The sequence below is a fragment of the Nocardia sp. NPDC004123 genome (assembly GCF_053603795.1).
This window is the reverse complement of the sequence record NZ_JBSGGG010000026.1, coordinates 1-110,401: the sequence shown is the minus strand read 5'-3', so window position 1 is coordinate 110,401 and position 110,401 is coordinate 1. Positions and strand designations below refer to the sequence as shown.

At 68.7% G+C, this 110,401-nt stretch carries 114 protein-coding genes, 1 pseudogene and 1 riboswitch (1 of these 116 cut by a window edge); of the genes and pseudogenes, 55 read left to right on the top strand and 60 right to left on the bottom strand.

Annotation, left to right across the window (positions count from 1 at the left end; translation table 11 throughout):
- The 6 genes from ACWEQQ_RS33305 to ACWEQQ_RS33280 all read left to right on the top strand — a co-directional run.
- Window positions 1–689, top strand: the 3' portion of a protein-coding gene (locus tag ACWEQQ_RS33305; RefSeq protein WP_452351020.1) for a hypothetical protein. 133 nt of this gene lie to the left of the window's left edge; the window shows 689 of its 822 coding nt (coding positions 134–822); the start codon falls outside the window, past its left edge; the stop codon is at window positions 687–689.
- A gap of 34 nt (window positions 690–723) precedes the next feature.
- Window positions 724–1,341, top strand: a complete 618-nt coding sequence (locus tag ACWEQQ_RS33300; RefSeq protein ID WP_452351019.1) for a hypothetical protein — start codon at window positions 724–726, stop codon at window positions 1,339–1,341.
- A 55-nt stretch (window positions 1,342–1,396) separates the two neighbouring features.
- Complete coding sequence (locus tag ACWEQQ_RS33295) at window positions 1,397–1,942, top strand: hypothetical protein (RefSeq protein WP_452341981.1); 546 nt, start codon at window positions 1,397–1,399, stop codon at window positions 1,940–1,942.
- Window positions 1,943–2,119: 177 nt separating this feature from the next.
- On the top strand, window positions 2,120–2,575 hold the full coding sequence (locus ACWEQQ_RS33290; RefSeq protein WP_452341982.1) for an Ig-like domain-containing protein: 456 nt from the start codon (window positions 2,120–2,122) through the stop codon (window positions 2,573–2,575).
- A 22-nt stretch (window positions 2,576–2,597) separates the two neighbouring features.
- Window positions 2,598–3,086 carry a hypothetical protein gene (locus ACWEQQ_RS33285; RefSeq protein WP_452341983.1) on the top strand — a complete coding sequence of 163 codons (489 nt, stop codon included), beginning with the start codon at window positions 2,598–2,600 and terminating at the stop codon, window positions 3,084–3,086.
- Window positions 3,087–3,342: 256 nt separating this feature from the next.
- Window positions 3,343–3,699, top strand: a complete 357-nt coding sequence (locus ACWEQQ_RS33280; protein ID WP_452351018.1) for a hypothetical protein — start codon at window positions 3,343–3,345, stop codon at window positions 3,697–3,699.
- Window positions 3,700–3,804: 105 nt separating this feature from the next.
- Here ACWEQQ_RS33280 and ACWEQQ_RS33275 read toward each other — a convergent pair whose 3' ends face one another.
- The 3 genes from ACWEQQ_RS33275 to ACWEQQ_RS33265 all read right to left on the bottom strand — a co-directional run bounded on the left by ACWEQQ_RS33275 (window position 3,805) and on the right by ACWEQQ_RS33265 (window position 6,293).
- Window positions 3,805–4,494, bottom strand: a complete 690-nt coding sequence (locus ACWEQQ_RS33275) for a response regulator transcription factor (RefSeq protein ID WP_154790977.1) — start codon at window positions 4,492–4,494, stop codon at window positions 3,805–3,807.
- On the bottom strand, window positions 4,491–5,741 hold the full coding sequence (locus ACWEQQ_RS33270) for a sensor histidine kinase (protein ID WP_379389222.1): 1,251 nt from the start codon (window positions 5,739–5,741) through the stop codon (window positions 4,491–4,493). The genes ACWEQQ_RS33275 and ACWEQQ_RS33270 overlap by 4 nt, the downstream gene beginning before the upstream one ends.
- Before the next feature lie 165 nt (window positions 5,742–5,906).
- Window positions 5,907–6,293 (bottom strand): winged helix-turn-helix transcriptional regulator, encoded by a 387-nt coding sequence (locus ACWEQQ_RS33265; RefSeq protein WP_452351017.1) that lies wholly within the window; start codon window positions 6,291–6,293, stop codon window positions 5,907–5,909.
- A gap of 88 nt (window positions 6,294–6,381) precedes the next feature.
- Between ACWEQQ_RS33265 and ACWEQQ_RS33260 the strand changes: the two genes are divergently transcribed.
- From ACWEQQ_RS33260 to ACWEQQ_RS33250, 3 genes are all read left to right on the top strand, one after another.
- Complete coding sequence (locus ACWEQQ_RS33260; RefSeq protein WP_452351016.1) at window positions 6,382–7,077, top strand: NADPH-dependent F420 reductase; 696 nt, start codon at window positions 6,382–6,384, stop codon at window positions 7,075–7,077.
- A gap of 47 nt (window positions 7,078–7,124) precedes the next feature.
- Window positions 7,125–7,688 carry a TetR/AcrR family transcriptional regulator gene (locus ACWEQQ_RS33255; RefSeq protein WP_452351015.1) on the top strand — a complete coding sequence of 188 codons (564 nt, stop codon included), beginning with the start codon at window positions 7,125–7,127 and terminating at the stop codon, window positions 7,686–7,688.
- An 81-nt stretch (window positions 7,689–7,769) separates the two neighbouring features.
- Window positions 7,770–8,801 carry a medium chain dehydrogenase/reductase family protein gene (locus ACWEQQ_RS33250; protein ID WP_452351014.1) on the top strand — a complete coding sequence of 344 codons (1,032 nt, stop codon included), beginning with the start codon at window positions 7,770–7,772 and terminating at the stop codon, window positions 8,799–8,801.
- Window positions 8,802–8,888: 87 nt separating this feature from the next.
- Here the strand turns inward: ACWEQQ_RS33250 and ACWEQQ_RS33245 are convergent, their stop codons facing one another.
- The 6 genes from ACWEQQ_RS33245 to ACWEQQ_RS33220 form a co-directional block, all read right to left on the bottom strand.
- A complete protein-coding gene (locus tag ACWEQQ_RS33245; RefSeq protein WP_452351013.1) occupies window positions 8,889–10,937 on the bottom strand; it encodes a CocE/NonD family hydrolase in 2,049 nt (682 codons plus the stop codon).
- 274 nt (window positions 10,938–11,211) lie between these two features.
- On the bottom strand, window positions 11,212–11,949 hold the full coding sequence (locus ACWEQQ_RS33240) for a phosphoglyceromutase (protein ID WP_354846955.1): 738 nt from the start codon (window positions 11,947–11,949) through the stop codon (window positions 11,212–11,214).
- Complete coding sequence (locus ACWEQQ_RS33235) at window positions 11,946–12,869, bottom strand: ROK family protein (protein WP_452351012.1); 924 nt, start codon at window positions 12,867–12,869, stop codon at window positions 11,946–11,948. The genes ACWEQQ_RS33240 and ACWEQQ_RS33235 overlap by 4 nt, the downstream gene beginning before the upstream one ends.
- Window positions 12,870–13,081: 212 nt before the next feature.
- Entirely contained in the window at window positions 13,082–13,636 is a 555-nt protein-coding gene (locus tag ACWEQQ_RS33230; RefSeq protein WP_452351011.1) for a YbjN domain-containing protein, read from the bottom strand.
- The gene (gene mshA / locus ACWEQQ_RS33225; RefSeq protein WP_452351010.1) at window positions 13,633–15,000 is read right to left on the bottom strand and encodes a D-inositol-3-phosphate glycosyltransferase; all 1,368 of its coding nucleotides are present in this window, start codon (window positions 14,998–15,000) and stop codon (window positions 13,633–13,635) included. Before mshA ends, ACWEQQ_RS33230 begins: the two co-directional genes overlap by 4 nt.
- A gap of 119 nt (window positions 15,001–15,119) precedes the next feature.
- The gene (locus tag ACWEQQ_RS33220; protein WP_452351009.1) at window positions 15,120–15,944 is read right to left on the bottom strand and encodes an alpha/beta fold hydrolase; all 825 of its coding nucleotides are present in this window, start codon (window positions 15,942–15,944) and stop codon (window positions 15,120–15,122) included.
- A 59-nt stretch (window positions 15,945–16,003) separates the two neighbouring features.
- Between ACWEQQ_RS33220 and ACWEQQ_RS33215 the strand changes: the two genes are divergently transcribed.
- The 5 genes from ACWEQQ_RS33215 (at window position 16,004) to ACWEQQ_RS33195 (ending at window position 21,169) form a co-directional block, all read left to right on the top strand.
- Window positions 16,004–16,738, top strand: coding sequence for an SDR family NAD(P)-dependent oxidoreductase (locus tag ACWEQQ_RS33215; protein WP_354846970.1), 735 nt, complete (start codon window positions 16,004–16,006; stop codon window positions 16,736–16,738).
- Between the two features lie 139 nt (window positions 16,739–16,877).
- Complete coding sequence (locus ACWEQQ_RS33210) at window positions 16,878–17,912, top strand: 3-oxoacyl-ACP synthase III family protein (protein WP_452351008.1); 1,035 nt, start codon at window positions 16,878–16,880, stop codon at window positions 17,910–17,912.
- Window positions 17,913–17,918: 6 nt separating this feature from the next.
- On the top strand, window positions 17,919–18,818 hold the full coding sequence (locus ACWEQQ_RS33205) for a hypothetical protein (protein ID WP_452351007.1): 900 nt from the start codon (window positions 17,919–17,921) through the stop codon (window positions 18,816–18,818).
- Window positions 18,819–18,848: 30 nt separating this feature from the next.
- On the top strand, window positions 18,849–19,601 hold the full coding sequence (locus ACWEQQ_RS33200; protein WP_452351006.1) for a glycosyltransferase: 753 nt from the start codon (window positions 18,849–18,851) through the stop codon (window positions 19,599–19,601).
- Window positions 19,598–21,169 carry an AMP-binding protein gene (locus ACWEQQ_RS33195; protein ID WP_452351005.1) on the top strand — a complete coding sequence of 524 codons (1,572 nt, stop codon included), beginning with the start codon at window positions 19,598–19,600 and terminating at the stop codon, window positions 21,167–21,169. The genes ACWEQQ_RS33200 and ACWEQQ_RS33195 overlap by 4 nt, the downstream gene beginning before the upstream one ends.
- Here the strand turns inward: ACWEQQ_RS33195 and ACWEQQ_RS33190 are convergent.
- The 3 genes from ACWEQQ_RS33190 to ACWEQQ_RS33180 form a co-directional block, all read right to left on the bottom strand.
- Window positions 21,137–22,450 (bottom strand): phthiocerol/phthiodiolone dimycocerosyl transferase family protein, encoded by a 1,314-nt coding sequence (locus tag ACWEQQ_RS33190; RefSeq protein WP_452351004.1) that lies wholly within the window; start codon window positions 22,448–22,450, stop codon window positions 21,137–21,139. The two genes, ACWEQQ_RS33195 and ACWEQQ_RS33190, sit on opposite strands and share 33 nt — an antisense overlap.
- Before the next feature lie 15 nt (window positions 22,451–22,465).
- Complete coding sequence (locus ACWEQQ_RS33185) at window positions 22,466–23,671, bottom strand: L,D-transpeptidase (RefSeq protein ID WP_452351043.1); 1,206 nt, start codon at window positions 23,669–23,671, stop codon at window positions 22,466–22,468.
- A gap of 97 nt (window positions 23,672–23,768) precedes the next feature.
- Entirely contained in the window at window positions 23,769–24,860 is a 1,092-nt protein-coding gene (locus ACWEQQ_RS33180; protein ID WP_452342077.1) for a UDP-N-acetylmuramate dehydrogenase, read from the bottom strand.
- A gap of 44 nt (window positions 24,861–24,904) precedes the next feature.
- On the opposite strand from ACWEQQ_RS33180, the gene ACWEQQ_RS33175 reads away from it, so the two are divergent.
- The 3 genes from ACWEQQ_RS33175 to ACWEQQ_RS33165 all read left to right on the top strand — a co-directional run bounded on the left by ACWEQQ_RS33175 (window position 24,905) and on the right by ACWEQQ_RS33165 (window position 26,751).
- Window positions 24,905–25,390 carry a DUF2505 domain-containing protein gene (locus ACWEQQ_RS33175; RefSeq protein ID WP_379399578.1) on the top strand — a complete coding sequence of 162 codons (486 nt, stop codon included), beginning with the start codon at window positions 24,905–24,907 and terminating at the stop codon, window positions 25,388–25,390.
- Window positions 25,391–25,465: 75 nt separating this feature from the next.
- Complete coding sequence (locus tag ACWEQQ_RS33170; protein WP_452341998.1) at window positions 25,466–25,981, top strand: DUF2505 domain-containing protein; 516 nt, start codon at window positions 25,466–25,468, stop codon at window positions 25,979–25,981.
- Window positions 25,951–26,751: a class I SAM-dependent methyltransferase gene (locus tag ACWEQQ_RS33165; RefSeq protein ID WP_452351003.1), complete on the top strand. Its 801-nt coding sequence runs from the start codon at window positions 25,951–25,953 to the stop codon at window positions 26,749–26,751. The genes ACWEQQ_RS33170 and ACWEQQ_RS33165 overlap by 31 nt, the downstream gene beginning before the upstream one ends.
- A gap of 24 nt (window positions 26,752–26,775) precedes the next feature.
- On the opposite strand, the gene ACWEQQ_RS33160 is transcribed toward ACWEQQ_RS33165, so the two are convergent.
- Window positions 26,776–28,266: a hypothetical protein gene (locus ACWEQQ_RS33160; protein ID WP_452351002.1), complete on the bottom strand. Its 1,491-nt coding sequence runs from the start codon at window positions 28,264–28,266 to the stop codon at window positions 26,776–26,778.
- 72 nt (window positions 28,267–28,338) lie between these two features.
- The gene (locus ACWEQQ_RS33155; protein ID WP_452342001.1) at window positions 28,339–28,956 is read right to left on the bottom strand and encodes a hypothetical protein; all 618 of its coding nucleotides are present in this window, start codon (window positions 28,954–28,956) and stop codon (window positions 28,339–28,341) included.
- Window positions 28,957–29,068: 112 nt separating this feature from the next.
- Here ACWEQQ_RS33155 and ACWEQQ_RS33150 point away from each other — a divergent pair, with 112 nt between their 5' ends.
- Window positions 29,069–30,229 carry an LmeA family phospholipid-binding protein gene (locus ACWEQQ_RS33150; RefSeq protein WP_452351001.1) on the top strand — a complete coding sequence of 387 codons (1,161 nt, stop codon included), beginning with the start codon at window positions 29,069–29,071 and terminating at the stop codon, window positions 30,227–30,229.
- Here the strand turns inward: ACWEQQ_RS33150 and deoC are convergent.
- Window positions 30,226–30,885, bottom strand: a complete 660-nt coding sequence (gene deoC, locus ACWEQQ_RS33145; RefSeq protein ID WP_452351000.1) for a deoxyribose-phosphate aldolase — start codon at window positions 30,883–30,885, stop codon at window positions 30,226–30,228. The two genes, ACWEQQ_RS33150 and deoC, sit on opposite strands and share 4 nt — an antisense overlap.
- 72 nt (window positions 30,886–30,957) lie before the next feature.
- Here deoC and ACWEQQ_RS33140 point away from each other — a divergent pair, with 72 nt between their 5' ends.
- Together ACWEQQ_RS33140 and purU are read left to right on the top strand one after the other, a co-directional pair.
- On the top strand, window positions 30,958–31,506 hold the full coding sequence (locus tag ACWEQQ_RS33140; protein ID WP_452342004.1) for a GNAT family N-acetyltransferase: 549 nt from the start codon (window positions 30,958–30,960) through the stop codon (window positions 31,504–31,506).
- An 82-nt stretch (window positions 31,507–31,588) separates the two neighbouring features.
- On the top strand, window positions 31,589–32,470 hold the full coding sequence (gene purU, locus ACWEQQ_RS33135; RefSeq protein WP_452342005.1) for a formyltetrahydrofolate deformylase: 882 nt from the start codon (window positions 31,589–31,591) through the stop codon (window positions 32,468–32,470).
- Window positions 32,471–32,529: 59 nt separating this feature from the next.
- Here the strand turns inward: purU and ACWEQQ_RS33130 are convergent, their stop codons facing one another.
- The 6 genes from ACWEQQ_RS33130 to ACWEQQ_RS33105 all read right to left on the bottom strand — a co-directional run bounded on the left by ACWEQQ_RS33130 (window position 32,530) and on the right by ACWEQQ_RS33105 (window position 37,997).
- Complete coding sequence (locus tag ACWEQQ_RS33130; protein ID WP_452342006.1) at window positions 32,530–33,534, bottom strand: alpha/beta fold hydrolase; 1,005 nt, start codon at window positions 33,532–33,534, stop codon at window positions 32,530–32,532.
- A gap of 148 nt (window positions 33,535–33,682) precedes the next feature.
- Entirely contained in the window at window positions 33,683–34,705 is a 1,023-nt protein-coding gene (locus tag ACWEQQ_RS33125) for an alpha/beta fold hydrolase (RefSeq protein WP_452350999.1), read from the bottom strand.
- Window positions 34,706–34,887: 182 nt separating this feature from the next.
- On the bottom strand, window positions 34,888–35,172 hold the full coding sequence (locus ACWEQQ_RS33120; RefSeq protein ID WP_379399588.1) for a DUF2516 family protein: 285 nt from the start codon (window positions 35,170–35,172) through the stop codon (window positions 34,888–34,890).
- A 192-nt stretch (window positions 35,173–35,364) separates the two neighbouring features.
- The gene (locus ACWEQQ_RS33115; protein ID WP_452342008.1) at window positions 35,365–36,033 is read right to left on the bottom strand and encodes a heparin-binding hemagglutinin; all 669 of its coding nucleotides are present in this window, start codon (window positions 36,031–36,033) and stop codon (window positions 35,365–35,367) included.
- Window positions 36,030–36,566 carry a helix-turn-helix domain-containing protein gene (locus tag ACWEQQ_RS33110; RefSeq protein WP_452342009.1) on the bottom strand — a complete coding sequence of 179 codons (537 nt, stop codon included), beginning with the start codon at window positions 36,564–36,566 and terminating at the stop codon, window positions 36,030–36,032. The genes ACWEQQ_RS33115 and ACWEQQ_RS33110 overlap by 4 nt, the downstream gene beginning before the upstream one ends.
- A 135-nt stretch (window positions 36,567–36,701) precedes the next feature.
- A complete protein-coding gene (locus tag ACWEQQ_RS33105) occupies window positions 36,702–37,997 on the bottom strand; it encodes a DUF445 domain-containing protein (protein WP_452342078.1) in 1,296 nt (431 codons plus the stop codon).
- A 186-nt stretch (window positions 37,998–38,183) separates the two neighbouring features.
- Here ACWEQQ_RS33105 and ACWEQQ_RS33100 point away from each other — a divergent pair, with 186 nt between their 5' ends.
- From ACWEQQ_RS33100 to ACWEQQ_RS33090, 3 genes are all read left to right on the top strand, one after another.
- Window positions 38,184–38,924: a TetR/AcrR family transcriptional regulator gene (locus ACWEQQ_RS33100; protein WP_379389195.1), complete on the top strand. Its 741-nt coding sequence runs from the start codon at window positions 38,184–38,186 to the stop codon at window positions 38,922–38,924.
- 111 nt (window positions 38,925–39,035) lie between these two features.
- On the top strand, window positions 39,036–40,469 hold the full coding sequence (locus ACWEQQ_RS33095; RefSeq protein WP_452350998.1) for an ABC1 kinase family protein: 1,434 nt from the start codon (window positions 39,036–39,038) through the stop codon (window positions 40,467–40,469).
- A 25-nt stretch (window positions 40,470–40,494) separates the two neighbouring features.
- The gene (locus ACWEQQ_RS33090) at window positions 40,495–41,736 is read left to right on the top strand and encodes a saccharopine dehydrogenase family protein (protein ID WP_364620297.1); all 1,242 of its coding nucleotides are present in this window, start codon (window positions 40,495–40,497) and stop codon (window positions 41,734–41,736) included.
- Between the two features lie 59 nt (window positions 41,737–41,795).
- On the opposite strand, the gene ACWEQQ_RS33085 is transcribed toward ACWEQQ_RS33090, so the two are convergent.
- Window positions 41,796–42,752 (bottom strand): hypothetical protein, encoded by a 957-nt coding sequence (locus ACWEQQ_RS33085; protein ID WP_452350997.1) that lies wholly within the window; start codon window positions 42,750–42,752, stop codon window positions 41,796–41,798.
- Between the two features lie 83 nt (window positions 42,753–42,835).
- Between ACWEQQ_RS33085 and ACWEQQ_RS33080 the strand changes: the two genes are divergently transcribed.
- The 5 genes from ACWEQQ_RS33080 (at window position 42,836) to ACWEQQ_RS33060 (ending at window position 46,741) form a co-directional block, all read left to right on the top strand.
- Entirely contained in the window at window positions 42,836–43,594 is a 759-nt protein-coding gene (locus tag ACWEQQ_RS33080) for a TetR/AcrR family transcriptional regulator (protein WP_452350996.1), read from the top strand.
- Window positions 43,591–44,298, top strand: coding sequence for an ESX secretion-associated protein EspG (locus tag ACWEQQ_RS33075; RefSeq protein WP_452342015.1), 708 nt, complete (start codon window positions 43,591–43,593; stop codon window positions 44,296–44,298). Before ACWEQQ_RS33080 ends, ACWEQQ_RS33075 begins: the two co-directional genes overlap by 4 nt.
- 68 nt (window positions 44,299–44,366) lie before the next feature.
- Entirely contained in the window at window positions 44,367–45,218 is an 852-nt protein-coding gene (locus tag ACWEQQ_RS33070) for a polyphosphate kinase 2 family protein (protein WP_452350995.1), read from the top strand.
- 162 nt (window positions 45,219–45,380) lie between these two features.
- The gene (locus ACWEQQ_RS33065) at window positions 45,381–46,175 is read left to right on the top strand and encodes a DsbA family protein (protein WP_452342017.1); all 795 of its coding nucleotides are present in this window, start codon (window positions 45,381–45,383) and stop codon (window positions 46,173–46,175) included.
- The gene (locus ACWEQQ_RS33060; RefSeq protein ID WP_452350994.1) at window positions 46,175–46,741 is read left to right on the top strand and encodes a vitamin K epoxide reductase family protein; all 567 of its coding nucleotides are present in this window, start codon (window positions 46,175–46,177) and stop codon (window positions 46,739–46,741) included. The genes ACWEQQ_RS33065 and ACWEQQ_RS33060 overlap by 1 nt, the downstream gene beginning before the upstream one ends.
- On the opposite strand, the gene ACWEQQ_RS33055 is transcribed toward ACWEQQ_RS33060, so the two are convergent.
- On the bottom strand, window positions 46,738–47,886 hold the full coding sequence (locus tag ACWEQQ_RS33055) for a S1C family serine protease (protein WP_452350993.1): 1,149 nt from the start codon (window positions 47,884–47,886) through the stop codon (window positions 46,738–46,740). The genes ACWEQQ_RS33060 and ACWEQQ_RS33055 overlap by 4 nt on opposite strands.
- A 64-nt stretch (window positions 47,887–47,950) precedes the next feature.
- On the bottom strand, window positions 47,951–48,688 hold the full coding sequence (locus ACWEQQ_RS33050; RefSeq protein ID WP_452342020.1) for a ZIP family metal transporter: 738 nt from the start codon (window positions 48,686–48,688) through the stop codon (window positions 47,951–47,953).
- A gap of 106 nt (window positions 48,689–48,794) precedes the next feature.
- Between ACWEQQ_RS33050 and ACWEQQ_RS33045 the strand changes: the two genes are divergently transcribed.
- Window positions 48,795–49,847, top strand: coding sequence for an NAD(P)-dependent alcohol dehydrogenase (locus ACWEQQ_RS33045; RefSeq protein ID WP_452342021.1), 1,053 nt, complete (start codon window positions 48,795–48,797; stop codon window positions 49,845–49,847).
- Between the two features lie 56 nt (window positions 49,848–49,903).
- Here ACWEQQ_RS33045 and ACWEQQ_RS33040 read toward each other — a convergent pair whose 3' ends face one another.
- The 7 genes from ACWEQQ_RS33040 to aceA form a co-directional block, all read right to left on the bottom strand.
- Window positions 49,904–50,095 (bottom strand): antitoxin, encoded by a 192-nt coding sequence (locus tag ACWEQQ_RS33040; protein ID WP_364620324.1) that lies wholly within the window; start codon window positions 50,093–50,095, stop codon window positions 49,904–49,906.
- A gap of 76 nt (window positions 50,096–50,171) precedes the next feature.
- Window positions 50,172–50,552: a VOC family protein gene (locus ACWEQQ_RS33035; RefSeq protein ID WP_354847054.1), complete on the bottom strand. Its 381-nt coding sequence runs from the start codon at window positions 50,550–50,552 to the stop codon at window positions 50,172–50,174.
- Window positions 50,553–50,660: 108 nt separating this feature from the next.
- Complete coding sequence (locus tag ACWEQQ_RS33030) at window positions 50,661–51,365, bottom strand: helix-turn-helix transcriptional regulator (RefSeq protein ID WP_452350992.1); 705 nt, start codon at window positions 51,363–51,365, stop codon at window positions 50,661–50,663.
- Window positions 51,366–51,408: 43 nt separating this feature from the next.
- Window positions 51,409–51,534 (bottom strand): hypothetical protein, encoded by a 126-nt coding sequence (locus ACWEQQ_RS33025; RefSeq protein ID WP_364620331.1) that lies wholly within the window; start codon window positions 51,532–51,534, stop codon window positions 51,409–51,411.
- A gap of 174 nt (window positions 51,535–51,708) precedes the next feature.
- Window positions 51,709–54,024, bottom strand: coding sequence for a 5-methyltetrahydropteroyltriglutamate--homocysteine S-methyltransferase (gene metE, locus ACWEQQ_RS33020; RefSeq protein ID WP_452350991.1), 2,316 nt, complete (start codon window positions 54,022–54,024; stop codon window positions 51,709–51,711).
- 304 nt (window positions 54,025–54,328) lie between these two features.
- On the bottom strand, window positions 54,329–55,216 hold the full coding sequence (locus ACWEQQ_RS33015) for a 3-hydroxybutyryl-CoA dehydrogenase (RefSeq protein WP_379404185.1): 888 nt from the start codon (window positions 55,214–55,216) through the stop codon (window positions 54,329–54,331).
- Window positions 55,217–55,750: 534 nt separating this feature from the next.
- Window positions 55,751–57,040, bottom strand: a complete 1,290-nt coding sequence (aceA, locus tag ACWEQQ_RS33010; RefSeq protein WP_379389181.1) for an isocitrate lyase — start codon at window positions 57,038–57,040, stop codon at window positions 55,751–55,753.
- 529 nt (window positions 57,041–57,569) lie between these two features.
- On the opposite strand from aceA, the gene ACWEQQ_RS33005 reads away from it, so the two are divergent.
- The gene (locus ACWEQQ_RS33005) at window positions 57,570–58,046 is read left to right on the top strand and encodes a DUF1772 domain-containing protein (protein WP_452350990.1); all 477 of its coding nucleotides are present in this window, start codon (window positions 57,570–57,572) and stop codon (window positions 58,044–58,046) included.
- Window positions 58,047–58,188: 142 nt separating this feature from the next.
- Here ACWEQQ_RS33005 and ACWEQQ_RS33000 read toward each other — a convergent pair whose 3' ends face one another.
- Entirely contained in the window at window positions 58,189–58,590 is a 402-nt protein-coding gene (locus tag ACWEQQ_RS33000) for a hypothetical protein (protein WP_452350989.1), read from the bottom strand.
- Between the two features lie 282 nt (window positions 58,591–58,872).
- Between ACWEQQ_RS33000 and ACWEQQ_RS32995 the strand changes: the two genes are divergently transcribed.
- From ACWEQQ_RS32995 to ACWEQQ_RS32985, 3 genes are all read left to right on the top strand, one after another.
- Window positions 58,873–61,485, top strand: coding sequence for a tetratricopeptide repeat protein (locus ACWEQQ_RS32995; RefSeq protein ID WP_452350988.1), 2,613 nt, complete (start codon window positions 58,873–58,875; stop codon window positions 61,483–61,485).
- Window positions 61,486–61,581: 96 nt separating this feature from the next.
- Complete coding sequence (locus tag ACWEQQ_RS32990) at window positions 61,582–62,247, top strand: nucleotidyltransferase family protein (RefSeq protein WP_452350987.1); 666 nt, start codon at window positions 61,582–61,584, stop codon at window positions 62,245–62,247.
- 13 nt (window positions 62,248–62,260) lie between these two features.
- Window positions 62,261–63,286 carry an XdhC family protein gene (locus ACWEQQ_RS32985; RefSeq protein ID WP_452342029.1) on the top strand — a complete coding sequence of 342 codons (1,026 nt, stop codon included), beginning with the start codon at window positions 62,261–62,263 and terminating at the stop codon, window positions 63,284–63,286.
- 20 nt (window positions 63,287–63,306) lie between these two features.
- Here ACWEQQ_RS32985 and ACWEQQ_RS32980 read toward each other — a convergent pair whose 3' ends face one another.
- The 6 genes from ACWEQQ_RS32980 to ACWEQQ_RS32955 form a co-directional block, all read right to left on the bottom strand.
- Complete coding sequence (locus ACWEQQ_RS32980; protein WP_452342030.1) at window positions 63,307–64,404, bottom strand: ABC transporter substrate-binding protein; 1,098 nt, start codon at window positions 64,402–64,404, stop codon at window positions 63,307–63,309.
- Between the two features lie 79 nt (window positions 64,405–64,483).
- On the bottom strand, window positions 64,484–65,278 hold the full coding sequence (locus ACWEQQ_RS32975) for an ABC transporter permease (RefSeq protein WP_452342079.1): 795 nt from the start codon (window positions 65,276–65,278) through the stop codon (window positions 64,484–64,486).
- A 47-nt stretch (window positions 65,279–65,325) separates the two neighbouring features.
- Window positions 65,326–66,087, bottom strand: a complete 762-nt coding sequence (locus tag ACWEQQ_RS32970) for an ABC transporter permease (protein WP_452342031.1) — start codon at window positions 66,085–66,087, stop codon at window positions 65,326–65,328.
- An 11-nt stretch (window positions 66,088–66,098) separates the two neighbouring features.
- Window positions 66,099–66,902 carry an ABC transporter ATP-binding protein gene (locus tag ACWEQQ_RS32965; protein ID WP_364620358.1) on the bottom strand — a complete coding sequence of 268 codons (804 nt, stop codon included), beginning with the start codon at window positions 66,900–66,902 and terminating at the stop codon, window positions 66,099–66,101.
- 101 nt (window positions 66,903–67,003) lie between these two features.
- Complete coding sequence (locus tag ACWEQQ_RS32960; protein ID WP_452342032.1) at window positions 67,004–67,357, bottom strand: hypothetical protein; 354 nt, start codon at window positions 67,355–67,357, stop codon at window positions 67,004–67,006.
- Window positions 67,358–67,511: 154 nt separating this feature from the next.
- Complete coding sequence (locus ACWEQQ_RS32955) at window positions 67,512–68,456, bottom strand: hexose kinase (protein WP_452350986.1); 945 nt, start codon at window positions 68,454–68,456, stop codon at window positions 67,512–67,514.
- Between the two features lie 104 nt (window positions 68,457–68,560).
- On the opposite strand from ACWEQQ_RS32955, the gene ACWEQQ_RS32950 reads away from it, so the two are divergent.
- Window positions 68,561–69,001 (top strand): DUF4254 domain-containing protein, encoded by a 441-nt coding sequence (locus ACWEQQ_RS32950; protein WP_354847094.1) that lies wholly within the window; start codon window positions 68,561–68,563, stop codon window positions 68,999–69,001.
- Window positions 69,002–69,418: 417 nt separating this feature from the next.
- On the opposite strand, the gene ACWEQQ_RS32945 is transcribed toward ACWEQQ_RS32950, so the two are convergent.
- Window positions 69,419–70,936: an ATP-dependent DNA ligase gene (locus ACWEQQ_RS32945; protein ID WP_452350985.1), complete on the bottom strand. Its 1,518-nt coding sequence runs from the start codon at window positions 70,934–70,936 to the stop codon at window positions 69,419–69,421.
- A 106-nt stretch (window positions 70,937–71,042) separates the two neighbouring features.
- On the opposite strand from ACWEQQ_RS32945, the gene ramB reads away from it, so the two are divergent.
- The 9 genes from ramB (at window position 71,043) to ACWEQQ_RS32900 (ending at window position 79,999) form a co-directional block, all read left to right on the top strand.
- Window positions 71,043–72,452, top strand: coding sequence for an acetate metabolism transcriptional regulator RamB (ramB, locus tag ACWEQQ_RS32940; protein ID WP_452350984.1), 1,410 nt, complete (start codon window positions 71,043–71,045; stop codon window positions 72,450–72,452).
- 179 nt (window positions 72,453–72,631) lie between these two features.
- Window positions 72,632–73,321 carry a hypothetical protein gene (locus ACWEQQ_RS32935; protein WP_452350983.1) on the top strand — a complete coding sequence of 230 codons (690 nt, stop codon included), beginning with the start codon at window positions 72,632–72,634 and terminating at the stop codon, window positions 73,319–73,321.
- A 330-nt stretch (window positions 73,322–73,651) separates the two neighbouring features.
- Complete coding sequence (gene urtA / locus ACWEQQ_RS32930) at window positions 73,652–74,887, top strand: urea ABC transporter substrate-binding protein (protein ID WP_379404199.1); 1,236 nt, start codon at window positions 73,652–73,654, stop codon at window positions 74,885–74,887.
- Window positions 74,888–74,998: 111 nt separating this feature from the next.
- Window positions 74,999–75,883, top strand: coding sequence for an urea ABC transporter permease subunit UrtB (gene urtB, locus ACWEQQ_RS32925; protein WP_354847108.1), 885 nt, complete (start codon window positions 74,999–75,001; stop codon window positions 75,881–75,883).
- Window positions 75,880–77,070 (top strand): urea ABC transporter permease subunit UrtC, encoded by a 1,191-nt coding sequence (gene urtC / locus ACWEQQ_RS32920; protein ID WP_452350982.1) that lies wholly within the window; start codon window positions 75,880–75,882, stop codon window positions 77,068–77,070. Before urtB ends, urtC begins: the two co-directional genes overlap by 4 nt.
- Entirely contained in the window at window positions 77,067–77,939 is an 873-nt protein-coding gene (urtD, locus tag ACWEQQ_RS32915) for an urea ABC transporter ATP-binding protein UrtD (RefSeq protein WP_452350981.1), read from the top strand. The genes urtC and urtD overlap by 4 nt, the downstream gene beginning before the upstream one ends.
- The gene (gene urtE, locus ACWEQQ_RS32910; RefSeq protein WP_354847117.1) at window positions 77,923–78,615 is read left to right on the top strand and encodes an urea ABC transporter ATP-binding subunit UrtE; all 693 of its coding nucleotides are present in this window, start codon (window positions 77,923–77,925) and stop codon (window positions 78,613–78,615) included. The genes urtD and urtE overlap by 17 nt, the downstream gene beginning before the upstream one ends.
- A gap of 11 nt (window positions 78,616–78,626) precedes the next feature.
- Window positions 78,627–79,394 (top strand): GntR family transcriptional regulator, encoded by a 768-nt coding sequence (locus ACWEQQ_RS32905; RefSeq protein WP_452342039.1) that lies wholly within the window; start codon window positions 78,627–78,629, stop codon window positions 79,392–79,394.
- A gap of 65 nt (window positions 79,395–79,459) precedes the next feature.
- The gene (locus ACWEQQ_RS32900) at window positions 79,460–79,999 is read left to right on the top strand and encodes a carboxymuconolactone decarboxylase family protein (RefSeq protein ID WP_452350980.1); all 540 of its coding nucleotides are present in this window, start codon (window positions 79,460–79,462) and stop codon (window positions 79,997–79,999) included.
- 20 nt (window positions 80,000–80,019) lie between these two features.
- Here ACWEQQ_RS32900 and ACWEQQ_RS32895 read toward each other — a convergent pair whose 3' ends face one another.
- Complete coding sequence (locus ACWEQQ_RS32895; protein ID WP_452350979.1) at window positions 80,020–80,682, bottom strand: GNAT family N-acetyltransferase; 663 nt, start codon at window positions 80,680–80,682, stop codon at window positions 80,020–80,022.
- A 102-nt stretch (window positions 80,683–80,784) separates the two neighbouring features.
- Window positions 80,785–81,564, bottom strand: a complete 780-nt coding sequence (locus tag ACWEQQ_RS32890) for a TetR/AcrR family transcriptional regulator (protein ID WP_452350978.1) — start codon at window positions 81,562–81,564, stop codon at window positions 80,785–80,787.
- 124 nt (window positions 81,565–81,688) lie between these two features.
- Between ACWEQQ_RS32890 and ACWEQQ_RS32885 the strand changes: the two genes are divergently transcribed.
- The 5 genes from ACWEQQ_RS32885 to ACWEQQ_RS32865 all read left to right on the top strand — a co-directional run bounded on the left by ACWEQQ_RS32885 (window position 81,689) and on the right by ACWEQQ_RS32865 (window position 85,003).
- Window positions 81,689–82,066, top strand: coding sequence for a VOC family protein (locus ACWEQQ_RS32885; RefSeq protein ID WP_452342043.1), 378 nt, complete (start codon window positions 81,689–81,691; stop codon window positions 82,064–82,066).
- A 110-nt stretch (window positions 82,067–82,176) separates the two neighbouring features.
- Window positions 82,177–82,764, top strand: coding sequence for a dihydrofolate reductase family protein (locus ACWEQQ_RS32880; protein WP_452342044.1), 588 nt, complete (start codon window positions 82,177–82,179; stop codon window positions 82,762–82,764).
- Window positions 82,765–82,767: 3 nt separating this feature from the next.
- On the top strand, window positions 82,768–83,124 hold the full coding sequence (locus tag ACWEQQ_RS32875; protein ID WP_452342045.1) for a YciI family protein: 357 nt from the start codon (window positions 82,768–82,770) through the stop codon (window positions 83,122–83,124).
- A gap of 20 nt (window positions 83,125–83,144) precedes the next feature.
- A complete protein-coding gene (locus ACWEQQ_RS32870) occupies window positions 83,145–84,377 on the top strand; it encodes an RNA polymerase sigma factor (protein ID WP_452350977.1) in 1,233 nt (410 codons plus the stop codon).
- 134 nt (window positions 84,378–84,511) lie between these two features.
- On the top strand, window positions 84,512–85,003 hold the full coding sequence (locus ACWEQQ_RS32865; protein WP_452342047.1) for an aggregation-promoting factor C-terminal-like domain-containing protein: 492 nt from the start codon (window positions 84,512–84,514) through the stop codon (window positions 85,001–85,003).
- Between the two features lie 43 nt (window positions 85,004–85,046).
- Here the strand turns inward: ACWEQQ_RS32865 and ACWEQQ_RS32860 are convergent, their stop codons facing one another.
- A complete protein-coding gene (locus ACWEQQ_RS32860) occupies window positions 85,047–85,898 on the bottom strand; it encodes an SDR family oxidoreductase (protein ID WP_452342048.1) in 852 nt (283 codons plus the stop codon).
- Between the two features lie 109 nt (window positions 85,899–86,007).
- Here ACWEQQ_RS32860 and ACWEQQ_RS32855 point away from each other — a divergent pair, with 109 nt between their 5' ends.
- Window positions 86,008–86,406, top strand: coding sequence for a winged helix-turn-helix transcriptional regulator (locus tag ACWEQQ_RS32855; protein ID WP_452342049.1), 399 nt, complete (start codon window positions 86,008–86,010; stop codon window positions 86,404–86,406).
- A 35-nt stretch (window positions 86,407–86,441) separates the two neighbouring features.
- Window positions 86,442–86,921 (top strand): nucleoside deaminase, encoded by a 480-nt coding sequence (locus ACWEQQ_RS32850; RefSeq protein WP_452350976.1) that lies wholly within the window; start codon window positions 86,442–86,444, stop codon window positions 86,919–86,921.
- A gap of 180 nt (window positions 86,922–87,101) precedes the next feature.
- Here ACWEQQ_RS32850 and lpdA read toward each other — a convergent pair whose 3' ends face one another.
- Window positions 87,102–88,505, bottom strand: a complete 1,404-nt coding sequence (gene lpdA, locus ACWEQQ_RS32845; RefSeq protein ID WP_452342051.1) for a dihydrolipoyl dehydrogenase — start codon at window positions 88,503–88,505, stop codon at window positions 87,102–87,104.
- Between the two features lie 176 nt (window positions 88,506–88,681).
- Window positions 88,682–89,683 carry a dipeptidase gene (locus ACWEQQ_RS32840; RefSeq protein WP_452350975.1) on the bottom strand — a complete coding sequence of 334 codons (1,002 nt, stop codon included), beginning with the start codon at window positions 89,681–89,683 and terminating at the stop codon, window positions 88,682–88,684.
- 115 nt (window positions 89,684–89,798) lie between these two features.
- Here ACWEQQ_RS32840 and ACWEQQ_RS32835 point away from each other — a divergent pair, with 115 nt between their 5' ends.
- From ACWEQQ_RS32835 to ACWEQQ_RS32825, 3 genes and pseudogenes are all read left to right on the top strand, one after another.
- Window positions 89,799–91,847, top strand: coding sequence for a prolyl oligopeptidase family serine peptidase (locus ACWEQQ_RS32835; RefSeq protein ID WP_452350974.1), 2,049 nt, complete (start codon window positions 89,799–89,801; stop codon window positions 91,845–91,847).
- Between the two features lie 16 nt (window positions 91,848–91,863).
- Window positions 91,864–92,199 (top strand): annotated as a pseudogene (locus ACWEQQ_RS32830) (cyclic nucleotide-binding domain-containing protein); the annotation flags it as partial.
- 72 nt (window positions 92,200–92,271) lie between these two features.
- The gene (locus tag ACWEQQ_RS32825) at window positions 92,272–93,747 is read left to right on the top strand and encodes an aspartate ammonia-lyase (protein WP_452342080.1); all 1,476 of its coding nucleotides are present in this window, start codon (window positions 92,272–92,274) and stop codon (window positions 93,745–93,747) included.
- Between the two features lie 13 nt (window positions 93,748–93,760).
- Here ACWEQQ_RS32825 and ACWEQQ_RS32820 read toward each other — a convergent pair whose 3' ends face one another.
- The 9 genes from ACWEQQ_RS32820 to ACWEQQ_RS32780 all read right to left on the bottom strand — a co-directional run bounded on the left by ACWEQQ_RS32820 (window position 93,761) and on the right by ACWEQQ_RS32780 (window position 102,827).
- Window positions 93,761–94,627: an alpha/beta fold hydrolase gene (locus tag ACWEQQ_RS32820; protein WP_452342054.1), complete on the bottom strand. Its 867-nt coding sequence runs from the start codon at window positions 94,625–94,627 to the stop codon at window positions 93,761–93,763.
- A gap of 89 nt (window positions 94,628–94,716) precedes the next feature.
- A complete protein-coding gene (locus ACWEQQ_RS32815) occupies window positions 94,717–95,349 on the bottom strand; it encodes a TetR/AcrR family transcriptional regulator (RefSeq protein WP_245550798.1) in 633 nt (210 codons plus the stop codon).
- A gap of 712 nt (window positions 95,350–96,061) precedes the next feature.
- The gene (locus tag ACWEQQ_RS32810; protein WP_452350973.1) at window positions 96,062–96,667 is read right to left on the bottom strand and encodes a peroxidase-related enzyme; all 606 of its coding nucleotides are present in this window, start codon (window positions 96,665–96,667) and stop codon (window positions 96,062–96,064) included.
- Entirely contained in the window at window positions 96,660–97,229 is a 570-nt protein-coding gene (locus ACWEQQ_RS32805) for a hypothetical protein (RefSeq protein WP_452350972.1), read from the bottom strand. Before ACWEQQ_RS32805 ends, ACWEQQ_RS32810 begins: the two co-directional genes overlap by 8 nt.
- Window positions 97,226–98,242: a putative FMN-dependent luciferase-like monooxygenase gene (locus tag ACWEQQ_RS32800; protein ID WP_452350971.1), complete on the bottom strand. Its 1,017-nt coding sequence runs from the start codon at window positions 98,240–98,242 to the stop codon at window positions 97,226–97,228. Before ACWEQQ_RS32800 ends, ACWEQQ_RS32805 begins: the two co-directional genes overlap by 4 nt.
- Window positions 98,239–98,988, bottom strand: coding sequence for an ABC transporter ATP-binding protein (locus tag ACWEQQ_RS32795; protein ID WP_452342058.1), 750 nt, complete (start codon window positions 98,986–98,988; stop codon window positions 98,239–98,241). The genes ACWEQQ_RS32800 and ACWEQQ_RS32795 overlap by 4 nt, the downstream gene beginning before the upstream one ends.
- Window positions 98,981–99,850, bottom strand: coding sequence for an ABC transporter ATP-binding protein (locus tag ACWEQQ_RS32790; protein ID WP_452350970.1), 870 nt, complete (start codon window positions 99,848–99,850; stop codon window positions 98,981–98,983). Before ACWEQQ_RS32790 ends, ACWEQQ_RS32795 begins: the two co-directional genes overlap by 8 nt.
- Window positions 99,831–101,666, bottom strand: a complete 1,836-nt coding sequence (locus ACWEQQ_RS32785; RefSeq protein ID WP_452350969.1) for an ABC transporter permease — start codon at window positions 101,664–101,666, stop codon at window positions 99,831–99,833. The genes ACWEQQ_RS32790 and ACWEQQ_RS32785 overlap by 20 nt, the downstream gene beginning before the upstream one ends.
- Window positions 101,667–102,827 carry an ABC transporter substrate-binding protein gene (locus tag ACWEQQ_RS32780; RefSeq protein WP_452350968.1) on the bottom strand — a complete coding sequence of 387 codons (1,161 nt, stop codon included), beginning with the start codon at window positions 102,825–102,827 and terminating at the stop codon, window positions 101,667–101,669. It abuts the gene before it with no gap.
- Window positions 102,828–102,990: 163 nt separating this feature from the next.
- Window positions 102,991–103,107, bottom strand: a riboswitch (SAM riboswitch).
- Window positions 103,108–103,200: 93 nt separating this feature from the next.
- Between ACWEQQ_RS32780 and ACWEQQ_RS32775 the strand changes: the two genes are divergently transcribed.
- Window positions 103,201–103,683 carry an SLOG cluster 4 domain-containing protein gene (locus ACWEQQ_RS32775; RefSeq protein ID WP_452350967.1) on the top strand — a complete coding sequence of 161 codons (483 nt, stop codon included), beginning with the start codon at window positions 103,201–103,203 and terminating at the stop codon, window positions 103,681–103,683.
- A 52-nt stretch (window positions 103,684–103,735) separates the two neighbouring features.
- On the opposite strand, the gene ACWEQQ_RS32770 is transcribed toward ACWEQQ_RS32775, so the two are convergent.
- Window positions 103,736–104,374, bottom strand: coding sequence for an HAD family hydrolase (locus ACWEQQ_RS32770; RefSeq protein ID WP_452350966.1), 639 nt, complete (start codon window positions 104,372–104,374; stop codon window positions 103,736–103,738).
- A 269-nt stretch (window positions 104,375–104,643) separates the two neighbouring features.
- On the opposite strand from ACWEQQ_RS32770, the gene ACWEQQ_RS32765 reads away from it, so the two are divergent.
- Window positions 104,644–105,492, top strand: a complete 849-nt coding sequence (locus tag ACWEQQ_RS32765) for a GNAT family N-acetyltransferase (RefSeq protein WP_452342064.1) — start codon at window positions 104,644–104,646, stop codon at window positions 105,490–105,492.
- 40 nt (window positions 105,493–105,532) lie between these two features.
- Here ACWEQQ_RS32765 and ACWEQQ_RS32760 read toward each other — a convergent pair whose 3' ends face one another.
- The 6 genes from ACWEQQ_RS32760 to ACWEQQ_RS32735 all read right to left on the bottom strand — a co-directional run bounded on the left by ACWEQQ_RS32760 (window position 105,533) and on the right by ACWEQQ_RS32735 (window position 110,215).
- Window positions 105,533–106,015: a MarR family winged helix-turn-helix transcriptional regulator gene (locus ACWEQQ_RS32760; protein WP_452342065.1), complete on the bottom strand. Its 483-nt coding sequence runs from the start codon at window positions 106,013–106,015 to the stop codon at window positions 105,533–105,535.
- Complete coding sequence (locus ACWEQQ_RS32755; RefSeq protein ID WP_452342066.1) at window positions 106,008–106,442, bottom strand: SRPBCC family protein; 435 nt, start codon at window positions 106,440–106,442, stop codon at window positions 106,008–106,010. The genes ACWEQQ_RS32760 and ACWEQQ_RS32755 overlap by 8 nt, the downstream gene beginning before the upstream one ends.
- 150 nt (window positions 106,443–106,592) lie before the next feature.
- On the bottom strand, window positions 106,593–108,626 hold the full coding sequence (gene fusA, locus ACWEQQ_RS32750; RefSeq protein ID WP_452350965.1) for an elongation factor G: 2,034 nt from the start codon (window positions 108,624–108,626) through the stop codon (window positions 106,593–106,595).
- A 285-nt stretch (window positions 108,627–108,911) separates the two neighbouring features.
- Complete coding sequence (locus tag ACWEQQ_RS32745; protein WP_452342068.1) at window positions 108,912–109,259, bottom strand: YrdB family protein; 348 nt, start codon at window positions 109,257–109,259, stop codon at window positions 108,912–108,914.
- A 225-nt stretch (window positions 109,260–109,484) separates the two neighbouring features.
- Window positions 109,485–109,760, bottom strand: coding sequence for a hypothetical protein (locus ACWEQQ_RS32740; RefSeq protein WP_452350964.1), 276 nt, complete (start codon window positions 109,758–109,760; stop codon window positions 109,485–109,487).
- Between the two features lie 56 nt (window positions 109,761–109,816).
- Window positions 109,817–110,215 carry a hypothetical protein gene (locus tag ACWEQQ_RS32735; protein ID WP_452350963.1) on the bottom strand — a complete coding sequence of 133 codons (399 nt, stop codon included), beginning with the start codon at window positions 110,213–110,215 and terminating at the stop codon, window positions 109,817–109,819.
- Window positions 110,216–110,401 lie beyond the last annotated feature (186 nt).

Here is a 110,401-nt window from a genome sequence, read left to right as displayed (position 1 = left end):
TCTCGGGATCGAACTGGACCGTCGGCACCAGCTACACCCTCAGCGCCAACCTCTCCGGCGCCTCCGTCGGTCTACTCGTCTACTGGAGCGACAACGGCAGCAGCCTGAGCCCGGTCGGCAAGGTCCCGTGGCCCCCCGGCCACGCCAGCCTCGACTGGACCCCCAAGACCCCCGGGCAGCACGTCATCACCTGCTCGCAGGGCAGCACCACCCAGACGCTGATCGTGAACGTCGGCGACGGCACCACCACCACGACCGTCCCGCCGACGACCACCACGACCACGGTCCCGCCGACCACCACCACGGTCCCGCCGACCACCACCACGGTGCCACCGACCACGACCACCACGGTGCCACCGACCACGACCACCACGGTCCCGCCCACGACCACCACTGAGCCGCCGACCACCACCACCGAACCGCCCACCACCACAACGGTTCCCCCGACCACCACCACCGAACCGCCCACCACCACAACGGTTCCCCCGACCACCACCACCGTGCCGCCGACCACCACGACCGAACCGCCCACCACCACAACGGTTCCGCCGACGACGACCACGGCACCGCCGACCACCACCACTGAACCGCCTACCACCACAACGGTTCCCCCGACCACCACGACTACCCCAGGCGGCGGTGGCGGTGGTGGCACCGGCAGCGCCAACGGGCTGCCCTTCGGTCTCTGATCGAGACCAATTCCCCTGAAATCCAGGAGTTTTCATGAGATTCACCCCCATGGGGCGCGGCCTCGGCGCGGGTCTGGCCGGGCTGGCCATCGCGACCGGTGCGGTCACCGTCCTGACCACGCACGAGGCCCCGGCCGCGCACGCCAGCGTCGACTCGGTCTCCATCTCGGGATCGAACTGGACCGTCGGCACCAGCTACACCCTCAGCGCCAACCTCTCCGGCGCCTCGGTCGGCCTGCTCGTCTACTGGAGTGACAACGGCAGCAGCCTGACCCCGGTCGGCAAGGTCCCGTGGCCCCCCGGCCACGCCAGCCTGGACTGGACCCCGAGCACCCCGGGCCAGCACATCATCACCTGCTCGCAGGGCAGCACCACCCAGACCCTGATCGTGAACGTCGGCGACGGCACCACCACCACGACCGTGCCGCCGACCACTACGACCACGGTCCCGCCGACCACCACCACGACCGTGCCGCCCACCACCACGACCACGGTCCCGCCGACCACCACCACGACCGTGCCGCCCACCACGACCACCACGGTCCCGCCCACGACCACCACGGTCCCGCCGACCACCACGACGTCGCCGGGCAACAGCGGCAGCAGCGGCGGCGGCACCGGCAGCGCCAATGGCCTGCCCTTCGGGCTCTGATCCGATTCCCACCCCAATTCCCTTGGGGCACACCATGAGAAGCAGAGGAGTACCCATGCGCAGCACACCTTCGGGCCGCGTGATCGGGGCCGGGCTGGCCGGCGTCACGGTCGCGGCTGCCGCCGCGGTCGCGGTGGCCATGTCGCCGACCGCGAGCGCCACCGTCGACGTGATCACCATTTCCAGCGCCACGCCCACCGTCGGCGGCGACTACACCCTGCACGCGTCCCTGTCGGGCGCGTCGGTCGGTCTGCTCGTCTACTGGAGCGACAATGGCGCCAGCCTGACCTCGGTCGGCAAGGTCCCGTGGCCGCCGGGTGAGGCCAGCCTGGACTGGTCGCCGTCCACCCCGGGTCAGCACATCATCACGGCTTCGCAGGGCAACAGCACCCAGACCCTGGTCGTGAATGTCGGCACCGGTTCCGGCGGGACGACCACGACCACGCCGCCGACCACGACCACCACCACGCCGCCCACCAGCACCCCGACCACCACCACGCCGGGCAGCGGCGGCGCTGGCAGCAATGGCACGGGCAGCGCGAGCGGCAGCGCGGGCACCCTGGTCGGCGGACTGCTGCGCGGCCTGTTCGGCAGCAGCTAGCAACCACCCGATTCGGGTACGGCGTGACGGGTTTTCCGGTGGGGCCCGTCACGCCCACCAGTACCAAGCGGACGCTTGCTTGATTATTTTTTCGAAATAGCCACGCTTCACACATCCGCTCCCTTAGGGTGCGGAAGCCCGCACACCTCCCCGTGGGGCAGCACAGGAGAGCAACACATGCGCAACACACCACCGAGAATCAGCGCGCGCCGAGCCGGCGTGGGGATCACCGGCTTCGCCGCCCTCGCCGCCGCGGCCGTGGTCGCGGCCCCCGCGTCCCTCGCCGCGGTCGACACGGTCAGCATCGACCAGACGAACCCGGTGGTCGACAAGGCGTACACCATCTCGGCCACCCTCAGCGGCGCGTCGATCGGCCTGCTCGTGTACTTCAGCGACAACGGCAACGAGATCGGCCCGCCCAAGATCCCGTCCCCGCCCGGACACGCCTCGATCAGCTGGCGGCCCACTACCAGCGGACAGCACATCATCACCGCGTCCCAGGGCCCCAACAGCCAGTCGATCGTCGTGCAGGTGGCCGACGCACCGCTCGGCTCGGGCTCCAGCAGCACCGGCAGCGGCTTCGGGCCCGCCGGCCCGCTCGGCAGCGGCAGCAGTGGCACCACGCCGAACTAGCAAGCGAGACAGGACTTTCCGCATGAGCACCATTCGTGCATCGAAATCAGCCCGCCGGATCGGCGCGGGCGTCGCGGGTCTCGCGACCACCGCCGCCGTCGCCGTACTGGCCGCGCCGCAGGCCGCCGCCACGGTCGACTCGGTCGCCATCTCCGGCAGCGCCCCGTACACCATCAACACCGGCTACACCCTCACCGCCAACCTCAGCGGCGCAGGCATCGGCCTGCTCGTCTACTGGTCGGACAACGGCACCAGCCTCACCCCGGCCGGCAAGGTGCCGTGGCCGATCGGCTACTCCAGCATCGACTGGAAGCCCACCACCGCGGGCCAGCACATGATCACCGCCTCGCAGGGCGGCAACACCAAGACCATCGTCGTGAACGTGACCGATCCGTCCCAGCCGGGCGGTGGCGGTGGCACCGGTGGCGGTGGCGGCACCGGCGGGACCGGCAGCGCGGGTTCGGCGCTGGGCGGCCTGCTCGGCGGGCTGACCGGCAGCGCCGGCTCGTAGCGCACCGGTTTCGTGCCCGCCGTCACATCGCGGCGGGCGCGAACGTCCCGAGCCCGGCCCGCGTCGTTATGTGACGCGATCGCGGGTGTCCGGGAGGTGAACAACCGGTGCGGCCGGGCGACAAACGAATCAGGCTGCGCAGAAGTATATTTCGCATCCCCTCCGGTCCGATGACCTCGGGATGTGAATAGCCCGAAGTATGCGCGACATCGTTCCGCTATTGCGAATTCACCGGAGCGTGTTAGACATCCTGGCCATGATCAAGAAAACTCTCGCCGTCACTGCGCTGGCCGCAGGCGCCGTTCTCGCCATCGCGCCGCAGGCGTTCGCCGACAACGCCGACCCCAATGCGTACAGCGATCGCACCGCCGACTTCGTCGCGTACAACGATCCCGCCGCCCTGGGCGCCAAGGATGCCGGCAAGCAGATCATCGTCAGCCCGTACGGCACCAGCCACACCATCGCGTGCAAGGGCAATGGCGCCGACGTGCCGTGGTACGGCTGCATGCAGCAGGACAACCCGGGCCTGGGCTGGATCATTCTGGACAAGCAGGACCTGCCGGGCCTCGGCCCCGCGTGGGTCGACACCATGAAGAACGACCCCAACGCCTGAGCACCGCAGACCGCCGGGGGCCGCACGAAGGACTTGGTCGGGAGTAAGCCGAACCCGCCCGCTTCGCGAATGCGAAGCGGGCGGGTTCTTTGTCGTCCGGGCGGGCTACGCCTCGAGCTTGTAGCCCAGGCCGCGCACGGTGACCAGGTGTTCCGGCTTGGCCGGGTCGGCCTCGATCTTCGAGCGCAGGCGCTTGACGTGCACGTCGAGGGTCTTGGTGTCGCCGACGTAGTCGGCGCCCCAGACGCGGTCGATGAGCTGTCCGCGGGTGAGCACGCGACCCGAATTGCGCAGCAGGTATTCGAGCAGGTCGAACTCCTTGAGCGGCAGGGTCACCGCCTTGCCGTTCACCTGGACGGTGTGGCGGTCCACGTCCATGCGCACCGGGCCGGCCTCCAGCACGCTGGTCTCGCTGCCGTTGTCGGGCTCCTCGCCGGCGCCGCGGCGCAGCACGGCCCGGATGCGGGCGATCAGCTCGCGCGAGGAGTAGGGCTTGGTGACGTAGTCGTCGGCGCCCAGTTCCAGGCCGACCACCTTGTCGATCTCGCTGTCGCGCGCGGTCACCATGATCACCGGGACACTGCCGCGAGCGCGCAGTTGCTTGCACACGTCGGTGCCGCTCATGCCGGGGAGCATGAGATCGAGCAGGACGATGTCCGCGCCGGAACGGTCGAACTCGGCCAGGGCGGCCGGGCCGTCGCCCACCACGGTGACCTCGAACCCCTCCTTGCGCAGCAGGAACGCGAGCGGATCGGCCAGCGACTCCTCGTCCTCGACGATCAGCACACTCGTCATCGGGTTGCCTCCACACCGTTGGTTCTGGCCCGCCCGAGGGGGCGCGAGCCGTTTTCCTTCTTGGCCACCGGAACACCGGTGGCAAGTCTCTTGTCGACCTGCCCGTTGGAATCGGCAGGGTGGGCCGGGATACGCAGGGTGAACGTCGATCCGGTGCCCAGTTTGCTCCACAGCGTGATCTCACCGTTGTGGTTGGCGGCCACATGCTTGACGATAGCCAGCCCGAGGCCGGTACCGCCGGTGGCACGCGAGCGCGCCTTGTCGGCCCGGAAGAAACGCTCGAAGACGCGCTCCTGGTCCTCCTTGGAGATGCCGATGCCGCGATCGGTGACCGCGATATTGACGTAGCCGCCGCGCAGCGCCCGGCTCACCGACACGTGCGAGCCGCGCGGGGAGTAGGCGATGGCGTTCTCGACCAGGTTGGACAGGGCGGTCACCAGCAGGGTCTGGTCGCCGAGCACCTCGAGGCCGCTGGTGGCGTCGGTGGAGACGGTGATGCCCGCGGCCTCGGCCACGTTGCGGGAGCGCTCGATGGCCTGGGTGACGACGGTGTCGACGTCGACGGCTTCCAGTTCCGGCAGCCGTTCCGCGCCCTGCAGGCGGGACAGTGCGATGAGCTCGGTCACCATCTTGCCCATGCGGCGGGCCTCGCCGTGCAGGCGTTCCCCAAAGTGCCGCACCGAGTCCGGATCGTCGGCGGATTCCAGCAACGCCTCGGCCAACAGGCTCATGGCGCCGACCGGGGTCTTGAGCTCATGGCTCACATTGGCGACGAAGTCGCGGCGGGTGGCCTCCATGCGGGCCTGCTCGGAGTCGTCGTCCGCGAACAGGACCACGAAGTTCGTGTTCTCCTGCGAGAGCGGCCGAGCAACCCCTCGGACAGCGAGGCGGGCGCGGCCCGGCATGGGGATCTTTGCGGTGAGTTCGAAATCGACATCCTGGCCGCCGGCCAGCACCTGTTCCACCGCGGCCCAGGCGCGCTCGTCGAGCAGGCGGTCGTGGACGACGCCCAGCTCCTCGGCGCGCGGGTTCACCAGCACCACGTCCCGGTACTGGTCCACCACGGCGATGCCGGACTCGGAGGCGAGCACGATCAGGTCCAGGACCTGGGACATGGTCAGCCCGGTGTCGGTGGCGGCGCGCAGGCGCTCCTGGCGAGCGTTCACATACGGAATGAGCAGTCCTCCGACGGCCAGTCCGACTACGGCCGCCAGGACTGCCAAAAGCACGGCCTGTGGAACGCTCACACTTTGAATCGTACGGTCGCCGACGCGGGGTCAAACCCCGGGTGCTGGAAGTTTCACGCAGGTCATGGGCACTTCCATCCTCGTTAGCCCGGCGTTTACGTAATGTTCGGTCAGCGTGTCTCGACCGCTGAGCGCCCTTGCGGCAACCACTTTCGCGATCGCGGATCAGTCCTCGGCGTCGCCGTAGAGGGCGGTGCGGACGGTGTCCCCGTGGCGGTCCGCCCACTCCCCCAGCGCGAAGATGGGGATGAGCAGATCCGCGCCCGCCGGAGTCAGCGAATACTCCACGCGCGGTGGGGCTTCCGCGTATCGGCGACGTTCCAGCAATCCCATCCGCTCCATGCGCCGCAGCGTCTGGGTGAGCATCTTCTGACTGATACCGCCGATCGCCCGCCGCAACTCCACCGGACGCATCGCGCCCTCGCGAAGTGTGTAAACGATCACAGTCAGCCACGAATTGCCGAACACGTCCACGGCCAGCCGCGCGGGGCAATCGGATTCGTGCCCGCCGTACTCCGCGAATTCCACCGGTTCGATGATCTCGGCCGTCATGAATCCAGCCTGCCACCCCCATTGGGCACCCGGGAGTGCGCATCGGAATCCCTAGCGTCGATTTCACAAGCCAGACCAAGGAGTTCACATGCGAATCGGAATCATCGGAGCCGGACAGATGGCTCGCGCTCTCGGCGGCGGCTGGGCCGCGGCCGGACACGAAATCGCGCTCGGTGCACGCACTTCGGCCCGCGCCGACCAGGCAGTCGCTGTCATCGGCCACGGCGCACGAGCCACCACCATCCCCGACGCCGCTCGCTTCGGCGACATCACACTGCTCGCCGTCCCGGTCGACGCCCTCGCCGAGGTGCTCGCCGTGGCGAACTCGGAGGACGCGACGGGCGTGGGTGCGGCAGACGGAACCGACGGACGGCACGCCCTGGCGGGCCGCACGCTGATCGACTGCACGAATGCCTTCGCGCCCGACAGCGGAGGGTTCACCCTCTCCGAACCCGCTGTCGCCGAACGGATCGCGGCCACTGTGCCCGGAGCCCGGGTGGTGAAGGCGTTCAATCTGCTTGCGGCCGAGGTCTGGGCGGGCCCGCACCGCGAGTTCGAGGGCCGCCCCCTGACCGTTCCGCTGTGCGGCGACGACCCGAACGCCGTGGCGACGGTGGCCGCCCTGGCCACGGACCTGAAGCTGCATCCGGTCCACGCGGGCGGCCTCGCCCAGGCCCGATACCTCGAAGCGACTTCGGCTTTCGTCGTCGGCCTCTGGTTCGCGGGCCACGACGCCCGAGCCGTGTTCCCGCCCTTGGAGTCCGCCTTCGCCGCTGCCGATTAGGCCGGTGGGCTTGCGGTGAACCAGAGAGTGAGTGTACGGTCACTCACATGAACAGGCGCGGGATCGCACTCTCGACTTCGGACATTCGGCGGGAAGCCGTGCTGGACTCGGCCATCACCGAGTTCGCCAAGACCGGATTCCACGGGACCCCGATCAACACCGTGGCCGCGACGGCCGGGATCTCCCCCGCGTACGTGTTCAAACTGTTCCCCAGCAAGGTGGAGCTGTTCGTCGCCGCGCTGGACCGGTGTTTCGAGCGGGTCGAGGGGGCGCTGGCCACCGGAGCCGCCCGGACACCGGGCGGCGATCCGGAGCGGGTGCTGCACGAAATGGGCGGGGCCTACGCCGAATTGATCGCGGACAAGAGCCTGCTCATGCTGCAGGTGCACGCCCTGTCCGCGGCCGATACGCCCGATATCGCCACGGCCATGCGCCGCGGCCTCCAGCGCATCACCGACTTCGCCGAAACCCGTTCCGGCGCAACGGGTGAGCAGGTGCAGCACTTCATGGCCTACGGACAGCTGTGCCACCTGATCACCACCCTCGGCCTGGACGCCGGCGAGGGCGCCTGGGCCGCCACCCTGACCGCGGGAATCCGCCACTTCAACTGACCTTCACACGCCCTCCGACGAGGGCGTTTTCTTTCAACCACAGAGTGATTGACCAATCACACACTTGAGAGGGACACACCGATGTCGAACATCATCGCCACCGAGGTAGTGCTGCCGGGACGCGTCGAGCCGGAGGGCTTGACCGTCATCGACCGCGAATTGCCGCCGCCGGGCACCGGCGAGGCGCTGGTCCGCATGGAGGCGACGGGCGTGTCCTTCGCCGAACAGCAGATGCGGCGCGGCAAGTACTACGACCAGCCCGCGTTCCCGTTCGTGCCCGGCTACGACATCGTCGGTGCGGTACTGGCGGTGGGCGCTGGGGTCGATACGGCCCTGGTCGGCCGCCGGGTCGCGGCGCTGACCAAGATCGGCGGCTGGAGCAGCCATCTCACGGTGCCCGCGGGCGATCTGGTGCCGGTGCCCGACGGGCTGGCGGCGGACGCGGCGGAGACCTTCGTCGTCAATGGCATCACCGCCTGGCAGATGCTGCACCGGAAGGCGAAGGCCCGTGCGGGGCAGACGATTCTGGTGCACGGGGCGAACGGGGGCGTCGGCTCGACGCTGGTGCAGCTGGCGCGCGCCGCCGGGATCCGGGTGATCGGGACGGCGTCGGCCCGCAATGCGGACGCGGTGGCCGCGCTCGGCGCACTGCCGGTGGACTATCGCGGGGACGTGGCGGCCCAGGTGCGGGCGCTCGCGCCGGACGGGGTGGACGCCGTCTTCGATCATGTCGGCGGTCCCGGCATCGTGGACTCCTTCGCATTGCTGGCGCCCGGCGGCACTCTCGTCTCCTACGGCAGCGCGGCCACCAAGGACGAGGAGGGCGATTCCCGGCTGCCGGTGCTGAAGCTGTTCGCCCGGCTGCTGTGGTGGAATGCGTTGCCCAACGGGCGGAATGCGTCCTTCTACAACATCTGGGCCGGACGCCGCCGGCTCGCCCGGTTCCGGGCCCAGCTCGCCGCGGACCTCGGCGCGGTGCTCGAGCTCGCGGAGCGCGGCGTGCTGCACCCCCAGATCGCGGCCCGAATCCCGTTGCGGGAGGCGGCACGGGCGCTCACCCTCGCCGAATCCGGCACCGTCACCGGCAAAGTCGTCATCGTCGGCGAAGCCTGAACCTCGGCACCGATGCGAGCGAATAGCAAAACCCCGGGTGTGCACGCCGTTGTGCACACCCGGGGCTTCGATCCCGGAGGGACGGATTCACCAGCCGGTGTTACCGCGGACCGGGATGTTCACGAAGCTCGGACGGTCGGGGTCGAGCTGGAGGTGTTCGGGCTTCAGACCGGTGTCGATGAGCATCGGCAGGATGGGCAGGCCCTTGGGGAAGTTGCCGGCGAAGACGTCGACGCGCAGGCGGTGGCCCGGCTGCAGAACGGCCTGGGTGCCGCCGAGGGCGATGTCGAGGGTGGTGGCCTCGCCGGGGACGGTCTCCTCGCGCTTGTCCAGGGAGGTGAAGGCGCGCGGGTCGGTGTAGTCCCCGTTGGCGGAGCGGGTGCTGTTGGCCTCGTCGACCTGGCGCAGCGAGGCCATGAGCTCGCCGGAGGTCAGCACGGTCGACTGGCCGTCGGGGGCGACATCGTTGACGGTGACGGTCCAGTAGCCGTCGGCGGCGTCCTGAACGGTGTTGAGGTGCACCGCGATCGGGCCCGAGACGGTGGTGGCCTCGGCCACCGGCGCGCTGGTGAAGGTGAGCGCGTTGGTCTCGGCGATGCGGGAGTCCTTGGCGCAGGCGTCGACCAGGTTCAGGATGCCCGCGGTGGCCTGGGCCGCGTCATTGGAGCAGACGGTGGACAGGCCGGGCGCGACGGTGAGCCGGTCGGTGTCGCCATTGGCGTCCGCGCTGAGCGAGCCGTCGTAGACGCTGTTCGCGGTGCCGGAGCGCTGCGACGAGAGGTACATGCGGCGGTAGTCGGCGGCCTCGGAAACCGGTGCGGTGGGCCCGAATCCGCCCTGGGTGGTCCAGCCGCCGCCCTGCTGCTTGAGAGTCACCGGCCCGTACTGATCGATGCCGTTGTCGATGCCCTTGAGCCACTTGTCGAACCAGGCGCGCTGCAGCACGTCCAGGCGCGGCGGCGCCCCGACCCGGTTGACATCCGCACCCGAGGTGACGTGGTAGGTGTTGCCCATGAGCAGCTGCTTCTGGCCGGGCGGCAGCGGAATCTGGTTGTAGATCTTGGATTCCGAGTAGGTGAACAGGTCGTGCCAGCCGCCGGTCACGAAGGTCGGCACCTGGATCTTGGCCGGGTCGCCCAGCCACTCCTGGCGTTCCTGGCTGAAGCCGTTGAGCATGTCCTTCACGCGCGGGTCGATGCTGTTCATGTCCGTGCTGGTGTAGGCCGACATGAGTACGTCGAGGTAGCCGAAGGGATCGTTGACGCGGTCCTGCAGCCATCTGAAGTCGAAGGCGCCGTTGGCGATCGAAGCCAGGTCCGGCACCCACTTGAGGCCGTTGATGGCGCTCAGCCACAGCGGAATGAAGTTGAAGCCGAAGCCGCCGCCGGGCGCGAGCACGTCGTCGATGAGGTCACTGCCGGGCACGATGGGGAAGATGGCCTGCAGCGCGGGCGGCTGCTTCTCGGCGGCCTGCACCTGGTTGATGGCCGAGTAGGACAGGCCGTTCATGCCGATGCGGCCATTGCTGAAGCCCTGTTTGGACGCCCAGTCGATGACCTCGACGGTGTCCTGCTGTTCGCGCCCGCGCAGCATGTCCCACTCGCCCTGCGAGAAGCCGGTGCCGCGCACGTCCACGACGACCTGCGTGTACCCGGACTTGATGAGCTGGCGGTCGACGGAGAAGTTGCGGAGTTCGCCGTTGCCCGCCGCGTTCAGCAGTTCACCGAAGCCGGTGAGCGGAGTGCCGTCGAGGTGGATGTTGCGGAAGACGTCGAGGAGCGCGTCGGACAGGCCGGGGATGGAGAAGGCGCTGTCGGCGACGTTCGACACCAGCTTGGTGTAGGGCGTCATATTGACGACGGTCGGCGTCGGGGCATCGATGGGATGACCCGCGGCGTCGGCCGGGTGGTAGACATTGGCCTTCAGGACAATGCCGTCACTCATGGTGATCGGGACGTCCCAGTCGATGAAGACGTTGGGGTACTGCTGCTGCCCGTCCTCGGTGGTGGTCCATTCGGCGCCGGCGGCACCGCCGTCGGGGCCGGTGGGGATGGCGGCATCGGCGGTGATGCCGGCAACAGGCAGGAGCAGAGCGACCGCGGCGGCCGAGACCGTGGCCCGTAGCGCGTGCTTCATCGAAGTGATCTACCTCTCGCAAATGGTCGAACGCCCAGCAGCATATCTACTGCGAAGTAAGTTGCAAACCCCGGTTACAGACACCGATTTGAACTGGCGACGCTTCGGAAAATTATTTTGCGAGACCGGGAAATACCCTACGGTCACGTAGTGAGACGCGTATCACAGCCGCGGATAAGGCATTCCGATCGAGGCTTCGACGCGAAAACCTCGCCGGAAATGAAAAACGCGCTGTGACCGCATAATCCGGTCACAGCGCGAGTTTCGTTTCGAATTACTTGCCGCCCTGGCCGGCCACGGCGGCGGCGCCCGCCGCGGCGGCCTCGGGGTCGAGGTATTCGCCCTTGCCGATCGGCCGCAGGTTCTCGTCCAGCTCGTACTTGAGCGGGATACCCGTAGGGATGTTCAGCTCGGAAATCTCCTCGTCCGAGATGTTCTCCAGGTGCTTCACCAGGGCGCGCAGCGAATTACCGTGCGCGGCAACGAGAACCGTCTTGCCCGAGCGCACATCGGCCGCGATGGTGTCCTCCCAGTAGGGAACCATGCGGGCCACGACGTCCTTGAGGCACTCGGTGCGCGGCACCTCGATGCCGGCGTAGCGCGGGTCGCCGTCCTGGCTGTACTCGCTGTCCACCTCGATCGGCGGCGGCGGGGTGTCGTAGCTGCGGCGCCACAGCATGAACTGGTCGTTGCCGTACTGCTCCTTGATCTCCGCCTTGTTCTTGCCCTGCAGCGCGCCGTAGTGGCGCTCGTTCAGGCGCCAGTCGCGGACCACCGGAATCCAGTGCCGGTCGCAGGCGTCGAGGGCATTGTTGGCGGTGCTGATGGCACGGCGAAGCAGTGAGGTGTAGACGATATCCGGCAGAATCCCGTGCTCGGCGAGCAATTCACCGGCACGCTTGCCTTCCGCGACACCCTTGTCGGTGAGACGAACGTCCACCCAACCGGTGAACAGGTTCAGGGCATTCCATTCGCTCTCGCCGTGGCGCAGCAACACGAGGGTGTACGTCATGAAGTCATCCTCCCACGCGGGGTTTCGCCTGCATTCGGGGCCCCGAGGGCGAGAATCGCGGCACCCTGCAGGGTGGCCTGATCGGTCAATTCGGACGGCACCACGCGCAGTCCGCGCAGAAACTTCAGCCGCGCGTGTGCCGCGGCGGCGGTCCGCAGCGGACCCCACAGCGGTTCGCCGGATTGCGCGAAGCCGCCCCCGATGACCACCAGATCGGTGTCGAGCAAGGCGGCGGCCGAGGCGACAGCCGTCCCGATCGCGGTGCCCGCCCGCTCGAGGGCGGCCACCGCGATCGGCTCCCCCGCGTGCGCCGCGGCCGCGAGCTCCACCCCGGTCGTTCCGGTCCAGCCCTGCCGCCGCGCCCAGCGCACCGAGGATTTGCCACTCGCCACGGCTTCCACACACCCGAATCCACCGCACGCGCAGGGCTCGTCCCGACCGGGCACGACAATATGACCGACGTGCCCGCCATTTCCGGTGCGTCCCATGACAACCCGGTCATCGGAGATGATGCCGCCGCCAATTCCCGACGAAACAGTCATGGCGAGCACATTCGGCACCCCACGCGCAGCCCCGAAGCGCTGCTCGGCCAGCACCAGGCACACACCGTCGATGGCGAACCGAATCTCGGCCTCCGGAAACAATTTCCGCACCGCATCCACGATCGGAAATCCCTCGGCCCACTCCGGAATATTGAGCGGCCCGCAAACTCCGGCACCCACATCCACCGGCCCGGCCGACCCGATGCCCACCGCACCGATGCGGGCATCCCCGGCAACATCGGTCAGCAATGCCCGGCAGGCATCCCACACCCCGGATTCCGGTACCGCGATCCGCCGCGGATTCCCCACCGCTCCATCCGAATCCACGGCCGCCGCCGCGAATTTGGTCGCTCCGATATCCAGCGCTAATACCGTCATCGCCGACCGCCTCCTGTGCGCTTCCGTGTCCCGATGGTCCGGCCGATTGTCGCGCACGGAGCTCGTTCTCCGTATGCCACGGTGACAACTGATTTCGCAACGGTCGGGGTAACTCGCCGGGGACGTCCACAATCGGTTCGGCTCCCAGCCTCCGGCACGCGTTGCCGACGCCGACGGCGCTCGGCCGTGCGCTGAAGTCTCGGGGAGGCGGGTCAGTCCACCAGGTGTTCGAAGGCGCGGAGGTTCTTCAGCGACTCGCCGCGGGCGACCCGCCATTTCCATTCCCTGCGAATGGATTCGGCGAAGCCGAGTTCGAGCAGGGTGTTGAAGTCGGCGTCGACGGCCTCGAGGATCTGGCCGAGCCAGCGGTCGAGTTCGTCGGGGGTGACACGGTCGTTGGACACGCGGCCGACCAGGTAGATGTCGCCGACGCGGTCGATGGTGTAGGCCACGCCGTAGAGGCGGCGGTTACGGCGGAGCAGGAATTTGTAGACGCCCTCGAAGTTCTCGTCGGGCTTGCGGCAGACGAAGGACTCCATGCGGACGCCGTGCTTGCCGACGCTGACGCCGATGACGGTCTTGAGCTTGCGTTCACCGGGGAGCACCACCACGAACAGGTCGGGGGCGTCGCGGGTGTACTCGATCTCCCGTTCGCGCAGCGTCTCGTCGATGAGTTGGGCGGTGGCACGGGCGGTTTCGTCGTTCAGGCCGCCGGTGCTGGCATGCGGGCGGGGCGTCCACTCCTCGGTGCGGTCGGCCTCGCTCATCTGCGTACTGCTCCCATCCGACGCCGCCACAGCGCCAGCGATCTGGCGTGATTGCTGTCAGTGTGCAGGTTACCGCTGTGCGGCCGGGCGGCCGGTGCCTGGGCGAGCGCGGCGGCATAGCTGTCGAGCAGCGCCTCGGCCGTGTGCGCCCAGGAGAAGTTGGCGGCGTGCCCGACCGCGGCCCGGCCCATGTCCTCGAGCTTGCCCGAATCGTCGAGCAGCGAATGCAGGGCCGCGGCCCAGTCGCCGGTCTGGTGGCCGGGGACCAGCAGGCCGGAGACGCCGTCGTGGACGGCGGTGCTCAGCCCGCCCACATCGGCGGCGAGCACCGGGGTGCCGCTGGCCTGCGCCTCGATGGCGACCAGGCCGAAGGATTCGTTGTAGCTGGGCACGGCCACCAGGTCGGCGGCCCGGTAGACCTGTACCAGCCGGTGCGCGGGCTGGGGCGGCAGGAAGGTGACGCGGTCCGAAATGCCCAGGGCCGCAGCCAGTTCGATCAGGGCCTCGGGTTTCTTCAGTCCGCTGCCGGACGGGCCGCCCACGATCACCACGCGCAGCGGGCGTTGCGGCGGGGTCGGCAGGGCGGCCTCCTCGGCCAGCACCTGGGCCGCCGCGCGCACCAGCACGTCGGGGGCCTTGAGCGGCTGGATGCGCCCGATGAAGGCGACGATGCGCTCGTGCGCGGGCAGGCCGAGTTCGCGGCGGGCGGCGAGCTTGTCGCCGGGCTGGTAGCGGGTCAGGTCGGCGCCGGGCAGGGCCACATCGATGTGGTCGGGGTCCGCGCCGTACAGCTCGATCAGCTGCCGGGCCTCGTCGGCGGTATTGGCGACCAGCCGGTCGGCCTCGGCGACGATCTGCTTCTCACCGATCTCGCGGACCGCGGGCTCGGGGCAGTCGCCCTCGGCGAGGTAGGCGTTCTTGACCGCGGCCAGGGTGTGGGCGGTGTGCACCATGGGCACCCGCCAGCGGTCGCGGGCCAGCCAGCCGACCTGACCGGAGAGCCAGTAGTGCGAGTGGATGAGGTCGTAGTGGCCGGGCAGATTGCGGGCCTCGGTGCGCAGCACCTCGGCGGCGAAGGGGCACAGCTGGGTGGGCAGATCGTGTTTGTCGAGCCCCTCGAAGGGCCCGGCGGCCACCGTGCGGACCAGCACGCCCGGCGCGGCCTCGACCACCGGTTCGTCATTGGAGGAGGTGGCCCGGGTGAAGATCTCGACCTCGGTGCCGCGACGGGCCAGCTCGATGGCGGTCTGCAGCACGTAGACGTTCATGCCGCCCGCGTCGCCGGTCCCGGGCTGGGCGAGTGGTGAGGTATGCACCGATAACACGGCAATTCGATTGGGCCGTAGGTCCAGGCGCTGACTCACCACTCCAGTGTGCACGGGGGTAGTAACACCCCATGCACGGGTTACCTTCCCAAGTGAGGTCGGTCACAACTCGCGTGAGCCGCTCGCGGGCTTCGCCCCCGAACTTCCGCGACGCGCGATTACCCCAGCGCCTCAACGAAATTGGTGATCTCCGTCACGAACCGGCGGGGATCCTCGATGAAGAGGCCGTGCTGCGCGCCCTCCCAGTAGGAGGTCCGCACGTCCGGCGCGGCGCCGGCGATGTAGCGGCCGTTCTCGATCGGCACGACCGGGTCGGCGGTGCCGTGCAGCACCAGCACCGGCACGTCCAGGCCGCGCAGGGTCTCGGTGTTGTCGACGGTGCGATAGAACAGGGCCTTGCGTACCCGGGGCAGAGTGGCGATGCTGCCGCCGAGCAGGCGCTGGGCGTCCACGCCCTTGTCGCGGCCGGGCCCGGTATTGGCATTGCCGAAGGCGGCGAAACCGCGCATGGCCTTGCCCGCGCTCTCGTCGAAGACGTCGGGGATGGCCTTGCTCATGCCCGGACCGGTCTCCGCGCCCTGGACGCCGCGGCCGATATTGGCCTGTGAACCGGTGTAGACGACGCCCGCGATCGCGCCGGTCCCGTAGGCGGTCAGGTAATCGGACAGCACGATGCCGCCGTAGGACCAGCCCAGCAGGATCGCGCGGGAGGAGATGTCCTCGGCGGCGAGCACCGCGGCGATATCGGCTGCCCAGTTCTTCGGGTCGTCGTATCCGGCCTCGGGAGCGTCGGAGTAGCCGTGGCCGCGCAGGTCGACGGCGATCACCCGGAATTGCTCGGCGAGCAGGTCGGCGGCCTGCCCCCAGCAGCGCAGGTTTCCGGACCAGCCGTGCAGGAGCACGAGCGGCCGGGCCCCCTCCGGACCGGTCACCCGGTAAACGATGGTCGTGCCGTCCGCGCTTGCTACTTCCCGAATCGCCATAGGAGTGAGGCTAACCACCCGCGACGCACCGGCGACACGCCCTGCCTAAGCTCAGGGACATGAGCACTCGTACCGCTGTGGTGACCGGAGCCAGTTCGGGTATCGGCGAGGCAACCGCCCGCGAACTCGCCAAGCAGGGGTACCACGTGTACGTCGGCGCCCGCCGGGTCGATCGGCTGGAGCAGCTGGCCGCGGAGATCGGCGGAACCGCACTGCCGCTGGACGTGACCGACGAGGAGTCGGTGCGCGCCTTCACCGAGGCCGTCGAGCGCTGCGATGTGCTGGTCAACAATGCCGGCGGCGCGAAGGGCCTGGCGCCGGTGCTCGAGGCGGATCTGGACGACTGGCGCTGGATGTGGGAGACCAATGTGCTGGGCACGCTGCGGCTCACGAAGTCGTTGCTGCCCAAGCTGATCGCCTCCGGTGACGGCCTGATCGTCACCATCACCTCGGTGGCCGCGTTCTCCACCTACGACAACGGCTCCGGCTACACCTCGGCCAAGCACGCGCAGGCGGTGCTGCACCGGACGCTGCGGGGCGAGCTGCTGGGTCAGCCGGTGCGGCTGACCGAGATCGCGCCGGGCGCGGTGGAGACCGAATTCTCGCTGGTGCGTTTCGGTGGCGACGCCGAGCGCGCGGCGAGTGTGTACCAGGGCATCGATCCGCTGGTCGCGCAGGACATCGCGGAGATCGTGGGCTTCGTGGCCTCGCGCCCGCCGCACGTCGATCTGGACACCATTGTCGTCAAGCCGCGCGATCAGGCCGAGGCGGGACGTTTCGCCCGCCGCTCGTGAAGTCGCCTCTGCGGGGGTAGGTCAAATGGTGTTGTGCCGCAATGTAGTTCACCTCACACGATCTGAACCATAGATTTTTCAAAACCGAAATACCGGCACTGCTAGCGTCGCCCGCAACCGAGGGCTGCTTGGAGTGAACATGGTGAGATCACGAATCGAGGCGGTCGGGTCCTATCTGCCCGACACCGAGGTATCGACCGCGGAGTTGCTGGCCCAGCTGGCCGTCGACTCCCCCATCGACCTGGAGCGCATCAGCGGCGTGCGGCACCGCCGCCGCTGCGCCGAGAACGAGGATTCCCTGAGCGTCGCGCTGGCCGCGGCGCGGACCGCACTGGACAATTCGTCCTATGACGCTGCCGATCTGGACATCGTCATCTCCTGCTCCATCACCCGCATTCGCGACGGCGAATTCTGTGTGGAGCCGTCCTTCGCACTCATGATCCGCAATGAACTCGGTGCGACCGGGGCCATCCACTTCGACGTCTCCAATGCCTGCGCGGGCATGATGAGCGGAGTTCTGGTGCTGGATCGCATGATTCGTGCGGGCATGGTGAAACGCGGGCTGGTGGTTTCCGGGGAGTACATCACGCCCATCTCCGACACCGCCGTGCGTGAGATGTCCGAGAAATACGATCCGCAGTTCGCCTCGCTGACCGTCGGCGACGGTGCGGCCGCCGTCATTCTGGACAGCGAAGGCAGCGCCGACGAGGGCATCGACTACATCGAACTCAATACCAGCGCCGGTTTCGCACAGTTGTGCCTGGGCATGCCCAGCGATCGCAGTTCCGGCATCGCGCTGTACACCGACAACCGGGCGATGCACAATGAATCCCGTTATCTGCTGTGGACCACCCGGCAGCGGGATTTCCTACGCGAGAACGACAGCAGTTTCGCGGCGGAGGGCTACGACCACGTGATCCATCATCAATTCAGCGCACCCGCGGTGGAATTGGTATCGAAGATCGCCGAACGCGAATTCGACGCCCCGGTGCCGCCCGCGCTCATGGTCCTGGACCGCTATGGCAACACCGCATCCACCTCGCATTTCGTGGTCTTACACGACGCGCTCAAACAACAGCGGATAGCGTCCGGGGCGAAAGTACTGATGGTGCCCGCGGCTTCCGGCGTCGTGGCCGGGTTTCTGTCGGTGACGCTCGGCGACCTTCGGGTGTGATGCAGCATGGGAATCGTCATTTCTTCCGTAACCACCGAAATCGGCGGCGGCAGCTCCATCGAGCAGGCGGCGGCCGCGGCGCGCCGGGCCATCGCGGAGGCCGGCGCCACGCCGGAGCAGATCGACGCGCTGATCAATACCGGCGTTTATCGCGACTCGAACATGGTGGAACCCGCCATGTCCGCGCTGATTCAACAGCAGGCCGGCATCGGGCTGGAGTATCGCAGCGGCGATGTGCCGTGCCTGTCCTTCGACCTGATGAACGGCGCCTGCGGCGTGCTCAATGCCATCCAGGTCAGCCAGGCGCTGCTGGAGGCCCCGACCGTGCACCGGGTGCTGCTGGTCTCCGGTGACGCGCATCCGTCGAAATCCCCCGAACCGCAGCCGGGCTTCCCGATCAAGCCGGTGGGCGCGGCCATGTTGCTGGAAAAGCGGCCGGGCACAGCCGGATTCGGGGCGCTGCACATCAGCGCCACCGACGGGCGGCCCGCCGCGGAGGGCTTCGTGCGGCTGTCGGAGATGGGCTCGACCGGCCGGTCCTCGATCACCGTGAACCGCACCGGCGATGTGGAAGAGCTGCTGCACCACGCGGTTTCGGCAGCGTCCGAGGCGCTCGACGTGGCCGACGCTCCCCCCGCGCGGACGGTGCTCATCTGCGGGCGGCCCACCCCCGAATTCCCCGCACTGCTGGCCGCGCGCCTGGGCATCGCGCCGGAGGCGCTCAGCGCCGACGACACCGAGGGCTCCGCCTCCCCGCGCTTCGACTCGCACACCTCGGCACTCCCGGTGGCGTATCTGGCGGCCCGCGACAGCGGCAAGCTCGATCGGGCCGACGTAGCCTTGTTCGTGGCCGCCGGGGCCGGGCCGTCGGCCGCGGCCATCGCCTACCGCCTGCCGAAACCGTAAGCCGGGGCGAGGAATCCGCCGGGAGGGGCCATGAACGAACTGTGGGTGATCGTGCCCGCCTACAACGAGGAGCACGGCATCGCCGGCACGCTGTCCGCCCTGGCCGGGCAGCAGGACCGGGACTTCACGCTGCTGGTGGTGGACAACAACTCCACCGACGCCACCGTCAAGGTGGTGCGCGATTTCGCGGACACCCATCCGGGCCTGCGCGTCGAGGTGATCACCGAGCTGCGCAAGGGCACCGGCGCGGCCGCCGACACCGGCATGCGGCACGCCATCGCGGCCGGTGCGACCCGGCTGGCCCGCACCGACGCCGACTGCCTGCCCGCCCCCGACTGGACCGCGCGCATCCGGGCCGCCTTCGACTTGGGGCTGCGGCTGATCAGCGGGCAGCTGATCCCGCGCTCCGACGAGGGCGTGCGGCTGCGTGATCGCACCATCATCCTGGTCGCGCTGGAGGTGGCCTCCCTGTTCGGGAAATTCCGGCCCGGCAACCGCGATCCGCGCTACCTGGGCCCGTATGTCATGACGCCCGGCTGCAATATGGCCATCACCGCCGAACTGTACGAGGCCGCGGGCGGATTCCCGCGCACCGCCATCGAGGAGCTGCACGAGGATCGGGCGCTGGTGAACGCAGTGCGCACGCTCACCACCGACTACGGGCTGCGCCGGGACGTGCGGGTGTACGGCTCCAACCGGCGCGTGCGAGCCTGGGGTGTGCGCAAGACTCTCGCCTGGTACGCCGACCATCGCTACAAACCGGAGCTGGTGGACATCCGGTGAACGCTGGATACCCCTCGGCGGGTGAGGATTTCACCACTCTGCTCCGCGAGCAGGTGCTGCGCACCCCCGACGCGCCCGCGCTGGGCATGATCGGCGAACCACCGCTCAGCTTCGCCGAACTCGACGCCCGCGTCCGGCTGGTCGTGAAACGCCTGCACGGCATGGGCTTCCGGCCCGGCGACCGCATGCTGTTCTCCGTCCGGCCCTGCGTGGACGCCGTGGTCATGGTGTTCGGGACCATCGCGGCGGGTGGCACCATCGTGTTCGTGGACCCGGGCGTCGGGCCCGAATTGTTCGCGCGCCGCATCGAATTGGCGCAGCCGAGCTGGGCCGCGACGGAATCGCTGCTGTACCTGCTGAGCGGGCCGCTGCGCGGGTTCGGCCGCCGGCTCGGGCTGTCGCTGCCGGAGTTCGGGCAGCTGCCGGTGCGGCATATCCGCTGCGGGCCGTGGCTACCGGGCACGCCGCGCGGGGCCCTCCCGCTGCGGCAGCTGGTGGGTTCCGAGCCCGGTTGGCAGGGTCCCGCGACCACATCGACCTTCGACGCGCCCGTCGAGGACCCCGACGCCGAGGCGCTCATCGTCTTCACCTCCGGCACCACCGCCGACCCGAAAGCCGTTGTGCACACCCGCGGTTCGCTGGGCGCGGGTCTGGCGGCCATGGCGGGCTGCACCAGCCTCATGCCCGGTTCGCACCTGCACACCGAACAGCTGATGATGGGGCTGCCCGCGGTGCTGGAGGGCGCACGCTGGTCCATGCCGCGGTATCCGCGCTTCGGCACCCACATCGACCCGATCGGCTTCGCGCGCACCCTCGACACGGCGACGCACGCCTTCTTCACCCCCGCCGACCTGGCGGTGGTGCTGGACGCCATCGAGGCCGGGCGACTGGTCGCGCCGGTGCACCTGGAGGAGATCTCGCTGGGCGGCGCGCCGGTCACCACCGCACTGCTGCGCCGCGCCCGCGCCGCCCTCCCGGACACCGAATTGCTGGCCGTCTACGGCATGACCGAGATCCTGCCGGTGGCCATCACCTCCGGCGCGGACAAGCTGGCCTTCGAGGGACCCGGTGACCCGCTCGGCCCACCGGTCGAGGGCGTGGACGCGCGTCTGGCCGACGACGGCGAGCTCATCCTCTCCGGCCCCAATCTGTGCCGCGGCTACCTCGGGGAACCGCCGCTGAAGGAGATCGCCACCGGCGACCTCGCCCGGTTCGAGGGCGGCACCCTGGTGCTGATGGGCCGCAAGAAGGACATGATGATCCGCGGCAAGACCAATATCTATCCGGGCCTGTACGAGCCGGCCATCGCGGGCGTCGAGGGCGTGCGGCAGGCCATCATGGTCGGAATTCCCGACGAGATCGGCGACGAGCGCATCGTGCTGGCCGTGGTGGCGGACCCGGACGCCTCCGATCTCGAGGACCGGCTACGCCGCGAATTACCCTCCCTGATCGATGTTTCCGCGCTGCCGGACGACATCGTGCTGGTCGCGGAGATCCCGTTCGGCGGGCGCACCAGCAAGCCCGACCGGGCCGCGCTACGCGCCCGGCTGGCGCAGCGGCTCGGCTGACGGATCCGGGCGCTCGCGCAGCGCGGTCAGCATCGCGTCCGCGAAATCCGCCGCCCGCCGCTCGGACAGGACCGGTTCGGCGTAGCAGAACCCGAGGCGCATTTCCCCGTGCGCGGTCGCGACCGCCACCGTCAGCACGCTCACACAGGAATTCGACGCGGCCAGCGTCAGCCCCGAAAGCCGCCATGCCCCGGCCGTTTCCGGGAGTTCGACCCGCCCCAGATTGGTGACCGACACATTCCACGGCGCCCGCCGATCCACCAGGTCCGCCAGGCGCCGGCCGGATTCCAGCGCCCGCGGCGTCCCGAATCGCATGCCCGCCACCGTCGCCAGATGCCGCCGCTGCCGCACCCCGCGCTCGAGTTGGCGTTTCACCGACCGGGCCGCGGTCCACAGCGGAACTCCGAACGGCACGAATCCCACCAGCACCGGCGCATAGATCCCCGGCTCATCGCCGGCCGGACGCGGGGAGAGCAATTCCCGGAAATCCACGGGCGACGCGATCCCGGCGATTCCGCTCCCCCCGGAATTCGAGGCGCCGACCGCGGACGCCGCCGCGGCGGCCAGCGCCCCGTGCACGGTGACTCCGGCGCGCCGGCAGTCGGTTACCAACGCCGCCAGCGCTTCCCGATCGAGCACCCGGTGCACGACCCTGGTTCGCCGCTCCGGTAGCGCCGCCCGCGCACCGGCCACGCGCTGCGGCCGCTGCCCGAGCGCCGCCACCTGATCGAACAGCGTCGTATACGCCCACCGCCACCACCCCCGCGCCCCAGCGGGAATCAGATCATCCGCGGCCGGAACCTCCGCACGCTCCGCCACCCCGGCACTCGCCCCCGCCGCATGCCCGATCAGCTTCTGCAGCAACGCCATCAGCGACCGGCCGTCCACGATGAGGTGCGAGATCGTGAGCACGACGTCATGGAACTCGTCCGATGTCCCCGCGCCGACGGCGATATCGACAATGCGGGCCAACCCCTTCGCGGTATCGAAGGGATCAGCCATCTCGGCATCGATTTCCCGCACCCACGCCTCGGAGTCGTGCGACTCCATGCGCCGCACCGGAATTCGCGGCTCAGGCACAGCCCGGAACCACGGATCCCGGCCCGCCTCGTCCACTACCCCTACCCGCAGGAGCGGATACTCCGCCACCAGCGCGGCGGCCGCCTCCTCCAGCCGCCGCGCCGCAACCCGCCCGTGAACCCGCACGCGCCCAGTGCAATTCGACGGCGAGATCCGGTCGATGATCCAGAACCACCGCTCCGAGGGACTCAGGGCGCGCATGTCGCGGAAGGGTTTTCAGCGGCCGCCGACGGGCTGGGGCGGGAGCGGGGTGGCCGAGATCTGGTTCTTCGGCTCGCCCTGTAGCGCCGAGAGGCCCTTCCAGGTCTCCCAGTCGATGGTCCAGTCGTAGATGTCGCCGTCCGCCGCGGAGAGCTGGATGCGGGTGCCGGTGACCTCGACCGGGTCGCCGTAGAGGGCGGTCGGGAAGTAGGCCTGGGCGTCGGTCGGGTTGAGGTTGATGCAGCCGTTGGTGACGTTCGAATTGCCCTGGGCGGACACCGATTCCGGATTGGCGTGAATGAACTCGCCATTGTTGGAGATGCGCACGGCCCAGCGTTCCCGCACGTTCGTGTAGAACGGCGGGTTGGACATCATGAAGTCCTCGTACTTCTCGGTCACCACGTGGATGCCGGAGCGGGTGACATTGCGGTCCTGGTTGCCTTCGCCGTAGCTGCAGGCGAAGTCGAAGACGGTCTGCCCGTCGCGCACCACCTGGACGCGGTGGGTGGGGGCGGCGGCCTTCACGATCTGGGCGCGGCCGATACGGAAGTCGGAGGTCAGGTCGGAGTCGCCGAACAGCCCACTGCCCATGTCCATGCCGTACAGCTTCGCGCCGACGTGCACGGTGGTGCCCGGCTGCCAGTACTCGCGGGGCCGCCAGTGCACCCGGGAGCCGCCGTTTTCGTCCTGCAGCCACGCCCACGAGCCCTCGGTCTCCGGGGTGGCGGTGACGACGAGCGCCTTCTCGACCGCGGCCTTGTTCTCGACGTGCCCCTTGAACTGGAGCATGATCGGCGCCGCGATGCCGACCTCCTGGCCGTCACCGATATTGATGGTGGCGGGCGCGGTGTTCTTGGGGCTGATGGTGGTGAACTTGCCGTCGATGGCCACCGGCTTGTTGTCGGTGCCGATGGCGGTGCCGGACCAGGTGTAGGTGGCGCCGTAGCCGAGCGGTTCGTTCACCGTGAATTTGCTGTGAGTGGCATCGAAAGTGCCGGTTACCTGCTTGCCATTGGAATTGGTCAGCGCCAGCTGATCGATGCGGCCATTGCTGACCGTCGCCGACACCGCGGTGGTGGGGTTGACATTGTCGGTGCCGCTACCCGGCTCCAGCTTGACGGACGCGACCGGAGCGGCCGGCTGCGGGCCGCCACCACCCTTGTTCGACGACGAACACGCCGCCGCGATCACTGCCGTCGACGCCACCAGAGCGGCCCGCATGGCCGCCCGGCGGGACAGTCCTCGATTACTCACTCGCTCGACCCTACCCCCGCAAACCGTGTATTCCGGACGCTGAATTGGTGGCGAAAGCCACTCGCTACAGGCTGACTCCCACGGTCACAGGTTCCGGATCCAGATGAATGCCGAAGCGCTCAGCAACCCCCTCGCGAACCGTGCGGGCGAGAGTCACCAGATCGGTCGCGGTAGCCGCGCCCCGATTGGTCAGCGCCAGCGTGTGTTTGGTCGACAACCGCGCTGGAGACCCGTCGCCCGGAAAGCCCTTGGCGAAGCCGGCGCGCTCGATGAGCCAGCCCGCCGAGAACTTTACCCCGCCGTCCGCGGGATAGGTGGGCACGGCCACGTCCGCCCCCAGATGTGACGCGATCGCCGCGCGCACCGCGGCCACCTGCGCATCCGGAATCACGGGATTGGTGAAAAACGATCCCGCACTCCAGGTGTCGTGATCCGCCGGATCCAGCACCATGCCCTTGCCCGCCCGCAAACGCAGCACCGCGGCGCGCACCTCCGCCGCGGGCCGGGACTCGCCTTCGGTCGCACCGAGCGCATTGGCCAGTTCGCGGTAGGCGAGCGGCGCACTGGAACCGTCAGCACGCAGGGCGAATTCGACCGCCAGCACCACGGCGGCGGCACTGTGCTTGAGAACCGAAGTGCGATAACCGAATCCGAGCTCCTCCGGCCCGGCCCAGCGAATCTCGCCGGTCGCACGGTCCAGCAACCGGACCCGACGCAGCAGACTCGCCACCTCGACACCGTAGGCGCCGACATTCTGGACCGGTGTGGCACCGGCCGAACCGGGAATTCCGGACAGGCATTCGAGACCGCCCACACCGGCCGCCACGGTCGCGGCCACCACCGCGTCCCAGTTCGCGCCCGCCGCAGCGATCACCGTGTCACCGGTGATCTCGACGTCCTCGGTCGCGATCCGCACGACAACCCCGTCGAACCCGTCATCCCCGATGAGCAGGTTGGAGCCGCCCGCGATGAGCAGCATCGGAATTCCGGCCGCGTCCAGTTCGCGCACGGTCGCCACCAGGGCGTCGGTGGTCGCGCAGTCGGCGACCGTGGCCGGACCGCCGACCCGCAGGGTCGTCAGCTCCGCCAACGGGACCGCGGCACGCAGCCGCGCACCGGTCGCCGTCAGCCGGTCCCGCAGGTCGTCGAACGACACCACCCGAGAAGTACGCACAGGCACAGACGGTAGCCTGTCCGACCATGGCGACACCTCTGGCCTTCACTGCGCACTCGACACATCCCATGGCCGCGGTGCGCGCGGCGTTCGCCGACGAGCAGTACTGGAAGGACCGCATCGAGGCGGTCGGCGGCCCCAATGCCCGCATCGAGAACCTCGTCATCACCGGTGACCAGGTGCGCGTCGACATGGTGCAGACGATTCCGGCCGAAGAGCTGCCCGCGCAGATCACCGCGATCAAGCCCGACGGCCTGACCATTCCGCGCACCGAGACCTGGCACGGCAGCGGCGGCACCGTCGAGGCCCGCGTGGACGGCGCGCCCGCCACCGTGAACGGCACCCTGACCGTCACCGATAACGGCTCCGGCTCCACCTTCGTGGTGGACGGCTCCATCGACGTGAAGATCCCGCTGTTCGGCAAGAAGATCGAGGCCGCCATCCAGCAGCACCTCACCGAACTGCTGGAGCGCGAGGCCGAGTTCACCGACACCTGGCTGAGTTCGCATTGAGCACCCCGGTGCACGGCCGGCGACCCGCCCCAAGGTCGCACTGACCGGGGTCGCCCGGCAGTAACCTGAGCGATCGTGGCACGCCGACTCGACTACTCCGCGCGGTATCCGCTGCACACCACCCGAGAGGTGTACGCCGCGATGATGAACCGCGAGCACTGGGATGCCCGCATCGAGGAACTGCGCAAGCACTCCCCGAACGACATCGTCAGCCTCGACTCCGGGGACCACGGCATCACGATCGAACTGCGGCACGTGCTACCCCGCGACACCCTGCCCGAGATGGCGCAGATGGTGGTGCACAGGGACATGGTGATCACCCGCCGGGAAACCTACGGCCCCTACGGACCCGAGGTGACCGGCGAGTACACCGCCGAAATCCCCAACAGCCCAGGCACTCTCGGCGGCACCATGCGTTTGTTCCGCACCGAGACCGGTTGCACGCTGCGCACCTCCTCGCGGGCCCAGGTCCACCTTCCGTTCTTCGGGCGCAGGCTCGAACAGCTCATGCTGGTCAACCTGGTGGACCTGTTCCGCGCCGAAGCCGAGGTGACGAAGGTTTGGCTGGATCAGCAGCACCCCGTCGCGTAACCAAGCCGATCGGCACGATCACCCGCGGCACCACCGGCATCAACCGGCTGCGCCGCGGCGATCGCTGGATGGCGCACGACTCGCTCGTCGCCGGGCGATTGCTGGATGCCGCGGATCCGCTCGTGGTGGATCTCGGATACGGCGCCAGCCCCGCCACCACCCTGGAGATGGCGGCCCGGCTGCGGACCGTCCGGCCGGACCTGCGGGTGGCCGGCCTGGAGATCGATCCGGAGCGCGTGGTTCCCGGCCGGGACGGGGTGGTGTTCGCGCGCGGCGGTTTCGAACTCGCGGGCCTGCGGCCGAGCCTGGTTCGGGCTTTCAACGTGCTGCGCCAGTACCCGGAATCCGCTGTCCCCGAAGCCTGGTCGACCATCCAGTCGGGTCTGGCTCCGGACGGCCTCCTCCTCGACGGCACCTGCGACGAACTGGGCCGCCGCTGCGCCTGGATCCTCCTCGACCGCACCGCGCCCCTCTCCCTGACCCTCGCCTGGGACCCCTTCACCGTCGGCACCCCCTCCGACATCGCCGAACGCCTCCCCAAGGCCCTCATCCACCGCAATGTCCCCGGCGAACCCATCCACACCCTGCTCACCGCCGCCGACCGCGCCTGGGCGGTCGCCGCGCCCCTGGCCCCCTACGGCCCCCGGGTCCGCTGGCGGCACGCCTCGAACCTCCTGCGCGAGCAGGGTTTTCCGCTCCGCCGCTACCGCCGCCGCCTGCGCGACAACCTGCTCACCGTCCCCTGGTCCGCCGTCGCGCCCCTGCCCTGAGCGGATACGCCGGCCGCACGCGGATCAGGGGAGCTTGTGGCGCAGCTCCTGGATCGTGCCGGAGATCGCCGCCGGGGCCAGCAACGAGCGCGGGGCGAAGGGCTGCCGCCAGAGGCCGCCGTGGGCCGCGCCGGCGGCGAAGAGGGCCTCCGGGTTGGCATTTCGGGGTTCGTCGTCCGCGAACAGATCCGCCACCAGCTTGGCGGCGAGCAGGGTGCGGGCAGTGGCGGGGTCGAAGACCTCGATGCCGAAACGGGAGGCGGCACGGTATGCCATAGTGCGCCAGGGGTATTCGCGGGCGACGCTGCGGGTCCAGGCGGGCGGGGCGACGGTGAAGGACACGGTGTGCTCCGCCGCCCGGGCCAGGACGGCTCGCCAGCGCGGAAGACGTTGGGCCAGGGCGTAATCCGGTCCGGCCAGGGCGGGCAGATTGTCGAACAGACCCCAGGCCCCGCCCTCGGAGTCGAAGATCGGGCGCGTGTAGTTGAGGCGATAGAGCGAGTGTGGGGCCACGCGATGCAGGAGATCCTGGGCGCTGCCACGGATACCGCGGTCCGCCAAGCGATCCCGAGCCGCCGCCGCCACGGAGGCGGGCACGGCGTAGGTGTCGGTCGGCGAGCCGATCAGCGCCAGTACGGCATCGGAATGATGCCGCAGCAGGGTTTCGGCGAGCACGTCGGACGCGGCGGCGAGCCGGACCCCGGCCGCCCCGGGCAGCCCGGCATACAACCCGAGCACCGGCCGGGCGTCACTATGCGCGGTGATCCACCTGACCAAAGCGGGAAAACTCCGGGAGATGTCCACGCCGGGTTCGCCGTCCGCGACCGGGAACCGCATGACCCCCGCCCCGGCCTTCGCGACCGCCCGCAACCGCTCCCATCGCACCCGGCCCGGCCGATCCACCGCGAGCACGTCCGCGCCCCACCCCAGCAACGGCCGCAACGGGCCGATCTCGGCGTCCGCACCGGTCACCGTCACCCGGAAACCGGGCAGCCGCAACCATTCCGGATGATCGACGACCCGCTCGATCGCCGCCACGAAGTCGGCTTCCAGAATCCCGCGGGTCTGCCACTCGGCCAGGCGCAACCGCAGCGCGTCGTCGGCCAGCAGCAGCCCGCGCCACGGCACCTCGAGGCGTTCCACCGCGGGGGCCTCGCCCGGGACCTCGGCGGTCTCCAGGACCGTCCCGCCGGCCTCGGCGTCCACATCGACGGTGTCCAGCGCCGCCACCGTGCGCCCGACTGTGAACCGCAGCATGTGGCGCACCGCGCCCAGCCCCGCCTCGGCCATACCGATCGAAACCTCCGGCGCGCCGATGGCCAGCGCCGTCATGCCCCGGAAAACCCGGTGGTAGCCGCGCCGCCAGTCCCGGCAGGTCTCCACCGACTGCGCCAGATCGGCGTCGTAGGGCCGGATCGCGTCGGCGACCACGGCCGCCGAGAACATGTCCGCGATCCGCTCGGGCGGGCCCGGCGGAAACACCAGATCCCACACGTCAGCACCGACCGTCCCCATGAACAGTCACCCTGCCATGAAATGAGCCGCCGCGAAACTCGACGACCACACCGCGAAAACCCCGGTAGGCCCCTAACGCGGGTCCTCCTGGGCGCGGGTCAGGGCCCGGTGCAGCCGGGCCGCCGTGGCCGGATCCAGAGCGGTACTGGCGGAACGAATCTCGGCGCGGGCGCAGCGGTGGATGGCGACGGCGTCGGCCACCACCTCGTCCAGCGCGGCCTGCCCGATCCCGGCCTCGGCCAGATCCAGCACGGTCCGCAGCGGCGTGGTCACCAGGAAGGCCCCCGCCGACTCCACATCCGTGCGGGCGAAGCTGCGCCGCAGCACCACCAGCCGCGGCGACAGCGGGAACCGCCCGACCCGCGCCGACAGGTGCACGAATCGCGGCCGCAACCGTCCCAGCCCGTGCAGTTCGGCGGCGCTGTGGTGCGAGACCGCCGCGGCCCCGTCGAACCAGGCCGACCACATGGCGTACTCGTCGAGCGGCCCGTCCGGCCAGTCGGCCATCCGCAGCAACCCGACCCCCGAACGCACGATGCTGCCGTCCCGCAACCCGTCGCGAATCCGGACCTCACATCCGGTGCGCAGCACCTGACGGGTGGTGAAATACCCCGCGTGCCGCGCGGCCTGCTCCCGCAACGCGTGCCATCCGTACTCCGGATCGGGCTCCGGTGCCGCGTTCCCAGCCATGACATTCAGGATAAGCGGCACCCATGTGCGTTATGTCACAATCCACGCCTGTGAGCCGACACCTCACAGGATGCACAGAGCTCACTCAGAAAGCTCGGGAAGAATCGCCTCCATGAATTCGGAACCCACCTCGGACGACGCGATCAAGCGCGACGCCACCGTCGCGCAGCCGGACAACCCTGCCGCGCAGGCGGTCGAATTCGGCAAGCCGGACAGCACGCCCACCGAAATCCTGGGTGCGGAGCACGACTCGCCCACCCAGGTGCTCAACGGCCAGGGCGCCACCACCGACTGGTGGAACGACCCCACCGCCCAGCACGGCGCCCAGCCCACCCCCGGCCTCGACGCCCAGCCCACCCAGGCCCTCCACCCGGGCGAGGCGGCCTACGCTCTCGGCGCCACCACCGGTCCGGGCCACTCGACCGGTACCGCGCCGACCACGGTGCTGCCGGCCGGCACCGACACCTCCGGTTCGATTCCGCAGCCCGGCGGCACGCAGCTGCCGCCCGGCACGCCGCCGCCCCCGATGAACGGCGGTGGCGGGCAGGGCGGCTCGTCCGGCAAGCGACGAAATCGCAAGCGGACCCTGCTCATCGTGGGCCTGGTGTCGACGCTGCTGGTGGCGGGCGGCCTGGCGGGCGGTGAGGCCTACGCCCGCAACAAGGTCGAGAAGTGCATCAGCTCGCAGTTCCAGGCGCAGATGGGCTCCAAGATCGATGTGTCGTTCGGCTGGAAACCGCTGCTGCTCACCATGTTCGACCACAAGGTCGGCTCGGTGACGGTGAACAGCGACGACTCCAAGTTCGGCCCGGCACAGGGCATGGTCGTGCACGCCACCTTCAAGAACCTCGAAATGTCCGATGGCGGCAAGCAGGCCACCGTCGACAGCTCCACCGCCGATGTCACCTGGAGCACCGAGGGCATCACGAAGACGCTGGGCGGCTTGGTCTCCGGCACCACCGCCGATCCCGGCTCCGGCACGCTGAGCTTCGCGGTGCTGGGCGGCCTGGCCCAATTGCAGGTCAAGCCAAAGATTGTCGGCGACAAGATCGAGGTCGACACCCTGCAGGCCGCACTGCTCGGCTTCGGCCTGCCCACCGATCTGGTCTCGGGCATCGTGGATCTCATGACGCAGAGCCTGCAGAGCTACCCGCTGGGCCTGCAGCCCACCAAGGTCGAGGTCACCAAGGACGGCCTGCACGTCGCGCTGCAGGGCGGGCACACCGAGCTGAAGGCCGATCCGAACCAGCAGCAGCAACCGATCGACTGCTAGTCCGGAAACCCTTCCAGCACTTCCCGAGACCGCGACAGTCCCAGCCGCGTGGCGCCGGCGGCGATCAGTTCCGCCGCCTGCGCCGCGCTCCGGATACCGCCGCTGGCCTTCACCCCGAGTCGCCCGCCGACGGTCTGCGCCATCAACCGCACGGCATGCGCGCTCGCACCGCCCGCGGGATGGAATCCGGTGGAGGTCTTCACGAAATCCGCGCCCGCCCGCTCGGCGGTCCGGCACACCTCGGTAATGGCTTCGTCGGTGAGCGCGGCGGATTCGATGATCACCTTCAGCAGCGCCCGATCCCCGATCGCCTCGCGCACCGTGACGATATCCGCCAGCACCGCGTTGTAATCACCGGCCCGCGCCGCGCCGACGTCGATGACCATGTCCACCTCGGCCGCGCCCTGGTCCACCGCCAGCCGCGCCTCGGCCCCCTTCACCAGCGAATGATGTTTGCCGGAAGGGAAACCCGCGACCGTGGCCACCACCAGACCCGGCGCACGCACCGGCAGCATGGACGGCGACACGCAGATAGCGAACACGCCAAGTTCGCGCGCTTCGTCCACCAGCGCGGCCACCTCGGCGGGTGTGGCATCGGGCGACAGCAGGGTGTGATCGATCATCGCCGCCACGTCACGACGGGAAATCTGTGCCATGAGCACCGAGTTTGGCACACGCCCGGCGAATTTCGTTGCGGGCCGCCACCGTTGTCGCGCAGACTTGTAGGCGTGCTGATCCGTCGTGAACGTACCGGCGATGCCGCCGCGATCGACGCGGTGCACCGCAGCGCCTTCGGTCGCTCCGCGGATGCCTACGGTGATACCCCCTCTTCCGAGCCGATCGGCGACCCCGTCGAAGTCGGTCTGGTCCATCTCCTCCGCGACGACGGATCCGCCTGGATCCCGACCCTGTCGCTGGTGGCGGAGTTCCACGATCAGATCGTCGGGCACGTCTGCCTCACCCGGGCCGGCATCGGCCCGTTCCCGGTGCTGGCGCTGGGCCCGATCGGCGTCCGCGCCGACCATCAGGGCAAGGGCATCGGCTCGGCCCTCATGCACGCGGCCCTCGGCGCCGCCGACGCGCTCGACGAACCACTGGTGGGCCTGCTCGGCAGCCTCGAGTACTACCCGCGCTTCGGTTTCGTCCCAGGCAGCCGGCTGGGCATCGTCCCCGACCAGCCGGAGTGGGCCACCCACTTCCAGGTCCGCCCGCTCACTGCCTACGAACTCGAGATCAAGGGCGAATTCCGCTACGCCGACGCCTTCTACATGCTGTGACCGCGGCCCGGCCTGCGGTGAGCGGGGCCGTTGAATCACCCCTTCGATCCGGTGCCCGGCGGTTGCTGGGAGGATATCCGGTATGAGTTCCACCCTGGACGACCGTCGTTACGTGCTCACCCTGGGCTGCCCGGATCGTCCCGGCATCATTGCCCGCATCACCTCGTTCATCGCCGATTTCGGCGGGTCGATCGTGGAGGCGGGCTATCACTCCGACCTGGAAACCGGGTGGTTCTTCACCCGGCAGGCGATCGAGGCCGCCACCGTGCCGTTCGATCTGGACGAGCTGCGCCGCCGCTTCACCGCCGTCGCCGCCGACCTCGGCCCGGAGACCGACTGGCAGGTGCACGACTCCGGTGAACGCCGCCGCGCGGTGCTGCTGGTCTCCAAGGACGGCCACTGCCTGCACGACCTGCTCGGCCGGGCCACCAGCGGCGAGCTGCCCGCCACCATCGAGGCCGTCATCGGCAATCACCCGGACCTGGCCGGCATGACCGAGGCGCACGGCATCAAGTTCCACTACGTGCCCTTCCCCAAGGACCCGGCCGAACGCGGCCCGGCCTTCGAGCAGGTGCGCGACCTGGTCGACGCGCACGACCCGCACGCCGTGGTGCTGGCCCGTTTCATGCAGGTGCTGCCGTCGGAGCTGTGCGAGCACTGGGCGGGCAAGGCCATCAATATCCATCACAGCTTCCTGCCGTCCTTCGTCGGCGCGCGCCCCTACCACCAGGCCTTCGCCCGCGGCGTCAAGCTGATCGGCGCGACCTGCCACTACGTCACCGCCGAGCTGGACGCGGGCCCGATCATCGAGCAGGACGTCACCCGCGTCGACCACTCCGACACCGTGCGCGACATGGTCCGCCAGGGCCGCGATATCGAGCGGGTGGTGCTGGCCCGCGGCCTGCGCTGGCATCTCGAGGGCCGGGTGCTGGTGCACGGCCGCCGCACCGTCGTCTTCGAATAGGACCCGAAAAGCCAACGCCCGCCCCGGTTTTCCCAGGGCGGGCGTTGTCGTCTCCGAGGTCAGCCGGCGACGGCGACCGGGGCGCGGCGCGACCGGCGGATCACGCGGTGCAGCTCCACATTGAACGCCTTCTCCGCCTCGATGTTCACCAGATGCCCGGTGGGCAGAATGGTGTACCGGTCGAGATGTCCGGCAGCGGCGAGGGTGTCGGCGATCTCGCGCGAATGCACCTCCGGCAGCAGCCGATCGTGCGAGCCCGCGATCACCGTGGTCGGGACCGTCAAATGCGCTGCGGCACCGTGCAGATCGAGTTCGAGCAGGCCCCGGGCCACGGCCGCGCGCACCGACGGGCGGCAGGAACGGACGATCGAGGTGCCGAAGAGGATCTGGTCGCGGGTGGCGGCCGGAGTCATCAGCCGATGCTTGGCGATCAGGTTGACCGCGGGGCCGCCGGGCAGCGGCACCGGCGTGCCGAACAGCGCCAGCGCCAGCCAGTCCGGGCCCGGGATCACATCATTGAGCAGCGGAATCACGGTGGCGCGGTTGGGAATCTGACGCGCGGCGGTGGTGGCCAGCAGCACTGCCGAGGCCCGATGCTGGACCTGGTGCGGATAGCGGTCGGCCCACGCCTGAATGGTCATGCCGCCCATGCTGTGCCCGACCAGCACCGCCCGCCGGCCCGGGCGCAGCACCGCGTCGAGTACATCGGAGAGGTCGTCCGCGAGCTGATGGGCGCTGAAAGTGCGCCTGCCGCTTTCGCTTTCGCCGTGGCCGCGCTGATCGAACGCGACCACGCGGTATTCGCCGGCGAAGGCATTGATCTGCGGGTTCCAGTATTCGATGGCACAGGACCAGCCGTGCGCCAGCACGATGACCTCACCGTCGGCCGGACCGTAGGCGTGCACGCGCAGCTTCGCGCCGTCACGCGTGGTGACGGGGATGACCTCGGTGGGCCGTGGGGTATTGAGCGATGCGGTCCGGTAGTTCCGGGACCGCAGCCCGGAGCGGAAGGGCGCGGTCAGCGCGTCGGCGCCGACACCGGCCTCTGGCAGTTTCACCAGCATGAGCACTCCTTTGTGTTCCAGACCACCGTAGCGCGCTAACCAAGGTGCTTGCAATAGCAAGCAGGGATATATCTTCTTGCTCTACAACTATGTTCGTCGTGACTGCCGTCTCCGTTAAGGAACCTCAGGGGTGGGCGACCCTCACCCCTCAGGCGCCCACCACCCGCGCGGGGATTCCGAACGCGGACTTGGCGATCCGGTCGAGTTCGGCATTGAACTCCCGGTACGCCTCCACATTCCCCAGGTGACCGGTCGGCAGGATCCGGTACCCGCCCAGGTTGCCGGTCGCGGTGAGCATCTCGACGATCCGCTCCGAGTGCACCGGCGGGGTCATGTCGTCGGCCGACCCGGCGATGACGGTGGTCGGCACGGTCAGCTCGGCCGCTCCGCGCCCGACATCCAGGTAGGACAGCAGGGTCCCGAACCGGCGGCGCACCCGCGCCGGGCACGAGCGCACGATGTTCAGGCCGAAGGCGGCGACATCGCCGACCGCGGCCAGGCTCATGATCTGCCGCCGGAACACCCACGTCACCGGCAGGATCGGCGGGAAGAGAATCGGGGCGCTCAGTCCGAGCAGGCCGACCAGGAACGGCAGCTTGGCGATACCCCGATTGAAGAACGGGACCACGGTGGTCTCGGCGATCAGGTCGCCGGCCGCGGTATTGGTGAGCAGCACCGCGAGCAGCTGCCGCCGCACCCGCTGCGGATACCGGCCCGCCCAGGCCTGAATCGTCATGCCGCCCAGGCTGTGCCCCACCAGTACCGCGCGCCGGCCCGGCTTCAGCACGGCGTCCAGGACATCGGCGAGATCGTCCGCGAGCCGGCCGGTGGTGAGCGGGGCGGTGCCCTCGTCGCTCTCGCCGTGGCCGCGCACGTCGTAGGCGATGACGCGGTATTCGCCGGCGAAGGCGTTGATCTGGGGGTTCCAGTATTCGAGGCAGCAGGTCCAGCCGTGCACGAGCACGATCACATCGCCGTCGGCCGGGCCGTAGGCGTGCACCCGGAGCCGGGCACCATCGGAGGCGGTGACCGGAACGACCTCGTAGGGACCGGCCGGCGGATTCAGATCCGCATTGCCGTAGGTCCGGGTGCGCAGGTCCGCCCGGTGCGCGCGCACCAGGTCACGGACCTTCCGGCTGAGGTTCGCCCGGTGAGGCAGCATTGCCCGCATAGGACACTCCTTTGTGTTACTGCTAGATACAGTAACCCGGGCCGGCCCGTGCTTGCTAGTGCAAGCACCCGAAAAGTTCCCGAGCCGGAACCCACCTCACCCCCGGCCAGCGCATTGATGTGAGAAAAAAATGACCGCCACCCGGATGATCCGGAGTGGCGGCCGAGTGTCTCGAACGCGGGTTACCAGCGCGGCCCGCGCTGGATCTCATCCACCTTGGGCCGGACATCGGCGAGGTAGACGCCGGTGGCCACGATCGCCGCGATACCCAGAATCCCCACCGGGGTCTGCGCCAGCAGCAGGGCGCCCAGCGACGCCAGCAGAATCGCGATCCACACCGGCTTGGTCAGCTTGTCGACGGCCGTGAAGGCATCCGGGCGCTGGCGAATCGCGTGCACGAGCGCGAACACCGTCATGCCGAGCGCACACAGCTGCAACACCGTCAAGATCAAGCTGGGGATTCCCATCACCTCACCCATCATACGGGTGAAGCCCTGCCCACCAGGGCTTCTCACCACGACACGGGTTGCGGAACTCCGATGCTCACACCGCCCGGTGGCACCGCATCTCTCGGAGGGCGACCGTGTTCCCCCGAAACGCGGCCGCCCTCGCACACGTGAGTGTGCGAGGGCGACAAGCTTTTTCGCGAAGTGCGAGATCTACTTCTTGGCGGGGGCAGCCTTCTTGGCGGGGGCAGCCTTCTTGGCCGGAGCCTTCTTGGCGGCGGCCTTCTTGACCGGGGCGTCGTCCTCGACCGGAGCGGTCTCGGTGGTCACGTCCACGACCTCGGCGTCGACGGTCTCCTCGGCCTCGGCCTCTTCCTTGCCGGCGAGCCCGATGTAGGGGCCGACCTGGTCGGTCACCTTGCCGATGATGTCCTGGGTCTGCGACCGCAGGTCGTTGTAGCGGGTCTCGACCTGCTCGAAGCGCTCCTCGAAAGCCGGGTTGCTGCGCAGCTTCTCGACGGTCTCCTCGCCGCGGGCGGCCAGGTCGGCGTACAGGTCCAGCAGCTGGTGGTAGTACTGGTCGACCAGCTTGCGCAGCTCCTCGGCGGTGGCCTTCTCGCGCAGCTCGGCCAGGTCCTCGGGCAGCTCGGACGGCAGCGCCTGCACGCGCTGGCGCAGGGTCTCGGCCTGCTCCTGCAGGTCGGCCGGGAGGTTGGCGACGCGCTCGCGGGCCTCGTCGATGCGGCCCTGGACGTCGGCGGAGGTGGCGCGCTCGCGGATCTGCGAGACGGCGTCGAGCACGGCGGCGTAGATGGCGTCACCCGCGCCGACCGTGGCGTAGATCGGCTTGGTCACGGTCGCGGTCAGGTTCGATTCGGTCATGATGGTTCGCTCTCCTGGCGTGGCGGAACTTCGGTTGTGCGGTGCGGAACCTCGTTGTCCCTGTCTCCCCCGGGAACGCCCCCCATCAGGTCCGTTGCGTCCCCTCTGTCCTCGTTCGCCTGGTTTTCCCGGCAGAACGATTCATAGATGTCCAGGAGGACCTGCTTCTGACGTTCGGTCAGGCCGGCATCGGCCAGCAGGGCATCCCGGACAGGGCCGTGCGGCCTCTGCTCGAGGTACCCGGCCCGCATGTACAAGACCTCCGAGGAGACCCGCAGACCCTTCGCGATCTGGGCGAGTACCTCGGCGGACGGGTTGCGCAGCCCGCGCTCGATCTGACTCAAGTACGGATTGCTCACCCCCGCCAGCTGTGCGAGCTGACGCAGCGAGACCTGGGCGGCCTCGCGTTGCGCCCGGATGAAGCCCCCGATGTCGTGAGCCGCGTTGGCTACGCGACCCGTCCGATCTCCGGCGGCGGACGTCTCCGCGCTGTCGCCCTCGATCGGTTCGGGAACCTCGGGATCGTGCTTCATCACTCACCTTCCGGCGGTTGTGCGGTCAATTCTAGGACGGGGTGCTAACTCTTGCAAGCGCTCTGCTAGCGCAGTTCACCGAATGGCGCGTGGCAAACAGCCGGCGCTCCGCCGCGGCACTTATTGGTCAAATGTTCAGACATTGAACAGCAAATGGGAGACGGCATAGATGACCAGGCCCGCCAGCGAGCCGATCACCGTGCCGTTGATACGAATGAATTGCAGATCCTTGCCCGCCGCCAATTCGATCTTGCGGCTGGCCTCCTCCGCGTCCCAGCGGGCAACGGTGTCGCTGACCAGCGACGCGAACTCGGTGCCGTAGTTCGTGACCAGGTACCGGACGCCGCGCTCGAGCCAGCCGTCCACCTTGTCACGCATGGCGGCGTCGGTCGAGAGCCGCTCGCCCAGCTGCTGCACATTGTCGGCCACCTTGCGGCGCAGCGTGGAATTCGGATCGTCGGCCGACTCCAGGATCATGCGCTTGGCCGCTCGCCAGGTGGCCTGCGCCATCCCGGTGACCTCGCGCCGGCCCATGAGCTCGGTCTTGATCTTTTCCGCCTTTTCGATCATGGCGTCGTCGAATTGCAGATCGTGGGCGAAATCCTCGAGGAAGCGATTCGCCGCCAGCCGCACCTCGTGATCGGGCTGGGTGCGCACCTTCCAGGTGAATTCCACCAGCTCCCGATAAATGCGCTCGGCCAGCAGCGAATTCACGAATTTCGGGGCCCAGGACGGCGCGTCCCGGTTCACGATGCGGTCCAGCGTCTCCTGCGAGTCCAGCGCCCACTGGTGCGCGCGCTCGGCCAGCAGGTCCAGCAGCGGAGCCTGCCGGTTGTCCGCGATCAGCTCGTTGAGCACCTTGCCGATGGGCGGACCCCACAGCGGCTCGGCGATGCGCTTGACGATGGTGTTGTCGATGATCTGCTCGACATCCTCGTCGCGCAGCACGCCGATGACCGCGCGCAATATGGTCGCGCTCTCGTCGGAGATGCGTTCCGCGTGCTCCGGCTCGGCCATCCAGCGGCCGAGCCGGAGCGGGATCTGCGCGGAATTCACCTTGACGGTGACGGCATCCGGCGACAGGAAATTGGTGCGCACGAATTCGCCGAGTCCCGCGCCCACCTGATCCTTCTTCTTGCGGATGATCGCGGTGTGCGGAATCGGCAGGCCCAGCGGATGCCGGAACAGCGCGGTGACGGCGAACCAGTCGGCCAGCGCACCGACCATGCCGGCCTCGGAGGCGGCCTTCACATAGCCGACCCACTCACCGCCCGCGCCGCGCGAACCCAGCCAGGCGCAGACGATGTAGATGATCGTGGCCGCGGCGAGAAAGCCGGTGGCAATGGCCTTCATGCGCCACAGTTCGCGCTTCTTGCCCTCTTCGTCCAGGAGATCGGCGAACGCTCCGCCGCCGTTGAGTGTGGTCTTCATCGGCTTCGGCTCGGTCGTGTCGAGTACCCCGGCACTGCCGGCAGGTTGCTCCATATCGTCCATTCTGGCGCGTGGTGTGACGAACTCCCCGCCACCGGGCCCTTCCCGATCGGCGACGATCCACAGCATGGGAGGCTTAAGCTGAATAGGCCCAGGCCCAGGACGCGAACAAGGAGCCAACGCAGCGTGACCACCAAAGGCAGCGTGAGTGCCGCCGTGGAGGCGGCCACCGGTCCACGCGGTGGTCGTGTCGACGGCCGCAAACGCCGCTGGCAACAGCACAAGATCGACCGGCGCGAGGAGCTGGTGGACGGCACCCTCGCCGCCATCCGCAAGCGCGGCGGCGATGCCGGCATGGATGAGATCGCCGCCGAGATCGGCGTCTCGAAAACCGTGCTCTACCGGTATTTCTCGGACAAGCAGGACCTGACCCGCGCCACCATGGAGCGGTTCATCGAGACCACGCTGATGCCGCGCATCTACGAGGCCATCAGCGACGACCTCGACGAGTATCAGCTGGTCCGCAATACCTTGGCGGCCTATGTGCACACGGTCGACTCGGACACCGATGTCTACCGGTTCATCATGGGCAACGGCTCGGCCACCGACACCTCCACCCTCGCCGATTTCGAGAAGCTCTTCGCGCAGGTGGTCTCGGCGGTCATCATCGACAAGTCCTTCGACCGCGGCATCCAGACCGAAGGCGCGATGCTGTGGTCCTACGTGCTGGTCGGTGGCGTGCAGCTGGCCACCGACTGGTGGATCTCCAACCGCACCATGTCCAGCGAGGAAATGCTCGACTACCTCACGATGATGGCGTGGAGCGCCATCGAGGGCATGGTCCGCGCAGGCGGCGACCGGCACTACTTCAACGCGCGCCCGCACGTGCTGCCGGACCCGGAAAACCGCGAAAACAGTGCTAGCTGACGGCTAGCACTCGAGTTCGCAGTGTGGTTAGGCTGAACCCGGCGGACCACACCACGGGGTGTCCGCCGTGTCGGCACCAACGGGGGTGTTGGCTCCCATGGAGGGTCACTGATGGCGAAAGAGCTGCCCACATCCAGGCTTGCGCGGGGGACGAAGCTGGGAATTGCCGTCGCCGGTAATGCCTTGCGCGCCCAGAAGACTCGACGATCCATGCGTGGCCGCTCCGAGGCCGTGCGGGCGCGGATGGCCGAGGAGTCCATGATCCGGGCCACCGAGCAGATGGTCATGGTGCTGGGCACCATGAAGGGTGTGGCCATGAAGCTCGGGCAGATGCTGTCCGTGCTGGACCTGGATCTGGTGCCGCCGGAGCATCGGGAGCGGTTCCAGCGCCGGCTGGCGGTGCTGCGCGACAGCGCGCCCACGGTGTCGTTCGAGGTGATGCGGACGGTCATCGAGGAGGACTTCGGGCAGCCGTTGGAGGCCGTTTTCGCCGATTTCGATCCGGAACCCGTGGCCGCGGCGTCGATCGGGCAGGTCTACAAGGCGACGCTGCACGACGGGCGCGAGGTCGCGGTGAAGGTGCAGTACCCGGGGATCGACGTCGCGGTGCGCGCGGATCTGAAGAACCTGGCCATGTTCCGGCGCATCCTGCAGTCGGCCATGCCGTGGGTGACCCCGGCCGTGCTGGACGAACTGCGCCTGAATCTGGAGAGCGAACTCGACTACGTCGCGGAAGCCACTACCCAGAAACAGATTTCGGAGTTGTTCGCCGGGCACCCGTTCATCGTGGTGCCGACCACCTACCCGGAACTGTCCACTACCCGCGTGCTGGTGAGCGAGTACTTCCCGGGCCGCGGCTTCGACGAGATCCGGGAACTGCCCGCGGCGGAACGCAATCGGATCGGCGAGATCATCTACCGCTTCTACGTGGGCTCGCTGTTCACCTTCAACGAGTTCTGCGGCGACCCGCATCCGGGCAATCTGCTGCTGGGCCCGGACGGCCGGGTGGCGTTCCTGGACTTCGGGCTCTTCAACCGGATGGATCCCGAGCACGTGCAGTTCGAGGCCATCTGCATTCGCGCCGCGGCCGAGGAGCGGGCCGAGGATCTGCGCGATCTCATGGTCGAGCGCGGGGTCATCGATTCGCCGGAGGAGATCACGCCCGAGGAGTGCCTGGAATACGTGCTGGCGGCCTGTGAATGGGCGCTGGTGGACGAGGACCTCACCATCACTCCCGAATTGGCCTCCGGCGCTTTCGTTCTGGCGGTGGATCCGCGGGCCAGCGAGTTCACCGGGATGAAGCAGCAGAATCTGCCGCCCGAGCACCTGTTCTCCCGGCGGGCCGACTTCCTCACCTTCGGCATGCTGGGGCAGCTGGAGGCGACCGGCAATTGGCATCGCATCGCGCGCGAGTGGCTCTACGGGGACGAGCCGGTCACCGAACTCGGCCGCGCCCATCACAACTGGCTGGCGAGCCGCCCGGCTCCGGCGCCGACCACCGGGGGGACGACCAAGAAGACCCGTAAGCGCGCCGCCAAGGCGTGAAACCTCACCGACGGGAAAGAGAGCCATGGCCAACAGGGAATTCGACATCGTCCTATTCGGGGCGACCGGCTTCGTGGGCAAGCTGACCGCGCAGTATCTCGCCGAGGCGGCACCGGCCGGTGCGCGCATCGCACTGGCCGGGCGGTCGCCGGAGAAGCTGGCCGCCGTACGCACGGAACTCGGGGCCGCGGCGGCGGAATGGCCGCTGGTGCAGGCGGATTCCACCGATCAGGCCAGCCTGGACGCGCTGGCGGCACGCACCTCGGTGGTGGTCACCACCGTGGGCCCGTACCTGCGCTACGGGTTGCCGCTGGTGCAGGCGTGTGCCGAGAAGGGCACGCACTACGCCGATCTCACCGGTGAGCCGCTGTTCATCCGGGAGTGCATCGACCGCTTCGGCGAGCGGGCCGCCGAGACCGGCGCGAAGATCGTGAATTCCTGTGGCTACGACTCGATTCCGTCGGATCTGAGCGTGTATCAGCTGTACAAGCGCAGTGTCGCGGACAACGCCGGCGAGCTCACCGACGTCACCCTGGTGGCCTGGCTCAAGGGCGGGGCCAGCGGCGGCACCATCGATTCCGGGCGGGCCATGATGGAGGCCATCGCGGAGGATCCGAGCAAGGCGTCGGTGATGTCGCACCCGTACTCGCTGAGCCCCGACAAGGCCATGGAGCCCGATGTCGGCCGCCAGAGCGATCAGGCGCTCTCGCGGGCCTCGGCCATCGATCCGAGCCTGGACGGCTGGGTGGCGACCTTCGTCATGGGCGCGCACAACACCAAGATCGTGCGCCGCTCCAATGGCCTGCTGGGCTGGCCGTACGGCAAGAACTTCCGCTACCGGGAGGTCATGAGCGCGGGCTCCTCGGCCACCGCGCCGCTGGTCGCCGCGGGCATCGCGGGCGGGATCGTGGCCACCATGGCGGCGGGCGCGGTGCTCTCGCGAGTGGCCGTGGGCCGCAAGCTGATCGACCGCATCGTGCCCAAGCCGGGCACCGGGCCGAGCGAGCAGGCCCGGCGCAGCGGCTGGTTCACCATGCGCACCTTCGCACACACCACCTCGGGCGCGAAGTACGAGTGCACCTTCGCCGGCAAGGGCGATCCGGGCTATCAGGCCACCTCGGTCATGCTGGGCCAGTCCGGTCTGTGCCTGGCCTTCGACAGCCTGCCGGAGCTGGCGGGCATTCTCACCCCGGCCTCGGCCATGGGTGACGCACTGACCGAGCGGTTGCGCGCGGCGGGCATCACCATCGAGGTCGCGCCCGTCTGACGCGCCGCGGCGATCACGTCCGGCGCGCGGCAGCGATCACGTCCGGCGCGCCGCGGCGGTCACGCCGGAGTGCTGTATTCCGCGATGAGCTCGCGGTAGCGATCGAAGGCGGGCTTCGGCGTGTAATCCGAACGCAGGAGCCCGAATTCGAGGTTCATATCACCCTGATCGCTGTAGGAGTCGCGCAGGCCGAAGTGCTCGTAGGTGGTGATGTTGAGCTCGCCGGCCAGGCCGTCGACGAGGCGCACCACGGTCCCGAGCATCTCGGCCTGCCGCGCATAGGACCGATCCGGCCCGGTGGCCCAGCCGTTTTCGGTGATGTGGATGGGGGTGGTGGCCGGAATGCCCGCAGCAGCCAGGCTTTCGCGGCGGAAGGCGGTCACCACCGCGGTGATGGCGGCTTCCAGGCTCTCTGCGGCGATCGGGCGGAAGACGTCGGGGAAGAAATCCAGGCCGACATAGTCGAGCGCGGCGGCGAATTCGCGCCCGCCCCGGCGGCCCAGATCGGTCCAGAACTCCTGTGCCGGATCGAAGATCGGTGTCGAGTTGCAGCCGATGCGGACCGCGAGCCCGAGCCGGTCCACCTCCGCGCGGGCGGCGCGCACCCCCTCGATGATGGCCTGCCGGACCTGCGGGTAGCCGCCGTTGCCGCCGGGTCCGGCATGGTTGGGCTCCTCCGCGATCTGCAGTGAGCAGAGCGCCGGTCCGTAGTCGCGAATCTGCTTGCGCAGGAACGCGAGCCAGCCGGTGAGGTCGTCGCCGGGTTCGTGGAAGCACACCACCAGATCGAGTTTCCGGTGCGCCGTGGCGTACTGCCAGGGCCGCGGCGGTGCCTCCTGGAATCCACCGCGCGCGTCGCTGTAGAGGACGTAGCCGCGCACCACGAATGGATGCTCGCCGTGCAGTTCGTCCAGGGCCGCCGTGATGCGGTCGGCCTCTTCCGGTGGGCCGGGCGTGACATTGCCGAACTGATCGCCGGCGAGTCCGCCGGCATAGATGCCGAATCTGAGCGTCATGGGTCCGACCATATCTCGAATTTTGGTGTCACACCAATTTTAGTGTCACACCTATACTGCTCAGCGACAGGAAGGAGAGGTCGTTGGCACTGCGCGAGGAGAAGAAGCGCGCCACCCGGACCGCGCTGGCCGACGCCGCCATGGCGTTGTTCGTGGAGAAGGGCTTCGACAAGGTGACCGTCGCCGAGGTGGCGCGCGCCGCGAACGTCTCGGTCAACACGGCGTTCAACTACTTCCCGACCAAAGAAGACCTGTTCTTCGACCGTCAGGACGAGGTCGCGAACCGGCTCGCCACCGCGGTGCGCGACCGGGCGCCGGGCGAGTCGGCGGCCGCGGCCGTGCGGCGCGCCTTCCTCGACCGGGTGCGGCGCGACGATCCCACCCTCGGCCTCTCCCCCGGCGCCACCACCTTCTGGCGCCTGATCGACGACAGTTCCGCCCTGCAGGCCCGATTGCGCCGGCTCGGCGAGCAGACCGAGACCGCGCTGGCCGAGGCGCTCGCCGAGGCCACCGGCACCGGCCCGGACGACCCCACCGCGCGGCTCGTCGCGGCCGCCCTCGCGGGCCTGGATCGCGCGCTGCACGCGGAGATCCGCCGCGCCACGCTGGCGGGTGCGGACCCGGAGACGGTGCGCGCCACCGTGATCCGAGCGGCGACCGACGGATTCGACACGGCGGTAGCGGGACTCGCCGATTACGCCACCGGCGATAGCAACCCGCCGAATGAGTGCGGCAGGTCACAGATTGCGCGTGCCGGTGACAGGCAGCACCCGCAGAATCTCTCCGGTAGGGTCGCGGACGGGACGGAGGTGGTACCCAAGAAAGGGGGGTCGGCCACGTGAAATGGATCCTGACCCCGGACGAGTTCGCGATGATCTGGACCCGCGAAACCGATCTGGAACGCCGTCCCTATCCGCTCGACACGACTCCGGCGACACCCGAGAATCCCGACGACGCATCGCAATTCGGGCCGATCACCCCGGGCGCAGCGCCGGCGCGCTTCCTGCGCCGCACCGATCCCGACCTGGCCGCAGCACTGACCCTGTGCGCCCGCACCGACACCACCACCGTCACCCTGTACGGCGAGCGCACCGCCGGCCCGGAGGCCCGCCGTATTCTCGCCTTCGCGGCGGTGGCACAGCAGCGGGTGGGCATTCTGGTCTCGCTGCCGGACGCGGTGACGGTATCGCTGTGTCCGGCTGAGCAATTGGGGCGGGAACTGGTGGAGGTCATCGGGTCGGCGCCGCCGGGACGGCTGGAGCCGCTGCGCGAACCGCAGCAGGCGGTGCTGTATCCCGACGCCGCCGGCACCGGCGCGGAGGCCGACCGCTTCCGCCGCAAACTGCGGGAACCGGTGGACGGGCGCGGATTCATCACCGTCACCGTCGAACCGGCGAATCCGCTGTCGCCGCCGACCCGGCATCGCACCTGGCTGGACTTCTCCGGCGACGGCCGCTATCTGCTGACCACGGCCGCCGACCTCACCCTGGCCCCGGTCACCGATGAGGAATTGGCCGCGCACCTGGTGCAGCTGGCCCGGGTGTGAGTGCGGGCACCGGACGGGTTCGGCGCGGTTGCCTGCGGGAAACCACGCCCCCGTGCTAGGCATGAGGAATGGCGAAGGCGACATCCTGGTCGAAACCGGTCACCAAGGCACTACGCGCCGATGGCGTCAGGGTGAACGATCTGAATACATCCACGACTCCGGGTTTCAAGGGCGACAAGCGCGCCGGCGAGGCCCTGCTCGAGGAACGCCGCGCGGTGTTGTCGGATCTGCAGGAAAAGCTCTATGCCAATGGCCGTTCCGGTGACACCCGCAGCGTGCTGCTGGTGCTGCAGGGCATGGACACCGCGGGCAAGGGCGGCATCGTCCGGCACGTGATCGGTTCGGTGGACCCGCAGGGCGTGGACCACGCGGCCTTCGGGGTGCCGACGCCGGAGGAACAGAAGCACCACTACCTGTGGCGCATTCGCAAGAAGCTGCCGCGCGGCGGGCAGCTCGGTGTGTTCGATCGCTCGCACTATGAGGACGTGCTGGTGGTGCGGGTGCACGATCTGGTCGCGCCGGAGGTGTGGGGCAAGCGCTACGACGAGATCAACAAGTTCGAGCGCAAGCTGGTGGACGACGGCACGACCGTGGTGAAGGTGGCCATGTTCGTCTCGCTGGACGAACAGAAGAAGCGGCTCATGCAGCGACTGGACCGGCCCGACAAGTACTGGAAGTTCAACCCGGGCGACATCGACGAGCGCGCGTACTGGCCGCAGTACCAGGAGGCGTACCAGGCGGTGCTGGATCGCACCAATACCGACTACGCGCCCTGGTATGTGCTGCCCTGCGATTCCAAGTGGTACGCGCGGCTGGCCGTCACCGAACTGCTCATCGACGCCCTGCAGGGCCTGAAGCTGGACTGGCCGCCCGCGGAGTTCGATATCGCCGAACAGAAAAAACGTCTCATCCAGGGGTGATTCACACCCCACCGGGTGAATTCTCGCCGCTGACCACGGAAAATCGCTCGTCGTAGCAGACCGGGCGCGACTCGGCACGCGCACATGCAGGAATCTCTCAGGTTCTCGGGTGAAGATGGGCGCGCACGTGTCGTGACAACGGAAGGCGTGGTGAGCACAGAGGTGAGCACTAAACCGGGTGACCGTAAAAATCCGCTCGCGAAAGCGGCGCGGGCCGAACGCAACCGCAAGATCTTCATCCAGGTCGGCGTGGCCGCGGTCCTGGTCGGTCTGGTGGCGGCCATCGGCATCGGTCTGGCGATCCGCAAGCACGACGACAACAAGGGCGCGCCGGCCGCGCCGTCGGCCTCGTTCGCCCCGGCCGTCACCCACGATCCGAGCACGGGCGCGGTTCCGCCGAACGTCACCCCCGGCGGCGCCATCCGCATCGGCAATCCGGACGCCAAGGCGAAGGTCCAGATCGTCGCCGACCTGCAGTGCCCGGCCTGCAAGATGTTCGAGGGCTACAACTCCGACGTGCTGGCCAAGGCGGTCCAGAACGGTTCCGCCACCATCGATTACAGCATCATCTCCTTCCTGGACCGGGCCTCCAACGGCAACCAGTTCTCGACCCGCGCGGCCAATGCCGCCTATGTGGTCGCGACCGCGGACCCGTCGAAGTTCCAGGCCTGGCTGGGCACCATGTTCGGCAAGCAGCCGCCGGAGAACGGCAACGGCATGACCGATGACCAGCTCATCCAGATCGCCGCCGACGCCGGATACACCGATCCGCAGGTGGCACAGGACATTCGGGACGGCAAGTACATCCAGTTCGTGAAGGACGAGACCAAGGCGGTCTTCGCCACCGGCCTGCAGTCCACCCCGACCGTCTACGTGAACGGCAGCCAGGTGCAGGATGCCAAGACGCTCATGAGCCCGGGCGGCATGACCTCGGCGATCGAGAACGCGAGCAAGTGATGATCGCGGCGGGTCCCCGCTCGGCCTGGCCGCTGCTGCTGGGTGCGTTGATCGGCTGGGCGTCGTCGGTGACGCTGCTGGTCGAGAAGTTCAAGTTGCTGACCGAGCCCGGCTACAAGCCGATCTGCTCGATCGATCAGACCCTCTCGTGCTCGACGGTCATGGAATCGCCGACCGCGGCGATGTTCGGATTCCCCAATCCGATCATCGGCGTGGTGGGGTTCTCGGTGGTCGTCACCATCGGCGTGCTGGTGGTGTGCGGAATCGCCCTGCCGCGCTGGTTCTTCGGCGCCCTGTGGTTCGGCCTGCTGCTCGGCGTGGCGTTCATCTGCTACCTGGTGTGGGACGCGGTGTTCAAGATTCACGCGCTGTGCCCGTGGTGCATGGTGGTGTGGGCGGTGACGCCGGCGCTCCTGGCCATCGTGACCAACCTGCTGTGGGGACGCTCGCGGGGACTGCTGCAGATCCTGGTGGAGTGGCGGTGGACGCTGGTCGCCGTCTTCTACGCGGTGGTCATCCTGATCGTGTACCTCCAGTTCCAGTCGTACTGGAACAGCAAGTTCTAGTTGGGCGGGCCGACGGTGAGCGTCACGTTCACCGTCCGGTGCCCGCCGTTCGGGTCGCTGACCTCGAGCCGCACCACATCGTCCGGTCGATGGGCGTTGAGTGCGGCTTTCAGCATTTGTGAGCTGGTGATGGCGCGGTCGTCGAGGGCGGTGATGACCTCGCCGTCGGTAAGTCCGGCCTCGTAGGCGGGCAGTCCGTAGATGGACACGTCGATGCGCGCGCCGGCCGGCTGCGCGTCGGAGGTGAGGATGCCCAGGGTGGCGGTCGGGCCGATGTGCACGCTGTCGGTCGGTGTGCCGGAACGGATCTGGCGGACCACGTTCATGGCGGTGTCGATGGGCACGGCATAACCGTTGGGGCCCTTGCCCGTTGCCTTCTGCATATCGCCCGAGGCGGCGGTGATGACGCCGATGACCGAGCCGTAGCGGTCCACCAGCGCGCCGCCGGACTGCCCGGCGGCCACCGCGGCCGCGACCTCGATCATGCCGTGCAGCGATTTCCGCGACAGGTCGGCGGCATTGCGGGCGACGATGGCCGAATCCAGATTGGTGATGGGCCCGCCCACCGCGGTTGGCGAGCCGGTGCCGCCCGCATTGCCGATGGCCAGCACGGCGTCGCCCAGGTGCAGCGGGGCGGAGTTGCCGATATGGGCGACCGGGAGCCCGCCGGCGCCGTTCAGATCCAGCACGGCGATATCGGCGCCGGAGTCGTAGCCGGCGACGGTGGCGGTGTAGGTCGCGCCGGTGCCGACATCCGAAACCGTCACGGTGTCAGCGCCTTTGATGACGTGGTGGCTGGTGAGCACCTCGCCCTCGGCGGTCAGCACGATGCCGGAGCCGGCCGCGCCCAGGCCGTAGGGGCGGATGCCGGCGGTGATGTTCACCAGCGCCGGTTCGGCCACCCGCGAGACCAGATCGACGTCCAGCGGCGGCAGCGACGGGCCGGCCAGCTCGGCGGTGGCGGCATCGTCGCGGAACGGCCAGCGCGGCAGTTCGCCGCGGTAGCCGAGAAATCCGGTGATGCCGAGGACGGCGGCGACGACCAGCGCCAGGGTGCGCCCGCCCCGGCCGGGCCGATGGTCCCGGGCCGGGTAGGGGCCGGTAGCGCCGCCCGCCGGATCAACCCCGCGCGTGTCGCTGTCCACGGACCCTCCCGATTGCGGTTCGCCCGCCTGCTCGAGCATGTCTGGCTATTGGTGTACCAGTATTTCAATGGCTCAGTGCCGCAACAGCCAACATGACCAGCACCCCGGCCAGGGTGCACAGCAGCGGTCCCCGGGCGGGTTTGCCCGCATGTGCCTCGGGCAGGATATCGGCCGTGGCGAGATAGAGCAGGAAGCCCGCGAAATAGCCCAGATACAGGCCGACGAGTTCGGCGGGCACCCGCACCAGCGTGCCGATGATCGCGCCGACCACCGGAGCGACGGCATCCAGCCCCAGCATGATCAGGCCACGGGTGCGGGCATTGCCGTACAGCGTGGTCAGGGTGAACGTGTTGAATCCATCGGCGAAGTCGTGGCAGATGACCGCGATGGCCACCGCGACGCCGACCGCCGCGCCGGCCTGGAAGCCGAAGCCGATGCTGAGGCCGTCGAGGGTGGAGTGGAACACCAGGCCCGCGCCCGCGAGCAGGCCCAGCGAGGAGAAGTCGTGATTGTGCCGGTGCGCGACGAATTCGTCCTCGTAGCCGGTGTGCAGGGCCATCGAGCGCTCGATCACGTGCACGGTGAAGAAACCGACCACCGCGGCCAGCAGCGGCACCGGCACGCCGAGCGCGATGCGGCTGTCCTGTTCCAGCGCGTCGGGCATCAGGTCGAAGGCCACCACGCCCAGCATGACGCCCGCGGCCAGGCCGAGCACCAGCCGCTTGCGATCACCGATGTGCACCGCCAGCAGCCCGCCGATCAGGGTCGCGCACATGGAGAGCAGGGACAGCAGAATGGCCATTCCGCCAGCATGACGCCGTTGGCGGCCGGATTGCCACACCGCGCCGCGGGTGAGAAATCGAACGATCGGTTGGTCATTTCGGGCATGCGGGAGTAGGCATGACTTCATGAGCACTGCTACCGCCTACGCGGTCTCCACCCCGGACGGGGCCTTCGAGAAGATCGCCATCGAGCGCCGCGAACTGGGCCCGTACGACGTGCTGATCGACGTCAAGTACGCGGGTATCTGCCACTCCGACATCCACACCGCCCGCAACGAGTGGCGCGGGACCGCCTACCCGTGCGTGCCCGGGCACGAGATCGCCGGCATCGTGGCCGCGGTGGGCTCCGAGGTGACCCGGCACCGGGTCGGCGATCGGGTCGGGGTGGGCTGCCTGGTCGGCTCCTGCGGACACTGCGACCCCTGTCTGGCCGGCGAACAGCAGTACTGCGAGAACGGGGCGGTCTGGACCTACAACAGCCCGGTGCCCGCCGAACAGCAGGCGGGCGGGCGCACCCTCGGCGGCTACGCCACGCAGATCGTGGTGACCGAGAGCTTCGTGCTGGCCATTCCGGAGGGCATCGGACTGGATGTGGCCGCGCCGCTGCTGTGCGCGGGCATCACCCTGTTCTCGCCGCTGCGACACTGGCACGCCGGGCCGGGCAAGCGGGTCGCCATCATCGGTATGGGCGGGCTCGGGCACATCGGCGTGAAGATCGCCGCGGCCATGGGCGCGGAGGTCACCGTGCTCAGCCACTCGCTGTCCAAGCAGGAGGACGGCCTGCGGTTCGGGGCGCACCACTACTACGCCACCGGTGACCGCGACACCTTCAAGAAGCTGCGCGGATCCTTCGACCTCATCATCAATACCGTCTCCGCCGACCTGCCGATCGAGGACTACCTCAAGCTGCTGCGGCTGGACGGCAGCCTGGTGGCGCTCGGGCTACCCGAGCGGCCCTACAGCGTGCGGGCTTCCGCGCTGGCGGGCCTCCGCCGTTCGCTGTCCGGCTCGATGATCGGCGGCATTCCGCAGACCCAGGAGATGCTGGACTTCTGCGCCGAGCACGGCATCGGCGCGGAGATCGAGGTGATCGCCGCCGACCGCATCGACGAGGCCTACGAGCGGGTGATCGCCTCCGACGTGCGCTACCGCTTCGTCATCGACGCCGCCACCATGTGAGGCCGCGGGCGTGTTTCGCGCCGGCCGCCCGGCCGGCGCGAAACACCCTGTGCCGCTTAGTGTCCCGACTGCTCGCGCAGGGCCTGCTTGGCGGCGTCCTGCACCTTGTCGACCGCGCCGGCGAACTTGCCGTCGGTCTGCTGGTCCACCAGATCGCCGGCCTTGTCGATCAGCGGCTCCAGCTTGTCGGCGTGCTGACCCGCCAGCTCCGCCGCCTTGCCCGCCGCATCCTTCAACTGGTCGAACATGCCCACGATCCACACTCCTGTCTCGAATCAACCTCCGTGACAGGCTATCTCCGCGGCGCGACGGGAGCGGCGGGGCTCAGTTCGCGGGCGGCGGGCTGAAGACGCCGAAGCGGTTGCCCGAGGTGTCGAGCAGCTCGGCGAAGACCAGGCCGTTCTTGGCGGTGACGGGCTGCAGGAAGACCTTGCCGCCTTCCTGCTCGGCCGCGGCCAGTACCGCGGGCACGTCCTGGACCAGCACATAGAAGATGGCGTGGTTGCCGGAGGCGTCGTCCTGATGTGCGATACCGCCCGCGGGCATCTCGTTGCCCGGATAGGTGACGATGTCGTACTTGCCGTCTTCGTCCGGGTCCGGAGCGAAGTTCCAGCCGAACAGTTCCCGATAGAAGGCCTTCACCTGTTCGGGCTCATTGCTCCCGACCTGGAACCAGGCGACGGTGTTGAAGGGCGGAGTGGTCATCTCTGTCTCCCGAAGAGTCATGGTGGATTTCCTTGCCCCACCACGATCTCCGGGCCCGGCGACAACCCTGTGTCGGTGTTTCCGGGTTATTTGTCGGTGTTCGCCGGCCTAGCCGAGCGAGATCATCCGCACCTCGTGCACCGGCTCGTCCGGGCGGCACATGTCGATGGTCCGCTCCGGCCCGGTCCACTCCGTCAGTTCGATGCCCTTCATCCGGTCGAGCCGGAAGTTGCGCGGTTCGTCGCGCAGCCGGCACCAGGCCAGCAGATACCAGCCGTTGGTCCCGTGCAGCAGCGCCACCGGCTCCACCTCGCGCTCGCTGAGCACCCCCGAGCCATCCAGATATTCGATGCGCAGCACGCGCCGCGCCACCACCGCCTGCTCCACCTCCGCCGGGATCGGCATGGGCGCGATGGCCTCCGGCGACTCCAGCAAGCGCACCCGCAATGCCAATTGCCGTGCCGCGTCGGCATTCTGCTGGGACATGGCGGCCAGGATCTTGCGCAGGGCACTGCGCCCGGCCACCGCGAAGGGCCCATCGTCGGCGCGGGCCACGGCGACCGCCAGCGCCACCGCCTCGGCCGCGGTGAAGTTCAGCGGCGGCAGCGACATGCTCTTCTCCAGCGCGTACCCACCCCGCCGCCCCACATCGGCGTAGATGGGCACCCCCGACTGCTGTAGCGCGCTGATGTCCCGCTCGACGGTGTGCACACTCACCCCGTGCCGCGCGGCCAATTCCCGTGCGGTCCGCAGCCGCGGGGACACTGCCCGCAACTCCTCGACAATCGCGTAGAGCCGATCCGTGCGGTTCACGCCCACACCGTAGCGGCACCCACCGACAATCCCGGGTCGGCGCTCAGCGCCCCGACTTCCAGGGCGGATCCGGCGGCACCTGATCCCCCTTCTGGTTGTAGGTGTCGTTGTACTGCTTCTCGGTTTCGGGATCGTCCACCGGCTGATCGCTCTTACCCGTCGGATCCATGCCCACTGCCTTTCTCGAAAACCTGTGTCCCGCACGCTAATCGTCGGTTCATGACCGATTCGTGACGCCGGACGCACGGAACCCCGGTCCGATCGGAGGATCGGACCGGGGTTCCGGGGTGAGCGCTACCGCCTCAGCGGCTTCGCTACTGCCTCGAGCGGCTTCGCTACTGCCTCAAGCGGTCTCGCCCGCGGCGGCCTCCGCGCGGCGGCGGACGCGGCGGGCCGCGGCGACCATATTGCGCAGGGACGGGTCGAGCTGCCAGTGGTGGCGGGTCTTCAGGCCGCCGTCCGGATTGGCCCACAGGCGTTCCGGGGTGACGGCCTCCGCTGCGGCGGTGAGCAATTCGTCCAGTTCGTCGATGTCCGGGATCCGGGCGGAACGGGACTCGTACACACCCGGGCCGATGCCGTGGGTGAGACCGCGGCCTTCGGCGCAGTCCTCCTTCAGCGCCTCCAGCACCCACTCGATGGAGCGGGTGGCGACGATGGCGGTGACGTCCGCGTCGAGTTCCTCGATGGCCGCCACCACGTCACCGCGGCTGGAATAGCCGATGTGCGTGTGGATCTGGGTCTCCGGAGCGACGCCGGAGGTGGCCAGCTTGAACGCGCCGACGGCCCAGCGCAGGTATTCGGCCTGGCCCTTCTTGCGCAGCGGGAGCAGCTCGCGGATGGACGGCTCGTCCACCTGGATGATGGCGATGCCCGCCTTCTCCAGATCCACCACCTCGTCGCGGATGGCCAGCGCCACCTGGTCGGCGGTCTCGTAGAGCGGCTGATCCTGGCGCACGAAGGAGCGGGCCAGCATGGTGACCGGTCCGGTGACCATGCCCTTGACCGGTTTGTCGGTGAGGGACTGGGCGTACGCGGTCCACGACACCGACATGGGCTCGGGGCGCGACACGTCGCCGTACACGATCGGCGGTCGCACGCACCGGGATCCGTACACCTGCACCCAGCCGAAGTGGGTGGTGGCGAAGCCGTCCAGCAGCTCCGCGAAGTACTGGATCATGTCGTTGCGCTCGTGCTCGCCGTGCACCAGCACGTCGAGGCCGATGTCCTCCTGCAACCGGATGGTGGACTCGATCTCGGCTTCGATGCGCTTGCGGTACTCCTCGTAGGACAGCCGGCCCTGACCGAGGTCGTGGCGCGCCTGCCGGGCCGTCTCGGTCTGCGGGAACGAGCCCAGCGTGGTGGCGGGCACCACCGGCAGCCGAAGCTTGGCCTGCTGCGCGACCTTTCGCGTCTCGTAGGGCTCGCGCACCCGCATCTGCGGGGTGACGGCGTAGACGCGCTGGCGCACCGCGTGCTTCTGCTTGAAGTGCACCGAGGTCGGCTTCCGGCGCCACTTCTCCGAGGGTCCCTCGGTGAGCGCCTTGGCCAGCGAAACCACTTCCAGCACCTTCTGTTTGGCGAAGGCGAGGCGGTCGGCGACGGGGCCCTCGAGCTCGTATTCGACGAGCACGTCGTAGGGCACGTGCAGCAGCGTGGCGCCGGTGGAGACCACCATGTCGGGGCAGACCTGGGCGAGGGCGTTGAGGTATTCCAGCGTCACGAACCGGTCGGTACGCCAGACATTGGTGCCGCTGATGACACCGGCGTAGAGCCGCTTGCGCTTGATGCCGGGGATCTTGGCCAGTTCCTCCGGCACGACCCGGTAGCTGGCCAGGTCGAGACCGATGGCCTCCACCGAAGTGCGGCACAGGATTTCGATGGCCGCACCGAAATCGCCGTACTGCCCGGTGACCAGCATGCGCGGGCGCAGCGGGGCCTTGGACAGGCGCTGGTAGGTCTTCTCGAACAGCTCCATGGTGGACGGCGAACGGTCGCTGGTGAAACAGGGCTCGTCCAGCTGCACGCAGGTGGCGCCGCGCTTGGCGAGGATCTCGAACAGTTCCTCGTACACCGGCAGCAGCTTGTCCAGCAGCACGAGCTTGTCGAATTCGGTTTCGCCGGGCACATGGCCGGTCTTGGACAGCAGCAGCAGCGACAGCGGTCCGAGGATCACCGGCCGCAGCTCGATGCCGGCCGCCTTGGCGCGATCGAACTCGTCCAGCAGCGCCTCGGGGTGCAGCGAGAATTCGGTGTCGGGCTCGAGTTCCGGCTGCCGGTAGTGGTACGGCGTGTTCAGCAGCTTCACCAGCTCCAGCGGCGGCAGATCCGGCCGGCCGCGAGCCATCAGGAAATAGAAGTCCAACGGGTCCAAGCCTGCTCGGAAGGGCTCGAACCGCTGCGGGACCGCCCCGAACAGCAGCGCGTTGTCGAGGATGTGGTCGTAGAAGGAGAAGGTGTTGCCCGGGACCTGGGTCAACCCGGTGGCGGCCAGCTCCAGATACTGGCTCTCCTGGATCTCGCGCCCGACCGCGAGCAGTTCGTCACGAGAAAGCGTGCCGTGCCAATACGACTCCAAAGCACGCTTGAGTTGCCGGTGCTCTCCGATTCGCGGGTAACCCAGGATGCTCGATCCGAACCCACCGCTGACGTTGACCATGAACGGACACTCCTTCCGAGCTGCCGGTCCGGCTCGACCTGTTTGCAGCTTATGCCCGGTTGAGGTGGACGCCGCCACAAGCCCGGCGACGTGGCACCTTGGGTATTAACGGTGTGCACCCTGACAATGCCGTGGCCGAAGGCCCGGCGAGCACCTGGACCCAACGCGACAACGGATTACGCAAGGTTCGGGGTAACTCGCCGGGTGCGTCCAAAATCGGTTCGGCACCCAACCGCCGGCACGGGTGCGAGACGCCGACGGCTCTCAGCCGCCCGCTGCATATGCGGGGAGGCGGGGGAGCCCGCTAAGTACGCGGGGAGGCGGGGGAGTTGTACTGGTAGAAGCCCGCACCGGCCTTCTTGCCCAGCAGGCCCGCCTCGACCATGCGCATGAGCAGCGGCGGCGCGGAGTACAGCGGCTCCTTGAACTCCGCGTACATGGAGTCGGCGATGGACTTCACGGTGTCGAGGCCGACCAGGTCGGTGAGCGCCAGCGGGCCCATCGGGTGGGCACAGCCCAGCACCATGGCCTTGTCGACGTCTTCCTTGGTGGCGAAACCGGATTCGACCATGCGGATGGCGGAGAGCAGGTAGGGCACCAGCAGCGCGTTCACCACGAAGCCGGAGCGGTCGGCGGAGCGCACGACCTGCTTGCCCAGGATGTCGGCGGCGAACTGCTCGGCGCGCTTGGTGACGGTCTCGGTGGTCTTGAGGGTGGTGACCAGCTCGACGAGCGGCAGCACCGGCACCGGGTTGAAGAAGTGCATGCCGACCACCCGCTCCGGGTTGTTGGTCGCCACGGCGATCTTCATGATCGGAATGGAGGAGGTGTTGGAGGCCAGCACCGCGTTCGGATCGGTGACGACCTTGTCGAGTTCGGCGAAGATGGCGGTCTTCACGTCCTCGTTCTCCACGACGGCCTCGACGACCAGCTGACGGTCGGCGAAGTCGCCGAGGTCGGAGGTGAAGCGCAGCCGCCAGGCGGCCTGCTCCCGCTCGCGCTCGGTGATCTTGCCGCTGGACACCCCGCGGTCCAGCGACCGCAGAATGCGGGCCCGGCCGGCGGCGGCCAGCTCACGGGTCTGTTCGAAGACGAGGACATCGACATGTGCCCGGGCGCAGACTTCTGCGATACCCGCACCCATCTGTCCGGCGCCGATAATGCCGACGCGCTGAATCTTTTCGCTGCTCACGTCCCGCTCCGTTCCGCCTCCCCGCAACTTTTGCGGGCGGCTGAGTGCCGTTGCCACTTCTGCATCCGTGCCTGCGTCGAGTACCGAACCGATTTCGGTCGTACCCGGTGAGTTACCCCTACCGGTACGAAATCGGTTGTCGCGTATCGAACGCCCGCCGGTCGGCAGTCGTGGCTGTGGGTGAAGGCGTCGGACTAACTTTTTCGACCCTGCGCCTTCTTAAGGTCTTTGCAAAAAACGCTATAGGAAGATGCCCTCCCCGCCGGGGCTGTCGACGGGAAGGGCGGGTGAACTTCGCCGGGAGAGGGCTTGCCATCCCCTCCCGGCGAAGTTCCGGGTCCCCGGGGCGGCCGAGGTTGTGATGCGACTGCCGCCCCGAGGGTTGTCCACTCCACCGCCTCTCCGGGTATTCAGCGGACGGCCAAGAGCCGTCGTCGCCATGCACCCGTGCCGGCGGTTGGGTGGCGAACCAATTTCGGTCGTCCCCGGGGAGTTACCCGGATCCTCACGAAATCAGTTGTCACCTTGGGAAACTCAGTGGAACTGACCCTCTTCGGTGGAGCCCTTCAGCGCCGCGGTGGAGGTGTTCGGGTCCACGGTGGTGGCGATGGTGTCGAAGTAGCCGGCGCCGACCTCACGCTGGTGCTTGACGGCGGTGAAGCCACGCTCGGCGGCGGCCTTGAACTCGCGCTCCTGCAGGTCGACGAAGGCGGTCATGCCCTCGCGGGCGTAGCCGTAGGCCAGGTCGAACATGCCGTAGTTCAGCGAGTGGAAGCCGGCCAGGGTGATGAACTGGAACTTGAAGCCCATGGCGCCGAGCTCACGCTGGAACTTCGCGATGGTCGCGTCGTCCAGGTGCGCCTTCCAGTTGAAGGACGGCGAGCAGTTGTAGGCCAGCAGCTGGTCCGGGAACTCGCCGCGGACGGCCTCGGCGAACTTGCGCGCGACCTCGAGGTCCGGCACGCCGGTCTCCATCCAGATGAGGTCGGCGTAGGGGGCGTAGGCCTTGGCACGCGCGATGCAGGGCTCGATGCCGTTCTTGGTGCCGAAGAAGCCCTCGGCGGTACGGGTGCCGTCCAGGAACTCACGGTCGCGCTCGTCGACATCGGAGGTGATGAGGGTGGCGGCCTCGGCGTCGGTGCGGGCGATGATCACCGACGGCACGTCGGCGACGTCGGCGGCCAGACGCGCGGAGGTCAGGGTGCGGATGTGCTGCTGGGTGGGGATCAGCACCTTGCCGCCCAGGTGGCCGCACTTCTTCTCGGAGGCCAGCTGGTCCTCCCAGTGCACGCCGGCCGCGCCGGAGGCGATCATGGCCTTCTGCAGCTCGTAGGCGTTCAGCGCGCCACCGAAGCCGGCCTCGGCGTCGGCGACGATCGGGGCCAGCCAGTTGGCGACCGAGGTGTCACCCTCGACCTTGGCGATCTCGTCGGCGCGCAGCAGCGCGTTGTTGATGCGGCGGACCACGGCCGGAACCGAGTTGGCCGGGTACAGCGACTGGTCCGGGTAGGTGTGGCCGGACAGGTTCGCGTCACCGGCGACCTGCCAACCGGACAGGTAGATGGCCTTCAGGCCGGCGCGGACCTGCTGCACGGCCTGGTTACCGGTGAGGGCGCCCAGGGAGTTGATGTAGTCCTCGTTGTTGACGAGATCCCAGAGGATCTCGGCACCGCGGCGGGCGAGGGTGTGCTCCTCGACGACGGTGCCCTGCAGCTTCACGACCTGATCGGCGGTGTAGTTGCGGGTGACGCCCTTCCAGCGGGGGTTGGTGTCCCAATCCTGCTGGAGTTCCGCAGCGGTCTTCGGGGTGCCGACCTTCGACATCTCTGACTCCACTTCTTCGTTCGGTCTCGGTAGCCCCGCGGATCGAACCAGGCGCCGGATGAGGGAGCGAGGATGTTCGACCACTGCTGGAGCGGCAATTTGCAGACTTGCTAGGCCCGCGAGGTGTACTTCCACACGATGGCACAGGAAAAAATATGCGTCTACCTGTTGCAAGTGTGAATCCCCGCTAGCTTTCACCTGCATTTTGTTAAGCCTGCAAAATTTGCTTGCGAATAGCAGCGGTGAAATCTACTTGCCGGTAGCGCTGACGTGCGGTTTTGCATAACGCCCGTACTGTTTGCGTGACGGGGGCCACCGGTGCATGACGCGCCGATGGCCGTCCGGATGTGAGCACCTTCACAGATCATTCTGATCTTGATGGTTGTGAGGCGAGCCACGAGGCGCCCACTTCGGACCATTCGGCGGCTGGAGAAACTCGCGATCTAGCGTCACTAGACAAGATAGCTCCGCCTTGTTATCGTTGCTTCAGTTTCTAGCACCGCTAGATTATCGCCGAAAGAGGCCCCCGATGCTCGTCCTGACCGGCCAGTTCCTCGCCGCCCTCGCCGTCCTCGCCAATGCCGTCGTCTACGGCACCGACTGGTGCGCGGCCCTCATCATGCGATCCGTCTACCGCCGCCTCGACGACGCCTCCGTCACCGTCAGCGCCGGCTGGGGCCACTACTACGGCGACAAGCGCATGCCGATCTTCGGCGCCGGCGGCGTGGTCACCGCCGCCCTCACGCTGATCGTCGCGGCGGTCTCCGGCCACACCGGCGCAGCCGTCGCCGCCGCCGTCGCTCTGGTCGCCCTGGTCGCCTGGCTGGGCTTCTACGTGAAGGTGGCCAAGCCGGTGAACACCGCGCAGAAGGCCGCTGCCCAGTCCGGCGTCATCCCCGCCGATGCCCGTGCGCTGCAGGACAAGTGGGACAGCATCATCAACCTCCGGGTGGCCCTGCAGTTCATCGCCCTGTCCGGCCTGCTCGCCGCCCTGGCTCTCCTCTGAGCCACCCGCTACTCGAAGGCCCCGCACCGAACTCGGTGCGGGGCCCCGTTGTTACCCGGGCGGTGGTCGCCGGGCGATCCGCCGACACGCACCCCTCGGCACATCGGCCCCTGGTACCCGTTGGACCGCCGCGGAGACGGGATCAGCGGCTGGGAAGTGGCCGCCGGGCCCGGTTCGGCGAAATGTGGCACCGCTCGATCGGCCGCCGGAGCTCCTTCGTACCTTCGTCCTGGTCGCTCGCGCGCTCGGAACCGTTGTCCCGCAAGGCCAGCAGGCACATGGCGTCGGTGACCGTGAGCCCGATGATGCCGGCGTGCAGGGCCGCGACCTCTCCGTCGAATTCCCCACCCGGGCACAGCAATCCGAGGAGGATCATCTCCGCGAGCACCAGCCCGGCCAGGGCTTGATCCCGCGTCAACCGCCGGCCGGTCGGCAGATACGACAGCACCCACCGCCCTCGGTGTTCGTCGGGCACGTCCACCCGGAACGCGACCTCATGGGCCACATCGCTGGTGATGAGCCATTCGAGTTCAGTGATTGCCATCGATCCGATCCTCCGTTCGATTCGGACCCCGCCCCGACCCGGCACCGCCCGACACCTCCATTGGACCGTCCCGGAGCGGCCGGACCGCTACCCGATCGGCCCGGGATTTGTTCCCCGCCCGATCCGGCCGTGACCTGGGGCGGACGGCCGGGCGACGGCCTTTGTTTCCCCGCGGGCGGACGATTTCTTCGCTACCGTCGGAAGCGAATCCAGCTGTCTGCCAACTGAATACGGCCCGGTCGCCGATTGCCGAGCGCGGCCGGGCGGGCGAGGAGGTCTCCGATGACACCGGCCGCCACTTCCGCACCCGAGATCGCCCGGCTCGGCCGCTCGCTGCGGGCGATCGGGCTGAGCGAGCACAGCCTGATCGAGCCGCTGGCCGTCGAGCTGATGCGACGCGGGCTGCGTCCCCGCATCGCCTGGCGCAAGGCCAATGGGCTCAACCAGCGGCAGGCCGCGGAGCGCTTCAATCAGATTGCGCCCCTGGTGGATTCGAACGGTCACCGGGAGCCGCGAATGAAGAACAGCCGGCTGTGCGAGATCGAGAAGTGGCCCGCTCGTACCGCGGAGGGCAACGGCTATCGGCCGCCGGCCCTGCACACGCTGGAGCTGCTCGCGCTGGTCTACAACACGACCTGGGATCGGCTCATCGATATCGACGACCTCGGGCATCTGGCGCACGAGGAACGCGCGGCGTATCAGTCCCTCCGGGAACGCCTCGGGCGCAACCGGACCGGGACCCGGCAGCCCTATGCGACGTCCTTCGACGCCTCGACCTTCATCGGCCGGCGCGGGCCGATGGAGGAGCTGCGCCGCCGCGTCGACCTGCACTTCCTGGGTGATACCCGGGCGCAACTGATCACCGGTGTCGCGGGTGTCGGCAAGACCGCGTTCGCGCGGCAGCTGGTGACGAGATTCGCCGACCGCTTTCCCGACGGCACGGTGTGGCTGGAGATGCGCAGCCATGACCGGGACGCGGGCTCGAACACCGCCGCGCGCCTGCTGGCGGCCGGGCTGAGCCAGCTGGGCGCGCGCCCGCGCCCGCACGCCGACCAGGGCGCGTTGCTGCGGCAGTGGCACCACGAGACGACCGGTCGCCGGCTGATCGTGGTGTTCGACGATGTGCTGGAGAGCAAGCAGATTCGGCCGCTGCTGCCGAAGTCGGCGAGTTGCTTCGTGGTGATCACCAGCCGGCGGCCGCTCACCGGCATGGTGCGCGTGAATCAGCTGGAGCTGACCCCGCTGGGGCTCGACGAGGCCGAGGAAATGCTGGCCACCCTGGGCAATCTGGGGGCGGGCCACGATTCGGCGGCGGTGCGCCGGATCGTGGAGGTGGCGGGCGGGCTGCCGCTGCCGATCCGCCTGGTGGCGGGGCGGATCAGCCGGACGCCGGGGCTGCTCGGCGATCTCCGCGACGAACTCGACACGCTCACCATGCTGCTGACCCTGCCGACGGCGGCGCCGCGCGCCGGGCACTGCCCGGCCGAGCTGATTCTCGACAAGTTCTCCGCCGAGGACGAATCCACCCGGGACGCCTTCGCCCTGTCCTACGCGCACCTGCGTGACGAGGAGGCGCGGCGCGCGGTGCGGCTGCTCGGCTGGTTCCCGAGCTCGACCGTGTCCGCCGACGACTTCGCGGCCATGGCGCAGGCCGAGGACTCCGCCGCGAAACGCCTGCTGCAGCGGGTGTTCGAGGACGGCATGATCGATCAGCTCACCAGTCGCCCGGGCCATCAGCGCTATCGGATGCACAATCTGCTGCACCTCTATGCCCGGTGCCGCGCGGATGCCGAGAGCCGGGCGGGCGAGCGCGGTGCGGCCCTGGGCCGGCTGTTGCGGCACTACCTGGAGACCGCGAACGGCATCGGAAAGCCGCGCCCCTTCGACACCGTGCCGCACCACCCCGGTCCGGACGCGCGCAATCCGAACATGGCCGTCATGCAGTCCAGGCTGTGGTTCGAGGAGCGGCTCGAGACCATGCTGGCGTGCGCCCGCACCGCCGAACGCACCTCGGACACCGCACGATTCGCGGATCTGCTGGCGAGCCAGCTCGCGACGCTCGGCTACTTCGCCGAGAGCCGCAGCATGTTCGAGCTCGCGGGCGGGATCAATCACGCCATCGGGGACCGCGCCGCCGAATGCGACGCCCACTTCGGGCTCGGCCACCTGCTCCGGACCATGCGCGAATATGCCAGGGCAGCATCCTGTTTCGAGTACGCGCACCAGTTGGCGGCCGATATCGGGGACAGCGCCCGGACCGCGCGCACCCTGCTGTGGCACGCCGCCGCGTTGCGCCACCAGAACAGCTGCGACGCGGCGCGCGCCGAGGTGCGCCAGGTCCTGCGCATCGCGCACTCGCTCGACGATCTGCATCTGGAATGCGATGCCCTGCGCGAACTCGGTCATCTGCACCGGCTCACCGAGCAGTACGCGGCCGGCGACGAGAACTATCGCGAGGCGCACGCCATCGCCCTGCGGATCGGCGACCGCTATTGCGAGGGCTGGTCGGTGTGGGGCCTGGGCGGCATCGCCGGGGTGCGCGGCCGGCTGGACGATTCCTGGGCGCTGTTCGAGCAGGCGTACCGGATCAGCAAGGAGATACCGGATCCGCTGCTGCAGATCGACACCCTGCGCGGTTTCGGCCACATCCACCGGCACCGCGGCGAATTCGACGCCGCCCGGATCAAATACGAGGAGTCCCGCGCCCTGACCCGGGGCATCTCCGACGCCGACGGCGAGGCCGCCGCCTGGTGGGCGCTCGGGGAGCTCGAACGCTGTGCCGACAACCCCGCCCTCGCGCTGGTCTATCTCGAGAAGGCCCGCACCCTCTGCGAGGGCATCGACCCTGCTCGCCTGCTCAAGGTCCAGCAGACCCTGACCGCCCTCGGTAGCTGAGGCGGCGCGCGGCCGGTCGCCGGGGTCCGGCCGGTCAGGCAATCCCTGATGGTCGCTTGGTCAGCGAAGGGGCGCGAGCGGGACTACCCTGCTCGCGTGAGTCCCGAACGCTGCGATGGAATTCTGCTCGCGGCCGGTGCCGGTCGGCGATATGGCATGCCGAAAGTGCTGGCCGAGGACGGTCGCTGGCTGCGCGGGGCGGTGGCGGCGCTGCGGGATGGCGGGTGCGCGCGAATCTTCGTGGTACTGGGGGCAACCGGGCCCGCCCACCGCGCGCCGGGCGGCGAGTGGCGGGTATCGCAAACCTCGGGCATCGCCCTGCCCGAGGGAGTCCAGCCGGTCTGGGCGGCGGACTGGGACCTCGGCCTGAGCGCCTCCACGCGCGCGGGTCTGGCGGCGGCCGCGGCACCGGGCCTCAGCACCGGGAGTACCACCGCCACGCCGCCGAATCACAGCACGGCGCCCGCGGAATTGGTCGCGATCATGCCGGTGGATACGCCGGACGTCGGGCCCGCGGTGGTCGAGCGGGTGATCGCTGCGGCGCGGGCGAGCGAGAGCCGGTTGGCGCGGGCGTTCTTCGGGACCACGCCCGGGCATCCGGTGGTGCTGGGGCGGGCGCACTGGGCAGGGGTGTGCGCGAGCGCGGAGGGAAATTCGGGGGCGGGCACTTATTTACGACAACGAGCGGATATGGTGTGCGTCACGTGCGATGACCTCGCAACGGGGATCGATCGGGATTATCCGGCGGACAGCGCACTGTGATCGGGAGCATGTGATGCGGGAAATCGTCGACGACCTTCTTCGAATTTGGCACAGCGGGCGCACCGGGGGGCTGGCCACTCTGGTTCGGACACAAGGCGCTACACCCGTGCCGATCGGGTCGGCCATGGTGGTGGACGCCGACGGGCGGGCCTTCGGATCCATCTCGGCAGGCTGCGCCGAGGCCGCCGCCTACGAGGCCGCCATCGACTCGGCGCACACCGGACGGCGCGGGCTGCAGCGATTCGGACCGGGCAGCGGGCTCGACGCGCAGATGGACTGTGTCGGCACCCTGGACGTGTTCACCGAACCCTTCTCGCGCAGGCACTTTCCCGAATTCCCGGATGTGGCCGCCGATATGGCGGCGCAGCGGCAGGTCACCGTCTTCACCGTGGTCTGGCATTCGGACCCGGATGTGATCGGCCAGCACCTCATCACCGACCGCAAGCACGGCACCGAGCTGGTCTCGCTCCCCGACTCCGATGTCTTCGTGTCCTCGTTCGCCCGCCCGCCGCACCTGATCCTGGTGGGGGCCAACGCTTTCGCGAGCGCGCTGGCCACCCAGGCCCGGCTGCTCGGCTACCGCATCACCATCGTGGACGCCCGCCCCACCTTCGCCAATCCGAGCGCCTACCCGGGCTGCGAGGTGGTGGTCGACTGGCCGCACCGCTACCTCAACACCCTGGCCTCGGCCGGGGAGATCGGCGCCGACACCGCCATGGTGGTGCTCTCGCACGACCCGAAGTTCGAAATCCCTTTGCTCACCGTGGCTTTGCGACTACCCGAGCTGGGGTACCTGGCCGCCCTGGGCACCCCGGCATCGCACGCACATCGGCTGGAGGCCCTGCAGGCGGGCGGCTTCACCGACGAGACCCTGTCCCGCCTGCACTCTCCCGCCGGTCTCGACGTGGGCGCCCGCACCCCCGCCGAGACCGCCGTGTCGATCGCCGCCGAACTGCTGGCGGTCCGCAACGGCACCTCCGCCGAACCGCTGTCCGCCTCCTCCGGCGGCGGCCGCCGGCACGTGCAGCTGGTGCGCTGACTCGGCACTGATGCGCTGAGCTACTTCAATTCGGGGTGCTCGGCGAAGACCTCTTTGAGCACCGAGAGGTCGAACAGCTTGTCCGCCTTGATATCGATCTTGGCCTTGGCCAGCGCCGCGATGTTCTGTTCGATCAGTGTGTCGGTCATGGTGAACAGCCCGTTGGCCTTGGAGTCGGCCGATTCGACCAGCCCGTTCTGCGCCTGCGCCTCCATGGTCTGCTCGCGCAGCTCCAGGCGCTGATCCTTGCCGTACACCTCGACGGCCAGCCGCGCCGCCTCGCCCGGGTCGGCGACGGCGTCCTTCCAGCCCTTGATCTCCGCCGTCAGGAACGCCTTGAGCTTGTCGCGCTCCTTGTCGATGGTCTGCTGGCTCACCGTCAGGGTCTCCGCGACCAGCGGCAGCCCGAAGTCGGCGAACAGGAAGTTGAAGTTCTGGAACCCCTTGGTGGCCAGGGTGATCGGCTCATTCGTCGCGTAGCTGACCCAGCCGTCCACCTCACCGTTGGCCAGCGGCGTCGGATCGTATTGCGCGGGCACGATGGTGACGTCGGAGGGCGACATGCCATTGGCGGTCAGCAGCGCGTTGAAGATGAGCTGATTCGTGTCCTGCACACCGATCTTGCGCCCCTTCATGGCCTGCGGATTGGGGATCGGGCTCTTGCTGGAGCTCACGATGCAGAAGGGATTCTTCTGATACGTGGTGCCGACGATCTTGGCGGACAGGCCCTCCAGAATCGCGGGCGCGGTGGTCTGCGGCGCGGACATGCCGATCCAGATCTTGCCGGTGCCCAGCCCCGCTTCCACCGAGGTGCTGGCCGCGCCGCCCGCGATCAGATTCACCGACCCGAATCCGGCGTCCTTGTAATAGCCCTTGGAATCGGCGAAGTACTCACCGGCGAACTCGATGTTCTTCAACCAGGACAGCTGCACGGCCACCGTCCCGTACTTGGAACCGTCGGCGACCGAGCCATTGCCGGAGCCCGAGGAGTCCTTACCGCACGCGGCCAGCAATCCGGCTCCGCCCACCGCCGCACCGGTCAATCCGGCGTAGCGGAGGAAGGATCGCCGACCCATGGACAACTGCGAGGCCGAATCCGGCCGGAACACACCACTCATGCGGCGAATGTAAGCCGTTTCGATTTCCGATTTTTTGCTTTTCCGCAGGTATTTGTGTGCGCCGCGTTAACTCGTGTGCTCATTCCCGGCTCCGTTCCGGCGAGAACCGCGCCAGCACCAGGTTTTCCAGCACGCCCACCACCGCGTACGCGAACACCGACACCACCGTGACCAGCGCGATCGACGCCCAGAGCCGGTTGTACTGGAAGGTGGGGATGGCGCGAATCAGCCCCGCGCCCAAACCGGTTCCGCTGCCCAGCCATTCGCCGAGCAGCGCACCGATCAGCGCGCCCGGCACCGAGACCCGGGCGGCCGCGAACACCGCGGGCAGCGCGGCCGGGACCGCCACCATGCGCATGGCCGTCCAGTTCGAACCCCCGTAGGCCAGTACCAGTTCCGTGGCCTGCCGGGGCGCGGACCGCAGGCCGGTCATGATCATCACCAAGGCCGGGAAGAACACCACGATGGCGGCCATGACGGTGACGCCGAGCAGCCCGCGCCCGAACACCAGCACGATGATCGGGGTGATGGCCACCAGCGGGACCGATCGCAGCAGCATCGCCACCGGCATGAACGCCTGCGCCACCGCGGGAACGCCGATGAACAGCGCCGCCACCACCAGCGCCGCGCCCATGCCCGCGCCGAAGCCGATCACCGCGTCCCGCAGGGTGATTCGCATTTCGTCGAAGATCACCTGACGAGCGCCGGCCGAGGTCGGTCCGGTCACCAGGTACTTCCACACGTCCCCGGGGCTCTTGCCGACCAGCCCGACCTGCGGATACAGCTTCAGGAAGCCGTACCACAGGGCCACCAGCAGAATCAGCGAAACCAGTAGTGGCAGCAGGAATCTCCCGATCGGCCGCAGCAGGTTCAGCAGCTGCGCGGCCCGGCCCGCCGCCGGGTTCGCGACCTTGTCGGTCATCATGCCTCCGCTCGCGTCCACGGCACCGCCACCCGCGCCACCAGCGCCACGATCGCGTAGCCGAGCCCGGCCAGCGCGGCCGCGGCCAGCGCCATGCCCCAGGTGCGCGGCACGTTGTAGGCGGTCTGCGCGGCCGTCAGGGCCACCCCGATGCCGCTGTCCACGCCGCCCAGGTACTCGCCGATGATCGCGCCCAGTACCGCGGAGGGCGCGGCAATCTTCAAGGCGGCCAAGGTATTCGGCAGGGCCGCGATCAGCTGCACCCGGGTCAGCCGCTGCCAGCGGCCACCGCCGTAGGCGCGCACCAGATCCAGGCTGGTGCGGTCCGCGGACCGCAATCCCGATACCGTGCCGACCATGGTGGTGAAGAAGCAGTACATGGCCGCCAGGAACACGGTCGGCGTGCGCCCGCCGAATACCACCAGGATGATCGGCCCCAGCGCCAGCAGCGGCGTGCAGTAGCTCAGGATGGCCAGCTGGGTGACCAGCATTTCGATCGGCGGGATCAGCACCACCAGCACCGCCAACGCGATGGCCAGCGCATTGCCCCACAGAAACCCTTGCAGCGCGCCCCAGGCCGTGATCCGGAAGTTGGGTCCGTACAGCGCCCAGCCGTCGGCGTACATGGTGTGCAGCACGGTCCACGGGCTCGGGACGGTGCCGCCCGCGACGCGCAGTTCGGCGAGCAGGGTCCACAGCGCCAGCAGCGCGAGGATGCCCGCCAGACCGCCCAGCCTGGTTATCCGCAGACTCTCTCTCATTGCGCCCCAGTTCATTCCGACGCCACCCCGCCCCGGCCGCTGCGCCCGAACAGCAGTTCCGATAGGTAGTCGTGCAGCTTGTGGAATTCGGGCGTGCGCATCATCTCCGGTGTGCGGGGCCGCGGCAGGTCGATGTTCACGACCTCCACCACCCGCCCGGGCCGCGGGCTCATGACGGCCACCACGTCGGAGAGGAAGACCGCCTCGGCGATGCCGTGCGTGACCATCAGTGTGGTGGCGGGCTTTTCGGTCCAGATCCGCAGCAGTTCCAGGTTCAGCCGCTGCCGGGTCATATCGTCGAGCGCGCCGAAGGGTTCGTCCAGCAGCAGCACCGTCGGCCGGACCACCAGCGCGCGGGCGATCGAAACCCGTTGCCGCATACCGCCGGACAGCTGCGCGGGCTTGGCCTTCTCGAAGCCCTCCAGGCCGACCAGCCGGATCAGATCCGCGACCAGCTCCCGGTCCGCGGGCAGCCCCGCCACCTGCAGCGGCAGCTTGATATTGGATTCCACACTGCGCCAGGGCAACAGCGCCGAATCCTGGAACGCGATCCCGAACTCGTGCCGCCTGCGCAGCTCGGCCGGGGTCTCACCATTGATCTTCGCGGTCCCCGCCGAGGGCGACTCCAGATCCGCGAGAATCCGCAGGATGGTGGACTTCCCGCACCCGGAGGGCCCCAGCAGCGACAGGAACGCGCCCTGCGCGGTATGCAGATCCACCGTGTCCAGGGCCGGCACCACCCGCCGCCCGGAGCGGAAGGTCTTGCTCAGCCCGCTGATGTGAATGCCCGTCCCCGCGGCGGCTTCCGAACTCATAGCGCCAACGGTAAGTGCCGGGAATTGCACGCAGATTGCAAATGAGCGGACGAGATGACCTATTTGTTACGCAGCGAGCTGCGAAATCTGCCAGGTGGGTCTCACCACCAGGCCGGGGGTTCGAACCAGTCGCGCGCCTCCCGGCGGAACAGCAGCACGATCACCGCCAGCGAGACCAGCGGACCCAGCGGACCCGGCGGCCGCCCCTCGGTGATCGACGGCACCGTCCACAGCATGTTCATGAACGCCACCAGAATCGCTCCGATACGCACCGACTGCCCCTCGGAGTTGAATGTCAGCGCGACCAGACCGAGCAGGAACGCCGGGATGAACGGCACCGCGGTCCCGATCGCCGCCTCGGCTCCCAGCAGCCATCCCGAAGAGGCCACGCAGATCGCGCCCAGCCCCGCGATTCCCAGAGCGAGCACCTGCGCCGCACGCACCACCCGGGGCATTCGATAACTGTCGTCCACACCCGACCCCCGATCGGGTTGAGTTCCCAGGTCCGACACTCCCCCAACCTAACCCGGGACAATCCCCGGTCTCCGCCACCACGCCGCCGCGCGGTTCAGTTCACAGCTACCTCACATACGGCGTGTCCCCGGAGTGTCACGGCCGGACAGCGACGGATTCGAGTTCCCGCACCCGCACGGTGGGCAGCAGCCGATCCCGCAGCACCCGGTCGATCTCCCCCGCGACCGGAATGACCACGGCGGCAGCGGAAGTGGCGACCGCGTCGGCGAGCAGCTCCGGCCAGTCCGGTGTGGCGCCGCCGGCCAGCGCGGCGATGATGGCCGCCACGGCCGCGTCGCCCGCCCCGGTGGGGTTGCCCGCCAGCGGTTTCGGCAGCGCCGCCGTCCAGGCCCGGGTCGGGGTGACCGCCACCATGCCCGCGCCGCCCCGGGTCACCACCACCGTGCCCACGCCGTCGGCGATGAGCGGATCGACGGCCGCGAGGATCTCGGGAATGGTGCCCGCCGGGCGGCCGGTGAGGCGTTCCAGCTCCTCGACATTGGGGGTGAGCACGACGCCGGGCACGCGCGCGGCCAATTCCAGCGGCTGGCCGTCGAAGTCGCAGATCGTGGGCACGCCCCGGGCGATGGCGGTGCGCGCCAGCTCGGCGGGCAGGCCCGGACTCACCCCGCCGGGCAGCGAACCCGAGATGACCAGGCCGCTCATATCCGAGAGCAGGCCCGCCACCCGCACCCGCAGCTGATCCACCGCGTGCGGTTCGGTGACCCGCGGGCCGGGCTCCCACAGCGCGGTGGCGGTGCCGTCATCGGATTCGCTGATCACCACCGTGCGGCGGACCCACGGCAGCGCGTGCACGAAGTCCACGGGCATCTCGAGTTCCGCGGCGGCCGCGAAGGAATGGTCCGAGAAGCCGGTGGCGCGGGCGTATTTGCCGAGCTGGTTCAGTACCCGCGTGACATTGATGCCGCGCCCGCCCAGCCGCTGATCCACCGACCGCACCCGTTGCGCCCGGCCCCGCTCGAAGTGCTCCACCCGGTAGGTCATGTCGTAGGCCGGGTTCAGGGTCACGGTGAGGATCACCCCACCATCTCGGCACGTCACGGCACCGGATGCAACCCCTGCACGGCAAAGTGGCACCGAATGTCGTTGCCATTCGGAGATATTCGAGGGGCAGGATGTCGGCCGTGCATCCGCTCCCACCGAAACACCTGCTGCTGCAGGCCTGCCGTGGCCTGCCCCCCGACGACCATCCGGTGCTGCGCTGCGCCGGCCTACTCGCGGACCTGCACGAGCGGCGGCTCACCAGAGCGGGCGGCACCGATCGGATCGACCACGACCGGGCGCGGCTGGTGCTCGATATCGACAGCTGGGTGGCGGCCGAACTCCCCAAGGCCGCCCGCGACGCCCACCTGCACACCGAGACCGTGGGGACGGTGGTGGACCGGCTGGCGCAATTCTCCGCGCTCGCCTACCTGTCCCTGGCCATGTCGCCCGACGACGCCGTGCACGATGCCGCCCAGCGGCTCACCGAACTGGCCATCGCCTACGAGCATCTGGCGGGTGAGCTGGCCGCGGGCCGCCGCCGGCTGCCGAACCTGACCGGCACCCGCGACTACGAATCCTGACCGCGACTACGAATCCTGACCGCGACTACGAATCCTGACCGCGACTACGAATCCCGACCGCGACACGAATCTTGACCGCGGCCGGCGGTGCCCGGCGAGGGGGCGGGGCACCACCGGCCACAAGGTGGACCATGCGCAATCCACCGTCGAAGTCTCCCGAACGGCACGAGCTCACAGGGAATCCGCGTGGGAGATGCGGTGGCAGTTCCTGTGTCCCGTCACCTGACAACCGTCCGGTCGAGCGTCGACACGTGAATCATGTCGCCCGAAACTCGGAGCGTGCCCTGTTCCAGCTGTGAATCGTCTGTGAGGAGCGGGCCCCACTCTCGAGACTCTCAGGGGCTTCGCCCCGAACCCCCAGGGGCGATTTCGGGGGCTCCGCCCCCGCACCCCGTTTACTTCGCCCCCGCACCCCGTCTAGTTGGTGCCGGGTAGCAGGGCCCGGATGGTGTCGATGGTGTCGGCCTGGTGAGGTTCTTTGTCGGGGCGGTAGCGGACTACCCGGGCGAAGCGGAGGGCTACGCCGCCGGGGTAGCGGGGGCTGGTCTGGACGCCGTCGAGGGCGATTTCGACTACCAGTTCGGGGTAGAGGTGGACGGTGTTGCCATCGCGTTTGCGTTCGTGGCGCGGGAATTCGGCCGTCTGCCAATGGAGTAGGGCGTCGGTGAGGCCCTTGAAGGTTTTGCCGACCATGATCGGGTCGCCGCCCTCGGGGTCGCGGGCGCCCAGGTGGAGGTTGGAGAGGTAGCCGGTGCGGCGGCCGTAGCCCCATTCCGCGCCGAGCACGATGAGGTCGAGGGTGTGGGTGGGTTTGATCTTCTGCCAGGAGCGGCCGCGGCGACCGGCGGCGTAGGGGGCGTCCAGGGATTTGATCATGATGCCCTCGTGGCCCGCGGCCAGCGCGCCGTCGAAGTATTCGGCGGCGGCTTCCGGGTCCGGGGCGATGAGGGCCGGAATGGTCAGGCCGCAGGCCACGGCGGTGAGGGCCTCGCGGCGCGTGCGCAGCGGGGCGTCCAGCAGGTCGGCGCCGTCGAGATGGAGACAGTCGAAGAAGTAGGGGTGCAGCAGCAGTTCCTGGGAGGTGGTGGCGCCGAAGCGGCTCATGGTCTCCTGGAAGGGCCGTGGGCGGCCGGAGTCGTTGAGCGCCAAGGTTTCTCCGTCGAGGACGACGCTGGTGCAGTCCAGCTGCCGCACCACCTCGACCAGTTCGGGCACGCTCGCGGTGATGTCGCGCAGGGTGCGGGTGAACACCCACACCCGCTCGCCGTCGCGATGCACCTGGATGCGGGCGCCGTCCATCTTGTGCTCGACGCTGACCCGCCCCTCGAATTCGGCCATCGCCTCCTCGAGGGTCGCGCCGGGCGAGGCCAGCATGGGCTGGACCGGCCGGCCGACCTCGAGCCGGAACGCGGCCAGGGCCTCGACGCCGCCGGTGCGCGCCGCGACGGCGGTGACCGGCAGCCGCCCGGACAGCATGTGAGCCCGGCGCACCGCCTCGATCGGCACGTCGAACGCGGCGGCCACCGCCTCGGCGACGATCGCGGTCAGCGCACCCTGCCGCATCTCCCCGGTCAGCAGGCGGAGCAGGAATTCGTGCTCATCCCGGGTCGCGGCCCCGAAGAGGGTGGCCAGCAGTTCCTGTCGTCGCGCCGCCGACCCGCTGCCCGCGACCTCGGCCAGCTTGCTGAAGGAGGTGTCCACCTCGTCCACGGCCAGCGTGGGCACCGCGGCCGGCTCGACCGCGAGCGTGGTCAGCGTGCGCCAGCCCGTTCCGATCCGCCCCTGCGGCAGCTCGCCGGACAACCAGGCCACGACCTGCGCCAACTCTTGCGGCGCCGCCTGCTTCAGCAGGTCGGCAAAGATCTTGATCTTGTTCTTTCGCGACGACGTCGCCCGCACACCCTGTGACGCCTCAACCACATCGGACAAGAGCACTTGTCGACGGTAACCCGAGCGACCGACAACGATGTGACACACAGCTCAGCAGCCCTGCTAACTCTCGCGTTGGCAACGATGCGAAGACAGCAATAAACTCGGGCGCATGGCCAAGACTTACGTCGGTGCGCGGCTGCGACAGCTGCGTACCGAGCGCGGTTTGAGTCAGGTCTCGCTGGCCAAGAAGCTCGAGATCTCCGCGAGTTATCTGAATCAGATCGAACACGACGTGCGTCCGCTCACCGTACCGGTCCTGCTGCGCATCAGTGAAGTCTTCGGCGTCGACGCCGGCTTCTTCTCCTCCCAGGACGACACCCGGCTCATCGCCGAACTCCAGGAGGTCGTGATGGACCAGGAGCTCGGGGTGGAGGCCGACGCCCAGGAGATCGCCGAAATGGTGTCCGCGCACCCGGGTCTGGCGCGCGCCATGGTGAACATGCATCGCCGCTACCGGAATACGACCGCGCAGCTGGCCGCCGCCACCGAGGACCGTTTCGCCGACGGCAGCGGTTCGGGCGCCATCTCCAAACCGCACGAGGAAGTGCGCGACTACTTCTATCAGCGGCAGAACTACATTCACGAATTGGATACCGCCGCCGAGGAACTCACCCATCGCATGCGATTCCACGGCGGCGATCTCAAGCGCGAGATCCCGCGCCGCCTCAGCGATGCGCACGGCGTGCAGATCGTGGAGCGTATCGATCTGGGCGACGGCGTGCTGCACCGTTTCGATCCCGAGTCGCGTCGTCTGGAAATCGCGCCGCATCTCTCGGGCGGGCAGCGGGTGTTCAAGCTGGCCGCCGAGCTGGCCTATCTGGAATGCGGCGAGCTCATCGAAAAGCTGGTGGCGGAGGGCAATTTCAGCGGCCACGATTCGGTCGTGCTGGCAAAACTGGGCCTCGCCAACTATTTCGCCGCTGCCACGGTGCTCCCCTACACCCATTTCCACGAGGTGGCCGAGGACTTCCGCTACGACATCGAACGCCTGTCGGCGTTCTTCACCCAGAGCTACGAGACCATCTGCCACCGCCTGTCCACGCTGCAGCGCCCCAAACTCCGCGGCGTCCCCTTCTCCTTCGTCCGCGTGGACCGCGCCGGCAATATGTCGAAACGCCAGTCCGCCACCGGTTTCCACTTCTCCTCCAGCGGCGGCACCTGCCCGCTCTGGAACGTCTACGAGACCTTCGCCTACCCCGCGAAGATCCTGACCCAGATCGCCCAGATGCCCGACGGCCGCAAATACCTCTGGATCGCCCGCACCGTCGAACGCCGCGCCACCCGCTACGGCGAACCCAGCAAAACCTTCGCCATCGGACTGGGCTGCGAACTCCGCCACGCCGGCCGCACCGTCTATGCCGACGGCCTGGACCTGAACGAGCCCAAAGCCACCCCCATCGGCGCCGGTTGCCGCGTCTGCGAACGCTCCAACTGCCCCCAACGCGCCTTCCCACCCCTCGGCAAATCACTCGACATCAGCGAACACCGAAGCTCCATCTCCCCCTATGTCATTCAGTGACCGCGTCCTTCGACCGGCCATCGTCGATGAAGTTCTGGATCCGCACTTTCCGTTCGTCCGGCGATGCGCCGGGATTGGCTCCGTGCATCATTCGATGACTGCTGGACATCATTTGATGACCGATTGGATGACCTATCCGGATGGGAAACACGCGTTGAATCGCAGACGAACATGATCGTGTGAAAATCGAGAAGGTTATCGCCACTGCTGGTCTCACCATTGCCGCGCTGGCGATCACAGGGGGGACGTCCTACGCGACGCCGACGCCGGATCCGGCTGCGGTGCAGTCGATTCAGCACCCCGGTCAGGGACAGAACGATCTGGGTTACTCCATTGTCCGGTCGGATGCCGATAAGACGGTTACGACGACACTGAACGGCGGCACTTTCCGGCTCACCGATGCGTCGGTGGACGTATTGGATGGCTCCGGGGTGGTTGTGTCGCGGATGCCGCTGGCGATGACCACCGCGGGTACGGATCTGGTGGTTTCGATGCATCCGAGCATCGAGGACAATGGGACCAAGCTGGTTGCGCATCCGGAGGCCGGCGAGGTCGCGCAGCCGGGTGCGGCGGATATCGGGCGGTGGGTGCCGACCTCGCCCAAGCAGCGCGCGACCGAAACCGGTAGTGCCGTGGGCGCGTTGGGTGGTGCGCTCGGCGGCATCGTGGTCGGCGTCATCATCGCGGTGGCCACCGGGGGGCTCGGCATCATCGCTCTGCCGTTCGCGGCCATGATCGGTGCGTTGATCGGTGGCGGTACCGGCAGCGCGGCGGGTGCCGGCACCACCAACGATGACCGGCAGGACGGCTGGACGTGGCAGCAGGACTGCCACACCGACTACTACACCCACGACCAGTACTGCTACTGACCAGATCTCACCCTTGGCCCCGAGCCGGTGTCAGCTTGCGCTGGCTCCGGCTCGGGCCGTTTCATATCCCTTGACCTGCAATGATGTTTCCTCCACATCGAACGAACCATGATGCGGTGAGCAGAAATTCACGTCGTGGCAATGTAGGAAATCGGACATTCATCGAGAGTCATTCCGGCGCAACACTTCCCGTTTACCTTTCGTTCCACGAATACAGCCGCTGTATACGCGGCGGTATTCGCAAGCGGCGCATGTGGCGCCGCCGAACACCGTGAAGTGAAGGATCCGCCGATGCACGACTCTCCCCGCCGGGACAGGGCCGCCCGCCTGATGAAGGCGATCACCATTCCGACCGCGCTGGCGCTGTCCGCCGTGCTGGTCGCCGGCTGTGGTTCGCGCGACAGCGACACCGCGTCGGGCTCCAATGCCAAGTCCTGCGTGGACACGTCGAAGGACACCATCAAGATCGGTTCACTACACTCGCTGACCGGCACCATGGCCATCAGCGAGGTCACCGTCGCCAATGCCACCAAGCTGGCGGTGGACCAGATCAATGCGGCGGGCGGCGTCCTGGGCAAGAAGCTGGACGTAGTGCTCGAGGACGGCGCCTCGGATCCCAAGACCTTCGCGGAGAAGGCCGAGAAGCTGATCAGCTCCGACTGTGTGGCCGCGGTGTTCGGCGGCTGGACCTCGGCGTCGCGCAAGGCCATGAAGCCCAAGTTCGAATCGCTGAATTCGCTGCTGTACTACCCGGTTCAGTACGAGGGCCTGGAGGATTCGAAGAACATCTTCTACACCGGCGCCACCACCAACCAGCAGATCATCCCGGCGCTGGACTACCTGAAGCAGAAGGGCATCACCTCCCTCTACCTGGTGGGCTCCGACTACGTCTTCCCGCAGACCGCCAATCGCGAGATCAAGGCGTACGCCAAGGCCAATGGCATCGAGATCAAGGGCGAGGACTACGCGCCGCTGGGCTCCACGGATTTCTCCACCATCGTCAACAAGGTCCGCAATGCCAAGGCGGGCGCGGTGTTCAACACCCTCAACGGCGACTCCAATGTGGCCTTCTTCCGTGAGTACGCCAACGCGGGCCTGAAAGCCGCTGACATGCCGGTGGTCTCGGTGTCCATTGCCGAGGAGGAGGTCGGCGGCGTCGGGGTGCAGAACGTCGCGGGCCAGCTGACCGCCTGGAACTACTACCAGACCGTCGACACCCCGCAGAACAAGGCGTTCGTCGCCGCGTACAAGGCGGCCTACGGCGCGAACAAGCCCACCTCCGACCCGATGGAGGCCGCCTACACCTCGGTCTACCTGTGGAAGGCGACGGTGGAGAAGGCGAAGTCGTTCGCGGTGGCCGACATTCAGCAGGCCGCCGACGGCGTCAGCTACGACGCGCCGGAGGGCACCGTCACCATCGACGGCTCCAACCACCACATCACCAAGACCGCGCGCATCGGCGAGATCCACCCCGACGGGCTCATCTACACCGTCTGGGATTCCGGCAAGCCGATCCAGCCGGACCCGTACCTGAAGAACTACGACTGGGCCAAGGGCCTGAAGTAATTCGGCGGCCGCCGATGAGGGGCGGCTGGTGCGGTGTCCGCGCGACTCTCACCGCGGCATCGCACCAGCCGTACGGCGTTCTCCACCAATAGAGCTCGAGAGGTACTGATCATGGATGTGGCTGTCGGACAGCTCTTCACAGGGCTGAGTCTGGGCTCGATCCTGCTGCTCGCCGCGCTGGGTCTGTCGCTGACCTTCGGTCAGATGGGCGTCATCAATATGGCGCACGGTGAATTCATCATGGCCGGGTGTTACACGACCTACGTTGTGGAACAGCTGATCTCGGCGACGGGCGTGGCGCTGATCGTGTCGCTGTTCGTCGGCTTCCTGGTCGGCGGCCTGCTGGGCGCGGCCCTCGAGATGGGGCTCATCCGCTGGATGTACGACCGCCCCCTGGACACCCTGCTGGTCACCTTCGGTGTCGGCTTGATCCTGCAGCAGGCGGTGCGGGACATCTTCGGCGCGCCCGCCAAGAACGTGGTCGCGCCGGACTGGCTGACCGGCGGCCTCACCATCGCGGGCACCGTCGTGCCCAAGACCCGCATCTTCATCATGGTGCTGGCCGTGGTGGCGGTGATCGCGCTGGCCACCGCGCTCAAGACGACGCCGCTCGGCCGCCGCATCCGGGCCGTGGTGCAGAACCGCAGCCTGGCCGAAACCTCGGGCGTCTCTTCGCGTCTCACCGATGTGAGCACCTTCTTCATCGGTTCCGGGCTGGCGGCGGTGGCCGGTGTGGCCCTGACCCTGATCGGTTCCACCAGCCCCACCATCGGGCAGTCGTATCTGGTGGACGCCTTCCTGGTGGTCGTCATCGGCGGCCTCGGGCAGATCAAGGGCACCGTGATCGCGGCCTTCGCCATGGGCCTGCTGAATTCGTTCGTCGAGTACTCGACCACCGCGACGGTCGCCAAGGTGATCGTCTTCATCGTGGTCGTGATCTTCCTGCAGGTGCGCCCGCAGGGTCTGTTCACCGTCCGGACGAGGAGTCTGGCATGACCACCATCCAGCGACTGAGTGCCAACTCTTCCCTGAAAGCCCTGGGCGGCTTCGTCATCGCCGCCATAGTCCTGTTCGGTCTCGCACCGGCGATGCTCACCGACTTCCGGTTGAGCCTGCTCGCCAAGTTCCTGTGCTTCGCCATCGTCGCGGTCGGCATCGGCCTGGCGTGGGGCCGCGGCGGCATGCTGACCCTCGGCCAGGGCGTGTTCTTCGGCATCGGCGCGTACATCATGGCCATGCACATGCAGATGGCCGACGCCGCCAAGGCGCACGAGGATGTGCCGGAGTTCATGACCATCGCGGGCGTGGACCAATTGCCCTCGTACTGGCGGCCTTTCGAGTCCGCGCCGGTGGCGCTGCTGGCGATCGCGGTGCTGCCCGCCGCCATCGCCGCGGTGCTCGGCTTCGGGGTGTTCAAGCGCCGGGTCAAGGGCGCGTACTTCGCCATCCTGAGCCAGGCGCTGGCCGCGGCGCTGGCGATCCTGCTCACCGGGCAGCAGACCATCGGCGGCTTCACCGGATTGAGCGACTTCCGCTCGTTCTTCGGCTTCCGCCTGGATGATCCGGTGAACCGGCGCATGCTGTTCTTCATCGCGGCGGGCACGCTGCTGGTCGTGGTGGCCGTCGCACGCCAGCTCATGCGCAGCCGGTACGGGGAACTGCTTGTCGCCGTGCGTGATCAGGAGGAACGGGTCCGGTTCCTCGGCTACGACCCGGCCAATATCAAGATCGTCGCCTATGTGGTGGCCGCGTTCTTCGCGGGCATCGCGGGCGCCCTGTTCACCCCGATCGTCGGCATCATCTCCCCCGCCGACATCGGTGTGGTCCCGTCCATCGCGTTCCTGATCGGCGTCGCCATCGGCGGTCGCACCACCCTGCTCGGGCCGGTGCTGGGCGCGATCGGCGTGGCCTGGGCGCAGACCACGTTCTCCGAGCACTTCCCGTCGGCGTGGACCTACTTCCAGGGTGCGCTGTTCATCGTGGTGGTCGGCTTCATCCCGGCGGGACTGGCCGGATTCGGGCCCATGGCCAAGCAGCTGCTGGAGCGGCTGCGCCCCGCGACGGCCCCCGACGCCGCACCGGAACCGGCCGCCGCACCCGAGATCGAGGCGGCGGTCGAGGCGAAGCCGGAGGCCGAGGCCGAGGCAGAGCCCGAGGCCGAGCAGAAGGTGGAAGCACGATGACCGCACCCGAACCGAAAATCGGCGGCAATGCCGGAATGGACAGCGAATACCTCGAAATCCGCGGCCTGTCCGTGAGTTTCGACGGCTTCAAGGCCGTCTCCGACGTGGACCTGACCGTCCTGCAGGGCGATCTGCGCTTCCTCATCGGACCCAACGGCGCGGGCAAGACCACCCTCATCGACGCCATCACCGGCCTGGTGCCCGCGACCGGCTCGGCGCAGAAGACCGGCGCCGAGCTGATCGGCCGCAAGGTGCATCAGATCGCCCGCCTCGGGGTGGGCCGCACCTTCCAGACGGCGAGCGTGTTCGAACAGCTCACCGTGCTGCAGAACCTCGATATCGCCGCGGGCGCGGGACGTTCCGCGCTCACCCTGCTGCGCCGGCGCAAGTCGGTGCTGCCCGCCATCGAGGAGGCGCTCGAGACCACCGGACTCGCCGCGCTGCGCGACAAACCTGCCGGGGTGCTCGCGCACGGTCAGAAACAGTGGCTCGAGATCGGCATGCTGCTGGTGCAGAACGCCTCGGTGCTGCTGCTGGACGAGCCGGTGGCGGGCATGAGCGCCGAGGAACGCGAGGAGACCGGAAACCTGCTGCGCCGCATCGGCGGTGAGCGGGTGGTCATCGTCGTCGAGCACGATATGGATTTCATGCGCGCGTTCGCCAGCTCGGTGACGGTGCTCGCGGGCGGCCGCGTCCTCAGCGAGGGCACCGTGGAGCAGGTGCAGGCCGATCCGAAGGTGCAGGAGGTCTACCTCGGCACCGCCGCGGCCGGTGAGCTGCCGCCCGCGGAGGCCAGCGCTGATGCATCCATCGGCGCGGAGCAGGAATCGGACGAGGCGAAGGAGGCCGCAGATGCTGGAACTCGTTGACCTACACACCGGCTACGGCCGGACCGAGGTGATTCACGGGGTGTCCCTGACGGTTCCGGACAATGGCGTGGCAGCCATCATGGGCCACAACGGGGCCGGTAAGACCTCGCTGCTGCGCGCGGCGGTCGGGCTGCTGCCCGCCAAGTCGGGGCGGATCCGCTTCGGCGGCGAGGACATCACCAGGATGTCGCCGTCGCGGCGGGTCAAGCGCGGCCTCGCCTATGTTCCACAGGGGCAGCAGAGTTTTCCACAGCTGTCCACAATGGAGAACCTCCAGGTGGTGGCCGACGGCCGCAAACGCGGCAAGGCACTCGTCGACGAAGCGCTGGACCTGTTCCCGGCGCTGCGGGAACTGTTGTCCCGCAAGGCCGGACTGCTCTCCGGTGGCCAGCGCCAGCAGCTGGCCATCGCCCGCGCCCTCATCACCGAACCGGCGCTGCTGATCCTCGACGAGCCGACCGAGGGCATCCAGCCCTCGGTGGTCGCCGAGATCGAGCGCACCATCATCGAACTCACCGGCCGGGGTGGACTCAGCGTGTTGCTGGTCGAACAGCACATCGGCTTCGCGCTGCAGGCCGCGCAGCAGTTCTATGTCCTGCGCTCGGGCCGCGTCACCTCCTCCGGGGCGGGCGGGGCGAGCGCGGAATCCGCGGTACGCCAGGCCATGGCGATCTGATCGGACACTCCGTGAACGCGCGCAGGGGGCGTATTCCGTTGTCCGAGCGGGTCTATCGATCCATGCAGCGCGATCTCGCGGCCGGGATGCTGGTACCCACCGAGCGTCTCGGCGAGGAACGCCTCGCCGAGACCTACGGCGTCTCCCGTACCCCGGTCCGCGAGGCGCTGGCCCGGCTCCTCGCCGACGGCCTGCTGGAACGCCACACCGACGGCCTCTACCCGTACCGTCCCCGGGTCGACGAACTCGGGGACCTGTACGAACTCCGAATAGTCCTGGAAGCCAGAGGAATCCAACGCTTGCAGGCCACCGCGGCGGCACTCCCGGAACCGCTGGCCGCCGCCGTGCAGCCGGAACCGCCGGCCCTGGCGGCTCGGCCTGCGGTCACGCCGCACGATCTGGGCGCGGTCGAGCGAGAGCTCGAGCTCTGGCGGCGCGTACGCGAGCATCCGCCGGAGCCCGGGGCCGAGCTCATCGCCGCGGACGAGCGGTTCCACACCACACTCCTGCTGGCCGCCGGCAATTCCGCACTGGCCGAGGCGCTCTCGACGGTGCACGCGCGGGTGCGGCCGGTGCGGGCCCTGGACATGCCCACCCCCGGGCGGATCGCCGCCATGGCCGAGGACCATATCGCCATCGCCGAACACCTGCTCGCCGGGGATCTGGACACCGCCCTGCGCACCCTCCTGGCCCACCTCACCAGCTCCCGGGCGCACGTCCTGACCCGCGCCCGCCGCGCGCTGGAGCTCACCAAACTCGCCCAGGCGGTCCGCGAGTGACCCGATCCGCGCCGCGCCGGGCCGTCGGTCTGGCGAGTGGCTCAGACAGGGTGTTGACTGGGGAGATGGTGTCGACGAAGCCACGCATCGCTCCTGGTCGCCTGCGGGAGCTCGGTCCAGTGAACTGGGTTGTCTGGCAGGCGCTTTCCCGTGCCGCGGGCACGGAGGACGCGCATCTGTTCAGCACGCTGGGCCGGACCGGCGGCCTGTTCCGGGGCTGGCTGCACTTCTCCGGCCGCCTCATGCCGGGCGGCAAACTGCTCCGGTACGAGTCCGAACTGGTCATCCTGCGCGTCGCGCACCTGCGCCAGTGCGAATACGAGACCGACCATCACATCCGGCTGGGCCGCCGCGCGGGCGTTACCGCCGAAATCCTGGACCGTCTCCGCGCGGGCCCGGCCGCCGCCGGATGGTCTGCCAAGGAGCGCGCGCTGCTCACCGCCGTGGACCAGCTGGTCGCCACCCGCGACCTCGACGACGCCACCTGGCGAGCCCTCGCCGACCACTACGACGAGCGGCGCCTCATCGAAATCGTTCTGCTCACCAACCAGTACGAGGGCCTGGCCAGCACCATCACCGCCCTCCGCATCCAAACCGACCACTAGCCGCGCGATCCGGCCGTGCGTCAGCGGCGCACGCGGTAGACCGGCTGGGTGGCGGCTTCGGGAACGGTCTCGGCGTGCGGGATGCGATGCGCGGAGGCGGGTTCGGCGGGCTGGATGCGGGCGTGCAGGTGCATGTCGTGCCAGCCGTCGTCGTGCAGGCCCGCGCTGCGATTGATGCCCTCGAGCAGGAAGCCGGATTTGTGTGCCACCCGGCAGGATTGGGCGTTATGCACGGAATGCCGTAATTCCAAGCGGTGGAATCCGGCCACCTCGAAGGCCCAGCCGACCAGCGCCTCCACCGCCCGCGGGGCGATGCCGCGGCCGCGTGCCGCCGGGACCACCCAGTACGCCAGCTCGGCCTCGCCGTGCCCGAGTTCGATGTGATGCAGCGAGGCCCGGCCCATCAGCCGGCCGCTGCGGCCATCGGCGACAGCCCAATTGGCCGCGGTGCCACCGCTCCACGAGCGCGCCCAGGAGTCCACCCACTCCCCGGCCTCCTCCACGGTGTCCGCGGTGCGCACATGCCAGCGCCGAATGGCCGGATCCTGGAAGGCCGCGTACACCTCGGGTCCGTCCCGGCGCAGCCACGGCCGCAGCACCAGCCCGTCTCCCATCGGGAGCACCGGCTGCGCTGCCCGACTGAAGGTTTCGGCGGCGACGATTGCCGGGGTTGATCGCGGCATGGGGGGAATTCTGCCCGCGATCGCCCGATCCGCGCGGCGAAATTGAGACCATCGTCCCGATCGGTCTCTCTTGCGCAGGTTGTCCGAACCGACCGGCCGCGCTCAGGGCCTGCGGTTTTCGATGAGCGCGGCCAATCCGTCCAGGACCCGGGCCAGCCCGAACTCGTAGGCGTGGTCCGCACCGTAGGCGCTGTCGTGGGCCTGCCCCGCGACCGCGCCGATCCGGGCCGCCAGAGGATAGCGGCCGGCGTCGAAGACCCGCGCCAGCAGCGGGGCCGCCCGCTCCCACCACTCGCGATCGGAGTGCCCGCTCTCGGTCGCGGCCCGGGCGCTGTCGATGGCCAGCTGCGCGGTCGAGGTCACGAAGCCCAGCACATAGGTGAGGGCGGCGTCCATCTCCAGATCGCCGAGGCCGAGCCCGTCGAAGGCGCGCAGCTCGTGGTCGTATTTCGCGGCCACGCCGGGACCCAGCGGCGGCCGCGTGGTCGGCAGATAGGCCACCCACGGATGCCCGGCCAGCAGGGCGCGATTCTCGGCGGCGATCACGGAAACCCGCTCCCGCCAGGGCATTCCGGTGAGATCGTGACGCGGCATGCGCTGATAGACGGTGTCGAGCATGAGGTCGAGCAGTTCGGCCTTGCCCGGCACGTAGGTGTAGGTGGCCATGGGCGTGATGCCCAGCTTGGCCGCCACCGACCGCATGGTGAGCGCGCCCAGCCCCGCACCGTCGGCGATCTCCAGCGCGGCCGCGATGACGGCGTCGAGGGTGGTGCGCTGTTTGGGCCCGCGCGCCGAACCGCCGGATCCGGGCTCGCGCCACAGCAGTTCCAGCGTGCGCACCGGGTCGCCCGCGCTGCTGCGTTCCCCGCTTCGTCCGGCCATTCGCGTCACCTCCGCCGCCGATCGTATCGATGTGACAGTCGCCACTTTGCATGCTGTCGGGAATGTCTGTACGAAGTACAGCGTACTTAGTACAGAATTGATCGGCACCACCCGAGGAGGCCCCATGACCATCACCGCATCCGCGATCTCCCTGAACGTGCCCGACCCGATCGCCTCGGCGACGTTCCTCATCGACCACTTCGGTTTCACCGAGAAGATGTCGGCCGACGGCTTCGTCGACGTGACTCGGCCCGACGCCGGATTCGACGTCATCTATCTGCGCACCGGCCTCGGCAGCTTCAAGCCGGACCGCATCGCGGGCAGCGCGGGCCAGGGCCTGCTGGTGGTGTTCGTCGTCGACGACATCGACGCCGAATACGCCCGCGTCCAACGCGAAGGCGTGCCGATCGTGACCCCCATCGAGACCGAGCCGTGGGGCGAGCGCTATTTCCAGGCCCTCGACCCGAACGGGATCGTCATCCAACTGGTCCAGTGGGTCTGACCGGAACCCGCTGAAAGATTCCTCGGTCGAACGTGTCGATTCCGGCCGGGCCCGTTCGAGGAGTAGGCGAGGGCCGAACCGCGGCCCGGCACTTCGACGAGAGGAATCCGATGCGAAAAGTGGTGGCTTTCGAGCACATGACCCTCGACGGTTTCGCGGCCTCACCCACCGAGCTGGGACTGGAATGGACATTCGGCGCCTACAGTCCGGACCTCGCCGCCTTCCACGACGAGCACATCCGGGCCGATATCGGTACCACGATCTATGGTCGCAAGACCTTCGAGGGCATGCGCGATCACTGGTCGAGCGTTCCGGACAACCCGGAGGCCACGGCACACGATCTCGAACACGCCGAATGGGTCACGAATATCGACAAGATCGTCTTCTCGACCACGCTCGCGTCGGCCGGCTGGCGGAACACCCGGATCATCGACGGCGACGGGGCGGCGCGCATCGCGGAGCTGAAGGCGGAGCACGGCGGCGCGCTGGTCATCTACGGCAGCCCGACCCTGGTGCACTGGTTCACCGACGCCGGGCTCATCGACGAGTACCGCATCGTCATCCATCCGGTGACAATCGGCTCCGGCACCCCTATGTTCCGGGACAAGACCGAACTGAATCTGAACCTGCTGGAATCGAAGTCGTTCGACGGTGGTGCCCTCTATGTCCGCTATGCAGTCGCCCAGCGAGAGGATTGAGCAATGCGATACCTGGCACTGATTCGCCTGGACCCCGCCCAGATGCCCGAGGAAGGGCCCGGCGACGACCTGATCGCCAAGGTCAACGAGATCATCGAGGAGATGACCAAGGCGGGCGTGCTGCTCGACACCGCGGGCCTGCGCCCGATCGAGGAGGGCACCCGGATCCGGCAGACCGGCGGCGTGCAGACGGTCATGGACGGGCCGTACACCGAATCCAAGGAGATCATCGGCGGATACCTGGTGCTGCAGAGCCGTTCGCAGGAGGAGGCGGCCGAGTGGGCGTCCCGGTTCCTGCGGGTGCACGGGCCGGACTGGGACATCGAGCTCGAGGTACGACAACTGGACGGCCAGAACTGAATCCGCAGCAGGAGCGGCGGGTGCGCCGGGCCGTGGAGGCGGCCTGGCGCATCGAATGGCCGCGTCTGGTGGCGGGCCTGACCCGCCTGGTCGGCGATATCGCGACCGCCGAGGAGCTCGCGCAGGACGCCCATGTGGCGGCGCTGGAACAGTGGCCTCGCGACGGCGTCCCGCCGAATCCGGGCGGCTGGCTCATGCTGACGGCGAAACACCGCGCGGTGGACCGCATTCGGCGCGACGTGAACTTCGCGCGGAAGCTGGAGCTGCTCGGCCGTGAGACGCTCACGGCCGAGCAGCCGCCCGGCGAACCGGAACCGACCATCGCGGACGACCTGCTGCGCATGATCTTCACCGCCTGCCATCCGGTGCTCTCACCCCCGGCGCGGGCAGCGCTCACCCTGCGCATGGTGGGCGGCCTGACCACGGCCGAGATCGCGCGGGCCCATCTGGTCCCGGAATCGACCGTGGCGCAACGCATCGTGCGCGCCAAGCGCACCATCGCGGCCAAACGGATTCCCTACGAGGTGCCCGCCGGCGCCGAGCTGGCCGCGCGCCTGGACTCCGTGCTCGAGGTCATCTACCTGATCTTCAACGAGGGCTATACCGCCACCTCCGGCGAGCGCTGGGTCCGGGCCGAATTGTGCGAGGACGCACTGCGTCTGGCGCGCATCCTGACCGGGCTGCTGCCCGAGGAGCCGGAGGCGTACGGGCTGGCGGCCCTGCTGGAACTGCAGGCATCCCGCACCACCGCCCGCAGTGACGGGGACAACGCGCTGGTGCTGCTGCCCGATCAGGACCGGTCCCGATGGAATCGGCTCTCGATCGAACGCGGCCTGTCCGCGCTGGGCCGCGCGCACACGCTGAATCGGACGCGGGACCTTCCGCCCGGGCGCTACGCGCTCCAGGCCGCCATCGCCTCCGTGCACGCCGTCGCCCCGACCGCCGCCGAGACCGACTGGCGGCGCATCGCCGGACTGTATGCCGTACTGGCGCAACGGTTTCCGTCACCGATCGTGGAGTTGAACCGGGCGGTCGCGGTGACCATGGTGCACGGACCCGGCGCCGGCCTGGAGTTGATCGACGCCGTTGCCGCGACCGGGGCGCTCGACGACTATCACCTGCTGCACGCCGTCCGCGGGGATCTGCTGGCGCGGCTGGGCCGGGATGCGGAGGCGCGGGCCGCTTTTCGGCGCGCGGCCGATCTGACCGGCAATGAGATCGAGCGGGAGTTGCTGCTCGGCCGGGCGCGCTGACCGGCAATCCACTCCGATCAGGCATTTCACCGCGTGTCGCTCACCCCTCCCGGGAAACGGCAGGGCGTACGGTCGGTTCCTAGCTGAAGCCAGATGGGTCTGTTTTTTCGTGAACGACACGGAAGGACCAGGCGTTGCCCATTCTCGACAAGCGTCCACTCCGAGCCACCGTCCTCGGACTGCTCGTGGCGGCTCTCGCCCCGCTCACCGTCGCCGTCGGCACCGCCGACGCGCGCACCGAAATCGCCGACCCCATCGCCCAATCCGCGCTCCCGGCCGCCCTGCCGGTGGACCCGGCGTCCCTGCTGCAGCTGGTCGGCGCGGCCCAGCGGTTCTCCAAACCGGCCTTGCAGACACTGTCACGTTTCGTCGTGCCCGGGGACCAGTGGGGGTCGTTCAATCAGATCATCACGCACGAGAGCGACTGGCAGGTCTTCGCGATCAACCCGACCTCCGGCGCCTACGGGCTGGCCCAGGCCCTCCCCGCGCAGAAGATGTTCAGCGAGGGCCCGGACTGGATGTTCAACCCGCTCACCCAGCTGCGCTGGGCCTACCGCTACATGGTCGCGCGCTACGGCAGCCCGAATGCGGCCTGGGGCTTCTGGCAGGCCCACAACTGGTACTGAGCCTGCCGGTCCCCGAACTCGATCAGCCCGGTACGTATCTCGATCAGCTCAGCGCGGCCCGGAAGACCTCGGCGACCGGGGTCGACGGGCGGCCCAGCAACCGCTGCAGATCACCGGACTCGACGGCCAGGATGCCGTCGGCGATACCGGCGTCGGCATCGGCCAGGGCGGCGGCATAGGCGGCGTCCAGACCCGCGCCCTGCAACGCCGCGGCGTAGTCGGCCTGCGGCAGGTCCTGGTAGCGGACCGGCTTGCCGGCCACCTCCGAGATCACCTGCGCCAGTTCGGCATACGAGAGCGTCTCGTCGCCGCCGAGCTCGTAGACCTTGCCCTCGTGACCGTCGGTGGTGAGGACGCGAGCGGCGGCCTCGGCGTAATCGGCGCGGGCCGCACCGGATACCTTGCCCTCGCCCGCCGCGCCGTGCAGCACGCCCGTCTCGATGGCGTGTGCCAGGCCGCCGGTGTAGTTCTCCCAGTACCAGCCGTTGCGCAGCAGCACGGTCGGGATGCTCGCTCCGGCCAGCGCGGCCTCGGTGCCGATGTGCTCCTGGGCCAGGATCAGCGGATTGCGATCGGCCTGCGGAATGCTGGTGTAGGCCAGCAGTTTCACGCCCGCCCGCTCGGCCGCGCGCAGCACGTTGGTGTGCTGGGCGACGCGCTTGGTGAACTCGTTGCCGGAGACCAGCAGTACGCGGTCGACGCCCTGGAAGGCGCGCTCGAGCGCTTCCGGATCGTCATAGCTCGCCACCCGCACCTCGACACCCCGCGCGGCCAGATCGGCCACCTTGGCGGGATCGCGGACCACCGCCACCACCGGCTGCGATCCGTCCTTCAACAGCGCCTCGACGACCAGGCGACCCAGCTGTCCGCTTGCTCCGGTGACTGCGACGGTCATGACTACCTCCAGGTTTCAGGGTATGAACTGCACTGCTGACATGTACTAACTAATAGTAAGCACATGCTATTCCAGAACCGCTACCCGAAACACAGGTAACCTCGATCTCATGAACGCTCGGCCTTCCGACCAGTCCTACCCGGACGACCCCACCCTGGAAGCCGACGTCTTCGCCCGCAACTGCTCCTCGCGCCCGGTCCTGCAAGACGTCGCCAGTCGCTGGGGCGTGCTCGCCCTGGCCGCCCTGCGCGAGGGCCCCTACCGGTTCTCGGCGCTGCGCCGCCGCGTGGACGGCATCTCCGAGCGCATGCTCTCCCAGACCCTGCAGACCCTGGAACGCGACGGCATGGTCAATCGCGAAGTCCAGCAATCCATCCCGCCGGTCGTCGAGTACACCCTCACCGACCTCGGCGCGCAGGTGGCCGACCAGCTCGTCGGCCTCATCGAGATCCTCGAATCGAATATCGCGAAGATCGAAGCGGCCCAGACCGCCTACCACCGCACGTAAATCGAAGAACCGCGTAAACCGAAGAACGGAGCCGCATGTCCGTCGACGCTGATCTGCAGTATCTCGAACGCTGCGTGGAGCTGGCCGCCGAAGCCCTGGACGCGGGCGACGAGCCGTTCGGGTCACTGCTGGTCGGCGCGGACGGCACCGTGCTCGCCGAGGACCGCAACCGCGTGTCCGGCGGCGACGCCACTCGCCACCCCGAATTCGAGCTGGCCCGCTGGGCCGCCGAGCACCTCACCCCCGAGGACCGGGCGACGGCCACGGTCTACACCTCCGGCGAACACTGCGCCATGTGCTCGGCCGCGCACGCCTGGGTCGGCCTGGGCCGCATCGTCTATGCCGCCTCCACCGCCCAGCTCACGGAGTGGCTCAACGAGTTCGGCGTCCCCGTGGGCCCCATCCGCCCCCTCGCCATCCAGGAGGTGGCCCCGGGCATCCCGGTCTCCGGCCCCTTCCCGGAACTCACCGACCGCGTCTACGCCCTCCACCGCCGCCTGCACTTGGCTGACTGAACCGCTCGAAAGAACGAAAGCGGCCCGGTGCCAGCGGAAATCGCCGGCACCGGGCCGCTTCGGGGTTTCGGCGACGGAACCCTGAGATTCGCGGGACTCGCTTCCCCTTCGGGGGTTCGGGGGCCGGCCCCCGAAATCCCTTGGGGTTTCAGGGGCGTAGCCCCTGAGAGTCTTCGAGAGCTAGAAGTTGATCATGTGGCCGGCCAGGCCGTGGATCGCTTCCTGGAGGGCCTCCGACAGGGTCGGGTGGGTGTGGACGTTGCGGGCCAGTTCGTTGACCGTGAGATCCCACTTCTGGGCCAGGGTCAGTTCCGGCAGCAGTTCGGAGACGTCGGGGCCGATGAGGTGGCCGCCGATGAGCTCGCCGTACTTGGCGTCGGAGATGAGCTTGACGAAGCCCTGCGCGTCGCCGAGGCCGTGCGCCTTGCCGTTGGCGGTGAACGGGAAGGTCGCGACCTTCACGTCGTAGCCCTCGTCGCGGGCCTGCTGCTCGGTGAGGCCGAAGGAGGCGACCTGCGGCTGACAGAAGGTGGCGCGCGGCATCATGCGGTAGTCGCCCAGCGACATGGTCTCCGCGCCCGCGATGGTCTCGGCCGCGACCACGCCCTGCGCCTCGGCGACGTGCGCGAGCTGCAGCAGGGCGGTGACGTCACCGATGGCGTAGATGCCGGGGACGTTGGTGCGCATGTACTCGTCGATCGCGATGGCGCCGCGGTCGGTGAGCTGCACGCCGGTGTTCTCCAGGCCGTAGCCCTGCACGCGCGGCGCGAAGCCGACGGCCTGCAGCACCTTGTCCACGGTGACGGTCTCGATCGCGCCGGACTTGTTGTCCTTGATCGACACGGTGACCTTGGAGCCGTCGTCCTCGATGGACTGCACGGCCGCGGAGGTGGTGATGGTGATTCCGAGCTTCTTGTACGCCTTGGTGATCTCCTTGGAGATGTCGGCGTCCTCGTTCGGCAGTGCGCGGTCGAGGAATTCGACGATGCGCACGTCCACGCCGTAGTTCTTGAGGACGTAGGCGAACTCCATGCCGATGGCGCCCGCACCCACGATGAGGATGGAACCCGGCAGGTCACGGGTGAGGATCTGCTCCTCATAGGTGACCACGTTGGCGGACAGCGAGGTGCCCGGCAGCAGCTTGGTCTCGGTGCCCGCGGCGATGATCACGTTGTCGAACGTGATGTCCTCGGTGCCGCCCTTGGTGAGCGCGACCGAGAGCGACTTCGGGCCGGTGAAGGTGCCCTTGCCGTCGAACTCGTCGATCTTGTTCTTCTTCATCAGGAAGTGGACGCCCTTGACCCGGCCGTCCGCGACCTTGCGGCTGCGGTCGAACGCCGCGCCGAAGTCGAAGGTCGCGCTACCGGAGATACCGAAGGTCTTCGCTTCCTTGGTGAAGATATGAGCCAGCTCCGCATTGCGCAGCAGTGCCTTGGACGGAATGCAGCCCACGTTCAGGCACACGCCACCCCAGTATTTCTGCTCGACGATCGCTGTTCGCAGGCCGAGTTGAGCGGCACGGATCGCGGCGACGTAACCGCCGGGACCAGCGCCGAGAACGACGACATCGTAGTGGGAAGTCACGGCATCGAGACTAGACCTGTTGCCGGGACCTCACTCAGCCATCCCCCGCCCGCGTGAGACGCGGAACACGTGAGAGAGGTCACGCCCGCAGCCTGGATGCGACCGATCAGTCCGTTGCGCCCGGTGGACCGGCCGAGATCCCCGACGGTCCGTTGATCCCGCCGGGCCCGCCGCGGCTAACCCCGCCAGACCTGCCGCGCCACGCGCGCGAAATTGCCGCCGAAGACGGCCGTCCGGTCGGCGGCGGAGAAGCCGCGCGCGGCCAGCACCTCGTCCAGCCCCCGCACCCCGGACGTGCCGAGCAGGTCTTCCGGTGGCGCCCACTGCAATTGGCCGTAGCGCGTGTACTCCTCGGAGTAGCTGTCCGGATTGCCGGCCAGTTCGGCGTTGAAATCCTCGGCGTCGAAGGAGTAGTCGGAGCCGATCCCGATGTGCTCGATGCCGACCAGTTCCGCGCCGTAGGCGATGTGGTCGGCCATGGCCTCGATGCGCCCGGCCCCGTCGGCGGGTTCGTTGCGGCCCAGGAAGATGCCGACCCCGTTGATGCCGATCACACCCCCGGTGGCCGCGCACGCCTTGGCCTGGTCGTCGCCGATATTGCGCGGATGTGCCCACAGTGTCGCGAAATTCGAGTGGCTGTAGATCATCGGCACGGTCGTGGTCTCGGCGATGTCGAGTCCCGTGCGCCGCGAGCAGTGCGACCCGTCGGCGAACACCCCGACCTGGTTGAGCGTACGGATCAGGTCGCGGCCGTAGGCGGTGAGGCCGGTGTCGTCGCTGTCGAGGCACCCGCAGCCGGCCGCGTTGGCGTGGTTGTAGGTGGGCAGCAGCGAGCGCAGCCCCAGTTCGTGGAACAGCTCGACATTGTCGAGATCACCCCCCAGCGGCCCGGAGTCCTCGAGGTCGAAGGCCAGCGCGAGGGTGGCGTCGGTCTCCGCGGTGGGGACCTCCGGCCAGGCGTCCTCGATGCTGTGCACCAGGCGGAATCGGCCGTCGGTCAGGGCATCCCGCCGGAACTGGGTGACCAGCTCGAGCGACTCGCGGGTGGATTGCGGCGCGTAGCCGATATTGACCGAGAGGTACGAGCCCAGCGGGTACCGCGTCAGCTCGGTGAGGTCCGCGGTCGGCAGCAGTGGGAGGCAGCAGTGCTGTTCCCACAGCCGGGGCTCATGCGACACGCCGAGGCCTCCTGGATCCGATCGGTAGCGAAACAGCAATCCTACTGACCGTGCGGCGGAGTGCCCGGCAATACGTTCGCGACCGGCGAACGCGCGCCTCGGCAACAATGTGGGCATGACCGGTGTTGGACAGGGAGTGACGGATCCCTACCTGTGGCTCGAAGAGGTCGAGAGCGAACGCGCCCTGACCTGGGCGGAAGAACGTAATGCGGTGTCCAGGGAGCGGTTCGCGTCCTCGGAGCGCTTCACCGACCTCGAGGCGCGCGTGCTGGCCATGCTCGACACCGACACCCGCATCGCCTATCCGGGCCGGCGCGGCCCGTGGCTCTACAACTACTGGCGCGACCGCGAGCACCCGAAGGGCCTGTGGCGGCGCACCACCTTCGCCGAGTACGCGAAGGACGAGCCGGACTGGGAGATCCTCATCGACCTGGACGCGCTGGCGGCCGCTGAGGGCGAGAACTGGGTCTGGGGTGGCGCGGCGGTGAAGCGGCCGGAGCAGCGGCGCGCGCTCATCAGCCTCTCGCGCGGCGGCGCGGACGCCAAGGTGGTCCGCGAATTCGATATCGAGGCAAAGACTTTCATCGCACCCGAGGACGGCGGCTTCCACCTACCCGAGGCCAAGTCGGACTTCGCCTGGATCGATCACGACACCCTGTACGTGGGCACCGATTTCGGTCCCGGCTCGCTGACCGACTCCGGCTATCCGCGGGTGGTGAAGCGCTGGCGGCGCGGAACCCCGCTGGAGGCGGCGGAATTCGTGTACGAGGGCGAGGTCACCGATGTGGCCGTCTCCGCGGGCTACGACCGCACCCCCGGCTACGAGCGGCACTTCCTGAGCCGCGCCACCGACTTCTTCAACGAAGAGGTCTACCTGCTGGAGTCCGACGGCACGCTGCGCTTCATCGACGTGCCCACCGACGCCACCGAGACCTGGTACAAGCGGTGGCTACTGGTGCGGCTGAAGTCGCCGTGGGAGGTGAACGGCGCCACCTATCCGGCCGGTGCGCTGCTGGCCACCGACTTCGAGGAATTCCTGTCCGGCGCACGCGATTTCGAGGTCCTGTTCACCCCCGACGCGCACACCGCGCTGCACGGCTACGGCTGGACCGAGAACCACCTGCTGCTGGTCACGCTGGAGGATGTGCAGACCAGGCTGTACGTGCTCACCCCCGACTCCGACGGCTGGACCCGCGAGCCATTGGCCGACACCCCGGCCATGGCCAGCACCAGCATCATGAATCTGGACCGCCTCGACGGCGGCGACGAATTCATGCTCTCCACCAGCGGTTTCACCCGCCCCGCCACGCTGATGTCGGGGTCGGTGGGCGGCAGCGTGGAGGTGCTCAAGCAGGAGCCGGGCTTCTTCGACGCCGACGGCATCGTGACCGAGCAGTTCTTCGCGCAGTCCGACGACGGCACCCAGATCCCGTATTTCGTGATCCGCCACCGCGATCGGCAGGGCTCCCCGGGCCCGACCGTAATGTCCGGTTACGGCGGGTTCGAGGTCTCCCGCACCCCCAGCTACAGCGGCATGGTGGGGATGGGCTGGCTGGAGCGCGGCGGCACCTACGTCATGACCAATATCCGCGGTGGCGGCGAATACGGCCCGGAATGGCACACCTCGGTGCTGAAGGCCAACCGGCACAAGGCCTTCGAGGATTTCGCGGCCGTGGCGCGGGATCTGGTAACGCGCGGCATCACCACGCCCGGGCAGTTGGGCGCGGTGGGCGGCAGCAATGGCGGCCTGCTCATGGGCGTCATGCTGACCCGATACCCGGAGCTGTTCGGGGCCATCGTGTGCCAGGTGCCGCTGCTGGACATGCAGCGCTACCACCTGCTGCTGGCGGGCGCGTCCTGGATCGCCGAGTACGGCGATCCGGACAAGCCGGAGGAGTGGGAGTACCTCGCGAAGTACTCGCCGTACCAGAACACCAGCCCGGACCGGCAGTATCCGCCGATCCTGCTCACCACCTCCACCCGCGACGACCGCGTGCACCCCGGACATGCGCGAAAGATGGCCGCGCGCTTGGCATCCGAGGGCCACGACGTCTGGTACTACGAGAACATCGAGGGCGGCCACGGCGGCGCGGCGGACAACAAGCAGTCCGCCTTCCAGGCGGCGATAATCTACGAGTTCTTCACCCAGCAGCTGATGGACTGACGCCCCGGGAGCCGATGTGGACCAACTGGACGAGCTGATCGAGACCACCGCCGCCGCGACCGGGCTCGATCCGGACGACGTCCGGTCCTTCGCCGCCACCGCCGAGCGGCGCGAATATCCGGCCGGCTCAACCCTGTTCCACGAGGCCACGCCGCGGGAGTGGGCGGGGATCGTGGTCGAGGGCGAGGTCCAGATCATCTCCGGCCTCACCGGCCACGAGATCGAACTCGCGCGCCTGGGCCCCGGCAGCCTGGTCTCCGAGGTCGCGCTGGTGGACGACTCCCCGCACACCGCCACCGGCCGCACCCGCGACGGTGCGGTGGTGCTCGCGGTCCCGGACGCCACCCTACGGGAGCTGGCCGAGCTGCACCCGGATCGCTACTACCGCATCGTCGCCCGCGTCGCCCAGCTCATCGCGCACCGCATGCGCGGCGTCTCCGAACGGCTGGCGGCGGCGATCGCGGCCAAGCAGCCGCTGGGCGGCATTCGCACCGAACACGATTCGCTCGGCACCCGGGAACTGCCCGCCGAGGCGTACTACGGCGTGCAGACCCTGCGCGCGATGGAGAACTTCCCGATCTCGGGCGTGAAGCTGCGCCGGTTCGGGCACCTGGTGTCCGCACTGGCCTACGTGAAAAAGGCCGCGGCACTCGCGAACGCTGAGCTCGGCTCGATCACGCAGGAGAAGGCGACGGCCATCATCGGAGCCTGCGACGAACTGCTGGAGTCCGGTGGCGCCGCCGCTCAGCGCCTGTGCGAGGACTTCATGGTCGACATGGTGCAGGGCGGTGCGGGCACCTCGACCAATATGAACGCCAACGAGGTCATCGCCAACCGCGGCCTGGAGCTGATGGGACATCGCAAGGGCGAGTACCGCTACCTGCACCCCAACGACGACGTGAACTGCTCGCAGTCCACCAATGACGTCTACCCCACCGCGGTGAAGCTCGGCGTGTACCTGTCGCTGCAGGACGCCGCCGCGGCATTGACGGAACTGCGGAATGCCCTGCGGGCCAAGGCGGTCGAATTCGGCGACGTCATCAAGATGGGCCGCACCCAGCTGCAGGACGCCGTCCCCATGACGCTGGGCCAGGAGTTCGGTGCGTACGCGGTGATGATCGGCGAGGCCATCAGCCATCTGCAGCGCATCGGGCAGGACCTGCTCGCGGTGAACATGGGCGGCACCGCCATCGGCACCGGCATCACCAGCCCGCCCGGCTACGCGGACCTGGTGACCCGGAATCTCGCCGAGATCACCGGGCTGCCCATCCGTCAGGCCGAGAACCTGGTCGAAGCCACCCAGGACTCGGGCGATTTCGTGGCGGTGTCGGGCACCCTCAAGCGCGCGGCGGTCCAGCTGTCCAAGATCTGCAACGATCTGCGGCTGCTCTCCAGCGGCCCGCGCGCCGGCCTGGGCGAGATCAATCTGCCCGCGGTCCAACCGGGTTCGTCGATCATGCCGGGCAAGGTCAACCCGGTCATCCCGGAGGTGGTGAACCAGGTCTGCTTCCAGCTCATCGGCTACGACATGACCGTCACCATGGCCGCCGAGGCGAGCCAGCTGGAATTGAACATGGCCGAACCGATCATGGCCTACGACCTGCTGATGGGCCTGATGATGCTACGCAATGCGGCCATCACCCTGACCAGCCGCTGCATCACCGGCATCACCGCCAACCGGGAACACTGCCGGGATCTGGTGGCGCACAGCATCGGCCTGGTGACCGCGCTGGTGCCCAAGCTCGGCTACGAGCAGTCGGCGGCGATCGCCAAGGAGGCGTTGCGGACCGGCGGCAGCGTCTACGACCTGGTGCTGGAGCGCAGCGCCCTGAGCAAGGACGAGCTCGACGAGCTGCTGAGCCCGGAGAAGATGACCGCGCCGCGGTCGCGCACCCTCTGAATCGGCCCGCGACTCAGTGGTCCCGGAGCCACTTTTCGACATGGTCGAGGGTGGACTCGGGATCGCTGATCCAGCCGTTGTGCCCGAGCGGGTCCGGATTGTGCCAGGTGGTGATGTCGGCCTCGGACAGCTTGGCGAGCAGCTGCCGCGCCGACCCGCGCGGGGTCAGCTCGTCGCCGGTCATGGTGATCGACAGAACCGGCAGTTTCAGCCGCCCGATGCGCTCCTCGTAGTCGATATCGGCTCCGGCGGGCTGGAATCGGCCGGTGCGGGCCAGCCGCGCCCAGTCGGCGATCAGCGCCTTCGACTGCCGTCCGAAGCCGCCCGCGGCGATGGTGTCGCCGGGCCAGAACCCGGCCAGATTGGCGGTCAGCGACAGCGCCGCGCTGCCCACCGCGGCCAGGCCCGTGTAGCCGCGAAAATGCGGCGTGCCCGAGGCGATGAGGATCAATCCGCCCAGCCGCCCGCGGATCCGGGAGGCGTACATGACGCCGAGCTGGCCGCCCATGCTGTGCCCCAGCAGGTACGGCGTGCTCTCGGGGAACCGCTCGCGCACCACCTCGAACATGGCGGGGAAGTCCATGGCCACCAGTTCCTGATAGCCGTGGGTGCTCGGGACGCCGGGTTTCGGCTTACCAGCGCGGGGAGGCGGAGCGGCTCCGTTTCCGCGGATCTCCAGCAGCGCCACATCGAAACCCCGGTCCGCCAATGGCTTCCCGAACAGCGAGTAGTACTCCCCCGGGACGCCCAGGCCGGGCGCGATCACCACCACCGGCCGGGGGCGGTCGGCCGTAATCGGATGCCGGTGCGGGCCTTTCGCCGGTATCAAGCGCACCGGCACCGTGGTCCCGTCGGGCATCTGGATGGGCACGGTCTCCATGATCGGCACGCTACCCGTAAAGGTCGCGCCCGTCCGCGAGGCAGCGGACGGGCGCGAAACCGGGTCGGTGGTCGGGGGTTCGGGCCGGGTCAGGCGCTGACGGCGCCCATGATGATGCGGCGCAGCACCCGGATCACGTCGTCGAGCGGCTGGCGCGGTTCCGAACCGCTCCAGGCGTCCACCACGTAGTTCACGGCGCCGATGATGGCGAGCACGCGCATTTCATAGTCACCGGGCGGGATTTCACCGTGCAGGGCGGCATCCTCGGCGGCGCTGGCCAGCAGCGCGCCCCAGGCGCGCCGCAGTTCCAGGCGGAACTTCTCCACCTTGGGTCCCGCCCCGACGACTTCGACGAGCGCGACTCTGGCCTTGCGCGGATCTCGCCCGATGGACTCGATATAGGCGCGTACGGCGGCGTCGATGATGTCGATGGCGCTGGCGTCGGAGTGCTCGGCGATGGTGGCCGCCACGGCTTCCCGGGATTCGCGATCGATCTGCTCGTAGAGCTCGAGCAAGAGCGATTCGCGTCCGGTGAACTCCTCGTAGAACTGCCTCGAGGAGAGACCGGCGTCCTTGCAGATGGCTCCGACAGAACTATTGGCGTATCCATCGCGCGCGAACACCGTGAGTCCGGACTCCAGAAAACGCGCACGACGCTGCCGCTGCCGGTCTTCTACGGGCTGCCCGGCGTACATTCTTCCCGCGTTCGTTTCCTGTGACATTGCGCCAGACAATACCGAAGGGCCCGATCCCCTCGTCATGGATCGGGCCCTTCGTTTGAACCTTCGACTTACCGCGCGATAGCCGAAAGATGGCTCAGTGACTTCGGGCCGGGCGGCGCACCCGGAACGGTGGGTATAGGCAGGGGAACCGTCCCGGGTTCGGGACGCGGGTCCGGGGGGAGAGACTCGCGGCCCGATGTCGCATTGACCCGAAAGTCACTGATCGTTTGCCGTTCAACACGATACAGAGCAGCCGTACTGGACGGAATACTTTTCTAGGATCTTTTTAGTATTAATTTGTCGGACCCTCGCGATGCCCGGCCGGACCAGGGCGGGAGCACTCGATGCGAGCGGAGTACCCAGCGCCTTACCCACTGACACCAGGCGCGAAACCCGTCGACACGGACATAAAAAAGGACCCGATCCCCCCGTCGGAGATCGGGTCCTTCCACATCACCCCGGCTTCCGCGCAGTAGCCGAAAGATGGCGCTCGCGTGGCTACTTGGCGGAAACGCTCGAGGAGCCGGTTGCCAGCAACTTGAGAATGGTCTGAACGAGAACATCCGAAAGGAAGTTCGCCATGGTGGTGCTCCGATCCGCCGGGGTGCCAGTGCTTTCACTGACCGTTTGCCCTCGGCACGATACCGATCCGGTACCCACGCAGGGAAGATTTCCGATGAACTTTCTAGAACTTTTTTGAGAGAGCCCTAGATTAGGCCGGGACCTCCGGCTCGCCCAGGGTGAGCATGAGCCGGTTGGCCCAGGAGAACGAGGCGGCGGACAGCACCAGATCGTGCAGCTCGGCGGCGTCGAAACCCAGCTCTCGCAGCCGCTTCAGATGATCGGCGGACGCGCGCGGCGGATTGGCGGCCAGCGCGTCCACGAAATCGATGACGGCGTCCCACCTTTCGTCGATCCGCACTTCGTTGCCCTCGTCCAGCAACCGCTGCACATCCGCGACACGCTTGGACAGCGCAGAAGTGAAACGTGAATGAACGGATGCGCAGTACTCACACCCGTTGTGCCGGGAGGTAACGGTCGCCGCGAGTTCGCGCTCGGCCCGGGTCAATCCCCCTCGACCGTAGAAGATCGCTCGATCATTCGCGCTGCGGTGCGCCAGCACCTCGGCATTGCGCGCGAGTAGCCGGAAATAGGGGCCGACACCGCGATCGCCCTCGAGCAGGGGACGCTGCAACTCATCGGCATCAGCCAGCACGATGGGTTCCACCCACGGCACCCAGTCCAGCCGCTCTTGGGTGAATCCATTTGGCCGCCGGGATGTTTCGACACTGCGCACCTCACGCCCGGGCTCACTCATCATCCGCTCCGATCAGTCGCAGCCCGGCCAGCAGCCGGACCTGGAAGTGCACGAACCCGATGAGCTGCGCCACCGTCACGATGTCGCGCTCGGACAGGCCGGCCGCGGCCAGCGCGTCGATGTCCGCGCGGGCGAGGGACGCCGGCGCGGAGGTCACCCGGGCGGCGTGCCGCAGCATGGCCGCCAGCACCGGATCGCCCTCCGCCGGAGTGGTTCCCAGCGCCGCGTAGTACGCCGCCAGCTCCGGCGCGCCGGCCAGCTCGGCGACGGCGACCGCCGCCGCGATCAGCCGCTCCCGTCCGACGCTCGCGGTGGCCGGGCCGTCGAGCAGCGCCTCGAATACACCCTGCGAATGTTCGATAACCTCCGGGCGTGTCGCGCGCACCGCGCGCACCGATTCGGCTCGCGCACCCAGCACGGCATCGATGACATCGGCGCGGCGGCCCCCTGCGCCGCCGTGCACGGCCGGGTCGGCGGTGTCGGCGATGTCGGAAGCAGATTTTCCGGCCACTTCCGTTGCCGCAGGTGGCGTGTCGTCGTAGGCGGTGGATGCCTCGGTCACCGGTTGGTCCTTTCGTCGGGTCGCCAACCCAGGTGCGGCGCGACCTTGGTGGCGATGAGTTCGATGGAGCGCAGGGTGGCGGCGTGGCCCGGGTCGACCGGGTGCGCCTGCACGATGAAGTCGGTGGCGTGCCGCAGCGCCGCGTCCTCCGACAGCCGCGCCACCACCTCGTCCGGGGTGCCGATGTAGATGTCGCGCAAGACCTCGTCGACGGCTTCCGCCACTTCGGGTCCGCCGTTGCGGCCGAGCTGATCCAGGAACCGGGCCGCCCCGCGCTCGGCGAGGGCCACCGCTTCGTCGTGGTCGTCGGCCACGAAAACGCCCCGGGACGCGCCGATTCGCGGTTCGGCGCCCGCGGGCAGCGCGTCGAGGTAGGCGTCGACCAGCGGCTGCTGGATCTCCCAGAGGGTGGCGTCCGGCGCGGCCGGATCACGCGGCTGGGCCTTCGACAGCAGCAGTCCGTCACCGGCCCGCCCGGCCCGGCCCGCGCCCCCGGCCGAGAAGGTGGCCTGCCACAGGCGGTCACGCAGCCCGGCGGCCGGCGGGTTCAGCCCGCGGTCGCCGACCAGCGGCGTACCGTCCAGGGCCGCGGTCACCCGCGCGAGCTTGTCCGCGTACACCGACTGCCGATCCGCGCCGGCCAGGTCGAACAGTTCGAAGGCGTGCCGCGACCCGCCCGCGCCGAACCCGAGCTCGAGCCGCCCGCCCGACAGCTGGTCCAGCACCGCCGCGTCCTCGGCGACCCGGATCGGATCCTCCAGGGCCAGCGTCACGATCGCGGTCCCGAAGCGGATGCGCGGGAAGCGGGCGGCCGCGTGGGCGAGGAACACGAACGGGGACGGCAGCCCGCCCTCGGCCGGATCCAGGTGATGCTGCGCCACCCAGGCGGTGTCGTAGCCGAGCCGTTCGGCCAGCCCGATCTGCTCGAGCGCCTGCCGGTACACCGTGCTCGCGTCCTCCGCCGGATCGGTGCGGACCAGGCGGGTGAAGAAGCCGAGCCGTTGCGGGGTCATGTGGTCACCTTTCCGAGGTAGGCGTCGCGCACCGCCGGATCGCCGACGAGTTCCGCGGCCGGGCCGTGCAGCACGATCCGCCCGCTGCGCAGCACATTGGCGGTGTGCGCGATGCTCAGGGCCAGCTCCGCCTGCTGCTCGACGATCAGGATGGCCAGGCCCAGCTCCCGATTGAGCCGGGCGATCTCCTCCAGCACCCGATCGACGAACAGTGGCGACAATCCCATGGTGGGCTCATCCATGCAGATGAGACGCGGTTTGCTCATGAGCGCGCGGGCGAAGGCCAGCATCTGCTGCTCGCCGCCGGAGAGCGTGCCCGCCCGCTGGGCGCGCCGCTCGGCCAGGCGCGGGAAGTGGTCGAACAGCTCGGCGGCGCGCGCGGCCAGCACCGCGCGGCGCTCCTTGCGGATGTAGCCGCCGACGAAGAGGTTCTCCTCGACGGTCATGGCCGGGAAGACGCGCCGGGCCTCCGGGACCGAGGCCAGCCCGGCCCGGATCCGCGCCGACGGGGGCGTCGCGCTCACGTCCGTGCCGTCGATGCGCACCCCGCCCGAGGATGGTTTCAGCAGGCCGAGCGCGGTTTTCATGGTGGTCGACTTGCCCGAGGCATTGCCGCCCAGCAGTGAGACGATCTCGCCGGGCCGCACCCGCAGGGAGACCTCGTCGAGCGCCCGGGACGGGCCGTAGTGCACCACCACCCGGTCGAATTCGAGGATCGGCGTGGCGTTCTCGTCGAATTCAGACATCCGCGCCGACCTTCCCACCGGCCCGGCTGCGCCCGAGGTAGGCCTCGATGACGCGCGGATCCGCCAGCACCTCGGCGGGCGTGCCCTGGGCGATGATGCGCCCCTCGTCGAGCACGAGCACCCGGTCGGACAGGTCGTGGACCAGGTCCATCTTGTGCTCGACCAGCAGCACCGTCTGGCCCTGGGCCTTCAATGCGGCCAGCTGCCCGCCGATTTCGGCGGTCTCGGTCTGGTTCATGCCCGCGGCGGGCTCGTCGAGGAGCAGCAGGCCGGGCTCCGCGGCGAGTGCCCGCGCGATCTCGGTGCGGCGGCGATTGGCGTAGGACAGCGTGTAGGTCGGATGGTCGGCGCGCGGCGCCAGGCGTTCCTCGAACCGTGCGAGTTGCGCGTCGATCCGAGCGGCCGAGGCCCACCGCTCGGCGCGCGCCGCGGGTGTCGGCGCCAGCGCCACCCCCAGCTCGGCGAGCAGTGAAATCCATTTCAGCACCGGCACATTCGCCAGCGCACGCAGTGGCCGCGCGGCGCGCAGCGTGGGCTGCAGGCCGACATCGACGTTCTCGCGGACGGTCATGTTGCCGAACACGCGGCCGTTCTGGAAGGTCCGGGCGATGCCCGCCGCGGCGGCCGCCTCCGGGCGACCGGGGCGAATCCTGGTGCCGTGCACCAGGACTACCCCGGCATCCGGCTTCAGCACGCCGGAGATCAGATTGACCGTCGTCGACTTCCCGGACCCGTTGGGCCCGATGATCGAGACGAATTCACCCGGCGCGATGGAGAATTCGACCCCGTCCACGGCTCGCACACCGCCGAAGGAGCGTCGCAGACCGGTGACCGTGAGCACGTCAGGCGTTGACCGGGACACGATTCCTCCTCACCAGAATTCCCTGGGGCCGGAACCGCACCACCAGCAGCAGGACCAAGCCGTACAACACGATTCGCCACGACGGCGCCAGCCGCAGCAGCTCCGGCACCCCGATCAGCACCACCGCGCCCAGCACCGCGCCGTAGGGCGAGGCGGTGCCGCCCAGCACCAGGATGGTCACCACCAGCAGCGACATCGGCAGGTTGAAGACCGTCGGGTCGATGTAGGAGTACTGATGGGCCAGCAGCGCGCCGCCGATGCCGGAGAAGAACGCCGCCACCGCGAAGGCCAGCGCCTTGTAGTCGCGCACCGGCACTCCCGCCGAGCGGGCGGCCACCTCGTCGGCCCCGATGGCCCGGATGGCGATCCCCAGCCGGGACCGCTGCACGCCGACGATGACCGCCAGCACGATCGCCAGCACCACCAGCTCCAGCCGGAAAATCTGGGTGTGCGTGGTGAATTCGTACCCGAACAGACTGGGCGCGGGAATCCCGAAGATGCCGTAGCTGCCGCGCGTCACCGGCTCCCAGTTGCGGATAATCGCCACCGTCACGATGCCGATGCCCAGCGTCGCGATGGCCACATAGTGCCCGCCCAGCCGCCACAGCGGCGCGGCCAGCACCGAGGAGGCCACGGCCGCGACGAGGCCCGCGGCCACGATGGCGGGCAAGAAGGTCCAGCCGTGCGACACCGTCAGCACCGCCGAGGTGTACGCGCCGATGGCGATGGGACCCGCCTGCCCGATGGCCAGCTGTCCCGCCGACCCGGCCACCAGCGTCATGGAGACCGCGATGATGGCGTAGGCCAGGATCTGGGTGCCCACCGAGATGCCGTAGTCGTCCGCGATCAGCGGAATCGCCACGCCCGCAACGGCGAACGCGATCAGGGCATGCCACCAGCGCACCCGCAATTCCCGTCCCGACCCGAGGAAGGTGCCGGTCATGGGCTCGGATTCGATGGCGGGCGGCCGGGCGAGCAGGCCGCCGGGCCGCAGCACCAGGAAGATCACCAGCAGGCCGAAGGTGATCAGATCCCGGTAGCCGTCACCGAACCAGTAGATGCCGAACGCCTCCACCAGCCCGAGCACGAAGCCGCCGATGACCGCGCCCGGAATCGACCCCAGCCCGCCGATGGTGGCGGCCACGAAGCCGGTCATGCCGACGATGCCACCGCTGGTCGGCGAGATGTTCGAGTTGTAGAGGCCGACGAAGATGCCCGCCAGCCCGCCCAGTCCGGAGGCGATGGCGAAGGCCAGCGACTGCACCCGGCCCACACCGATGCCCATCTGCGCGGCGGCGTCCGGGTCCTGCGCGGTGGCGCGAATGGCCAGGCCGTGGCGGCTGTAGCGCAGGAACGCCCACAGTCCCGCCATCACCGTGAGAGTGAGGGCGAACATGACCACGTCGGAGGTGCCGAACCGCACGCCGCCGGCCCGGAAGTTGTTGGTGGGCAAAACATCTGGGAAGGGCCGGGTGTCGGGTCCGAATACCAGGGCGACCACGTTCTCGATGATCAGCCCGACCGCCACCGTCGCCAGCAGGGCGGCAATGGCCGGGGCCCGCCGCAGCGGCCGCACCGCCAGGATGTCGATGGCGACGCCGACCAGCGCCGTCGCCGCCACCACCACGATCAGCGCGGCCCACCAGGGCACGCCGTGCTGGGCGATCAGCCACCAGCCCAGCACCGAACCGAACGCGAAGATCGAGCCGTGCGCGAAGTTGATGACATTGCTGACCCCGAAGATGAGGGTGATGCCCACGGCGATGAGCGCGTACGCATTGCCGTGCACCAGACCCGCGATGAGCGTGTCGAACATCTATTTGGCGCTTCCGACCGGCACGAATTTGCCGCTGCGCAGTTCCAGCTCGATCGGCTTCACGCCGGTGGGCCGTCGCGTCTGCTGATCGAAGGCGAAGGTGCCCAGCCCGATTCCGTCGAAGTCCTTGATCTCGCGCAGGCCCTTCAGCACGCCCTCGCGAGTGGCGCCGCCGGTCTTGGCGGCCTTCACCAGCACGTTCAGCGCGTCGTAGGCGTAGACGTTGAAATCGCCGGGGTCCGTATTGAACTTGGCCCGGAACTTGGTGACGAAGCTCTGGATCTTGGGGCTCGGATCCGACGGTGTGAAGACGCCGTTCACGATGTCGCCCTCGGCCGCCGCACCCGCCAGATCGATGAACTGCGGGGTGTTCTGGCCGGCGAAGAGCTGCCCGGTGAACCCGACATCACGCAGCTGCTTGACCACCAGCGCGCCGTCCGGGCCGTAGCCGAGGTGCACGAAGGCGTCCGGGTTGGCGTCGCGGCCCTTGATCAGCACCGGCCGGAAGTCCTGCGAATCCGGCAGGATGGCCGAGGAGTAGGCGATCTCGATGCCCTTCTCCTTGGCGAACTGCTCGAAGAATTTGAAAGCCTGCTTGCCCCAGTCGGTTTCGAGGTAGACGACGGAGACCTTCTTCGCCTTGGACCGCACCCACTCGGCATTGCGCTCCATGTACACGTCCAGCGTGATGGAGGGGCTCCAGGAGTAGTCGCCGCCCTTGGTGAAATCCACCGAGGAGTTGGTGAACCCGTACTGCACCAGCTTGCCGCGGTTGTACACCGGCGAGGCCGCGATGGAGGCGGGCGAGGAGAAGTCGCCGAGCTCGGCGATGATGGACTTGTCGCCCACGAACTTGGTGGCGATCGGCACCGTCTGCTTCGGATCCGACTGCGAATCCTCCCATTTCAGCGCGACCTTCTTGCCGTCGATCCCGCCCGCCGCATTGATCTCGTCCAGGGCCAGGTCGAAGCCCTGCTGCCAGAGCCGCCCGTACTCGGCCGACCCGCCCGTCTTCGGGCCCGACACCCCGAAGTACACGGTGTCCGCCTTGCTGTCCGACGACTCGTTCCCGCACGCCGACAGCAGCCCCGCCACCGCGGTCGCCGCCGCCACACCCACCAACACCCGGAATCCACGCGACCCGGACCAGTTCCTGCTCATTGCTACCTCTGCACTCGTGCACCGACACCGCGCCGGGGCATGGGGACTCGACCGCGACCGCCGAAGGCGTACGGTGCGGGAAAGAGAATCGCCCGCATGGAATTCGGGCGCCGGGCCTCAGCCGTTGGCCGGGCGGCATCCAGACATGGACCTGTGCTCCTTCGACTAGCGCTTGCGGGGTCCGCGTGGACGCCGCCTGGTCGTCACCCGGGGCACCCCACCGCCGCGCGAGGGTTGCCGATCAGCGAGCCGGGGCTCGAACATGCTGATACTCGTGACCGTGGGCAGAACGGTAGCCGCGGCCACCCCGCGCCGACACCATTCGAATCACCCTGATGCCAACGACCCGTCCGCACCGACGAGAGGAAAGCCCTTGCCACCCCTACAAATTGCCGTCTGCGGCCCCAGCACCTGCACCGACTCCGAGTCCACGGCCGCCCGCGAGGTGGGCCGGCTGCTCGCCGCGGCGGGTGCGACCGTGCTGTGCGGTGGCGGTTCGGGCGTGATGGCCGCGGTCACCGAGGGCGCTTCCGGCGCAGGCGGACTCGTCCTCGGCATCCGTCCCGACACGGATCGTGACGCGGTCTGCCCGGGCCTGTCCGCGGCGATCTATACGAATATGGGTGAGGCCCGCAATACGATCCTGGTGGCCTCGGCCGACGCGGTCATCGTCATCGGCGGCTCGTGGGGCACCCTGTCCGAGCTGGCATTGGCGAACCACCGCGGTGTCCCGGTCGTATCACTGCGCGGCTGGCAGGTACGCGATGCCGACGGCCACGCGGTCGACACCTCGATCCCCGCCCTCGACCCCTCGCACGCCGTGGCCCTCGCGCTCGCCCCGCCGATCTATCCGTGAGCACCCGCACCGCGCGCGGCCGGTGCGCCGAGAGCGGTTGCGAGTCGGCCGGTTACGCGGCGAGGTGGGCGGCCAGCCAGCGCGGGAACTCGGTCAGATCGCCGAGCACCACATCCGCGCCCGCGGCCGACAGCTCCTCGGCCGCATAGGGCCCGGTGGTCACCGCCACCGACACCGCGTCGGCCACCTTGGCCGCCCGCACATCGCCGAGATGATCCCCCACATAGATCGAGGCCCCGCGCTCGCGCAGCACCTCGCCCTTCTCCTCCGCCCAGGCCCCGCCGACCAATTCGTCGACCGCCAGCCCGAGATGATCGAGATGCAACTGCGCGTGCGGCCCGTTCTTCGCCGTGATCACCAGCACCCGCCCACCGGCCCGATGCACCGCCGCCAGCGCGTCGACCACCCCCGGCAGATGCTCCGCCGCGTGCACCGCCAGATCCGGATACAACTCCCGGTACATCGCGACGATCCCCGGCACCTCGTGCTCCGGGAACCACTGCGCCGCCTCGTGCGCCAGCGGCGGCCCGAGCCGCGACACCACCAGCTCCGAATCGATCGCCACCCCGGTCCTGGCGGCCACCGCATCCCACACCGCCGCAATCCCCGGCCGCGAATCGATCAGCGTCATATCCAGGTCGAACCCGACCACCAGCCCACCGGCGACTGCACCCGAACGATCAACACTCACCCCCAGACCCTACGACCCACGTCCACCCACCCGACCACGGCCACAGCCGACCACCGTCGCAGCCACTCAGGACCGTGCATGACACCCACCGGCCGCGTCGACCCGACCGGTGCAGCCCGGTCGCTGAGTAGACCGGCACCACCCGCGCTCGCCCGAGCTGCGGCATTCATGGAATCCGGCAGGCCGTTCCGTGACGACCTGGGCAGCGGGCTCTCCTGGGACGGAAAATCGCGGGCATGTCCGTTGCGACCCGAATTAGTCTCGGGCGCATGCCAAGTGATCAGGGAACTCTTTTCTGTGGGACGGAGCTGGCGGCGCGGATCGAGCGGGTCGAAGCGGAGCTCATTGCGAAGGGCAGTGCGGCGGCCGCGGACCGGGTGGGAGTCGATGCGGGGTTCGTACTGCCGGTGGCGGGCGGGGTGGCGTCGTTTGCCGAGGACGGGTCGCCGCTGAACAAGGTCGCCGGGCTCGGATTCGCGGGGATACCCGAGCCGTCGGAACTCGACGAGATCGAGCGGTTGTTCGCGGCACGGAAGACGCCGGTACAGGCCGAGGTCTCGCAGCTCGGCGATCCGGGTGTCGGCGAACTCCTCACCGCGCGCGGTTATCTGCTGGTGTCGTTCGAGAACGTGCTCGGGCTGGAGCTCGGCGGCGCGCGTGCCGCGGTGATCGCCGACGGTGTCGACGTGAAACCCAGCGGCGAGGACGAGTTCGACAGCTGGCTCGAAGTGGTCGCGGAGGGGTTCGCGCATCCCGATACCCAGGGTGTGGCGTCGCACGAGGAATTTCCGGCCGATGTCATCGCCCGGGCCATGCGGGATCTCACCGGTGCGGCCGGGGTACGGCGGTATCTGGCCCGGCGTGACGGGCGGGTGGCCGGCGGGGCGAGCATGCGCATGTCCCAGGGCGTCGCCCAGCTGACCGGCGCGGCAACCGATCCCGCGCATCGGCGGCACGGGGTGCAGTCGTCGCTGCTGTCGGTGCGCCTCGCCGAGGCGACGGCAGCGGGCTGCGATATCGCGGTGGTGACCACCCAGCCCGGCTCGAAGTCCCAGCAGAATGTGCAACGGCTGGGCTTCGGGCTGCTCTACACGCGGGCGATCCTGGTCAAGCCCTGATCGGCCCGGTCGTGCCCTGATCAGCCGGGTCGTGCCGTGATCAGCCCGGCAGCCGGTGCGCGGCAATCGGTTTCAGGTGTTCGCGCAGCAGGTCGCCGTCGTCGCCGAAGAGCTGGGCGTCGGTGTCGACGGCGGTCTGCACGCCCTGGCTCGCCAGTTCCCGTCCGGCGGAGGTCAGTTCGATGCGCAGGACCCGGGCGTCGGCCGGATCGGCGTGACGGAGGAGCAGGCCCCGCTCCTCCAGCCCCCGAATCACCTTGGACGCCATCATCCGATCCGAACCGGACATGTCGGCCACCTGCTGCTGGGTCGGCAGCTCGCCCTCCCGGCTCAGCCAGCCCGCCGAGGCCAGCAGGTTGAACTGGGTGGGGGTGAGGCCGAGCGGGCGCAGATTGCGTTCCAGCGTCGCCCGCCACTCCAGCGCGGCGTGGTGCAACCAGAAGCCCGGGCTCATGAGCGGTCCCCGCGGCACGCCACGCGCCTGCCGCGAAGTTCCCGGCGCCCGCCCCGATGATTCAGCCACGCCGTAGCGCCTCCTGCTCCAGTGCCGCGAAGGTCAGCGGCATATCCGCGCGCATGGCCTTCTCCCAGACGAGTTTGAACAAGGGCCCGAACAGCCCGTGCACCTCGACATTCTCGGCCACCCGCACGGTGCCGTCGCCGAGGGCCTGGTAGGTGCGGTGGCCGCGCAGCTTCCCGAACGGAATACCCGCCTCACTGGTCCACGACTGTCCCGGCTCCACGGCGACGATGGTGAACGGCCCCGCCGGCGCCCCCTTCGGCTTGACCCACCCGGTGGTCCCGGCCGCGAACTCGCCGTCGATGCGGGACTTCTCCTCGTGCGGGTCCCATTCCGACCAGCGGGCCACATCGGTGGCGACCGCCCAGATCTTGTCGATGTCGCCGGTGATCACGGCCTCTTCGGTGAACGAGTACATCATGACTGCCATCTCCCCTCGGGAAATTCTGTTGTTGCGACAACAGTAACCGTAGTCGCGACAACAATCAACCCCTGCCGGGGATTCGATGGCCGCACACGACAACGGGGCCCGGTGACGGACGGCATCGATATGCCGCCGCCACCGGGCCCCGGTCACCCCCTACGGGGCGAGGGCGTAACCGAGCGGGCGTGTGGTGAACGTGCCCCGGCCCTGCGTGCGACTGCGCAAACGGGTTGCGTAGCCGAACAATTCGGCCAGCGGTACGGTGGCCGACACCACCACGACGCCGGGGCGGGTGACCGAGCCGGTCACCCGGCCGCGCCGGGCGGCGAGGTCACCGAGCACCGCGCCGACATGGTCCTCCGGCACGGTCACGGTCAGCTCCACCAGCGGCTCCAGCACCGCCATGGCGCTGGCGCGCAAGGCTTCCCGCAGCCCCAGGCGGCCCGCGGTGCGGAACGCCAGCTCCGACGAATCCTTCGAATGCGTCGCGCCATCGGTGAGCGTGACCCGGACCCCGGTGACCGGGTGACCTCCGAGCGGACCCTCCGAAAGGGCGTCCCGGCAGCCGGCCGCCACCGCGCGGACGAACTCCGCCGGCACCCGGCCACCGACCACCGTCGACTCGAACTCGAATCCCGCTGCCCCGGGCTCGGATTCACGCAGCGGCTGCACATCGAGCACGATGTGCGCCCACTGCCCGGCCCCGCCGTCCTGCTTGGCATGCCGGTAGGTCAGGCCCCGGACGCCGCGCACCACGGTCTCCCGGTACGCCACCTGCGGCCTGCCCACGGTCACGCTCAGCCCGCGGTCACGGCGCAGCTTCTCCACCACGACCTCGAGGTGCAGTTCGCCCAGTCCGGCCAGCAGGGTCTGCCCGGTCTCCGGGTCGGTCCGCACCGCCAGGGACGGGTCCTCCTCGGCCAGCCGGGCCAGGGCCACCGCCAGCTTCTCGGTGTCCGCGCCGGTCCGCGCCTCGACCGCGACCGACACCACCGGCTCGGTGGGAGCCGGCGGTTCCAGCAGCACCGGGGCGTCCGGCGCGCACAGGGTCGCGCCGACCCGCACGGCCTTCGGGCCGACCAGCGCGACGATGTCGCCCGCCACCGCGGCCCCGACCTCCGCGTGCCGGTCCGCCTGCACCCGCAGGATGCGCGCGACCCGCTCGCGACGACCACCGCCCACGTCCAGCACGGTGTCGCCCTTCCGCAGGACGCCCGAGTAGACGCGCACGAAGGTGAGCCGGCCGGTCGGCGTGGCATGCACCTTGAAGGCCAGTGCCGCACACGGTTCCGCCGGATCCGCGGCGCGGACGTCGTCACCGGCCCCGACCGCGGGCCGGTCCAGCGGTGACGGCAGGTACGCGACCACGGCGTCGAGCAGCGGCTCGATGCCGATATCGCGGTAGGCCGCGCCGCACAGCACCGGCACCACCTCGCCGGAGAGGGTGAGCTCCCGCAGCGCGGCGGTCAGGGTCTCGGCGGACAGGCCGGAGCGTTCGACGAATTCCTCCAGCGCCGCCGAATTCCGCTCCGCCACCGCCTCTTCCAGTTCACGTCGGCATCGCGCCACCTCGTCCGCGAGGTGATCCGGAACCGGGCCCGCCACGAGGCCGTTCGCCCACGTGAGGGCACGCAGGCGAACCAGATCCACCACGCCCGCGAACGCGTCGCCGGCGTACACCGGCAGCTGGACGAGCACCGGAACCGGATGCAGCCGTTCGCGAATCGAGGCGACCGCGGCCGTCAGGTCGGCCCCGGCGCGATCCATCTTGTTGACGAAGGCGATCCGGGGCACGCCGTAGCGGTCGGCGCGTCGCCACACCGATTCGCTCTGCGGCTCCACCCCCGCCACGGCGTCGAAAACCGCCACCGCGCCGTCCAATACCCGCAGCGACCGCTCGACCTCATCGGAGAAGTCGACGTGCCCCGGGGTGTCGATGACGGTGAGCCGGTGCCCGGCCCACTCGCAGCTCACGGCCGCCGCGAAAATGGTGATGCCCCGATCCCGTTCCTGCGGATCGAAATCGGTGACGGTGGTGCCGTCGTGCACCTCGCCGCGCTTGTGGGTGATCCCGGTGAGAAACAGCATCCGCTCGGTCACCGTGGTCTTCCCGGCATCCACATGCGCGAGAATTCCGATATTGCGAACGACTGCCAAAAATTGTCGAGAAATGTTGGTACGCACGGTCATACGTCCTTCGTGCTGATCCGGAACAGAACAGCGCGATTCCCCCGGACAGGGCAGACGCCCCGGGGGTACTCAGTACCGGCCGCGCCGCCGGCACTGAGCCGGCGAAGACACCAGGATCACCTCGAAGCGCGGGCGGGCCACGACGACGTCGCGATGAACGCGCATGATCGGCCCCTTCCTGCTCTCGAGTTCGACGGAAGCTTCCGCTCCGCCGTGCGACCGTAACAGTGCAACGTTTTCGGTGTCGCGTGAATTTCCCAGGGGTCCAGTCGAGCTCGGCCGGCGCTACATCGCCAGATGCCCGGCATGGATCACGGCCAGATTCGCGACGACCAGGACCGGGAAGGCGACCGCGGCCGTCCGATGTCCCAGCTGCCACAGCCCGGCGGCGGCACCGCCGAACACCACGACCTTGGTGGCCACCGCCGCCGCGGGGATCGAGAAACTCGCCTGCGGTGCGGCGAACATGCCCCACAGCACCATGGCGGCCAGGGCGACGCCGCCACCCAGCACCACCTTGGCGATCCGGCCGCGACCGGTGCGCACGCCCCAGTAGGCCAGCGCGCCGACGGCGACGAGTTCCAGCACGAAGGCGAGGGTCAGGTTGACGGCCGTCCAGGCGGTGGTGATCATGTCTACTCCGAGATTGGTGCTCTCAATTAGGACCAATGATCTCCCACTGCGGGCACCGAGTCAAGAGCAGTGCTCTCGCTTTGCGATCGGAGGCGGAAATGCCAAGGGCCCCCGGCACAGTGCCGGGGGCCCTTGGACGGCGAGGAGAGCGGAGGCGCTGGATTATCTACCCAAAAGAATTAGAAGGAAGCTCCCCCATGGCCTCGCCACGCACCACGCTAGCAGTCATGCCGGGATCAGGTCACCCAGGTTTTCGGGAGTGAACACCCGCGACCCCTCCGGCAGCCCCTCCGGGCGCTCCAGGCCGATGAAGGTGACCGGCTCCTCGAAAGTCTGCCCGTCCCAGCGGATCACGTCGTCGGCCAGCAGGCCCGCCAGGTAACCCACCGTCAGATACCGGCGATCCACCAGCGCCCGCGCCAGCGCGGTCGCCGAGACCTGGTTGTTCTCCACCGCATTGAATTCGGGCTCGCCCGCCAGGTGCAGATGCAGCCACCTCACCCGCCACTCGCCGCCCGGCGCGCGAAAGAACACCAGCGACAGGGCGACTCGCCCCGCTACCTGGGCAAGGCCAGCAGGTTCAGCACCCCCTGCGCCAATCCCTCGGACACTGCGGCCGCCGCCCGCTCGTCACCGAGCGCATCCAGCAGGCAGTCGGTCCAGAACTCCACCGTGTCGGGCACATTCGCCGGGAAGTCCTTGAAGTACACATTGTGCTCGACATGCGCGCCGGCCATCCGGCGCACGATCGGCAGCACCCGCACCGCGATATCGAGCACCGCCCCCGGCGTCAACCCCGCCAGCCGCGCGATCAGATCCCCGGAAAGCTTGAACCCCACCGACATCAGCACGGCATCGAACTGCCGCACGACAACCTCGCCGGACCCCTCCGGTCCTTCGACACCGGGCAGCCGCAACGTACGGCTGATCACCAGCTCGTCCAGATCCCAACTCACCCAGGCATCTTCGCAACCTTCAACGCCCCGGCCCACCGAATTACGCGCCGGCCGAGAAATACCCAGAAAACGCAGAAGGCCCCCAGCTTATGCTGGGGGCCTTCGCGAAGGATGTTCCGGCGGTGTCCTACTCTCCCACACCCTGTCGAGTGCAGTACCATCGGCGCAGGTGGCCTTAGCTTCCGG

What these genes read in the sequence shown, in the direction of transcription:
- ACWEQQ_RS33300 (WP_452351019.1), top strand. Translation starts at nt 724, where the DNA reads ATGAGATTCACCCCCATGGGGCGCGGCCTCGGCGCGGGTCTGGCCGGG.
- ACWEQQ_RS33295 (WP_452341981.1), top strand. Translation starts at nt 1,397, where the DNA reads ATGCGCAGCACACCTTCGGGCCGCGTGATCGGGGCCGGGCTGGCCGGC.
- ACWEQQ_RS33290 (WP_452341982.1), top strand. Translation starts at nt 2,120, where the DNA reads ATGCGCAACACACCACCGAGAATCAGCGCGCGCCGAGCCGGCGTGGGG.
- ACWEQQ_RS33285 (WP_452341983.1), top strand. Translation starts at nt 2,598, where the DNA reads ATGAGCACCATTCGTGCATCGAAATCAGCCCGCCGGATCGGCGCGGGC.
- ACWEQQ_RS33280 (WP_452351018.1), top strand. Translation starts at nt 3,343, where the DNA reads ATGATCAAGAAAACTCTCGCCGTCACTGCGCTGGCCGCAGGCGCCGTT.
- ACWEQQ_RS33275 (WP_154790977.1), bottom strand. Translation starts at nt 4,494, where the DNA reads ATGACGAGTGTGCTGATCGTCGAGGACGAGGAGTCGCTGGCCGATCCG.
- ACWEQQ_RS33265 (WP_452351017.1), bottom strand. Translation starts at nt 6,293, where the DNA reads ATGACGGCCGAGATCATCGAACCGGTGGAATTCGCGGAGTACGGCGGG.
- ACWEQQ_RS33260 (WP_452351016.1), top strand. Translation starts at nt 6,382, where the DNA reads ATGCGAATCGGAATCATCGGAGCCGGACAGATGGCTCGCGCTCTCGGC.
- ACWEQQ_RS33255 (WP_452351015.1), top strand. Translation starts at nt 7,125, where the DNA reads ATGAACAGGCGCGGGATCGCACTCTCGACTTCGGACATTCGGCGGGAA.
- ACWEQQ_RS33250 (WP_452351014.1), top strand. Translation starts at nt 7,770, where the DNA reads ATGTCGAACATCATCGCCACCGAGGTAGTGCTGCCGGGACGCGTCGAG.
- ACWEQQ_RS33245 (WP_452351013.1), bottom strand. Translation starts at nt 10,937, where the DNA reads ATGAAGCACGCGCTACGGGCCACGGTCTCGGCCGCCGCGGTCGCTCTG.
- ACWEQQ_RS33240 (WP_354846955.1), bottom strand. Translation starts at nt 11,949, where the DNA reads ATGACGTACACCCTCGTGTTGCTGCGCCACGGCGAGAGCGAATGGAAT.
- ACWEQQ_RS33235 (WP_452351012.1), bottom strand. Translation starts at nt 12,869, where the DNA reads ATGACGGTATTAGCGCTGGATATCGGAGCGACCAAATTCGCGGCGGCG.
- ACWEQQ_RS33230 (WP_452351011.1), bottom strand. Translation starts at nt 13,636, where the DNA reads ATGAGCGAGGCCGACCGCACCGAGGAGTGGACGCCCCGCCCGCATGCC.
- ACWEQQ_RS33220 (WP_452351009.1), bottom strand. Translation starts at nt 15,944, where the DNA reads ATGGCGATTCGGGAAGTAGCAAGCGCGGACGGCACGACCATCGTTTAC.
- ACWEQQ_RS33215 (WP_354846970.1), top strand. Translation starts at nt 16,004, where the DNA reads ATGAGCACTCGTACCGCTGTGGTGACCGGAGCCAGTTCGGGTATCGGC.
- ACWEQQ_RS33210 (WP_452351008.1), top strand. Translation starts at nt 16,878, where the DNA reads ATGGTGAGATCACGAATCGAGGCGGTCGGGTCCTATCTGCCCGACACC.
- ACWEQQ_RS33205 (WP_452351007.1), top strand. Translation starts at nt 17,919, where the DNA reads ATGGGAATCGTCATTTCTTCCGTAACCACCGAAATCGGCGGCGGCAGC.
- ACWEQQ_RS33200 (WP_452351006.1), top strand. Translation starts at nt 18,849, where the DNA reads ATGAACGAACTGTGGGTGATCGTGCCCGCCTACAACGAGGAGCACGGC.
- ACWEQQ_RS33190 (WP_452351004.1), bottom strand. Translation starts at nt 22,450, where the DNA reads ATGCGCGCCCTGAGTCCCTCGGAGCGGTGGTTCTGGATCATCGACCGG.
- ACWEQQ_RS33185 (WP_452351043.1), bottom strand. Translation starts at nt 23,671, where the DNA reads ATGCGGGCCGCTCTGGTGGCGTCGACGGCAGTGATCGCGGCGGCGTGT.
- ACWEQQ_RS33175 (WP_379399578.1), top strand. Translation starts at nt 24,905, where the DNA reads ATGGCGACACCTCTGGCCTTCACTGCGCACTCGACACATCCCATGGCC.
- ACWEQQ_RS33160 (WP_452351002.1), bottom strand. Translation starts at nt 28,266, where the DNA reads ATGGGGACGGTCGGTGCTGACGTGTGGGATCTGGTGTTTCCGCCGGGC.
- ACWEQQ_RS33155 (WP_452342001.1), bottom strand. Translation starts at nt 28,956, where the DNA reads ATGGCTGGGAACGCGGCACCGGAGCCCGATCCGGAGTACGGATGGCAC.
- ACWEQQ_RS33150 (WP_452351001.1), top strand. Translation starts at nt 29,069, where the DNA reads ATGAATTCGGAACCCACCTCGGACGACGCGATCAAGCGCGACGCCACC.
- deoC (WP_452351000.1), bottom strand. Translation starts at nt 30,885, where the DNA reads ATGGCACAGATTTCCCGTCGTGACGTGGCGGCGATGATCGATCACACC.
- purU (WP_452342005.1), top strand. Translation starts at nt 31,589, where the DNA reads ATGAGTTCCACCCTGGACGACCGTCGTTACGTGCTCACCCTGGGCTGC.
- ACWEQQ_RS33130 (WP_452342006.1), bottom strand. Translation starts at nt 33,534, where the DNA reads ATGCTGGTGAAACTGCCAGAGGCCGGTGTCGGCGCCGACGCGCTGACC.
- ACWEQQ_RS33125 (WP_452350999.1), bottom strand. Translation starts at nt 34,705, where the DNA reads ATGCGGGCAATGCTGCCTCACCGGGCGAACCTCAGCCGGAAGGTCCGT.
- ACWEQQ_RS33120 (WP_379399588.1), bottom strand. Translation starts at nt 35,172, where the DNA reads ATGGGAATCCCCAGCTTGATCTTGACGGTGTTGCAGCTGTGTGCGCTC.
- ACWEQQ_RS33115 (WP_452342008.1), bottom strand. Translation starts at nt 36,033, where the DNA reads ATGACCGAATCGAACCTGACCGCGACCGTGACCAAGCCGATCTACGCC.
- ACWEQQ_RS33110 (WP_452342009.1), bottom strand. Translation starts at nt 36,566, where the DNA reads ATGAAGCACGATCCCGAGGTTCCCGAACCGATCGAGGGCGACAGCGCG.
- ACWEQQ_RS33105 (WP_452342078.1), bottom strand. Translation starts at nt 37,997, where the DNA reads ATGAAGACCACACTCAACGGCGGCGGAGCGTTCGCCGATCTCCTGGAC.
- ACWEQQ_RS33095 (WP_452350998.1), top strand. Translation starts at nt 39,036, where the DNA reads ATGGCGAAAGAGCTGCCCACATCCAGGCTTGCGCGGGGGACGAAGCTG.
- ACWEQQ_RS33090 (WP_364620297.1), top strand. Translation starts at nt 40,495, where the DNA reads ATGGCCAACAGGGAATTCGACATCGTCCTATTCGGGGCGACCGGCTTC.
- ACWEQQ_RS33085 (WP_452350997.1), bottom strand. Translation starts at nt 42,752, where the DNA reads ATGACGCTCAGATTCGGCATCTATGCCGGCGGACTCGCCGGCGATCAG.
- ACWEQQ_RS33070 (WP_452350995.1), top strand. Translation starts at nt 44,367, where the DNA reads ATGGCGAAGGCGACATCCTGGTCGAAACCGGTCACCAAGGCACTACGC.
- ACWEQQ_RS33060 (WP_452350994.1), top strand. Translation starts at nt 46,175, where the DNA reads ATGATCGCGGCGGGTCCCCGCTCGGCCTGGCCGCTGCTGCTGGGTGCG.
- ACWEQQ_RS33050 (WP_452342020.1), bottom strand. Translation starts at nt 48,688, where the DNA reads ATGGCCATTCTGCTGTCCCTGCTCTCCATGTGCGCGACCCTGATCGGC.
- ACWEQQ_RS33045 (WP_452342021.1), top strand. Translation starts at nt 48,795, where the DNA reads ATGAGCACTGCTACCGCCTACGCGGTCTCCACCCCGGACGGGGCCTTC.
- ACWEQQ_RS33040 (WP_364620324.1), bottom strand. Translation starts at nt 50,095, where the DNA reads ATGTTCGACCAGTTGAAGGATGCGGCGGGCAAGGCGGCGGAGCTGGCG.
- ACWEQQ_RS33035 (WP_354847054.1), bottom strand. Translation starts at nt 50,552, where the DNA reads ATGACCACTCCGCCCTTCAACACCGTCGCCTGGTTCCAGGTCGGGAGC.
- ACWEQQ_RS33025 (WP_364620331.1), bottom strand. Translation starts at nt 51,534, where the DNA reads ATGGATCCGACGGGTAAGAGCGATCAGCCGGTGGACGATCCCGAAACC.
- metE (WP_452350991.1), bottom strand. Translation starts at nt 54,024, where the DNA reads ATGGTCAACGTCAGCGGTGGGTTCGGATCGAGCATCCTGGGTTACCCG.
- aceA (WP_379389181.1), bottom strand. Translation starts at nt 57,040, where the DNA reads ATGTCGAAGGTCGGCACCCCGAAGACCGCTGCGGAACTCCAGCAGGAT.
- ACWEQQ_RS33005 (WP_452350990.1), top strand. Translation starts at nt 57,570, where the DNA reads ATGCTCGTCCTGACCGGCCAGTTCCTCGCCGCCCTCGCCGTCCTCGCC.
- ACWEQQ_RS33000 (WP_452350989.1), bottom strand. Translation starts at nt 58,590, where the DNA reads ATGGCAATCACTGAACTCGAATGGCTCATCACCAGCGATGTGGCCCAT.
- ACWEQQ_RS32995 (WP_452350988.1), top strand. Translation starts at nt 58,873, where the DNA reads ATGACACCGGCCGCCACTTCCGCACCCGAGATCGCCCGGCTCGGCCGC.
- ACWEQQ_RS32985 (WP_452342029.1), top strand. Translation starts at nt 62,261, where the DNA reads ATGCGGGAAATCGTCGACGACCTTCTTCGAATTTGGCACAGCGGGCGC.
- ACWEQQ_RS32980 (WP_452342030.1), bottom strand. Translation starts at nt 64,404, where the DNA reads ATGAGTGGTGTGTTCCGGCCGGATTCGGCCTCGCAGTTGTCCATGGGT.
- ACWEQQ_RS32970 (WP_452342031.1), bottom strand. Translation starts at nt 66,087, where the DNA reads ATGAGAGAGAGTCTGCGGATAACCAGGCTGGGCGGTCTGGCGGGCATC.
- ACWEQQ_RS32965 (WP_364620358.1), bottom strand. Translation starts at nt 66,902, where the DNA reads ATGAGTTCGGAAGCCGCCGCGGGGACGGGCATTCACATCAGCGGGCTG.
- ACWEQQ_RS32960 (WP_452342032.1), bottom strand. Translation starts at nt 67,357, where the DNA reads ATGCCCCGGGTGGTGCGTGCGGCGCAGGTGCTCGCTCTGGGAATCGCG.
- ramB (WP_452350984.1), top strand. Translation starts at nt 71,043, where the DNA reads ATGGCCAAGACTTACGTCGGTGCGCGGCTGCGACAGCTGCGTACCGAG.
- urtA (WP_379404199.1), top strand. Translation starts at nt 73,652, where the DNA reads ATGAAGGCGATCACCATTCCGACCGCGCTGGCGCTGTCCGCCGTGCTG.
- urtB (WP_354847108.1), top strand. Translation starts at nt 74,999, where the DNA reads ATGGATGTGGCTGTCGGACAGCTCTTCACAGGGCTGAGTCTGGGCTCG.
- urtC (WP_452350982.1), top strand. Translation starts at nt 75,880, where the DNA reads ATGACCACCATCCAGCGACTGAGTGCCAACTCTTCCCTGAAAGCCCTG.
- urtD (WP_452350981.1), top strand. Translation starts at nt 77,067, where the DNA reads ATGACCGCACCCGAACCGAAAATCGGCGGCAATGCCGGAATGGACAGC.
- urtE (WP_354847117.1), top strand. Translation starts at nt 77,923, where the DNA reads ATGCTGGAACTCGTTGACCTACACACCGGCTACGGCCGGACCGAGGTG.
- ACWEQQ_RS32900 (WP_452350980.1), top strand. Translation starts at nt 79,460, where the DNA reads ATGGTGTCGACGAAGCCACGCATCGCTCCTGGTCGCCTGCGGGAGCTC.
- ACWEQQ_RS32895 (WP_452350979.1), bottom strand. Translation starts at nt 80,682, where the DNA reads ATGCCGCGATCAACCCCGGCAATCGTCGCCGCCGAAACCTTCAGTCGG.
- ACWEQQ_RS32890 (WP_452350978.1), bottom strand. Translation starts at nt 81,564, where the DNA reads ATGGCCGGACGAAGCGGGGAACGCAGCAGCGCGGGCGACCCGGTGCGC.
- ACWEQQ_RS32885 (WP_452342043.1), top strand. Translation starts at nt 81,689, where the DNA reads ATGACCATCACCGCATCCGCGATCTCCCTGAACGTGCCCGACCCGATC.
- ACWEQQ_RS32880 (WP_452342044.1), top strand. Translation starts at nt 82,177, where the DNA reads ATGCGAAAAGTGGTGGCTTTCGAGCACATGACCCTCGACGGTTTCGCG.
- ACWEQQ_RS32875 (WP_452342045.1), top strand. Translation starts at nt 82,768, where the DNA reads ATGCGATACCTGGCACTGATTCGCCTGGACCCCGCCCAGATGCCCGAG.
- ACWEQQ_RS32860 (WP_452342048.1), bottom strand. Translation starts at nt 85,898, where the DNA reads ATGACCGTCGCAGTCACCGGAGCAAGCGGACAGCTGGGTCGCCTGGTC.
- ACWEQQ_RS32855 (WP_452342049.1), top strand. Translation starts at nt 86,008, where the DNA reads ATGAACGCTCGGCCTTCCGACCAGTCCTACCCGGACGACCCCACCCTG.
- ACWEQQ_RS32850 (WP_452350976.1), top strand. Translation starts at nt 86,442, where the DNA reads ATGTCCGTCGACGCTGATCTGCAGTATCTCGAACGCTGCGTGGAGCTG.
- ACWEQQ_RS32835 (WP_452350974.1), top strand. Translation starts at nt 89,799, where the DNA reads ATGACCGGTGTTGGACAGGGAGTGACGGATCCCTACCTGTGGCTCGAA.
- ACWEQQ_RS32825 (WP_452342080.1), top strand. Translation starts at nt 92,272, where the DNA reads ATGCGCGGCGTCTCCGAACGGCTGGCGGCGGCGATCGCGGCCAAGCAG.
- ACWEQQ_RS32820 (WP_452342054.1), bottom strand. Translation starts at nt 94,627, where the DNA reads ATGGAGACCGTGCCCATCCAGATGCCCGACGGGACCACGGTGCCGGTG.
- ACWEQQ_RS32815 (WP_245550798.1), bottom strand. Translation starts at nt 95,349, where the DNA reads ATGTCACAGGAAACGAACGCGGGAAGAATGTACGCCGGGCAGCCCGTA.
- ACWEQQ_RS32810 (WP_452350973.1), bottom strand. Translation starts at nt 96,667, where the DNA reads ATGAGTGAGCCCGGGCGTGAGGTGCGCAGTGTCGAAACATCCCGGCGG.
- ACWEQQ_RS32800 (WP_452350971.1), bottom strand. Translation starts at nt 98,242, where the DNA reads ATGACCCCGCAACGGCTCGGCTTCTTCACCCGCCTGGTCCGCACCGAT.
- ACWEQQ_RS32795 (WP_452342058.1), bottom strand. Translation starts at nt 98,988, where the DNA reads ATGTCTGAATTCGACGAGAACGCCACGCCGATCCTCGAATTCGACCGG.
- ACWEQQ_RS32785 (WP_452350969.1), bottom strand. Translation starts at nt 101,666, where the DNA reads ATGTTCGACACGCTCATCGCGGGTCTGGTGCACGGCAATGCGTACGCG.
- ACWEQQ_RS32780 (WP_452350968.1), bottom strand. Translation starts at nt 102,827, where the DNA reads ATGAGCAGGAACTGGTCCGGGTCGCGTGGATTCCGGGTGTTGGTGGGT.
- ACWEQQ_RS32765 (WP_452342064.1), top strand. Translation starts at nt 104,644, where the DNA reads ATGCCAAGTGATCAGGGAACTCTTTTCTGTGGGACGGAGCTGGCGGCG.
- ACWEQQ_RS32755 (WP_452342066.1), bottom strand. Translation starts at nt 106,442, where the DNA reads ATGGCAGTCATGATGTACTCGTTCACCGAAGAGGCCGTGATCACCGGC.
- fusA (WP_452350965.1), bottom strand. Translation starts at nt 108,626, where the DNA reads ATGACCGTGCGTACCAACATTTCTCGACAATTTTTGGCAGTCGTTCGC.
- ACWEQQ_RS32745 (WP_452342068.1), bottom strand. Translation starts at nt 109,259, where the DNA reads ATGATCACCACCGCCTGGACGGCCGTCAACCTGACCCTCGCCTTCGTG.